Origin of the sequence: Pseudomonas parasichuanensis (genome assembly GCF_021601385.1) — a bacterium.
Lineage (GTDB): Bacteria > Pseudomonadota > Gammaproteobacteria > Pseudomonadales > Pseudomonadaceae > Aquipseudomonas > Aquipseudomonas parasichuanensis.
This window is the reverse complement of record NZ_BQHO01000025.1, coordinates 1-97,424: the sequence shown is the minus strand read 5'-3', so window position 1 is coordinate 97,424 and position 97,424 is coordinate 1. Positions and strand designations below refer to the sequence as shown.

85 protein-coding genes and 1 pseudogene are annotated in these 97,424 nt (G+C 65.3%); 51 read left to right on the top strand and 35 right to left on the bottom strand.

From position 1 onward, the window contains the following. Positions 1 to 717: 717 nt before the first annotated feature. Positions 718 to 1,311 (bottom strand): TetR/AcrR family transcriptional regulator, encoded by a 594-nt coding sequence (locus L6D77_RS19230; protein ID WP_232883700.1) that lies wholly within the window; start codon positions 1,309 to 1,311, stop codon positions 718 to 720. 103 nt (positions 1,312 to 1,414) lie between these two features. Between L6D77_RS19230 and L6D77_RS19225 the strand changes: the two genes are divergently transcribed. After that, positions 1,415 to 2,785, top strand: a complete 1,371-nt coding sequence (locus L6D77_RS19225) for an MATE family efflux transporter (RefSeq protein WP_232883698.1) — start codon at positions 1,415 to 1,417, stop codon at positions 2,783 to 2,785. Here L6D77_RS19225 and L6D77_RS19220 read toward each other — a convergent pair. Next, positions 2,773 to 3,102 (bottom strand): cupin domain-containing protein, encoded by a 330-nt coding sequence (locus L6D77_RS19220; protein ID WP_232883696.1) that lies wholly within the window; start codon positions 3,100 to 3,102, stop codon positions 2,773 to 2,775. The genes L6D77_RS19225 and L6D77_RS19220 overlap by 13 nt on opposite strands. Positions 3,103 to 3,176: 74 nt before the next feature. Between L6D77_RS19220 and L6D77_RS19215 the strand changes: the two genes are divergently transcribed. Then, on the top strand, positions 3,177 to 4,076 hold the full coding sequence (locus tag L6D77_RS19215) for a LysR family transcriptional regulator (RefSeq protein ID WP_232883694.1): 900 nt from the start codon (positions 3,177 to 3,179) through the stop codon (positions 4,074 to 4,076). 106 nt (positions 4,077 to 4,182) lie between these two features. Next, entirely contained in the window at positions 4,183 to 5,379 is a 1,197-nt protein-coding gene (locus tag L6D77_RS19210) for an MFS transporter (protein WP_232883692.1), read from the top strand. Here L6D77_RS19210 and L6D77_RS19205 read toward each other — a convergent pair. Beyond that, on the bottom strand, positions 5,376 to 5,789 hold the full coding sequence (locus tag L6D77_RS19205; RefSeq protein ID WP_232883691.1) for an MAPEG family protein: 414 nt from the start codon (positions 5,787 to 5,789) through the stop codon (positions 5,376 to 5,378). The genes L6D77_RS19210 and L6D77_RS19205 overlap by 4 nt on opposite strands. Then, complete coding sequence (locus L6D77_RS19200; protein WP_232883689.1) at positions 5,786 to 6,097, bottom strand: DUF2834 domain-containing protein; 312 nt, start codon at positions 6,095 to 6,097, stop codon at positions 5,786 to 5,788. Before L6D77_RS19200 ends, L6D77_RS19205 begins: the two co-directional genes overlap by 4 nt. Before the next feature lie 111 nt (positions 6,098 to 6,208). Between L6D77_RS19200 and L6D77_RS19195 the strand changes: the two genes are divergently transcribed. After that, positions 6,209 to 7,012 (top strand): helix-turn-helix domain-containing protein, encoded by an 804-nt coding sequence (locus L6D77_RS19195; RefSeq protein WP_232883688.1) that lies wholly within the window; start codon positions 6,209 to 6,211, stop codon positions 7,010 to 7,012. Positions 7,013 to 7,058: 46 nt separating this feature from the next. Here the strand turns inward: L6D77_RS19195 and L6D77_RS19190 are convergent, their stop codons facing one another. From L6D77_RS19190 to L6D77_RS19165, 6 genes are all read right to left on the bottom strand, one after another. Further along, positions 7,059 to 7,376 carry a DUF2388 domain-containing protein gene (locus L6D77_RS19190; protein ID WP_110992819.1) on the bottom strand — a complete coding sequence of 106 codons (318 nt, stop codon included), beginning with the start codon at positions 7,374 to 7,376 and terminating at the stop codon, positions 7,059 to 7,061. A gap of 160 nt (positions 7,377 to 7,536) precedes the next feature. Next, positions 7,537 to 8,385, bottom strand: coding sequence for an RHS repeat-associated core domain-containing protein (locus L6D77_RS19185; protein WP_232883686.1), 849 nt, complete (start codon positions 8,383 to 8,385; stop codon positions 7,537 to 7,539). A 110-nt stretch (positions 8,386 to 8,495) separates the two neighbouring features. Continuing rightward, positions 8,496 to 9,470, bottom strand: coding sequence for a PDR/VanB family oxidoreductase (locus L6D77_RS19180; protein ID WP_232883684.1), 975 nt, complete (start codon positions 9,468 to 9,470; stop codon positions 8,496 to 8,498). Between the two features lie 62 nt (positions 9,471 to 9,532). Beyond that, positions 9,533 to 10,654 carry an aromatic ring-hydroxylating oxygenase subunit alpha gene (locus L6D77_RS19175; protein WP_232883682.1) on the bottom strand — a complete coding sequence of 374 codons (1,122 nt, stop codon included), beginning with the start codon at positions 10,652 to 10,654 and terminating at the stop codon, positions 9,533 to 9,535. Between the two features lie 193 nt (positions 10,655 to 10,847). Beyond that, a complete protein-coding gene (locus L6D77_RS19170; protein ID WP_232883680.1) occupies positions 10,848 to 12,446 on the bottom strand; it encodes a BCCT family transporter in 1,599 nt (532 codons plus the stop codon). A 188-nt stretch (positions 12,447 to 12,634) separates the two neighbouring features. Then, positions 12,635 to 13,726 (bottom strand): tartrate dehydrogenase, encoded by a 1,092-nt coding sequence (locus L6D77_RS19165; protein ID WP_232883677.1) that lies wholly within the window; start codon positions 13,724 to 13,726, stop codon positions 12,635 to 12,637. A 94-nt stretch (positions 13,727 to 13,820) separates the two neighbouring features. Between L6D77_RS19165 and L6D77_RS19160 the strand changes: the two genes are divergently transcribed. The 4 genes from L6D77_RS19160 to L6D77_RS19145 all read left to right on the top strand — a co-directional run bounded on the left by L6D77_RS19160 (position 13,821) and on the right by L6D77_RS19145 (position 18,599). Next, the gene (locus tag L6D77_RS19160; protein ID WP_125464386.1) at positions 13,821 to 14,732 is read left to right on the top strand and encodes a LysR substrate-binding domain-containing protein; all 912 of its coding nucleotides are present in this window, start codon (positions 13,821 to 13,823) and stop codon (positions 14,730 to 14,732) included. Positions 14,733 to 14,867: 135 nt separating this feature from the next. Next, complete coding sequence (locus L6D77_RS19155) at positions 14,868 to 16,358, top strand: aldehyde dehydrogenase (RefSeq protein WP_232883675.1); 1,491 nt, start codon at positions 14,868 to 14,870, stop codon at positions 16,356 to 16,358. 242 nt (positions 16,359 to 16,600) lie between these two features. Next, positions 16,601 to 17,641, top strand: a complete 1,041-nt coding sequence (locus L6D77_RS19150) for an ABC transporter substrate-binding protein (protein WP_232883674.1) — start codon at positions 16,601 to 16,603, stop codon at positions 17,639 to 17,641. 106 nt (positions 17,642 to 17,747) lie between these two features. Then, positions 17,748 to 18,599: a helix-turn-helix transcriptional regulator gene (locus L6D77_RS19145; RefSeq protein WP_232883673.1), complete on the top strand. Its 852-nt coding sequence runs from the start codon at positions 17,748 to 17,750 to the stop codon at positions 18,597 to 18,599. Positions 18,600 to 18,639: 40 nt separating this feature from the next. Here L6D77_RS19145 and L6D77_RS19140 read toward each other — a convergent pair whose 3' ends face one another. The 7 genes from L6D77_RS19140 to L6D77_RS19110 form a co-directional block, all read right to left on the bottom strand. Then, on the bottom strand, positions 18,640 to 20,856 hold the full coding sequence (locus L6D77_RS19140) for a TonB-dependent receptor (protein ID WP_232883671.1): 2,217 nt from the start codon (positions 20,854 to 20,856) through the stop codon (positions 18,640 to 18,642). Positions 20,857 to 20,976: 120 nt separating this feature from the next. Next, on the bottom strand, positions 20,977 to 21,966 hold the full coding sequence (locus L6D77_RS19135) for a siderophore ABC transporter substrate-binding protein (RefSeq protein ID WP_232883669.1): 990 nt from the start codon (positions 21,964 to 21,966) through the stop codon (positions 20,977 to 20,979). Then, positions 21,963 to 22,739: an iron ABC transporter ATP-binding protein gene (locus L6D77_RS19130; protein WP_232883668.1), complete on the bottom strand. Its 777-nt coding sequence runs from the start codon at positions 22,737 to 22,739 to the stop codon at positions 21,963 to 21,965. The genes L6D77_RS19135 and L6D77_RS19130 overlap by 4 nt, the downstream gene beginning before the upstream one ends. Further along, a complete protein-coding gene (locus L6D77_RS19125) occupies positions 22,736 to 23,677 on the bottom strand; it encodes an iron chelate uptake ABC transporter family permease subunit (protein ID WP_232883666.1) in 942 nt (313 codons plus the stop codon). The genes L6D77_RS19130 and L6D77_RS19125 overlap by 4 nt, the downstream gene beginning before the upstream one ends. Continuing rightward, positions 23,674 to 24,615, bottom strand: a complete 942-nt coding sequence (locus L6D77_RS19120; protein ID WP_232883664.1) for an ABC transporter permease — start codon at positions 24,613 to 24,615, stop codon at positions 23,674 to 23,676. The genes L6D77_RS19125 and L6D77_RS19120 overlap by 4 nt, the downstream gene beginning before the upstream one ends. After that, a complete protein-coding gene (locus L6D77_RS19115; RefSeq protein ID WP_232883662.1) occupies positions 24,615 to 26,375 on the bottom strand; it encodes an ABC transporter ATP-binding protein in 1,761 nt (586 codons plus the stop codon). The genes L6D77_RS19120 and L6D77_RS19115 overlap by 1 nt, the downstream gene beginning before the upstream one ends. Further along, positions 26,369 to 28,162, bottom strand: a complete 1,794-nt coding sequence (locus tag L6D77_RS19110) for an ABC transporter ATP-binding protein (RefSeq protein ID WP_232883660.1) — start codon at positions 28,160 to 28,162, stop codon at positions 26,369 to 26,371. The genes L6D77_RS19115 and L6D77_RS19110 overlap by 7 nt, the downstream gene beginning before the upstream one ends. A 109-nt stretch (positions 28,163 to 28,271) precedes the next feature. Between L6D77_RS19110 and L6D77_RS19105 the strand changes: the two genes are divergently transcribed. Continuing rightward, positions 28,272 to 28,895, top strand: coding sequence for a TetR/AcrR family transcriptional regulator (locus L6D77_RS19105; RefSeq protein ID WP_232883657.1), 624 nt, complete (start codon positions 28,272 to 28,274; stop codon positions 28,893 to 28,895). An 86-nt stretch (positions 28,896 to 28,981) separates the two neighbouring features. Here the strand turns inward: L6D77_RS19105 and L6D77_RS19100 are convergent, their stop codons facing one another. From L6D77_RS19100 to L6D77_RS19075, 6 genes are all read right to left on the bottom strand, one after another. After that, entirely contained in the window at positions 28,982 to 30,562 is a 1,581-nt protein-coding gene (locus tag L6D77_RS19100; RefSeq protein WP_232883656.1) for a GMC family oxidoreductase, read from the bottom strand. 54 nt (positions 30,563 to 30,616) lie between these two features. Further along, positions 30,617 to 31,567: an alpha/beta hydrolase gene (locus tag L6D77_RS19095; RefSeq protein ID WP_232883654.1), complete on the bottom strand. Its 951-nt coding sequence runs from the start codon at positions 31,565 to 31,567 to the stop codon at positions 30,617 to 30,619. After that, a complete protein-coding gene (locus L6D77_RS19090; protein WP_232883653.1) occupies positions 31,564 to 33,207 on the bottom strand; it encodes a 3-(methylthio)propionyl-CoA ligase in 1,644 nt (547 codons plus the stop codon). Before L6D77_RS19090 ends, L6D77_RS19095 begins: the two co-directional genes overlap by 4 nt. A gap of 57 nt (positions 33,208 to 33,264) precedes the next feature. Then, complete coding sequence (locus L6D77_RS19085; RefSeq protein ID WP_232883651.1) at positions 33,265 to 34,764, bottom strand: flavin-containing monooxygenase; 1,500 nt, start codon at positions 34,762 to 34,764, stop codon at positions 33,265 to 33,267. Positions 34,765 to 35,205: 441 nt separating this feature from the next. Next, positions 35,206 to 35,874 (bottom strand): c-type cytochrome, encoded by a 669-nt coding sequence (locus L6D77_RS19080; RefSeq protein ID WP_232883650.1) that lies wholly within the window; start codon positions 35,872 to 35,874, stop codon positions 35,206 to 35,208. Further along, on the bottom strand, positions 35,871 to 37,358 hold the full coding sequence (locus tag L6D77_RS19075) for a flavin monoamine oxidase family protein (RefSeq protein ID WP_232883648.1): 1,488 nt from the start codon (positions 37,356 to 37,358) through the stop codon (positions 35,871 to 35,873). The genes L6D77_RS19080 and L6D77_RS19075 overlap by 4 nt, the downstream gene beginning before the upstream one ends. A 177-nt stretch (positions 37,359 to 37,535) precedes the next feature. Between L6D77_RS19075 and L6D77_RS19070 the strand changes: the two genes are divergently transcribed. Continuing rightward, the gene (locus L6D77_RS19070; protein ID WP_232883646.1) at positions 37,536 to 37,805 is read left to right on the top strand and encodes a hypothetical protein; all 270 of its coding nucleotides are present in this window, start codon (positions 37,536 to 37,538) and stop codon (positions 37,803 to 37,805) included. A 70-nt stretch (positions 37,806 to 37,875) separates the two neighbouring features. On the opposite strand, the gene L6D77_RS19065 is transcribed toward L6D77_RS19070, so the two are convergent. The 6 genes from L6D77_RS19065 to L6D77_RS19040 all read right to left on the bottom strand — a co-directional run bounded on the left by L6D77_RS19065 (position 37,876) and on the right by L6D77_RS19040 (position 40,916). Beyond that, complete coding sequence (locus tag L6D77_RS19065) at positions 37,876 to 38,574, bottom strand: TetR/AcrR family transcriptional regulator (protein ID WP_232883644.1); 699 nt, start codon at positions 38,572 to 38,574, stop codon at positions 37,876 to 37,878. 180 nt (positions 38,575 to 38,754) lie between these two features. Next, on the bottom strand, positions 38,755 to 39,171 hold the full coding sequence (locus tag L6D77_RS19060) for a RidA family protein (RefSeq protein ID WP_232883642.1): 417 nt from the start codon (positions 39,169 to 39,171) through the stop codon (positions 38,755 to 38,757). A gap of 13 nt (positions 39,172 to 39,184) precedes the next feature. Beyond that, the gene (locus L6D77_RS19055) at positions 39,185 to 40,018 is read right to left on the bottom strand and encodes a phytanoyl-CoA dioxygenase family protein (protein WP_232883641.1); all 834 of its coding nucleotides are present in this window, start codon (positions 40,016 to 40,018) and stop codon (positions 39,185 to 39,187) included. A gap of 117 nt (positions 40,019 to 40,135) precedes the next feature. Next, on the bottom strand, positions 40,136 to 40,282 hold the full coding sequence (locus tag L6D77_RS19050; protein ID WP_232883639.1) for a hypothetical protein: 147 nt from the start codon (positions 40,280 to 40,282) through the stop codon (positions 40,136 to 40,138). 41 nt (positions 40,283 to 40,323) lie between these two features. Further along, entirely contained in the window at positions 40,324 to 40,614 is a 291-nt protein-coding gene (locus tag L6D77_RS19045) for a c-type cytochrome (protein ID WP_232883638.1), read from the bottom strand. Between the two features lie 23 nt (positions 40,615 to 40,637). Next, positions 40,638 to 40,916, bottom strand: a complete 279-nt coding sequence (locus L6D77_RS19040) for a hypothetical protein (RefSeq protein WP_232883636.1) — start codon at positions 40,914 to 40,916, stop codon at positions 40,638 to 40,640. Between L6D77_RS19040 and L6D77_RS27545 the strand changes: the two are divergent. Both L6D77_RS27545 and L6D77_RS27540 read left to right on the top strand, forming a co-directional pair. Beyond that, a pseudogene (locus L6D77_RS27545) lies at positions 40,828 to 41,997 on the top strand (methyl-accepting chemotaxis protein); the annotation flags it as partial. The gene L6D77_RS19040 and the pseudogene L6D77_RS27545 sit on opposite strands and share 89 nt — an antisense overlap. Then, entirely contained in the window at positions 41,971 to 42,891 is a 921-nt protein-coding gene (locus L6D77_RS27540) for a methyl-accepting chemotaxis protein (protein WP_373870600.1), read from the top strand. The pseudogene L6D77_RS27545 and the gene L6D77_RS27540, both read left to right, overlap by 27 nt. A 53-nt stretch (positions 42,892 to 42,944) precedes the next feature. Here the strand turns inward: L6D77_RS27540 and L6D77_RS19030 are convergent, their stop codons facing one another. Continuing rightward, a complete protein-coding gene (locus tag L6D77_RS19030) occupies positions 42,945 to 43,538 on the bottom strand; it encodes a TetR/AcrR family transcriptional regulator (RefSeq protein WP_232883633.1) in 594 nt (197 codons plus the stop codon). A gap of 85 nt (positions 43,539 to 43,623) precedes the next feature. Here L6D77_RS19030 and L6D77_RS19025 point away from each other — a divergent pair, with 85 nt between their 5' ends. The 9 genes from L6D77_RS19025 to L6D77_RS18985 all read left to right on the top strand — a co-directional run bounded on the left by L6D77_RS19025 (position 43,624) and on the right by L6D77_RS18985 (position 55,722). Beyond that, positions 43,624 to 44,373: an SDR family NAD(P)-dependent oxidoreductase gene (locus tag L6D77_RS19025; RefSeq protein ID WP_232883631.1), complete on the top strand. Its 750-nt coding sequence runs from the start codon at positions 43,624 to 43,626 to the stop codon at positions 44,371 to 44,373. After that, positions 44,366 to 45,121, top strand: coding sequence for an SDR family oxidoreductase (locus L6D77_RS19020; protein WP_232883630.1), 756 nt, complete (start codon positions 44,366 to 44,368; stop codon positions 45,119 to 45,121). The genes L6D77_RS19025 and L6D77_RS19020 overlap by 8 nt, the downstream gene beginning before the upstream one ends. Before the next feature lie 210 nt (positions 45,122 to 45,331). After that, positions 45,332 to 47,407 carry a hydantoinase/oxoprolinase family protein gene (locus L6D77_RS19015; protein WP_232883628.1) on the top strand — a complete coding sequence of 692 codons (2,076 nt, stop codon included), beginning with the start codon at positions 45,332 to 45,334 and terminating at the stop codon, positions 47,405 to 47,407. A 24-nt stretch (positions 47,408 to 47,431) separates the two neighbouring features. Next, on the top strand, positions 47,432 to 49,096 hold the full coding sequence (locus L6D77_RS19010; RefSeq protein ID WP_232883626.1) for a hydantoinase B/oxoprolinase family protein: 1,665 nt from the start codon (positions 47,432 to 47,434) through the stop codon (positions 49,094 to 49,096). A 3-nt stretch (positions 49,097 to 49,099) separates the two neighbouring features. Next, positions 49,100 to 50,302: a pyridoxal phosphate-dependent aminotransferase gene (locus L6D77_RS19005; protein WP_232883624.1), complete on the top strand. Its 1,203-nt coding sequence runs from the start codon at positions 49,100 to 49,102 to the stop codon at positions 50,300 to 50,302. Between the two features lie 26 nt (positions 50,303 to 50,328). Beyond that, positions 50,329 to 51,141, top strand: a complete 813-nt coding sequence (locus L6D77_RS19000) for an NAD-dependent epimerase/dehydratase family protein (protein ID WP_232883623.1) — start codon at positions 50,329 to 50,331, stop codon at positions 51,139 to 51,141. A gap of 161 nt (positions 51,142 to 51,302) precedes the next feature. Then, on the top strand, positions 51,303 to 52,499 hold the full coding sequence (locus tag L6D77_RS18995; protein WP_232883621.1) for an NAD(P)/FAD-dependent oxidoreductase: 1,197 nt from the start codon (positions 51,303 to 51,305) through the stop codon (positions 52,497 to 52,499). Between the two features lie 25 nt (positions 52,500 to 52,524). Then, positions 52,525 to 54,210, top strand: a complete 1,686-nt coding sequence (locus tag L6D77_RS18990; RefSeq protein ID WP_232883619.1) for a thiamine pyrophosphate-binding protein — start codon at positions 52,525 to 52,527, stop codon at positions 54,208 to 54,210. Between the two features lie 63 nt (positions 54,211 to 54,273). Then, positions 54,274 to 55,722: an NAD-dependent succinate-semialdehyde dehydrogenase gene (locus L6D77_RS18985; protein ID WP_236170110.1), complete on the top strand. Its 1,449-nt coding sequence runs from the start codon at positions 54,274 to 54,276 to the stop codon at positions 55,720 to 55,722. A 146-nt stretch (positions 55,723 to 55,868) separates the two neighbouring features. On the opposite strand, the gene L6D77_RS18980 is transcribed toward L6D77_RS18985, so the two are convergent. Beyond that, a complete protein-coding gene (locus tag L6D77_RS18980) occupies positions 55,869 to 56,594 on the bottom strand; it encodes a FadR/GntR family transcriptional regulator (protein WP_232883615.1) in 726 nt (241 codons plus the stop codon). A gap of 324 nt (positions 56,595 to 56,918) precedes the next feature. Between L6D77_RS18980 and L6D77_RS18975 the strand changes: the two genes are divergently transcribed. From L6D77_RS18975 to L6D77_RS18945, 7 genes are all read left to right on the top strand, one after another. Next, positions 56,919 to 58,067, top strand: coding sequence for a branched-chain amino acid ABC transporter substrate-binding protein (locus L6D77_RS18975; RefSeq protein WP_232883614.1), 1,149 nt, complete (start codon positions 56,919 to 56,921; stop codon positions 58,065 to 58,067). Between the two features lie 132 nt (positions 58,068 to 58,199). Continuing rightward, on the top strand, positions 58,200 to 59,138 hold the full coding sequence (locus L6D77_RS18970) for a branched-chain amino acid ABC transporter permease (protein ID WP_232883612.1): 939 nt from the start codon (positions 58,200 to 58,202) through the stop codon (positions 59,136 to 59,138). 10 nt (positions 59,139 to 59,148) lie between these two features. After that, positions 59,149 to 60,396, top strand: coding sequence for an ABC transporter permease subunit (locus L6D77_RS18965; RefSeq protein WP_232883610.1), 1,248 nt, complete (start codon positions 59,149 to 59,151; stop codon positions 60,394 to 60,396). Next, a complete protein-coding gene (locus tag L6D77_RS18960) occupies positions 60,393 to 61,166 on the top strand; it encodes an ABC transporter ATP-binding protein (protein ID WP_232883608.1) in 774 nt (257 codons plus the stop codon). Before L6D77_RS18965 ends, L6D77_RS18960 begins: the two co-directional genes overlap by 4 nt. After that, complete coding sequence (locus L6D77_RS18955) at positions 61,163 to 61,879, top strand: ABC transporter ATP-binding protein (RefSeq protein WP_232883607.1); 717 nt, start codon at positions 61,163 to 61,165, stop codon at positions 61,877 to 61,879. The genes L6D77_RS18960 and L6D77_RS18955 overlap by 4 nt, the downstream gene beginning before the upstream one ends. Before the next feature lie 97 nt (positions 61,880 to 61,976). Beyond that, positions 61,977 to 62,324, top strand: a complete 348-nt coding sequence (locus tag L6D77_RS18950) for a RidA family protein (RefSeq protein ID WP_232883605.1) — start codon at positions 61,977 to 61,979, stop codon at positions 62,322 to 62,324. A 64-nt stretch (positions 62,325 to 62,388) separates the two neighbouring features. After that, positions 62,389 to 63,780 carry an amino acid permease gene (locus L6D77_RS18945; RefSeq protein ID WP_232883604.1) on the top strand — a complete coding sequence of 464 codons (1,392 nt, stop codon included), beginning with the start codon at positions 62,389 to 62,391 and terminating at the stop codon, positions 63,778 to 63,780. Positions 63,781 to 63,936: 156 nt separating this feature from the next. Here L6D77_RS18945 and L6D77_RS18940 read toward each other — a convergent pair whose 3' ends face one another. Together L6D77_RS18940 and L6D77_RS18935 are read right to left on the bottom strand one after the other, a co-directional pair. After that, positions 63,937 to 64,656, bottom strand: coding sequence for a TetR/AcrR family transcriptional regulator (locus tag L6D77_RS18940; protein ID WP_232883602.1), 720 nt, complete (start codon positions 64,654 to 64,656; stop codon positions 63,937 to 63,939). 148 nt (positions 64,657 to 64,804) lie between these two features. Beyond that, positions 64,805 to 65,293, bottom strand: coding sequence for a flavin reductase (locus tag L6D77_RS18935; RefSeq protein ID WP_232883600.1), 489 nt, complete (start codon positions 65,291 to 65,293; stop codon positions 64,805 to 64,807). Between the two features lie 481 nt (positions 65,294 to 65,774). Here L6D77_RS18935 and L6D77_RS18930 point away from each other — a divergent pair, with 481 nt between their 5' ends. The 8 genes from L6D77_RS18930 (at position 65,775) to L6D77_RS18895 (ending at position 73,754) form a co-directional block, all read left to right on the top strand. Continuing rightward, a complete protein-coding gene (locus L6D77_RS18930) occupies positions 65,775 to 66,719 on the top strand; it encodes a catechol 2,3-dioxygenase (protein ID WP_232883598.1) in 945 nt (314 codons plus the stop codon). 75 nt (positions 66,720 to 66,794) lie between these two features. Beyond that, entirely contained in the window at positions 66,795 to 67,637 is an 843-nt protein-coding gene (locus L6D77_RS18925; RefSeq protein ID WP_232883596.1) for an alpha/beta fold hydrolase, read from the top strand. A 67-nt stretch (positions 67,638 to 67,704) separates the two neighbouring features. Beyond that, a complete protein-coding gene (locus L6D77_RS18920) occupies positions 67,705 to 68,940 on the top strand; it encodes an LLM class flavin-dependent oxidoreductase (protein WP_232883594.1) in 1,236 nt (411 codons plus the stop codon). A gap of 34 nt (positions 68,941 to 68,974) precedes the next feature. Continuing rightward, positions 68,975 to 69,781, top strand: a complete 807-nt coding sequence (locus tag L6D77_RS18915) for an alpha/beta fold hydrolase (protein ID WP_232883593.1) — start codon at positions 68,975 to 68,977, stop codon at positions 69,779 to 69,781. A gap of 75 nt (positions 69,782 to 69,856) precedes the next feature. Next, complete coding sequence (gene mhpD / locus L6D77_RS18910) at positions 69,857 to 70,651, top strand: 2-keto-4-pentenoate hydratase (RefSeq protein ID WP_232883591.1); 795 nt, start codon at positions 69,857 to 69,859, stop codon at positions 70,649 to 70,651. 16 nt (positions 70,652 to 70,667) lie between these two features. Beyond that, complete coding sequence (locus L6D77_RS18905; protein ID WP_232883589.1) at positions 70,668 to 71,600, top strand: acetaldehyde dehydrogenase (acetylating); 933 nt, start codon at positions 70,668 to 70,670, stop codon at positions 71,598 to 71,600. After that, complete coding sequence (gene mhpE, locus L6D77_RS18900) at positions 71,597 to 72,616, top strand: 4-hydroxy-2-oxovalerate aldolase (RefSeq protein WP_232883587.1); 1,020 nt, start codon at positions 71,597 to 71,599, stop codon at positions 72,614 to 72,616. The genes L6D77_RS18905 and mhpE overlap by 4 nt, the downstream gene beginning before the upstream one ends. A gap of 250 nt (positions 72,617 to 72,866) precedes the next feature. After that, a complete protein-coding gene (locus L6D77_RS18895; protein ID WP_232883586.1) occupies positions 72,867 to 73,754 on the top strand; it encodes a SphA family protein in 888 nt (295 codons plus the stop codon). Between the two features lie 67 nt (positions 73,755 to 73,821). On the opposite strand, the gene L6D77_RS18890 is transcribed toward L6D77_RS18895, so the two are convergent. Beyond that, the gene (locus L6D77_RS18890; RefSeq protein ID WP_232883585.1) at positions 73,822 to 74,589 is read right to left on the bottom strand and encodes an IclR family transcriptional regulator; all 768 of its coding nucleotides are present in this window, start codon (positions 74,587 to 74,589) and stop codon (positions 73,822 to 73,824) included. A 220-nt stretch (positions 74,590 to 74,809) separates the two neighbouring features. Between L6D77_RS18890 and L6D77_RS18885 the strand changes: the two genes are divergently transcribed. From L6D77_RS18885 to L6D77_RS18865, 5 genes are all read left to right on the top strand, one after another. Next, positions 74,810 to 75,937 carry an efflux RND transporter periplasmic adaptor subunit gene (locus tag L6D77_RS18885; RefSeq protein WP_269807539.1) on the top strand — a complete coding sequence of 376 codons (1,128 nt, stop codon included), beginning with the start codon at positions 74,810 to 74,812 and terminating at the stop codon, positions 75,935 to 75,937. Between the two features lie 39 nt (positions 75,938 to 75,976). Continuing rightward, complete coding sequence (locus L6D77_RS18880) at positions 75,977 to 79,117, top strand: efflux RND transporter permease subunit (RefSeq protein ID WP_232883584.1); 3,141 nt, start codon at positions 75,977 to 75,979, stop codon at positions 79,115 to 79,117. Further along, on the top strand, positions 79,114 to 80,502 hold the full coding sequence (locus tag L6D77_RS18875; protein WP_232883582.1) for an efflux transporter outer membrane subunit: 1,389 nt from the start codon (positions 79,114 to 79,116) through the stop codon (positions 80,500 to 80,502). The genes L6D77_RS18880 and L6D77_RS18875 overlap by 4 nt, the downstream gene beginning before the upstream one ends. Positions 80,503 to 80,653: 151 nt before the next feature. After that, a complete protein-coding gene (locus L6D77_RS18870) occupies positions 80,654 to 81,253 on the top strand; it encodes a TetR family transcriptional regulator (protein ID WP_232883580.1) in 600 nt (199 codons plus the stop codon). Positions 81,254 to 81,262: 9 nt separating this feature from the next. Then, on the top strand, positions 81,263 to 82,249 hold the full coding sequence (locus tag L6D77_RS18865; RefSeq protein ID WP_232883705.1) for a LysR family transcriptional regulator: 987 nt from the start codon (positions 81,263 to 81,265) through the stop codon (positions 82,247 to 82,249). A 170-nt stretch (positions 82,250 to 82,419) separates the two neighbouring features. Here the strand turns inward: L6D77_RS18865 and L6D77_RS18860 are convergent, their stop codons facing one another. Further along, the gene (locus L6D77_RS18860; protein ID WP_232883579.1) at positions 82,420 to 83,334 is read right to left on the bottom strand and encodes a LysR family transcriptional regulator; all 915 of its coding nucleotides are present in this window, start codon (positions 83,332 to 83,334) and stop codon (positions 82,420 to 82,422) included. A gap of 265 nt (positions 83,335 to 83,599) precedes the next feature. On the opposite strand from L6D77_RS18860, the gene speB reads away from it, so the two are divergent. From speB to glyA, 10 genes are all read left to right on the top strand, one after another. After that, positions 83,600 to 84,571 (top strand): agmatinase, encoded by a 972-nt coding sequence (gene speB, locus L6D77_RS18855; protein ID WP_232883577.1) that lies wholly within the window; start codon positions 83,600 to 83,602, stop codon positions 84,569 to 84,571. Between the two features lie 15 nt (positions 84,572 to 84,586). Beyond that, a complete protein-coding gene (locus L6D77_RS18850; protein WP_232883575.1) occupies positions 84,587 to 86,095 on the top strand; it encodes an aldehyde dehydrogenase family protein in 1,509 nt (502 codons plus the stop codon). Between the two features lie 92 nt (positions 86,096 to 86,187). Continuing rightward, positions 86,188 to 86,367 carry a hypothetical protein gene (locus L6D77_RS18845; RefSeq protein WP_232883573.1) on the top strand — a complete coding sequence of 60 codons (180 nt, stop codon included), beginning with the start codon at positions 86,188 to 86,190 and terminating at the stop codon, positions 86,365 to 86,367. After that, positions 86,364 to 87,833, top strand: a complete 1,470-nt coding sequence (locus L6D77_RS18840; RefSeq protein ID WP_232883572.1) for a purine-cytosine permease family protein — start codon at positions 86,364 to 86,366, stop codon at positions 87,831 to 87,833. Before L6D77_RS18845 ends, L6D77_RS18840 begins: the two co-directional genes overlap by 4 nt. A gap of 3 nt (positions 87,834 to 87,836) precedes the next feature. Continuing rightward, positions 87,837 to 89,522 carry a choline dehydrogenase gene (gene betA / locus L6D77_RS18835; RefSeq protein WP_232883570.1) on the top strand — a complete coding sequence of 562 codons (1,686 nt, stop codon included), beginning with the start codon at positions 87,837 to 87,839 and terminating at the stop codon, positions 89,520 to 89,522. A 450-nt stretch (positions 89,523 to 89,972) separates the two neighbouring features. Beyond that, the gene (gene cycA, locus L6D77_RS18830; protein ID WP_232883568.1) at positions 89,973 to 91,397 is read left to right on the top strand and encodes a D-serine/D-alanine/glycine transporter; all 1,425 of its coding nucleotides are present in this window, start codon (positions 89,973 to 89,975) and stop codon (positions 91,395 to 91,397) included. Positions 91,398 to 91,478: 81 nt separating this feature from the next. Next, on the top strand, positions 91,479 to 93,011 hold the full coding sequence (locus tag L6D77_RS18825; protein WP_232883567.1) for a sigma-54-dependent transcriptional regulator: 1,533 nt from the start codon (positions 91,479 to 91,481) through the stop codon (positions 93,009 to 93,011). 259 nt (positions 93,012 to 93,270) lie between these two features. Next, on the top strand, positions 93,271 to 93,648 hold the full coding sequence (gcvH, locus tag L6D77_RS18820) for a glycine cleavage system protein GcvH (protein ID WP_232883566.1): 378 nt from the start codon (positions 93,271 to 93,273) through the stop codon (positions 93,646 to 93,648). 14 nt (positions 93,649 to 93,662) lie between these two features. Continuing rightward, the gene (gene gcvP / locus L6D77_RS18815; protein ID WP_232883564.1) at positions 93,663 to 96,530 is read left to right on the top strand and encodes an aminomethyl-transferring glycine dehydrogenase; all 2,868 of its coding nucleotides are present in this window, start codon (positions 93,663 to 93,665) and stop codon (positions 96,528 to 96,530) included. Between the two features lie 128 nt (positions 96,531 to 96,658). Next, positions 96,659 to 97,424: serine hydroxymethyltransferase (gene glyA / locus L6D77_RS18810; RefSeq protein WP_236170109.1), on the top strand; the 766-nt coding region annotated here is incomplete at its 3' end.

The following is a 97,424-nucleotide window of genomic DNA, read 5'->3' as shown; positions in this document are numbered from 1 at the left end:
CAGACGCCTGCGCTCAGCCTCCTGAAGTCGCGAAGTTAGGGGCGGCGCCTGGGCTGGCGTTAGCTGTCGCTAGTTGGATTAAGTGGGAACTCAGGATTGCAATCGCTGGCAAGCCAGCTCCCACAGGAAGTGCGAAAACTTCAGGCTTACGCTGTACCTGTGGGAGACGGCTTGCCGGCAATAGGGCCCAAATAAACAGCACATCAGCAACAGTCAAACCGAGATAGCAATAGCACTACTCTTGATCTGTTTTTGATCTGTTTTTGATCTGTTTTTGCTTTTGCTTTTGCTTTTGCTTTTGCTTTTGCTTTTGCTTTTGCTTTTGCTTTTGCTTTTGCTTTTGCTTTTGCTTTTGCTTTTGTTTCTAAGCGCGCAATAGTCCAGGCAACACAAATTGCGACTTCAGGAGGCCGAGCGGAGGTGACTGGAGGGCCCTGGTGCGCAGCACCCTTCGGCGTTAGCCGAAGGCGCGAGATGTAGACTTGCGTAGCAAGTCGTAGGCCGCGCGGGCCCGGAAGGCACCGGAGCGAGGGGACCCCGGAGCGCAGCGCAGGGGCCGTATGATGGGAGCGGGCGGCTTTGGTTACTTTGGCCAAGACCAAAGTAACCCGCCGTAAGGGCGGAAAGGTGACTATAAGTCGTCATCGCCGCCGAATGCGCATACATCTATCAAAACCAACACTCTGAAACCCGAACCCGAACCCACCAATCAAACCCTCAACACTGCAACCCCTCCAGCAAACACCGCAGCGCCCCCTTAACCCGCTCCGCCGCCACCACCGGATCATCCTGCGCCACCACCCAGATCCCAGTATCCCCCATCGCCCCATTGATCAGGTGCGCCATGGCCACCGCATCAAACGCCCGCAACCGCCGGGCCTCCTGCAACTCCACCAACCCCTGGGCCATGGGCCCGATATAACTGGCCTCTTCCAGCTCACGCAAGCGCAGGCCCAGCACCCCCGGTGCATCCTGCAACAGGATGCGCCGCAGGGCCGGGTCGCGCAGCAGGTCGTAGTAGTGCAGGCAGGTGTCGATATACCCCTCCAAGGGGTCCTCATGGGTAGCGAAACGCACATCCAGCGCCTGGTTGATCTCATCGAGCAAACTCTGCACCACCGCGGTGAACAGCCCGGCCTTGCCGCCAAAATGGTGATGCAGGGCACCACGGGTCAGGTCGGCTTCGGCGCACAGCTCGTCCATGACCACGGCACTGAAGCCTTTCTCGGTGAACTGCCGACGGGCGACGGCGATCAGCCGTTCGGTGGTGTCGGCGCTCATGGCGGCGCGGCTACGGCGAGGGGCGGGCATGGCAGGCTCCAGTTGAAAACGATGTCGTGCAAATTAGCATACGTTGCGTATGTCAATAAATGGCATTAGCATACGCGGCGTATGTCAAATTGAGGTGTTCACCGTGACTGCTTCTGTAAAGCACAGCACCGTTTCCTGGCTGGCCGAGCTGCCAGGCCTGCTGCGCCTGGCCTTGCCATTGGTGCTGGGCCTGTCCGCTGCCGAGTTGATCAGCCTGACCGACACCGTGCTGCTGGCCTCGCTCGGCACTGTGGTGCTGGCCTGCGTGGCACTGACCAGCAGCGCCGGGCTGATTTTCCATGCCGGGCTCTACGGCATGCTCGCCACCCTCAGCGTGCGCGTCGGCCATGCCTTCGGCGCCAACGACCCGGCGACCGTGGCGCGCACCTTGCGCGCAGGCCTTGGCTACGGGCTGCTGATCGGCACCCTGGGCTGCCTGGCGATGCTGGCAGCGTTGCCGATCCTGCAGTGGGTCGGCGTGCCTTTGCCGGACGTGGCACTGCTGACGCCGTATTGGCAGGCCATGGCGGTGTTCCTGATCCCGTACTGCCTGATCGTGGTGTTCAAGGACGTGCTGGAAGCCATCGGCCGCCCGTGGGTGGCGGTATGGCTGGTGATGAGCGCGGTGCTGTTCAACATCCCGCTGAGCTACGGCCTGATCCATGGCCATTTCGGCCTGCCGGCGCTGGGCCTGGTGGGGGCGGGGATCGCCGGGGTGCTCGCCGAATCGCTGGCGGTGCTGCTGGCGCTGGCCTACTGGCGCCTGGCACCGTCGCTGGCGCGCTATCGTCAGCTGCCGCAAGGGCACACGCTGCGCTGGCGCACGTTGCTCGGCGAGGGCTGGCCGTTGGGCATGGGCTACCTGGCCGAGGCCGGTGCGGTGGTGATCGCCGCCTGGATGCTTGGCTGGCTGGGCAATGCGGCACTGGCGGCCAATCAGGTGGTGCATTCGATCGGGGCGCTGCTGTACATGCTGCCGCTGGGCATGGCCGCGGCGGTGAGCATCCGTATCAGCCAGGCCCAGGGCCGTGGTGAGAGCGCCCGTATCCGCGCCATCGGCAGCGCCACCTTCGTGAGCGTAACGGCGTGGATGGCCACGGCCACCGTGCTGCTGGTGCTGTTTGGCCGGCGCATCGCCGAGGCCATGAGTGACGACCCGCAGGTGGTCGCCATCGCCGTGCCGATGTTTGTGGTGGTGGCGGCGATGCAGGTGGCCGACGGCCTGCAGTCCACCGCGCTGGGTGCCTTGCGCGGGCTGCAGGACTACCGCTGGCCGGTGGGGGTGACCATGGTGAGTTACTGGTTGCTGGCGCTGCCGCTCAGCTACTGGCTGGCCTTCCATTCCAGCTTGGGGGCGGTGGGGGTGTGGGTCGGCTTCGCCAGCGGCCTGGCCGTGGCCGCCGTGTTGTTGCCGTGGCGCTTCTACCGGCTGCAGGCCGTGACGGCCCCTGTGGCCTTGGCTCAGCCGCGGTAGAACACCGCCAGCCACACGGTAGCCACGCCGGCCTCGGTCCATTCGACCCGGTGCCGGCAGTGCGGCGGGATGTCCAGGTGGTCACCCGGGCGCAGTACGCGGGTTTCGTCTTCATGCTCAAGGCGTAGCCCGGCGCTGCCGCTGAGCACCACCACCCACTCGCCTTCGTCCTGGTCGTACCAGAAGCCCGGCGGGCTGGCCTGGCCGCTGGAGACAATGCGCTCGATGCGCAGGCCGGGGCGTTGCAGCAGGTCGTCGAATTGCTCGCTGGCCTGTGGGTCGAGGGCGGGCAGGGCGGTGAAAAGGTTGGCAGGCATGAAGGGCGCGTCCGTGGTTGATTCCAGGGCCTGATTGTAGGAAGGTTCCTGGCTTTGCCCCAGGGAAAACTGCCATGGACAAGCTGCTGGCGCTCAAGGTGTTCATGGCGACCGTCGAGGCCCAGGGGTTTTCCGCCGCAGCACGCAGGCTTGGGGTGGCGACCTCGTCGGTGACACGCCTGGTGGATGCGCTGGAGAGCGAGCTGGGTACCACCTTGCTCAACCGCTCGACCCGCCAGGTCAGCCTGACCGAGGCCGGTGCCGGCTATTACCAGCGTGCTCGCGACATCCTCGAAGCCCTGGCCGAAGCCGATGCCAGCGTCGCCGACCGAGGCGAGGAGCCCGTCGGCGTGCTGCGCCTGTGCCTGCCGGTGGAGTTCGGCCGGCGGGTGATCGCTCCGCACCTGGGGGGCTTCCTGGCCCGCCATCCGGGCCTGGAGCTGGACATCGACCTCAGCGACCGTTTCGACGACCTACTCGATGGCCGCTATGACCTCACCATCCGCCTCGGCGAACCCGCACCCAGCGACGAACTGGTATGTCGCCGGCTGGGGCAGTTCGAGCGCTGGCTGGTGGCCAGCCCGGCCTATGTGGCGCAAGGCCCCGCGCTGAACGATCCACGGCAACTGGGCGCACGCGCCTGCCTGCGCTTTCGCTATGGCCAGTCGGCCCGGCCCTGGCGTTTGCAGCAAGGTGAACAGCGCCTGGAACTGGACGTTTCCGGCCCATTGCGCAGCGCCAACGCCGACCTGCTGCGCGAGGCGGCCATCGCCGGCAGCGGCGTGGCGCTGCTGGCCGACTGGCTGGTGCGCGAGGATGTCGCTGCCGGGCGCTTGCAACGGCTGTTCGCCGACTGGCAAGTGAGCCCAGGCGCCGCCAGCGCCACCATCAACGCGCTGTACCTGCCCAACCACCGAGGGTCGCGGCGGGTGAACGCGTTCGTTGCGTTCTGTGAGCGCCTGTTGGCGCACTAGCTGTTGCGCAGGGCGCAAAGCCCTGTTGCGTTACCGATGGATTCTGCCGCGCGGCGCTTCCCGGCACCATGCCCACACTTTTATGTCGTTTAGCGAGGCCACCCCCATGAATGCTTCCATCGCTGTCGCCCAGCCGTCAGCGCCCGGCCTGAGCCGCGCCCTGGTGACGCTGCTGGCCTTCTGTTGCGGCGCCATCGTCGCCAACATCTACTACGCCCAGCCCATCGTCGGGCTGATCGCACCCGACCTGGGCCTGTCCCCCGCGCACGCCAGCTGGATCGTCTCGCTGACCCAACTGGGCTACGCCCTTGGCCTGCTGTTGCTGGTGCCCCTGGCCGATCTGCTGGAAAACCGCCGGCTGATGATCGCCACCGCGGTGCTGGCGACCGTCAGCCTGCTGCTGGCCGGCAACAGCGGCCATGGCCAGGGCCAGCTGTTTTTGGCCTATGCCTTGCTCATCGGCTTCAGTTCGGTGGCGGTGCAGATGCTGGTGCCGCTGGCCGCGCACCTGGCGCCGGAGCACCAGCGTGGGCGGGTGGTGGGCAACATCATGGGTGGCCTGTTGCTGGGCATCCTGTTGGCCCGGCCGTTGTCGAGCCTGGTGGCCGATCATTTCGGCTGGCGCATGGTGTTCATCGGCGCGGCCGGGGTGATGCTGGCGATCATCCTGTTGCTGGCCCTGACCCTGCCGCGCCGGGAGCCCGAACACAAGGCCAGCTATGCCGGGCTGATGGCCTCGCTGTTGGTGCTGTTGCGCCGTTACCCGTTGTTGCGCCAGCGCTCGCTGTACCAGGCACTGATGTTCGCCACATTCAGCCTGTACTGGACAGCCGTGCCGCTGGCCCTGGCCGGAGAACATGGCCTGTCGCAAAGCCAGATCGCGCTGTTCGCGTTGGTCGGCGCCGTAGGAGCGGTGGCCGCGCCGCTGGCCGGGCGCCTGGCAGATGCCGGGCATGGACGGCAGGCTTCGTTGCTGGCGATGGGCCTGGCGCCGCTGGCCCTGTTGTTGGGCCTGACCACGCCGGGCATGAGCGTGATCGGCCTGGGGTTGACCGGGGTGCTCTTGGACTTCGCGGTGCAGATGAACATGGTGATCGGCCAGCGCGAGGTCTATGCGCTCGATCCCGCCAGCCGCGGGCGCCTCAACGCGCTGTACATGACCAGTATCTTCCTCGGCGGGGCCGTGGGTTCGGCGTTGGCCAGCGGAGTGTATGCGCACTTCGGCTGGACGGGCGTGGCGCTGCTGGGCGCGGCTTTGCCGGTGCTGGCGCTGGGGGCCTTTTTGCTGGCGCGGCGGGGCTAGTACAGGCAGGCGGCGATCATCCCGGCCAACCCCAGCAGGCAGCCCAGGCCAACGGCATAGGCCAGGGTGCGCCAGGGCTGCCAAGCCGCGAGGTAGGCCAGGGTATGGAACAGCCGGGCAACGGTGAACAAAACGCACAACACTATCGTCGGCCACTCAGGCGTGTGCAGGGTGATCGCCAGGCCGCCGAGCACGAAGAACAGCGGGATGTTCTCCAGGTCATTGGCCCAGGCCTGGGCGGCGCGGCGTACCTCGGGGCGCTCCTGGGCCGAGGCCGAGCGGCCCAGCACGGCCGCATCCTCGGCGTTGACGAAGGTCAGGTGGCGCAGGCGGAAATAGCCTTGGTAGCAGGAAATCGCCAGCATCTTGAGAAACAGCAGCAGGACGCACCCGGCGAACACCGTGATCATGGCCGACGGCCTCTGAACCCATGCACGACCAGGTACAGCAATGGGCCAATCGAGACGAACAGCAAGGTCAGCAGGCAGTAGGGCAGCACACTGCTCCCCGGGCGCCCTCGGCGTTGGGCATCGCGCCACATCCACAGGCAGGCCAGCGCCGCCATCAAATACAAATCGATGACCACCTGCAAGGTGTCCGGGCTGCTGATCAGCTGCAGCCCGAAGGCCAGCAGCGACTGCTCGGCGTTGGCCATGGTCCAGCCGGTATACAGGGTCAAGGCGATCAAGGTGGCGAGTGCCAGCCAGGGTTTGCGCATGGTGGTAGCTCCAAGGCGGTTTCGATGCCCGAACACTAGTGATAGGGTCACAGCCCAGCAATGACCTCAGAGGTCATGGACGACTCACCTGAACATTCGCAGGCTCAGCCCATGGACTTTTCGACCTTTCACCCCACCCGGCCGACGGCCACGGCAGGTTCGCCGTTGCGCCAGTTGCGCCGCCAGGCCGGGCTCAGCCAGATGCAGCTGGCCCTGCGTGCCGGCGTTTCGCAACGTCACCTCAGTTGCATCGAAACCGGCCGGGCGCGGCCAGGCGTTGCCACCCTGCATGCCTTGCTGAGCGCGCTCGATGCGCCACTGGAGCGTTGCAACGAGGTGTTCCTCGCCGCTGGCCTGGCGCCGCGCTACCAGGCCTCGCCGCTGGATGCCCCGGCGCTGGCGGCCGTGCGCGAGGCCATTGAGCACCTGTTGCAGGCCAACAACCCCGCACCGGCAATCGTCATCGACGGTAACTGGGACGTGCTGGCGGCCAATGGCGCGGCGTCCGCGCTGTTTGCCTTGCTCGGGCTGCCGCCGTCGCAGGTGGAGGGGTTGAACATGCTGGCCATGCTGTTTGCGCCCGGGGGGCTGGGCGAATTCTTGCTCAATGCCGAAGAGATTCGTGCGGTGGGTTGGCACCGTGCCCGTCAGGAGTCGCTGGGCAATCCGGTATTGGCAGAGCGCCTGGCACAGCTGGCGCTGCCGAGCGGGTATGAGCCTGCGCAGGGCGTATTGCCACCGTTGCTGCTGACGCGCTTGGCATCGCCGGAGGGTGAGCTGACTTTCATGTCGACCTTCACCACCTTTGGCATGCCCCAGGACATTACGGTCGAGTCATTGCGCATCGAACATCTGGTGCCGGCGGATGCGCGAACCTGGCAGGTCATGCGCGAGGCTTGCGCGGCATTTACCTGAACCAACGCAAAGGGGCCGCCAGGCGGCCCCTTGATTCAGACACCGATCAATGATGCGCGACCGGGTCATCCTGCGACAGCAGCGCCCGGGCCAGTTCCTCGTCGCTGGCCTGCAGGCCAGGATTGGCCTGGCGTGCCTGCGCCAGCGCAGACTCCAGGTAGGCGCCACGGATGGCACCGCCACTGGCGATGAAGGCAGTCAGTTCGTCTTGGGCGGGGATGATCCGTTTGTCGTCCTTGAAGGTCGAGTACAGCGACGCGGAGATCCCCGCCGAGGTGGCGACGTCACCGGCATCGACCCGGGCCAGGGCGGCACCGGCAGGCAGCAACAGCAGCAGCGAGGGAACAAGCAGTAAGTGGCGCATGGTGAATCCTCCGCGAAGGTAAAGCCCAGGGGTATTACTGCATGTTGTTAAGAGCGGTGCGGGTGTGCAGGAGTTCCGTTCGTGCGGCGACTCCCATGACTTCATCCGCCTGCCGCGCACGCCGGTTGCGGGCGCCCAGCGTTGCTGTTGTTGTGCCTGATCAGAACTGAGGCCCATGAAGTGCCCTTCTTATTCCTTCGTTGACGCGCTGCATTTCAACCTCTGAGTCGGAGCTATCGGGCGACGAGTCCGGCGAGGGCATGAGTTTATTCCATCTGGCTCTCTCTGCCCGTGTTTCTCTCAAGTTCGCAAGTACCTGCTGTGCGCCGCCATTGCCTTCGATATTTTGGATTTGAGAATGGAAAACATGAGGTTCAGGATTCAACGCGACTGCATAAGACCTATGTATCCCGGGGTTGGCTCCTGCGTTAGTCCGCAGTGCTACGAGTCGATCTGAGAGCTTTTGTTTGAGTTCACTCAGGATAGGGGCGGTCAGTTTGTTTACATGGCGTGAGGTTCTTGAGAGTGCTAGCGCATCGCGGGCCGGTAGGTAGCTGACGATAAGCTTGAACACGTCGGGTTCGGGAATGGACTCAAGGTTGGCTGCGGGAATGGACTGAAGCTTGGGTGCGGGCAAAACCTTGAGTTTTCTGCCATAACCGAGATGCCCGGAAGGGTCGGTCTTGTTGATTGGATCTCCTGCGCAATAGGCATAGGCATTGATGCCACCAGCCCCCATCGGGCTGAGATTGTCCGATGAGATAAAGCGCATCAGCACGGTGCTGTAGGCGCGATAGCCATTCCCGAGCAAGTACAGGCCTGTCACGGGGTCGCAGTATTGGCCGTTGAAGCCCAGCATCACCAAGCCCCCGTTCCCAGGCGTAGAGTGGCCGAATGCCGTGTAGGTGAACGTAGACCGAGTCTGATCGAGGCTGCGCCGCAGAACCGATCCTGGTGTATCGGTAGCCAGCAAGGCCAGGGCTGGTGGAAGGACATTCAGCGGCTCCATGGCGGCTCCTGCGTTGAGGCTCAGGCGCACTGTGGTCGCGGCATGCCGCATGCGCAACTGGCAAAAATGCCAGGTAGGTGGGCCTCGAACGTGGAGCCGCCTCTTCGGGCTCACAGGTCCAGCACTATCCGCGCCGACCTGGCCCGAGAGACACAGAGCATCATGGTCTGCTGCGCGGCCTTTTCCTCATCGCTCAGGTACTGGTCGAAGTGCTCCGCCTCGCCTTCAAGAATCGCTGTTTCACAAGTACCGCACACGCCTTCACGGCACAGGCACTCGACCTTGGCAGCCTTGGATTTTTCGATGGCCTGGAGGATGGTCATGCCTTCCTCGACCTGAAGCTCGGTACCGGAGCGGGCCAGCACCACAGTAAAGGCGGCGCCCGCGGCAGGCGCTGCGGCGGCGAACTGCTCCCAATGCACACGCGATTCAGCGATGCCGGCGGCGGCAGCGGTGGCGATCACTGCGTCGATCAGTGGCTTGGGCCCGCAGACGTAAAGGTGGGCATCGTCGGCAAGGCCGGCGCACAGGGCAGCCAGGTCGAGCTTGCGGTCGAGGCTGTCGATATAGAACCGCGTGTTGTCGGCGTGCGGGCCGCCCTCCAGGTCACCCTGGAAGGCGCCGTGCTCGGGCGCGCGGAATGCGTAGTGCAGCTCGTAGGGGGTGTTGCCGCCCTCGAGCTCATGCAGCTGCGCCAGGAACGGCGTGATGCCGATGCCACCGGCAATCAGCACATGGCGGCCGGCACTGGGGTCGAGGGCGAACAGGTTGTTGGGGGTGGAGATGGTCAGCTCGCTGCCCACCTCTACTTGCTGGTGCATGAACGCCGAGCCGCCCTTGGACTGCTCTTCCAGGCGCACGCCGATCTGGTAGCTGGACAGCGCGCGCGGGTCGCTCATCAGCGAGTAGGCATTGCTGAACTGGCCGCCGCAGGCCGACTGCATCTGCACGATCACGTGGCTACCGCCAGTGAAGGCGGGCAGGGCGGCGCCGTCGCTGCGGGCCAGGGTGAAGCGCTTGATCTGCGGCGTGGCCTGTTCCACGTCGGTTACGCGCACCTTGAACATTTCGTATTGCTTGGCCATGGCATACCTCGACAACGAAGCCCCGCGCCAGGCCCTGGCGCGGGGCAAGCCTAACGGTGTGTTCAGTCGTCCAGGTGGGCGACGGCAATCAGGTTGTGGAAGTGGGCGATGCCGTGCTCGCTGACGCCGCTGCGCTGGGCATCGACCATGATCCGGCCCTGACCACGGTAGCCGCGGGACTTCAGGCCCTTCTGCACGCTCTCGACCAGGCGCAGGTCTTCCGGGCGGAACACTTCGCGGTACCAGTCGATCAGCTTTTGCTGCTCTTCGGTGATGTCCTTGTTGAGGAAGTACACGTCGTAGTGCTGCAGGGTGGTTTCGGCATCGACCGGGAACTCGTAGATCACGGTCATGAAGTTGGCCCCTGGCGGCACGTTGAACATGGTGCACGGCCAAGCCCAGAAGCCGGCGAAGGAGGGGTCTTTCACCGATTCATCGAACTTGAACGACTGCTCCGAAGGCTTGGCCAGGCCGTACTGCAGGGTCCAGTTGCCGTGCAGGCTGTGGCTGTACTGGCCAACGTCCACCGAATCGGAGAAACCGGGGTGGGCCGGGGCGCAGTGGTAGCACTCCAGGTAGTTGTCGACGATCGACTTCCAGTTGGCCGGGGTGTCGCTGACGAAGCGCGCGGCCAGGTGCAGGTCGTCGATCACGGCGCAGGCTTCGCGCATGCGCTTTTGCAGGCCCGGCAGCTGGTCTTCGACAGGAGCGGCGTCGTTGTCCATGTTGATGAACAGGAAGCCTGCATACTCTTCGACACGCAGTTGCACCAGGCTGGAGTTGTCCTTGTCGAAGCTGGCGACGTTCTCGCAGTTACGGGCGTGGGCCAGCTCGCCGTCGAGCTTGAAGGCCCAGGCGTGGTACGGGCAAGTGATGACGTTCTTGGCCTTGCCGCTGCCTTCGAGCAACTGGTGGCCACGGTGCGGGCAGACGTTGTAGAACGCGCGCAGTACGTCGTCGCGGCCACGCACGATGACGATGCTTTCGCCGATCACCTGGCGGGTGATGTAGGCGTTTTTCTCGGCGACTTCGCTGCGGTGGCCGACGCAGATCCAGCTGCGGGCGAAGATCGCTTCCTTCTCGTGCTCGAACACCGCGGCCTGGGTGTAGAACTTGGCCGGCAGTGTGTAAGCCACTTCGGGGTTGGCACAAAAATCAGCGGGCAGGCGTTTGAAATCGTTCATGGCTGGTCTCGGTTCTTATTGGTTAACGCGTATCTATTGGTTAACAAGCAGGGCAAAAAAATTTGAATGCAGCTGAATCCAAGGTTGCTCATTGCGACCCTATCGCCGGCAAGCCGGCTCCCACAGGGTCATGCAGCGCTGCGGACATTGTGGGAGCCGGCTTGCCGGCGATAGGGCGATACAGGTTTTCGGGTCAGTGCACCGCCGCCGCGCTACGCGGCGCTTGCTCTTGCGGCTCTTCACCCGCCAGGCGGGTGGCCTCTTCCTCGATGCGGTACGCCGGCACCTGGCCGTAGTCGGCCGCCAGCCACTTGAAGAAGCCGTAGATCTTCACCAGCAGGATCACCATGAACGGGATCGCGGTGAGCACCACGGCGGTCTTCATGGTCGACAGCGACGCCTTGGCGAACAGCATGGCCAGCGGCACCAGGGTCAGCACCACGCACCAGAACAGGCGCAGGGTGGGGCTTGGGTCCTCGCCTTCACGCAGGTTGCGGGTGCTGGTGGCGGCCACCGCGTAGGCAGCGGCGTCCATGTGCGAGGCGCAGAACACCGCCATGATGAACAGGTATGCCGCCAGGAACAGCGTGCCCCACGGCAGGGCCAGCAGCAGGTCGGTCACCGCCGCTTCGCCACCGGCAGTGCTGAGCAGCTTGGGCACGTCGATCTGGCCGTTGATGAACTGGTGCATGCTGTAGCTTTCCAGGGCGCCGAAGAAGAACCAGCAACCGAAGCTGCCGCCCAGCAGCAGGGCGAACACCACTTCCTTGATCAAGCGGCCGCGCGATACGCGAGCGACGAACATGGCCACGCCCGGCGCGTAGGACACCCACCACAGCCAGTAGAACACCGTCCAGTTGCGGGTGAAGGCGCCGTCGCCGGCCGGGTCGGTGAACAGGCTCATCTGCACGTAGTGCTGCAGCATCAGGCCGATGGAGTTGGCGGTGTTGTTCAGGGTGAACTGGGTCGGGCCGACCAGTAGCACCACGGCAGCGAACAGCAGGGCGCCGACGCAGACCATCTTCGACAGACGCTGCAGGCCGCCGTCGATGCCGATGTACGAGCTCAGCGAGAACAGCAGCGCCACCGCACCGATCACCAGCAGTTGCACGGTGAAGGTGTTGGGGGTGCCGGCCAGGTCCGCCAGGCCGCGGGTCAGGGTCGAGGCGGTGAGCGCCAGGGATACGGTCAGCGCGCCCATCATGGTCAACAGGAAGATCAGGTCGACAGCGCGGCCGACCGGGCCGGTGGCCTTGAAGCCGGTCACAGCTTCAATGACCGACGCCAGGTTCAGGCCGCTCTTCTTGCGCACATGGAAGTGGTAGGCCATGGCCAGCGAGGCCAGGGCGTAGATCGACCAGGCGCTGATACCCCAGTGGAAGAACGAGTAGCTGACGCTGTACTCCAGCGCCTGGGCCGACATCGGTGCGATGTTAAGGCCCGGGGTCTGGTAGTAGTAGGCCCATTCCATTACGCCCCAGTACAGGGTCGAGGAACCCATGCCGGCGCAGATGAACATGAACACCCAGGTGGTGGTGGAGTATTCCGGCTTGCCGGCACCCAGGCGAATGTTGCCGTACTTGCTGAAAGCCAGGTACAGCACGGCCAGCGAGCTGCCGAACACCAATACCTGGACGCTGGTACCGAAGGTGCGGGTGGCCACTTCGAACAGTTGGTTGGCAAGGCTTTCGGCTTGTGCCGGGAAGGCGGCAAGGCCGATCACGGTGAGCAGCACGGCAACCAGGCTCACGGCGATCAGGAACACATCAATCTTTTTATTGTTGGGGGACATCAATTGTCTCCAGGGGCATTTTTTTTGTAGTTGGAGTCAGTCAGGCGTTGGGTGAAATCCGTGTCGAATGGGGCTCTCTGTTAACTGTAGGTTTACGTATATCTTTTAGTTAACGAAGTGTGCATTGAATTGTTACGCACCGCAAGCCGACTGTCAGACAATCCTGACTGTCGGCTCGGGTTTATCGATTAAGCGCCAAGCAGTTCGGCAATCGCCTTGCCCACGTCCTGGGTCGAGCGGCTGCCGCCCATGTCACGGGTGGTGTCGCCGTTGGCGATCACGGTCTCGATGGCCTTGAGGATGTCGTCGTGGGCAGCCTGGTAGCGGGCGTCGTCGCCGTCCTTGCCGAGGAATTCGAGCATCAGCGCACCCGACCAGATCATCGCGATCGGGTTGGCGATGTTCTGCCCATAGATGTCCGGCGCCGAGCCATGCACCGGTTCGAACAGCGACGGGAATTTGCGCTCCGGATTGAGGTTGGCCGACGGCGCGATGCCGATGGTGCCGGCGCAGGCCGGGCCCAGGTCGGAGAGGATGTCGCCGAACAGGTTCGAGGCCACCACCACGTCGAAGCGCTCCGGCTGCAGCACGAAGCGCGCGCAGAGGATGTCGATGTGCTGCTTGTCCCAGCTGATCTCGGGGTAGTGCGCGGCCATGGCGGCGGTGCGCTCGTCCCAATAGGGCATGCTCACGGCCATGCCGTTGGACTTGGTGGCCGAGGTGACGTGCTTGCGTTCGCGGGTCTGGGCAACCTCGAAGGCGTACTTGAGGATGCGGTCGACGCCACGGCGGGTGAACACCGACTCCTGCAGGACGAATTCGTTTTCGGTGTTCTCGAACATGCGCCCGCCCAGGGACGAGTATTCACCTTCGGTGTTTTCGCGGATCACCACGAAGTCGATGTCGCCCGGCTTCTTGTTTGCCAATGGGCAAGGTACGCCGGGGAACAGGCGCACCGGGCGGATGTTGACGTACTGGTCGAAGTCGCGGCGGAACTTGAGTAGGGACCCCCACAGCGAGATGTGGTCCGGGACCTTGTCCGGCCAGCCGACAGCACCGAAGTACAGGGCATCGAAGCCCTTGAGCTGTTCGAACCAGTCGTCCGGCATCATCTTGCCGTGGGCCAGGTAGTAGTCGCAGCTGGCCCATTCGAAGAATTCGATCTCCAGGTTCAGGCCGTGCTTGCGGGCGGCGGCCTCGACCACGCGGATACCTTCCGGGAGGACTTCGTTGCCGATGCCGTCACCGGGGATGGCGGCGATTTTGAAGGTCTTGGTCATGGGGCGCATCTCGTGTTCAGGGAGGATGCGGCCATGCTATAAGGGCGCGCTGCGGAGATAATCCGCTATTCGATCAATTCTTGGTGCACGAAACGTGAATAATCTGCCGAACCTCGACGACCTCGATATTTTCCTGCAGGTGGCGCGCCGCGCCAGCTTTGCCGCGGTGGCGGACGAGCGCGGCATGTCGGCGGCGTTCGTCAGCAAGCGCATCCGCCTGCTGGAAGAAAGCCTGGGGGTGCGCCTGCTGCACCGCACCACCCGGCGGGTGACGGTGAGCGAGGAGGGCGAGCGCGTCTACCAGTGGGCGCAGCAGATCTTCGAAACCCTGCAACGCATGGGCGACGACCTCAATGCCGGCCAGCGCGAGCCCGCCGGGCAGCTACGCATCGCCAGCAGCCTGGGCCTGGGCCGGCGCTTCGTGGCGCCGGCGTTGTCGGAGCTGGCGGCACGCTACCCACGGCTGGACATCCGCCTGGACGTGCACGACCGCCTGGTGGACCTGATCGCCGAGGGCGTGGACCTGGACATCCGGGTCGGCAACGTCATCGCCCCGCACCTGATCGCCAAGCCGCTGGCGCGCAACCGCCGGGTACTGTGCGCGGCGCCGGGCTACCTGGCCGAGCGCGGCACGCCCAAGGTGCTGGCGGATCTGGCCAGCCATGACTGCCTGGTGATCAAGGAGCGCGACCACCCGTTCGGGCTGTGGCACCTGGAAGGCCCGCAAGGCGAAGAAAGCGTGCGGGTGACCGGCGCGCTGTCGAGCAACCATGGCGAGGTGGCGCACCAGTGGTGCCTGGACGGGCGGGGCATCCTGCTGCGCTCCTGGTGGGATGTGCACGACAGCATCGAAGACGGGCGCCTGGTGCAGGTGCTGCCCGACTACCAGCAGGCGGCGGATATCTGGGCGGTGTATACCGCGCCGCTGGCCGGCTCGGCCAAGGTGCGGGTGGCGGTGGAGTTCTTCCGCCAGTACTTTGCCGAGCGCTATCAGTTGCCTGACTGATGGCTGCGTTTGCTAGAGAGTTTTTTCATAGGTCTGGAGAACATTTTTACTAATTTTCCCGCCGCCCAGAGTGGCGCACCATCGGCCCACATCAATAACAACTGACCGCGAACGCGGTCGATGTGGGAGCGCAGCGTGTTCGACCTTTCCTTCTGGCAGCAGCGGGCCAACCGCCAAACATTCATCGACACCGCCCTGATTGGCGGCCACCCGGTGAAGGCCTCGTCGGGGGCGACTTTCGACGCCATCAACCCAGCCACCAACCAGCTGCTGGCCCGTGTGGCGGCCTGCGGTGAAGACGAAGTCGACCTGGCCGTGCGCAGCGCCCGCCGCGCATTCGAGCAAGGGCCCTGGGCGCGCATGGCCCCCACCCAGCGCAAGAAAATCCTCATCAAGCTGGCTGACCTGCTGCTGGCGCACCGCGAAGAACTGGCGCTGCTGGACTCGCTGAACATGGGCAAGCCGGTGATGGATGCCTACAACATCGACGTGCCCGGTGCGGCCGGTGTGTTCGCCTGGTATGGCGAGGCGCTGGACAAGGTCTACGACCAGGTCGCGCCCACCGCCGCCAATGCCCTGGCCACCATCACCCGCGAGCCCTTGGGCGTGATTGCCGCCGTGGTGCCGTGGAACTTCCCGCTGGATATGGCGGCCTGGAAGCTGGCGCCGGCGCTGGCCGCCGGCAACAGCGTGGTGCTCAAGCCCGCCGAGCAGTCGCCGTTCTCGGCCCTGCGCCTTGGCCAGCTGGCCCTGGAGGCGGGTATCCCCGAGGGCGTGCTGAACGTGGTGCCGGGGCTGGGCGAGCAGGCCGGCAAGGCCCTGGGGCTGCACCCGGATGTCGACTGCCTGGTGTTCACCGGTTCGACCCAGGTGGGCAAGTACTTCATGCAGTACTCGGCGCAGTCGAACCTCAAGCAGGTGTGGCTGGAGTGCGGCGGCAAGAGCCCGAACCTGGTGTTTGCCGACTGCCAGAACCTTGACCTGGCCGCCGAGAAAGCCGCCTTCGGCATCTTCTTCAACCAGGGTGAGGTGTGCTCGGCCAACTCGCGCTTGTATGTGCAGCGCTCGATCCATGACGAATTCGTCGAGCGGGTGATCGCCAAGGCCCAGGCCTGGCTGCCGGGCGACCCGCTTGACCCGGGCAGTGCTGCCGGCGCGATCGTCGACAGCGAGCAGACCGCGCGCATCGTGCGGGCGATCGGCCAGGCGCGCGAGGAGGGCGCGACGTTGCTCAGCGGTGGCGAGCAACTGACCTTCAATGGCTCGTCCAATTTCGTCACGCCGACGATTTTCGGCAACGTCGGCAGCGACAGCCGCCTGGCCCGCGATGAAATCTTCGGGCCGGTGCTGGCCATCAGCGCGTTCGACAGCGAAGAGCAGGCGGTGCAGCTGGCCAATGACAGCATCTATGGGTTGGCGGCGTCGGTGTGGAGCGATGATTTGAACCGCGCCCACCGCGTGGCCAAGGCGCTGAAGGCCGGTACGGTTTCGGTCAATACCATGGATGCGCTGGATACCACGGTGCCCTTTGGTGGTGGCAAGCAGTCCGGGTTTGGGCGGGATTTGTCGCTGCATTCGTTCGACAAGTACACGCAGTTGAAGACCACTTGGTTCCAGTTGCGGTAAGTGCTTGATCTTGAGGTGCTTGGGGCAACGGTGCGGCCCTCTCGCGGCACAAGGCCGCTCCTACAGGGGGCGCGGTCTCTTGTAGGAGCGGCCTCGTGCCGCGAAAGGGCTGCGCAGCAGCCCCAGCAATCCAACGAGTCACAAAAAAAGAAATCCCCCGCATGCCCCCGGGCAGCGCGGGCTCGGGCCGACTGGCCCAACTGCCTCGATACACACAACCATAAATCGTGAGGGAGTTTTTCATGCGTACCATCACCGCGTCACTTGGCCTCGCAGTGCTCGCCGCTGCCAGCCTTCCCGCCGTTGCCGGCACTTCCAGCCTTACCGTCATCTCCTTTGGCGGCGCCACCAAGGCGGCGCAGCAGGCCGCCTACTTCCAGCCCTTCGAGCAGAGCGGGGCCGGCAAGGTGGTGGCGGGCGAGTACAATGGCGAACTGTCCAAGGTCAAGGCCATGGTCGATGTCGGCCATGTGTCCTGGGACGTGGTGGAGGTCGAAAGCCCCGAACTGATCCGCGGCTGCGAAGCAGGCCTGTTCGAGCGCATCGACCCGGCCCTGCTGGGCGACCAGGCCAACTACCTGCCCGGTACCGTGAGCGAGTGCGGCGTGGCCAGCTATGTGTGGTCCATGGTGCTGGCCTACAACACCCAGAAGCTCGCCAACGGGCCGACCTCGTGGGCGGACTTCTGGGATACCCAGCGCTTCCCCGGCAAGCGCGGGTTGCGCAAGGGCGCCAAGTACACCCTTGAGGTCGCGCTGCTGGCCGATGGTGTTCCGCGCCAGGATTTGTACACCGTGCTGGGCACGCCGGAGGGCGTCAACCGCGCGTTCCACAAACTCGACCAGATCAAGCAGAGCATCCAGTGGTGGGAGGCCGGCGCGCAACCGCCGCAGTGGCTGGTGGCCGGTGATGTGGTGATGTCCGCCGCCTACAACGGGCGCATCGCCTCGGCGCAGAAGGACGGCTCGAAGCTTGGCATCGTTTGGCAAGGCAGCCTGTACGACCCAGACCACTGGGCGATTGTGCGCGGCTCCAAGAGCAAGGAATTGGCCCAGCAGTTCATCACCTTCGCCAGCCAGGCCGCCACGCAGAAAACCTTCTCCAGCCACATCCCCTATGGCCCGGTGCGTATCGATGCGGTCAATGCATTGCCGGCCGAGATCCAGCAGCAGCTGCCAACGGCCCCCGGCAACCTGGCCGAAGCCCAACTGGTGAACGCCGAGTTCTGGGTCGACCACGGCGAAGAGCTGGAAGAGCGCTTCAATGCCTGGGCGGCGCGCTGACCCTCGCGCGACAGCGCGCTGGTGAGCCCGCCCGGGGCATGGAAAGATGGAAAACGCCGTTGCAGCGATGCAACGGCTTTTTCCGATTCAAGAGGCAAGCAAACAGATGAGCAGAGACCGGCTTCAATCCGCGCAGTGGTTCGAGCAGATCGCCCACGTGGTCGATTGCATCGGCACGTCGGCGTTCGTCGAGTCGCTGTTCGCCGCGCTCAACTACCTGGCGCCCTCCCACGCCATCACCGTGTTCCTGTTCCCCCATCAAGGGCTGCCTTCGGCCCTGTTCGAGCGGGACGAAGAAGGGCCGTGGATGCCCGAGGGCAGCATCGGCAAGTACCTGGAAGGCTTCTACCTGCTGTGCCCGTTCTACCGCGCCTGCATCGAGGGCATCGCCCCAGGCTGCTACCGGCTCAGCGATGTGGCGCCGGACCACTTCAAGCGCAGCGAATACTACGTGTCGTTCTACCAGCATGCGCGGCTCGAGGATGAGCTGAACTACATCGTGCCGCTGGGGCCCAAGCTGACCATCGCGGTGGCCTTGGCCAGCACCCGCCGCCTGGGCCGGCAGCAGGTCGACGAACTCAAGCGCATTGCCCCCTGGGTGTTGGCCGTGGTGCGCCGGCATTGGGGGGACCTGGATGCAGATGCCTTGGGTGGGCGTTTCGAAAGTGCGCTGGGCCGGCAGATCAACGCCGCGCTGACCCAGTTCGGCTCGTCGCTGTTGACCGAGCGCGAGTGCCTGGTGGCCCAGTACATGCTGCGCGGCCATTCCATCCGCTCGTTGGCCGAACGGCTGGGCATCAGCGAGGACACGGTCAAGACCCACCGCAAGCATGTGTACAGCAAGCTGGACATCGCCAAGCAGTCGGAGCTGTTCTCGCTGTTCATTGCCTCGGTGGCCCAGGCCCAGGAAGGGTTGAGCAAGGACCCGTTGGAGAGTTACCTGCGGCGCAGGCGGTGAGCGGTGGATTGCCCCGCCAGCATGGGCGGGGCATCGACCCTCAGAAGTCCACCGTAGCCGACAGCTCATAGGTGCGCGGCGCACCCAGCCCCAAGGTCTGGGTCAGCGGTACGCCCCAGTAATCCTTGTCGGTCAGGTTGGAGATGTTGGCGCGCAGGGTCACAGGCTTGCTGGCGACCTGGGTGGTGAAGCGGGCACCGGCGTCGAAGATCGTGTAGCCGGGGATCGACAGCGTGTTGTCTTCGCTGATGTACTGCTTGGACTGCGAGGTGACGTTACCGGTCAGCGTCAGCCCTTCAAAGCCCGGGATATCCCATTCCATGCCCAGCTTGCCCTGCAGCTTGGGATAGGCCGTGGCCGTCTTGCCCTCGTTGACGCCGCCTGCGGTCTTGGTCAGCTTGGGGTCGACATGGGCCACGCCGCCCATCAGCCGTACATCCGGCAGCGGGGCGCCGAAGAAACTCCATTCCACGCCGCGGTTACGCTGCTCGCCGCCAGACGAAAAGACGTTGGTAACCGGGTCGGTGTAGCTGCCCGGGCGCTTGATTTCGTACAGCGCCAGGGTATGACTGAAGGTGCCCAGGTCTAGCTTGAGGCCGACTTCGCGTTGCTTGGTCTCGTAGGGTGCGAACACCTCGCCGTAGTTGGCGGCGGTAAACGGTGCTGCCTCGCCCTTGCTCAGGCCTTCGATGTAGTTGGCGTACAGCGACACCTGGTCGGTGAGCTTGAACAGGATGGCGCCGGCCGGGGTGTTGGCGTGGGTATCGTAGCCGGGCTTGTTGCGCGCGCCGGTGTTGACGTTGAAGGTATCGGTGACCACCTCCTGGCGGCGTATGCCCAAGGTCAGTTGCAGGCGGTCGTCGAACACCGACAGGGTGTCGGCAATGCCATAGCTCTTCAGGTCGTTTTCGGTGTGGGCGATTGGCGGCCAGGCTTCGGACACCTTGGGGCCCCAGCTCGGATGGTAGATGTTGGTGGTCCAGCTGGAGCCGGCGGCGCGGCGGCCGAAGTCCTTCTGTGTGTCGCTGTACTGGGTGGCATTGAGCGACCATTGGTGGTTGATGCCAAAGGTGTCGAAATGGCCGCGCAGTCCCACTTCGGCGGAGGTCTTGTGGATCTCCATCTGCAGCTGACCCATGGTGGTGGTGACGTCGCCGGCGGCGTTGGTCACGGTGCCGACCAATGCGCCGCTGTAGCGGTAGTCGGTCTTGCTGGTGCCGACCGCGCCGTAGGCCAGCAACTGGTCGGTCAGCTCGTACTCGCCGCGCAGGATCACGCCCTTGTCCTTGGTTTCGACATAGGCCCAGTCAGGGTTGAGCAGGGTGTCGGACTTGGGCGGCCTGGGCACCGGCACGCCGTCATCAAGGCCCAAGCCACGGTTCTGGCCGCGGATATGGTCGTCGGTGTCGTAGAGGTCGACAGACAGCCGTGCACGTTCGCCGCGCCAGTCCAGGGCCAGGGCCGACAGCACGTTGCGTTGGCCCTGGCCATCGATGGCGGTATCGCCGTCGCGGTACATGCCGTTGAAGCGCACGCCGAACTGGTTGCCTTCGCCGAAACGCCGGCCCACATCGATATGCCCGCCCAGCTGCGCGTCGGAGGCGTAGGTGGCGGTGAGGCGGGTCAGTGGCGTGTCGCCGGCACGCTTGGGGATGAGGTTGACGATACCGCCCACCGAGCCGCCGGGTGGCATGCCGTTAAGCAGGGCCGACGGGCCCTTGAGCACTTCGATGCGCTCGTACATCTCGGGTGAGGCGCGGTAATAGGGAGCCATGCCGAACAGGCCATCGACGGTCATGTCGGTGACGCTGGTCTGGAAACCGCGGATCGAATAGTTCTCGCTGTAGGTACCGGTGAGCCCGTTGCTGAACACCGAGGGGTCGGTGGCGGCGATCACGTCGGTGATGTCCTTGGCCTGCAGGTCCTGGATGTAGGTGTCGGTGTAGCTGACGGTGCTGAACGGCGTTTCCATGAAGTCTTTGTTACCCAGCAGCCCGACGCGCCCGCCCGTGGCCACCTGGCCGCCGGCGTATGCCGGTGGCAGTGGGTCGGCGATACCCTGGGCGTCGATCAGGGTGGCGGACAACTCGGTGAGCGCCGGTTTTTGTTCCGCGTCCTGGCTGTTGCTCGAAGGTGTTTCGGCCTGTGCAGGGGGCGCGGCAAATGCGCCGGCGCCGAAGGCCAGGCCGATCAGCACGGCGTGTGCCAGCAGGGTGAGTGATGAGGCCGGGTGAGTGGCGAGGGGACGGTGGGACACGTGGGGGCTCCAAAGGGTGGCGGCAGTTATGGTTTTGATGTGTGTATTTGCTAAGCGAAGACGTAAGGCTAATGATTATCATCTGTAAGCATGACAATGCACGGTTGCGCCAGGCGTGACTCAGTGCTGATAACCCCTGATCACGTCGTCGACGATCAGCGCCAGTGACGTCGGGCTGGCGGCGGTGACGTACCAGGCCTCGGGGTCGACGAACACCACGCGGCCGTGCTTCCACGCGTTGGTCTGGCGCAGCAGTGGGTTGCCGAGGGTTTCGGCGGTCATCACCGGGCGGTGCTCCATCACTGCCGTGCGGTCGACCACGTAGAGGATGTCGGGGTTGGCCTGCTGGATGAACTCGCTGGAAATGGGCTGGCCATGCAGGCCGGTCTCCAGGGTGCTGCTGGCCGGCTTGACGCCCAGGTCGTTGAAGATGAAACCGTAGCGTGATTGCACGCCGAAGGCGCTGAAGGCGCCGTTGTTGTGCAGCACCACCAGCGCGCGTTCGGGGCGCCCCTGGGTGACGCTGCGTGCCTGGTCGAGCTTGGCGTCCAGCGCGGCGAGCTTCTGCCGGGCCAGGTCCTGTTTGGCGAACACCTGCCCAAGGCTGGCCAGGTGCTGCTTGACCACGGCCACATGGCCGGTTTCGCTGTCGCGGTAGTCCACGTCGAAGTGCAGGGTCGGCGCCATTTCGCTCAGTTCGGCATAGTGGTTGGCCTGCAGCGAGGTGATCAGGATCAGGTCGGGGCGGGCGGCATGTACCCTTTCGAGGTTGGGCTGCACGATCGAGCCCATGTCGGCGGTTTGCGCGGCGTCTTTGTAGCGCGCCAGAAAGTGCGGCACGAAGTCCTTCGGCATGCCCACCACCGGTACCCCCAGCTGGTCGAGGAAGTCGACTTCGTTCATGTCCAGGGCCACCGCGCGCTGCGGGGGCTGCTTGATCACCGTGGTGCCCAGCTGGTGCTTTACGGTGACCGGCGTGTAGTCGCCGGCGGGCGCGGTGTTGGCCGTGGCCGGTGTGGTGGCCGACGTCTCGTTGCAGCCGTGCAGGGCCAGGGTCGCGCCCAGCAGCAGGGCCAGGTGCCAACCGGCAGTGGAAAGGTTGCTGTTCATCGCGGTGCTCTCGGTGGGTTGAAGTAGTTGCACAGGCGGCCACGCGCGCCGTGGGTGATGTCGAAATCCAGCCCGTACAGCGCGTGCAGCCGTTGCTCGGTTACCACCTCGTCGACACTGCCGCTGTACTGCACCTGGCCGTCCTTCATGGCGACGATGCAGTCGGAATAGCTGGCGGCGAAGTTGATGTCGTGCACCACCAGGATCACCGTGCGGCCGAAGTCGTCGCACAGCCGGCGCAGCGCGCGCATGATCTGCACCGCGTGGCGCATGTCGAGGTTGTTCAGCGGCTCGTCGAGCAGCAGGTAGTCGGTTTCCTGGGCAATGGTCATGGCCAGGAACGCCATCTGCCGCTGGCCGCCACTGAGCTCGTCTAAGTTGGCCTGGCGCAGCGGCTCCAGGCCCAGGAAGGCGATGGCCTGGTCGATCGCCCGCCGGTCGTCAACGGTCAGCGCGCCATGGCTGTAGGGGAAACGGCCGAACGCCACCAGCTCGTCGACGGTCAGGCGCAGGTTGAAATCGACCGACTGGCGCAAGGTGGCGACGCGCCGGGCGTACTCGCTGACGGGCATACCGTGGATGCTTTGCCCATCCAGGCGGATGTCACCGCTGCCGGGCGCAAGCAGCCGGGCGAGCATCATCAGCAGGGTAGTCTTGCCGGCGCCGTTGGGGCCGATCAACGAAGTCAGGCGCTGGCGCGCGAAGCTGGCGCTGACCCCGGCCAGCACGGCCTTGTTGCCATAGCGTTTATGCAGGTCGTGGACGGTGATCATGCGGCTCCCCGGTTGCGCACCATCAGGGCGAGGAAGTAGGTGCCACACACCAGGTTCACGAGGATGCCGACGGTGGTCCTGTAGTTGAAGACATGCTCGACCAGCAACTGGGCGGCGATGAACACGGCAATGGCCACGGCGCTGCCCTGGGCCAGGGTGACCCGGTGGCGGAAGGTGCCCGCCAGGCGGTAGGTGATGTTGGCGACGAACACACCCATGAACGCGGTGGGCCCGAGCAGGCTGGTGGATACCGCGACCAGCGTGGCGATCACGGCCAGGTGCAGGCGCACGCTGCGCCGGTAGTCCACCCCCAGCGAGATGGCCTGGTCGCGCCCCAGCGCCAGCACATCGAGCACCGGCGCGGCCTTGGCCAGCACGGCGCACAGCAGCGCCACCAGTAGCGCCGAGCCGAGCAGCAGCGGCAGCGAGGCGCGGTTGAACGAGGCCTGGGTGTAGCCCTGCAGCATCGAGAATTCGCCGGGGCTGACCTTGAGCTGGACGAACTGGGTGAAGGTGGTCATGACCATCGTCAGCACCAGCCCGACCAGCAGCAGGAAATACACGTTGCTGTGGCCTTCGCGAAACAGCCAGCGGTGCAGGGCCCAGGAGTAGCCGAGCATCAGCAGCACCGAGAGCAGGAAATTGCCGTCGTTGCCCAGCAGCACCAGGCCCTGCATGCCCATGCCCAGCACCAGCAGTGCCTGCAGCAGCAGGTACACCGCTTCGTAGCCCATGATCGCGGGGGTGAGGATGCGGTTGCCGGTGAGGGTCTGGAAGGCGATGGCCGAGCAGGCCACGCACACGCCGCCGATGACCATGGCGGCCAGGCGCGCGAGGCGCTTGGGGATTACGTAGTCGAAGTCCAGCCCGGCATTGGCGAACACGAACACGCAGGCCAGGGCGATGACCGCGGCCCACGGCAGCAGGCGGCGCTTCATCGCTGCCTCCAGAGGATCAGCCCCAGGAAGATCAGGCCGCCCAGGCCGCCGGCAGTCAGGCCGATGGGCACTTCGAAGGGGTAGATCAGCAGCCGCCCGGCCAGGTCGCAGACCAGCAGCAAGGCCGCGCCGCCCAGCGCCACCAGGGGCAGGGTGCGGCGCAGGTTGTCGCCATGGCGCAGGGCGATGAGGTTGGGCACCACCAGGCCGACGAAGGGGATGGCGCCGACGGTGATCACGCTGGCCGCCACCGTCACCGCGACCAGTATCAGCCCCAGCGCCACGTTGGCGCTGTAGTTCAGGCCCAGGCTGGTGGCCATGCCTTCGCCCATGCCGACCAGGGTGAAGCGGTGGGCATACAGGTAAGTGAGCGCGATGATCGGCAGGATCAGGTAGATGAGTTCGTAGCGCCCTTGCACCACTTTGGAGAAGTCGCCCAGCAACCAGCCCTGCATGCTTTGCAGCAGGTTGAAACGGTAGGCATAGAACTCGGCCAGCGCGCTCAGCACCCCGCCGTACATCAGGCCGATCACCGGTACCAGCACCGCGTTCCTGGCGCGGATGCGGCGGATGATGGCGACGAACACCAGGCTTGCGGCAAAGCACAAGCCCAGGGCGAACAGCATCTGCACGGGCACACCGGCGGTCGGCGCCAGCCCCAGGGAGAGCAGGATGCCCAGGCGGGCGGCATCCAGCGCGCCGCAGGTGCCGGGCTCGACGAAGCGGTTGCGCACGATCTGTTGCAGGATCACCCCGCACACCGCCAGGCCGATGCCCACCAGGATCAGTGCGGCCAGGCGCGGCAGGCGGCTGGCGGTCAGGGTCAGCCAGGTGTCGCCGTGCAGCGTCAGCAGTTGCGACCAGGCCAGTTCGCGGGCGCCCACCGCCAACGAGGCCAGGCACAACAGCAGGAACAGCAACAGCCAGGACAGGCGCATCAAGGCTGTGCCACCGTCGACGGTGCGGCGATGCGCCAGGCGCTGGCGGCGTGGCGCTGCTCGAGGAAGCGGGCGTAGTAGCCGCCGCTGGCGCGCAAGGCAGCAGGCGAGCCTTGTTCGACCACCCGGCCCGCATCGAGCACCACGATATGGTCGGCCAGAGCCACCGTGCCCAGCTGGTGGGCGATGACCACCTGCGTGCAGCGCCCGCGCAGGCTGTGCAGGGTGGCGGCGATCAGCGCCTGGTTGTCGGCATCCAGGGCGGCGGTGGCTTCGTCCACCAGCAGCACCGGGGCCTGCTTGATCAGTGCGCGGGCAATGGTCACACGCTGGCGCTCGCCCCCCGACAGCCGCGCGCCGCCTTCGCCGACCGGGGTGTCGAGGCCCTGGGCCAGGCGCTGTATGACCGCCTCCAGGCCTGCCATGCGGGCGGCCTGGAGTACCTCGGCATCGCTAGCCTCGGGTTTGCCGATGCGGATGTTGTCGGCGATGCTGCCCTGGAACAGCCAGGTGTCCTGCAGCACCTGGCCGACCGTGGCGGTCAGGGTGGCGCGGGCCATCTGCCGCACGTCCACGCCGCCAATCCGCACGTTGCCCTGGCTGGCATCGAAGAAGCGCGCGATCAGGCGCAGCAGCGAGCTCTTGCCCGAGCCCGAGGCACCGATGATCGCCGTCATGCGGCCTGCCGGAAGCTGCAGGTGCAGGTCATGCAGCACGTCGGGCCCTTCGTCGCCGTAGCGCAGGCTTACACCCTGCAATTCGATGGCGCTGCCTTCTGGCAGCTCGGGCGAAAGCGGCTCCGGCAGCGGCTTGGCCGCCAGGATCCGTTCGATTTCCTTGAGCTGGCCACGGGCGCCGCGCAGGACCTCGACATGGCTGGCCACGTCCTGCAGGGGGTCGATAAAGCGGCAGGCCAACGCCAATGCCACGACCACCGCCACCACCTCCTGCGGTTGGCCACCCAGCTGGCGGCTGAACCACAGGCCGGCGGCCGTCAGCAACGCCGCGAACGTCGCCTGCACGGCCCAGCTGTTGAGCAGCGCCGACAGCGCCGAGCGCAGGATCAGGCCCATGCCGCTGCGGCGCTGGCGCTCCAGGCTTTGCGCCAGCAAACGCGTGCCACCGCCATCGCCATTGAAGGCGCGCAGCACCGACTGGGCCTGGGCAAACTCGACCATGCGCTGGCTGGCCTCGGCGAAGTGCTGCTGATAGGCCTCGCTGCCATGGCGGCCCAGGCGGGCGCTGAGCGGCAGCACCGTGGCCAGTGCCGGCAGGGCCAGCAGGGCGATCAGGCCCAGGGGCCCGTGCAGGGCAAACAGCGTTGGTACCAGCACCAGCGGCATGACCACGCCGCTGATCAAGGGGGTGAGCACATGGGCCGGCAGTTGGGCGACGCCCATCATGCCCTGGGTAATGACGTGCCCGAGCCGGGCGGTGTTGTCGGGGGTGAACCAACCCAGCGGCAGCTGCGCCACCTGTTCGCCAAGGCGCAGGCGGCCGCCTTGCAGTATCGCCGTCGCCAGGGCGATGCCGGCCTGTTCCACAGGGCGTCGCCAGAACCCGCACAGGGCCATACCGGCGGCCAGTACTGCCAGCCAGGCACTGGCACTGTGCACATCGCCCCCCAGCAGGTGCAGCATCAGTGGCGCCAGGGTGCTGATGGTCAGGCCACTGAACACGCCATACAGCACGGTCATCAGCACGTAGCGGCGCCATACCGGGGCGCTGTCACCCAACAGTCGAATGAAGGTTTTCAGCATGCCGGCAGTGCCTTTTTCTCGGTGTCCTGGTAATGCCCTTGGGCCCAGAGGCGGGCATACAAGCCCCGGTGTGCGAGCAGTTCTGAGTGACGGCCTTGCTCGCGTAGCTCGCCTTCGTCGAGCACGAGGATCTGGTCGGCGTGCATCACCGTGTCCAGCCGGTGTGCGATGACCAGCAGCGTGCGGCCCTGGGCAAAGCGCGAAAGGGCAGCCTGGATCGCCGCCTGGCTGTCGGCGTCGACGGCAGCGGTGGCTTCGTCGAGCACCAGCAGCGGCGGGTCGAGCAGCACCGCGCGGGCGATGCTCAGGCGCTGTTGTTCACCGCCGGACAACTGTGCGTCTTCGCCGATCACCGAGTCGTAGCCGCGAGGCAGTTGCACGATGCGCGAGTGAATGTTGGCCAGGCGGGCCGCCGCCTCGATCTGTTCGCGGGTCGCCGTTGGCCGGCCCAGGGCGATGTTGTCGGCCACGCTGGCGTGTATCAGCCGCACCTCCTGCAGCACGAAGCCGATGTGCTGGTACAGCGCCTGCTTCTGAATATCCCGCAGGTCGACGCCGCCGAGGGTGATGCGCCCGCTGTCGGGGTCGAAGAATCGCAGCAGCAGGCGCGCTACTGTGGACTTGCCGGCGCCGGAAGGGCCGACGATGGCGGTGGTGGTGCCGGGCGTGAGGGTGAAACTGAGGTTGCTGAGCACCGTGTTGCCGGGGGTGTAGGCGTGGCTGAGCTGTTCCACCCGGACTTCGTTGCCGTTGGGCGTGAGGCCCGTGGCCGGCGCAGGCAGCACGGGCGTGTCCAGCAGCGCCTGGACTCGCTGGGCGGCGCCGACCGCGTTGTTCAGGTCGTGGGTGATGTAGTGCAGCAGGTGCAACGGGGCGCACAGGCCCGGCGCCACCAGGGCGAAGGGCAGCAGCTGCAGGGGCTCGATCCAGTCCAGGGCGATGAACAGCATGCCGGCCAGCAGCACCAGGCCCAGTACCGTCACCGGCGCGATCAACGCATTGGCCTTGGCCATCGAGGCCACCAGCGGGCGGGTGAAGCCGGTGAAGGTCTGGGCGAAGGCGTCGACCGCCGCGCGGTAGCGGTCCTGGGCATTGCCCCGGTCACCGAAGGCCTTGACCAATGGCATGCCGTTGACGAACTCGACCACCGCGTTATCGATGCGCGCCATGCCGGCGATCACCGCGTCCATGTGCGTGGCGCTGGCCTGCATGGCCCGGCGCAGGAACAGGAAGAACACCGGGAAGGGCAGCAACGACACCAAGGCCAGGCGCCAGTCCATGGCGAACAGGTAGACCACCGAAATCAGCACGGCGCCCAAGGCGCGGCCCAGGGTGGTGTAGAAGTGCGCGGTGAGGCTGTGCAGGGTGCCGATGTCGTCCTGCATCGCCCGCTTGACCTCGCTGGAGGCCCGCTCGGTGAACCAGCCAAGCGGTACCTGCATCAGGCGCTGGCCGATGGCTACGCGCAGGTGGTGGGTGATGCGGTTGTCGGCCCGGTGCGCCAGCCACTCGCCGGCTGTGATCAACGCCATGCCGGCGAACAGGCAGGCCACGCTGACCACAACGGCCTGGCCGATGGCGCTGGCCGCGTCGGCGTCGCTCAAGGCCAGCCGGGCGATGTACTCGATGCCTGCCAGCGGCACCAGGGTCAGCATGGCGCCTGTCGCGGCCAGCAAGGCGGCAACGATCAACTGCCCGCGAATGGGCGCAAGTACACGGCTGATGGGGCCGCGCGCCTGGGGCTTGGCCTGCGCGGCAGCGTTGGACGTGGAGGATGAATCAGACATGAAGCGGGCCTGGGCTGCTGCGAAGTAATTAGTTGCATGACTATAAACTAATTTGCGAAAACCCGACAAGACGGCTAAAAGTCACTCTTCACCGAGCCAGGAGCACCTGATGCAACCACCACAACCCTCACCCGGCCGCGGGCGCCCGCGCACCATTACCCGTGAACGCATTGCCGACGTGAGCATCGCCATTGGCCTGCCCGGCCTCACCTTCGTGGGAGTAGCCGCCGCGTTGGGGGTGAGCCACATGGCGCTGTACAAGCACGTGGCGAACATCGATGCGCTCAAGTGCCTGGTGGCCGAGGAGATCTTCCAGCGCTGGCAGATCCCCCGGGCGAGTGATGACACCGAAGAAGGTTTGCAGGCCTACCTGCTGCGTTTCGCGGCGTCGGTGCAGGCATTCGTCAAGGCCCACCCAGGGCTGACGCCCTACGTGATCCGCAGGCTGGCGGCGACGCAGGTGATGATCAGCAAGATCAAGGACCATCAGGCGCATATCGCCGAGGCCTATGACCTGTCCGCAGAGCAGGCGCGCTGGCTGCTGTCGACGGTGGCGTTCCATGGTTTCGCGGTCGCCGATACGGTGTACACCGTGGCAGGGCGCGAGCCGCTGCTGGACGCTGATGGTTTGCAGGAAGAGCAGGAGATGGAGGTCGAGTTGACCGAAGGCATGCGCGCCCTGGTCGTGGGGGCGTTGGTACTGCTAGAGCAGCAAGGTGTGGTGGGGCGTTAGCGGCTTGCGCCCCTGAGGTCGAGCACCGCCTTGGCGGCGTTCGATCTCAGGGGCGTGGAAAACACGATGGCGAACCTCTGATGGCCTCAGGCTTGAGCGACCCACTCGGCACCGCGCTCGGCGATCATGATCGAGGCGGCATTGGTGTTGCCACCGACCAGCGTGGGCATGATCGAGGCGTCGATCACCCGCAGGCCCTCGATACCGTGTACCCGCAACTGGCTGTCCACCACTGCCATTTCGTCCTGGCCCATCTTGCTGGTGCCGATCGGGTGGTAAATGGTGTCGGTGCGTTTGCGCAACAGGTCGATCAACTGTTCGTCGCTGTGCAGGCCCGCGCTGTAGAAGTCGCGCAGGCCAAAGCTGGCCATCGGTGTCTGGGCGATGATCTCGCGGGTCATGCGGTAACCCTTGAGCAGGGTATTGACGTCATCGTCGTGCCCCAGGAAGTTGGGGTCGATGCGCGGTGCCACCCGTGAGTCCGGCGAGGCCAGGCCGACGCTGCCGATGCTCTTGGGCCGCAGTACGCAGACGTGGCAACTGAAACCATGCCCCCAGTGCAGTTTGCGGTTGTGATCGTCGACCGTGCCGATCACGGCATGCAGCTGGATATCCGGCCGTGCGAGGGCCGGGTCGGTCTTCAGGAAGCCACCGGCCTCGGCGCAGTTGCTCGACAGCGGGCCGCTTCGGTGGCGCAGGTAGTCGTACATCGCCTTGCCCATCTTCACGCTGCCACCCATGGAAACACCCAGCAGGGAGGTGTCGTTGCTCTTGTAGCACAGCACCACATCGGGGTGGTCCTGCAGGTTCTGGCCGACACCGGGCAGCTCATGGCGCACGGCGATACCCTGGGGCTTGAGCTCGTCCTCTGGGCCGATGCCCGACAGCATCAACAGGTGGGGGCTGCCGAAGGTGCCTGCGGCCAGCAGCACTTCCTTGCGTGCCTTCAGGTGCACCCGACGGCCCTTGATCAGCGCCTGCACGCCCGTGGCCCGTTCGCCCTGCAGCACGATGCTGTCGACATGGGTGTTGGTCAGCACCGTGAGGTTGCTGCGCTGGCGCACCGGTTTGAGGAACGCGGTGGCGGTGCTCCAGCGACGGCCGTCACGGATGGTCACGTCGTAATAGCCGACACCTTCCTGGCGGGCGCCGTTGAAGTCTTTGTTGTAGCTGTGCCCCGCGCGGATCGCCGACTCGACGAAGGCCTCGGTGGCGACATGCCGGTGCGCGGCGCCGACATAAAGCTCGCCCTCGCCACCATGAAAATCATCCTGGCCGGCATGGTGCATTTCGCTCTTGCGAAAGTAGGGCAGTACGTCGTCGAACGACCAGCCCTCGTTGCCCAGCGCCTGCCAGTCGTTGTAATCGTCGTGGTGGCCGCGGATGTAGACCATGCCGTTGATCGAGCTGCTGCCACCCAGCACCTTGCCGCGCGGCTGGTAGCCCTGACGCCCGCCCAGGCCCCGCTGCGCGGTGGTCTTGAAGGCCCAGTTGACATGCCGGGTCGGCAGGATGGCGGCCATGCCGATGGGGGTGTGGATCAGCGGCGAGCGGTCTTCGGGGCCGGCTTCGAGCAGGCCCACGGTGACGCTCGGGTCGGCGCTGAGGCGGTTGGCAAGGACACAGCCGGCAGAGCCGGCCCCAACGATCAGATAGTCGAATTCCATGTTGTTGTTCTCTAAAGGGGCAATGAAGGGGGAGGGCTTGAACAGCGGGACCGGTCAGCCATCCCAGGCCGTGTATCGATTGACGAAGCTGACGATGTGCCTTTGCGCCGCCAGGGCCTGTGGCAGCGCGGCGATCATCTGGAACACATGGGGCAGGCGCTTCCAGATCTCCAGGTGCACCGGCACGCCGGCCGCCGAAGCCTTGGCGGCGGCGCGCACCGAGTCGTCCAGCAGCATCTCGGTACTGCCGACCTGGAACAGCAGCGGCGGCAGGCCGTCGAAGCGGCCGAACAGTGGCGACACCGCCGGTTGCCCATGCAACTCGGCGGGCGCGTAGAAACCGCGGATGCCGATGGCGAAGGCCAGGGTGAAGATCGGGTCGTGACGCGCGTTGCCCAGCGCGCTCGCGCCACTGAGGGTGAAGTCCAGGAACGGCGACAGCAGCACGGCACAGCTGGGCAATGGCTGACGGTCGTCGCGCAGGCGTTGCAGGAGCGCAAGCACCAGGTTGCCGCCTGCCGAGTCGCCGGCGATCACGATGTTTTCGGCCTTGTGGCCTTGTTCCAGCAGCCAGCCGTAGGTCTGCAGCGCCTCATCGAGTGCGGCGGGGAAAGGGTGCTCGGGCGCCAGGCGGTAATCCACCATCAGCGCCCGCGCCTTGAGCGGCCGGCACCAGCCGGCCACCATCGCGGCGTAGACCTCGGGGGTATAGGCGACGAAGGCGCCGCCATGGATGTACAGCAGCACCCGTTCGGGGCGGCAATCGGCAGGTGCCAGCCACTGGGCAGGCACCCCGTTGCAGTTCACCTCGATACGTTGAACATCCTTGGGCAGGGCTTTTGGCGCCTGGCCGTCGAGCCTGCCGAACTGCTTGCGCAGTTTGCCGATATCGATGTTCAGGCCGTGCCCCGACTTCACCAGCAGGCGCAGCAGGCTATTGACCAGCCTGCTTTTCCAGCGCCCCTCGGACGGGTCGATTTCGCGGGTATAGGGCTGTGCATTCATGACGTCACCTCGGGCCGGTTTTGGGCAGGCCAGCGGTAGTCGCGCAATTGCTCGCGCAACAGCACCTTGCTGACCTTGCCGGTGGCGGTGTGCGGCAAGGCTTCGATGAACACCACATCGTCGGGGATGCAGAACCGCGCTACCTTGCCGGGGTACAGCGCCAGCACGGCGTCGCGGCTGGCGGCCTGGCCGGGCTTGAGCACCACCACCAGCAACGGGCGCTCGTCCCACTTGGGGTGGGCGATACCCAGCGCCGCCGCTTCGGCGACTGCCGGATGGCCCATGGCGATGTTTTCCAGGTCGATGGAACTGATCCACTCGCCGCCCGACTTGATCACGTCCTTGGCCCGGTCGGTGATCTGCATGAAACCATCGGCATCGAGGGTGGCCACGTCACCGGTGGGGAACCAACCGTCCACCAGCGGGCTCTGGTCGAGACCGAAATACTGCTCGATGACCCAGTGCCCACGCACCATCAGGGCGCCCGCGGTCTTGCCATCGCGGGGCAGCTCGTTGCCGTCGTCGTCCACTGTCTTCAGGTCGACGCCGAAGGGCGGACGGCCCTGCTTGACCGCGATGGCAAAGCGGGCCTCTTCATCCAGCGCCAGGTGCGATGCCTTCAGCGTGTTGACGGTCCCGGTGGGCGACAACTCCGTCATGCCCCAGGCGTGCTGCAGGCGAATGCCGAACTCCTGCTCAAAGCTGCGCATCAATGCCGGCGGGCACGCCGCGCCACCGACGACCATGCGCTGCAGGGCGGGGAGGCGGGCGCTGTGCTGGCGCAGGTACTGTTGCAGGCTCAGCCACACGGTCGGCACACCGGCAGAGAAGGTCACGCCTTCGCGCTCGAACAGCTTGAAGATGCTTTCGCCGTCCAGGTTGGCGCCAGGCAACACCAGCTTGGCGCCCACCAGCGGCGCCGAGTACGGCAAGCCCCAGGCGTTGACGTGGAACATCGGCACCACCGGGGCCACCACATCGCGGCCAGACAGCGCCAGTGCGTCGGGCAGCGAGCTGGAAAACGCATGCAACAAGGTGGCGCGGTGGGAGTAGAGCACGCCCTTGGGGTTGCCGGTGGTGCCGGAGGTGTAGCACAGCGTCGCCGCTGAGTGCTCATCCAGCTGCGGCCAGGCGAACTGTGCCGACTCGGCGGTCAGCAGGTCCTCGTAACACAGCAGGTTGGCGATGTTGATGGCCGGCATGTGCGCCCGATCCGTCATCGCCACCCAGTGCTTCACGCTCGGGCAATCCTTGGCAATGGTCTGCACCAACGCTGCGAAACTCAGGTCGAAGCACACCACTTCGTCCTCGGCGTCCCGGACGATCCAGCTGATCTGTTCGGGGAACAGGCGGGGGTTGACGGTATGCATGATCGCGCCGGTACCCGAGATCGCGTAGTACAGCTCGAAATGCCGGAAGCCGTTCCAGGCCAGGGTGCCTACGCGCATGCCTGGCCTGGCACCGAGCCGGGTCAGGGCGTTGGCAGCCTGCCTGGCGCGCTGGTGGGCGTCGGCATAGGTGTAGCAATGAACGGGGCCTTCAAGGGTGCAGGAGACTATCTCGGTGTCGCCGTGATAGCGCTCGGCGTGCTCGAGCAGTGAAGGGATGGTCAGCGGCAGCGTCATCATTTGGCCTTGCATGGGGCTCTACCTTTCTTGTTGTCATGCCCGGCCAAAAGGCCGGGAGGCGTGTCGTGCTCAACCGGTTACGCGAGTGGGCCGGGAGTCATAGGCGTTGTGCGCACTGCGCTGGAAGGCCAGGCGGTCATCTTCGATGGGGTCCTTGAGCAGCATTTTCTTGTCGCGGCCGTAATGCATGAAGACGAACCATGGATAGGACTTGCCCTGGCGCGGGAGGAACTGCTGGTCGCGCTGGATATAGCCGGACTTCATCGAGTTCATGATCCCGTCTGCCAGCGCGTTGTTGGCGTTGTCGTAGGGGGTCACGACATCGAACTGGTTGCGCTGCATGTAGCGCATCAGCCGGCACAGGTAGCTGGCGGCCAGGCCGACCTTGAGGGTCCAGGAGACGTTGGTGTAGCCGAAGATCCACGCCATGTTGGGCAGGTTTTCCAGCAGCACGCCCTTGTAGGTCATCTGCTCGCCCACCGGGTAGGGGGTGCCGTCCACCGAGACGGTCATGCCGCCGAGTACCTGCAGCCTGAGGCCGGTGGCAGCGATGATGATGTCGGCGGGCAAGTGCTTGCCGGACTTCAGCTGGATGCCGTTTTCGGTGAAGCGCTCGATGTGATCGGTCTCGACCGAGGCCTGGCCGCTGCGAATGGCCTTGAACAGGTCGCCATCCGGCACCGCGCACAGGCGCTCGTCCCACGGCATGTAGTGGGGCGTGAAGTGGCGCATGTCGGCATCGGGGCCCACCTGGCGGCGCACGTGGGCGAGGATGATCCGGCGCGTCAGCCGCGGCCATTGCCGGCAGGCGATGTAGGCGGCGCGGTACAGCACGATATTGCGCTTGCGTGCCAGGCCCAGCGCCCAGCGTGCCGGCATGATGCGCGACAGTGCGGCGGTGAGCTTGTCGGTCGATGGCAGCGAGTAGATGTACGAGGGCGAGCGCTGCAGCATGGTGATGTGGCGGGTCTTGTCGGCCATGGCCGGGATCAGCGTGGCCGCGGTGGCACCGCTGCCGATCACGACGACGTTCTTGCCGGTGTAGTCCAGGTCTTCGGGCCAGTGCTGCGGATGAACCCGAACCCCTTTGAATGCCTCTTCGCCCGGGAAGCTGGGCAGGAAACCGTCGTCGTGGTTGTAGTAGCCGGTGCAGCACAGCAGGAACTTGCAGGTGTAGTGGCGCACGCTGCCAGAGGCTTCGTGCAGGGCGCTCACCTGCCACAGGCGCTGCTGGCTGGACCAGTTGGCACTGGTGATCTTCAGCCCGTAATGGACCTTCTTGCTCAGGCCATGCTGCTGTGCCGTGTCCTGGATATAGCGCCGGATCGATGCGCCATCGGCCAGCACCTTGGCGCTGTCCCACAGGCGGAACTTGTAGCCATAGCTGAGCATGTCCGAGTCGGAGCGAATGCCCGGGTAACGGAACAGGTCCCAGGTTCCTCCCATGCAGGCGCGACGCTCCAGGATCGCCAGGCTGCGCTCCGGGAACTCCTGCGCCAGCTGGCAGGCGGTGCCGATGCCGGACAGCCCTGCACCGATGATCAAGGTATCGAAATGTTGGTTGCTCATGAGGTCTCCGCGCCTGTGTGATCAGGCCGGGCAGTTGATTGAGAGGGGCTTGTGCGCAGCGACTGGGGCTGTCGGCAGATCAACGTCGTTGCTGCGGGCTGAGCAGCTCGGGGAGATGTCCCGCCTCTGCTCGAATCATGCGGGCCTTGCTTTGGAGAAAAGCGGGCACGCGGGAGGTGTCGGCTGGGTGTGGCCTGCAACCAGACGCCGGGCGCGAGGCTGCCGGCGTGGTCGTGCATCAGGGACGGCTTGGAGTCTGTCATGTGATGAGCTCCTGTAATTGTTGTTCCACAGGACTGTAAATCGCCGCAATGATTAGCGCAACATGTGTTATGCATAATATTTCATCGCCCGAAAAACGGGCGGCCGCCGCCGGCTGCCGATGGTTTCATCGGCAGTGCTGCTGGCGGTTTGCGCCGTTCGCTGGAGGGCGTGCGCCGCTTATGGGGCGGCCGGCGTGAGCCCTGCGATGTAGTGGGCCAGGGCTTGCAGCTCATCCTGCTCAAGCAGGCTGGCGGTGGCGTTCATGGCACCACTGGGGTCGGTGCGCAGGCCCTGCTTGAAGGCGACTAGCTGCTCCAGCAGGTAGGCCTGGCCCTGGCCCGCCAGACGCGGCCCTACTGGGCTGCCGGACAGCTGCGCGCCGTGGCAGGCGACGCAGCCGCGCGCCGTCACACTGGCCTGGCCACGGGCCCGCAAGGCATCGTCGGGTTCGGGTGCGTCGGTGATGTGCGGGGCCTGGCGCGCGAAATACTCAGCCAGGGCCTTGATGCGCTCATCGCTCAAGCTTGCCGCCAGCGGCTGCATTTGCGGGCTGTGCCGCTGGCCTTGGGCGAAGGCATGTAGCTGCGCCTGCAGATACGCCACCGGCTGCCCTGCCAGCGCCGGGTACTGGGCATTTGCCGGCTGCCCACGGACCCCGTGGCACAGCGTGCAGGCGTCCTGGGGTTGTGGCCAGGCACCGCCGTTGGCTTCGTAGCTGGCGTAGTGGCGGTCAAGGGCATCCATGAATCTGTAGCCCGCCAGCAGTTCTGGCCCATAAAGGGCGGCAGCGCCCAGCACGCCTGCGGTGACGACAGCGGCAGCGTAAAGCCATGTGCGCTTGTTCATGCCTGCCTCCGGGTGCTGGTGAGCGCCTGCAGGGCTTCAAGGGCCGCGCGGTGGCCGGAGCGTACGGCGCCATCCATGCTGCTGGTCCACAGGTCCGAGGTCTCGGTGCCCGACCAGATCAGGCGGCCGACGGCAGGTTTCAGGTATGGCCCCCAGCGGGTCAGAAAACCGGGCGGGATCGAGCCTACGCAGGTCAGGGTCCAAGGGTCGACCTTGGCCCAGTCGTGATCGTGGAACTGCTTGACCTGCAGGGCTTGCTCGCCCAATGCCCGTGCATAGACCTGCGCGAGAATACGCTCGGCCTTGGCAGGGTCATCGGTGAGCTGCGCGCTGCGCACGAACCCCATCAGGATGCCGACACTGCCATCGGGCGGTGAGTTGTCACAAGAGAGAATCAACGGGCCATCGGCCTGGATCACCTGGCCATTGAGCCCTTTGTCCCGCCAGAAGGGCCGCTCGTAGACATGCACGGTCTTGCGCATGGGCGCGAGGGACGGCCAAAGCCGCTGCAACTGCGCACGCCCCTCGGGCAATGGCGGGTCGAAGACGATCTGGTTGCACAACGCAGGGTGCAAAGCGGCGATTACCTGGCGGGTGCGCAGGATGCCCTGGTCGGTATGGACCTCGACGATGTCCTTGTCCCAGCCGACGATCTTGCGCACCGGGCTGGAGAGCTTCAGCCGATCACCCAGCGCCTGGGCCATGCGCGTGCAGAGCAGTTGCGAGCCGCCGACGAAACGGGTTTCCTGGGCGCCGCCTTTGAAGCCCTCGAGCTTTTCCATGCTGCAATCGGCGGAGTTGATCAGCGAGAGGTAGTGCAGCAGCGCAAGGCTGGATGGCGGCGTGCCGGTGGTCAGGCCGATGGAGGTGTCGAAGGTCAGCCGGCCGGCATTGTCCAAGTTTTGAGTCGCCAGCCACTCACCCACAGACAGTTTGTCGATCGCTTGCGCATCCGCAGCGGTCCAGGGCTCTTTGCTGGGGACCTGGCGCGCCATCTGGTTGAGCTTTTCGGTGACCGCGTGGTTGCCGCCCTGGCCGTTGCTCAGGTCTTCCTCGTAGCGGGCATCCCCGACCAGGTAGACATTGCGGCCCTGGTAGTAGGTGGGGAAGGTCTGCACGTCGAGCTCGCGCGCCAGGTCGAAGATGGCGGTCTGTCCGGGGCCGATCCATTCGCCACCGGCCTCGGAGATCACACCGTTGCCAAGGGGGTGGTTGTAGGTGCGACCGCCCACGCGATCCCGCGCTTCCAGCACGGCGTACGACGTACACCCGGCCCGCTGCAGGTCGCGGGCCGCCGTCAGGCCAGCCAACCCTGCGCCAATGATCACCACGTCCAGCACGTGCTGATCGTCGGTCAGCAAGGCTTGCGCCATCGCCCGTCCGCTGAGGGCCGTGCCCCCGATCAAGGCTGCACTGCCCAGTGCTTGCACCAGCAAGCGCCGTTGGCGCGCAGACAATGACAGCTCTGAGTTTTCCTGCTCCATCTTCGCCTCGGTCAACGCTGTTTTTATATTTAGATAACCGCAGTTATGTAAATAGCCTACTGCGCCTGTGAGGCAAAGGGAATACCCCACGCAAGCGCTTGCGATGAAGGGAGAGGCCGGTTAGTCTAAAACGCAACAGTAGTTATGTTTAATCTGCGAAAGACCGGGGAGATACCGATGAACATGCTCAAGACACTGACCATCGCTTGCGTCATCAGCCTGCCGTTGCAGCTGGCGCAAGCTGCGCCGGTAGACGCTTGCGATGCCAAGCTTGCTCAGCTCGAATCCATCGAACGCAGCGAAGGGGTTGCAGTGCAGGGTGGCCTGGCTACGGATATTCGACGTTTGGTCGAGCAAGCCAAGGCGGCCAAGGCCAAGGGTGATGGCAAAGCCTGCCTGAGCGCGGCCAGCAGGGCACTGAGCCTGTACAAGACCGCCTCGAAATAGCGAGGTGTGCGCTGGCAGAGCAGGCCCAGGGCCTGCCCTGCCATTGAAACCGCTGTTGGCGGCGGGTGGCTTAGCGGGCTTTGGCCTTGACGGCGGCCTTTGCGGCCTTGGGCGGGGATATCAGCAGGATCAGGGCATCCAGTAGCGCCTGGCCACGCTCGGCGCTGAAGCGCTCCGGTTCGATGGGCAACATCATCAGCCAGCCATCGCAGATGGTGCTGATCTGGTCGGCGAGCATCTCGGCAGCGATGTCGTGGCGGATCTTGCCCTGGGCCTGGCCGGTTTCGATCACGGTGGTGAATACCTGGCGGAACCGCGCGTAGCGTTGCCGGATGATGTCGGCGAATACCGGCTCATGCCGGGCGTGGGCAAGCAATTGCAGCCAGGACAGCCAGATGGTTGACTCGTCGGAACTGACCCACTGCAGCCACTGACGCAGCAGGGAGGCGATGTCGATCTGGGCCTGGTTGGTCTCCAGCAGTTGGTCGACCTGGTCGAACAGGTTCTGCGCAACTTCGCCGATCATTTCTTCCTTGTTGGCGAAGTAATAGGTTACCGCTCCCGTGGTGCACCCCGCCTGCTTGGCCACCTTGCGCATGGAGGCGCCGACGTAGCCATCCGCCGCGATGACCGCGATCGCCGCTGCCAGCAGTTCCGCCCGTTTTGCGTCGCGGTCGCCGACAGGCCTGCCTCTGCGGGCAACGGGTTCCGGTGCGATTTCGCAGTCGCTTGGAGGGGCAGCTTGGGTGCGGGCTTTGGTATCAGGCATGGGCGCTCAGGAGATGTCGAAGTCGGTTGAAAGAACCAGCTCTCTACTTTTGATGCAGGGGCAACGAGCCCCAGCATAGAGAAATTGCACGAAGAAAACATCCCGGCCAGGCGGGGTGCGGAGCGTTCGCACCCGCCACGAGGGCTTGCCGGTCAAGCTTCGGCGTGCACATTCACGGGCTCAGGCACTGCCGCACCCGGCAACCGCCACGGCACGAATCTCGACGCGCAGGGGCTCCAGTGCCAGCTGGGTGATGCCGACCGCCGTCCAGGAGGGGTAGCGCGCCGGGAAATACTCGTCCTTGACGCGCGCAAAGTCCGCCATGTCAGCTTGCAACTGAGTATGGAAGGTCGTCAGCTCGACCACGTCCGCCAGGCTGGCGCCGGCCGCTTCCAGTACCTGCCTGAGCGACTGGAACGCCAGGTGCGACTGCTCGACGATACCTTCACCGGGCCTCAGCTGAGGGTCGATCCCCACTTGCCCCGACACCCAGATCAAGTCACCCACGCGGGTGGCCTGGGAGAAGTGGAAGTTGTCGTAGAACGCCTGGGTTTCGGGCGGATTGATGGATTGGCGCTTGAGGTTGTTGGCAATCATCGGTGTGCTCCAGTCAGACGACTTGGCGGAAGGTCGGGTGGCGGAAGGGGGCGCCCGCGGCCAGGTGCGCGAGTTCCTCGGTAAAAAGCACACCTTGCTGCGGATAACCGGCATCGCTGTGTGCCGGCAGCGGGCTGAAGGTGGCGTCATCCCCGAAAAAACGGAAGACGAAGGTCCGCCGGCGCGGGAAGTCGGCATCGACCGGCGCGCCGCCGTGCAGGGAGCCAGGGTGCAGCAGCACCACATCGCCGGGCTCGGTGGCCCAGGAAAGCACGTCGTAGGCCTGCGGGTTCACGCGTCGTTCGGCTTCGATATCCGGCAAGCGGGGCAGGGCTCCCTTGCCGTGCAGCGGCTGGGTCGGGTCATCAGGGTTGGTAAAGGTGGTGCCATCGTAGCGCGGCCCCCGGTGTGAGCCACGGATGATCTCCAGCGCATTGCGCTTGGGCACGGCATCGAAACTGACCCAGGCATTGCCCCAGTGGTTGCCGGCCCAGGGCAGGTAGGAGGTGTCCTGGTGCCAGAGCGTTCTGGAGCCCTGGCCACCGGCCTTGAGAAAGACCTCCTCGGCAAAATACCAGACGTTTCTTGAACCCCATACCCTGGCAAACAGCTCGCCGAAGGGCAGGCTGGCAACCAGCGCTTCCAGGCGCTCCTTGGCCAGTGGGTTGGCATTGTCGACGTGGGATTGCTGGGTGGTCCCGGCAAACATCCGGGTGGCATGGGGGCCATGGTTGAGTACCGCCCAGTCGTAGGCCTCCTGGCAGCGAGCCAGTTGTTCCTGGTTCAACAGCCCCTTGACCAGCACGGCACCTTCTTCATGGAACGCCTTGCTCAGCGAGTCTTGCATGGATGTTCTCCCGGTAGGTGTTGCTCAGGTAACCAGGAGCCTAGCAAGCAGATTTAATTGGCGCAACGAGCGTTATTATAAAAAGCACTGCGCCCATTGTAGCCAGATGTTTCTGGCTCAGAGGGGGTTGAGCAGGTCACCAAAGGTCGAGATCAGGTAGAGCGGCCAGGGATACATCGGGCTTGTCCGCACCACCGTGTCGGCTAAAAGGAATGTGCCCACGACAAGGCCTATCACAAGGCCAACAAGCATGATTCGACGCATGGGCGTCTCCGTCGTCCGACCTCAACACCCAGGGCTGCGCGCTACCTGGACATCCACTCGATCACCGCCAGGTAGTCATCGGGCGTGCAGTCCATGCACAGGCCACGGGGCGGCATGGCGTTGAAGCCTTCGGTCACGTGCTTGACCAGCACCTCCTTGCCTTGCGCCAGGCGTGGCTTCCAGGCCTCGATGTCGCCCTTTTTCGGGGCCATCGGCAGCTGGCCGTTATGGCACATCTGGCAGGTGCGATTGAACACTGCCGCCGGATCCTGTGCCGCATTGGCCAGGCTCGCGAAGGTCAGGCAAAGCGTCAGGGTCAGCCTCTTTCTCATCATCGTTTCCATCAGTTTTGTTTTTAGATAACTGATGTTATTTTAACTTTGCCTGCGACCGCCAGCGACAAAACGCCGCAGCTTGGTTGAGAAAAGGGAAGGTCGTCGCGGGCAGGGTCAGTTGCCTGTTTTCTGGCGTGATCTGTGAAGCTTTTGTGCCGGCCGAGCCAGCAGACTCGAAGCCAACCAATAACAAGAACGTTGCCCCGTGTGATGGAGGTTTTCGATGCGTCGATCCCAGTCGGCTTACCCGTGCTCAAGCGCAGCAGCGGGTGCACTTTGAAGGCGCTGGTGGTGTTCATCCGTGACCTGAGCGTTCGCAAGAAAATGCTCGCAGGCTTTGGCCTGACCCTCTCGATCACTTTTGGTGTGGTCTGGGCAAGCCTTTCGGCGCTCGACACGACGCTGCAGCGTTTCGAGGACTTGCTCGAGGTCAACGCCATCAACGTGGGGCTCAAGGAGGCGCAGCTCTTTGAGAAGGAATTCGTCATGAAAGGGGATGCCAAATCCCTGGAAAAGGCGCTGGCCCTGGTCGATGAAGTGCACGCCAGAGCCGCGCGTTGTGAAGGGCGCCTGTTGCTGCCCGACAACAAGGCACTCATGCGCAAGGTGCAGGGCGAAGTCGCCAGCTACCGCGACAAGCTGGTTGGCCTGGGGCGTGCCATCACGGCCAATAGCGCAGCCCAGGGCGCCATGGACGACGCGTCGCGCAAGGCATTCGAGGAATTCGATCGGCTGGATGAGCTGCTCGGCAACGCCGCTGCCAGCCGGGTCGCAATGTCCGGCGACCCCATGGTCATGCGCCTGTTCGAGGATTCCAGCCAGGCCAATGAAATGGCGATGGAGCTGCACGAGGCCCGGCGCTCCAGCACCAACTACATCACCCAGCGATCACCCGCCGATGCCGAGCAGGTCCAGGAATTCTTCTCGATGCTCGAGTTCAAAGGTGCTCAGTTGTCTGCGGGGCTTGAAGATCCGCAGGCACGCGCCAGCGTCGAGCATGCCCTTGGCCAGTTGGCCGACTACAGCCAGCAGTTCAACGCGCTGCGCAAAAGCCTGGATGAGCTTGAGTCGACCCGCCAGGCAATGGTCGAGCGAGCCCAGCAAGTGGTGGCCTCGTCCGAAGCGTCGTCATCGCTTGAGCTGCAGTCGCTGCAAAACGAAGCGGCCGAGGCCCGGGCACTGATCATCGGCGCCGCCGTTGTCGCCTTGCTGGTCGGCCTGGCCGGCGCGCTGATGGTGACCCAGTCGATCGTCGGCCCCCTGCAACGGCTGGTCGGGATTGCCCGCAAGGTAGCGGCAGGCGACCTGACCGAAGACCTTCACGGCGAGCGCAGCGACGAACTGGGGCTGCTGATGCACGCCGTACAGGAAATGACCTTGAGCCTGCGCCAGTTGATCGGCCAGCTGGGCGGCGGGATTGCGCAGATTGCCAACGCCGCCCAGGGGCTTTCCGGCGTCACCCGCACCACCAGCCAGGGCGCGAAATCCCAGCGCCTGGAGATCGAGCAAGCGGTGCGGGCGATGGCCGAGATGGTGGTCAGCGTGCAGCATGTGGCGCGCAACGCCGACGGCGCCGCCGAGTCGGCGCGCCATGCCGACGAGCAGACCCGGGCAGGTGGCCTGACGGTGCAGCAGGCGATTGTGCGTACCGAGCAACTGGCGCTGGCGGTTGAACAGTCTGCCGCGTCCATCGGCCGGCTGAAGGATGAAAGCGCCAACATCGGCACGGTGCTCGACGTCATCAAGGGGATTGCCGAGCAGACCAACCTGCTGGCGCTCAATGCGGCCATCGAAGCGGCCAGGGCCGGCGAGGGCGGGCGCGGTTTTGCCGTGGTCGCCGAAGAGGTGCGTGCGTTGGCACGGCGTACCCAGCAGTCCACGGCGCAGATCCAGCAATTGATTCATACCCTGCAGGAGGGCGCGCAGCAGGCGGTTGCGCAAATGGAAGAAAGCCGCGTCATGGCCGGCGACACCGTCCAGGCTGCCCGCCAGGCCGGCCTTTCATTGGTGGCAATCGATCAATCGGTATCCCATATCCAGCAGCTCAATCATCAAATCGCCATCACGGCTGAACAGCAAAGCGCGGTGGCGCAGCAGGTAAACCAGAGTGTTGCCAGTATCCGCGATGTCGCCGAGCAGTCCGCTGCCGCCAGCGAGGAGGTTTCAGCCGCCAGCGCTGACCTTGCCCAGCTGGGGGGCGAGATGAAGCTGTTGGTGGGCCGCTTCGACCTGTCCGATGAAGCGCGTGTGATCGAGGCGATCAACCCCCGGTAAGCCTCGGTGCCGTTGGCGATGGATATCGCTGTGGTTCGCGCCGGTACCTGGGCTCAGGCAGGCCTGCCGGTGCGCACGATGCCTTGCACGAATGCCACCAGTTGCTCGCTGGCGGCCTCCATGTTGCCCCAGTGGGCCTGCCCGCACAGCAGGCTCAGCACCGCCTGCGCGATCGAGCGGGCCTGTGGGCCTGACGCCGGCCCGCGCAGCCCGCATTCGGCAATGATGATCTCACCCAGCAAAGCGCTGTAGGCGGCCTTCAACTGCTCCACCTGATGGGCCTGCTCTGCACTCAGGTTGACCGCCTCGCGCGTGAGCAGCACCAGCTTGTCGGGGTGTGCCTGGCTGAAGGCAATGAACGCCTGCACGAACCGCTGCAGGCGCTCGTTGGTCGAGCAACTGCCTTTGAGTGATTGCCGCGTTTCATACAGCAGGTCGGTCAGGCTCGACTCTATCAGTTCGAACAGCAACCCCTGCTTGCTTTCGATATGGTGGTACAACGAGCCTGCGCGCAAGCCGAGGTGGCTGGCCAGGTCGCGCAGGCCGATGGCCTGGTAGCCGCGCCGGGCGAACAGGTCGCTGGCGGCCGCCAGCACGCGGTCGCGGGCGTCGGGGGAGGGAACAGGCAGGCGGCTGGCGGCGGGCATGGGAGAGACCTGTCGGTGATTTGATGTTTGACCAAATGTAAGACAACAGGCATCTTACGTAAAGACTCAATCGCGGAGGTGTGTTGTGGATAATCAAACGGTGGTGATCGTAGGTGGCGCGTCGGGTCTGGGCCTGGAAACAGCCCGGCTGATGGTCAAGCGTGGCGCCGGCAAGATCGGCCTGGTCGACCGTAACGAGCAATTGTTGGTACAGGCAGCCGAAGAGCTGCGCGGGCAGGGTGTGGAGGTGGCCATCGCGGTCGGCGACATCGCCCGCAAGGACACCGCCCATGCCGCATTCGCCGAGATCGTCGCGGGCCTGGGCCGGGTGCATTGCCTGGTCAACAGCGCGGCGATCTACCCGCGCAAGGACATCTTCGAAATCAACGACGAAGAGTGGGACCTGGAAAACGCGGTCAACATCAAAGGCACCTACCACATGATGGTCGCCGCCGTGCGCCATATGCAGCAGTACGTCGCCGCCCCCGCGGTGACCGGGCGCATCGTCAACGTCACCTCGGTGGATGCCTTCAAGGCCCACCCGCAGAACGCCCACTATGCCGCCACCAAGGCAGCAGTGGTCAGCCTGACCAAATCCTTCGCCCAGGCCTGCGCCAAGGACCAGATCCTGGTCAATTCGGTGGCCCCGGCCGGTTTTGCCACCGAGCGCGCCAAGCAGCTGGGCTTCCTCGGCGAACTGGCCGCCGCCAACCCGCTGGGCCGCGCGGCGGAGCCTGCAGAAATCGCCGAGTGGATCGTGATGATGGGCAGCAGCCGCAACAGCTATGCCACCGGTGAAAACGTGATCGTCAGCGGGGGTTACATCTATGCCTGAAGTCGCATTCCCCGAGGGCTACCAGCGCGCGCTGGTGACCGGGGCCACCAGCGGTATCGGCAAGGCCATCGTGCTGGCGCTGCGCGATGCCGGGTTGCAGGTGATTGCCGTGGGGCGCAGCACCGAGGCGCTGGCCGAGCTTGCCCGCGAGCCTGGGGTGACCACCCTGCAGGCCGATGTGCGTGACGCCAAGGCGCTGAGTGCCGCGCTCGAAGGCCAGAGCGTGGATGTGCTGGTGAACAACGCGGGCATCCTGTCCACCCGTGCGGCGTTCCAGGACATCGACGAGGCCGAAATCGACAACATGCTCGACATCAACCTCAAGGCGCCGCTGCAGCTGGCGCGCCAGGTGCTGCCGGGGATGGTCGGGCGGGGCAGGGGGCACCTGTTCTTCATCGGCTCCAGCGCCGGCCGTGCGCCGCACCCGGGTGCGGCGGTGTATGGCGCTTCCAAGGCCGGTGTGAGCCTGTTCTGTGATGCCCTGCGTTGCGACCTGTTGGGGACCGGGGTACGGGTCACCGAGATTGCGCCGGGCCGGGTGCAGACCCAGCTCTACAAAACTGCCATGGGCATGCAGGCCGCCGGCAGCGAGCTGTATGACGGCTATGAGTCGATCCAGCCCGAAGACATTGCCCAGTTGTTGCTGGCGGCGCTGAAGATGCCGCGCCAGGTGGATGTGTCGCGCCTGGAAGTGTTCCCGACCGCCCAGGCAGTGGGTGGCGGGCGGATGGTCAAGACCGCCGGTTGATCCGGCAGGTTAGCTCGCGGCTCTGGCCCTTTCGCGGGTCAACCCGCTCCCACGGGGTTCGCACTGCCTGTGGGAGCGGGTTGACCCGCGAAGAGGGCGAAGTAGATTTCGGCAAATAGGTGCTTGACCACCTGTAAGACAACATATAACTTACATGAAGACCGCTTCAGCGGATCGGTACAACTACAAAGCACAGCAGGGGATATGACGATGACTGCGACATCATGCCGGGTCGGCGTGGACATAGGCGGCACCTTCACCGATATCGCGCTGGACGTGGACGGCGTGCTGCACTCGACCAAGATCCTGACCGACTACACGCTGCCCGAGCGGGCCATCCTCACTGGCGTGCGCCAGGTGGTGGAGCAGGCCGGCCTGAAGCTTTCGGACATCGACCAGCTGATCCACGGCACCACCCTGGCCACCAACGCGCTGATCGAGCGCCGTGGTGCACGCACCGCCTTCATCACCACCGAAGGCTTTCGCGACACCCTGGAAATGCGCACCGAGAACCGCTTCGAGCAGTACGACATCAACATTGCGTTGCCGCCGCCGCTGATCGACCGCGAACACCGCTTCACCCTGCGTGAGCGCCTCGACGTCAAGGGTCGCGTGCTGATCGCGCCGCTGCAGGCCGACATCGATGCGCTGGTCGAACGCATCGCCGAAGGCAATTACGAAAGCGTCGCCATCGGCTTCATTCACAGCTACGTCAACGGCGCCCACGAGCGCCAGCTGCGCGATGCCCTGCAAGCGCGCCTGCCGAAGCTGTCGATCTCGATCTCCAGCGAAGTCTCGCCGCAGATGCGCGAGTTCGAACGCTTCAATACCGTGTGCGCCAACGCCTACGTCAAGCCGCTGATCAAGTCCTACCTGGACCGTCTGGTGGTCACCCTTAAAGAGTCCGGCGCTGATTGCCCGGTATTCATGATCCACTCCGGTGGCGGCATCATCTCGGTGGAAAGCGCCGCCGAATTCCCGGTGCGCCTGGTGGAGTCCGGCCCGGCTGGCGGCGCGATCTTCGCCGCCGACATCGCCCGCCGCTACCAGCTGCAGAACGTGCTGTCGTTCGACATGGGCGGCACCACGGCAAAAATCTGCCTGATCGAAGACCAGGTGCCGAAGACCGCGAAAACCTTTGAAGTAGCGCGTACCTACCGCTTCAAGAAGGGCAGCGGCATGCCGATTTCCATCCCGGTGGTGGAAATGGTCGAGATCGGTGCCGGCGGCGGCTCGATCGCCAGCATCGACAGCATGCGCCAGATCCGCGTCGGCCCGCACAGCGCGGCCTCCGAGCCCGGCCCGGCCTGCTACGGTCGCGGTGGCCTGGAGCCGACCATCACCGACGCCAACCTGCTGTTGGGCCGCCTGGATGCCGACAACTTCGCCGGCGGCGCCCTGCGCCTGTCGACCCTGGACGCGGCCAATGCCACGGCCCGAGTGATCGGCCAACCGCTGGGCATGAAGCCGGAAACCGCCGCTTTTGGCGTGTGCGAAGTGGTCGACGAGAACATGGCCAACGCCGGCCGCGTGCATGCGGTGGAAAGCGGCAAGGACATCGCCGACTACACCATGATCACCTTCGGTGGCGGCGGCCCGCTGCATGCGGCGCGCCTGTGCGAGAAGATGGGTGTTGCGCGCTTCATCGTCCCGGCCGGTGCCGGCGTGGGCTCGGCCATCGGCTTCCTGCGTGCACCGTTCGGTTACGAAGCCGTGCGCAGCGCCTTCGTACGCCTGTCCGAGTTCGATGCCGACGCGGTCAACAGCCTGATCGACGAGATGAAAGCCGAATCGTTGGGCTTCCTGCGCCAGGGCATGCCCGAGGGCGAGCCGGACATGGACTGCACCGCCTTCATGCGCTACGTCGGCCAGGGCTGGGAAATTCCCGTGGCACTGCCGTTCAAAGCCTTCAGCGCCGCCGATACCGCCCAGTTCAAGGCGCTGTTCGAAGAGGCCTACACCCGCTTCTTCGGCCGCCCGATCGAAGGGCCGGACATCGAGATCGTCAGCTGGTCGGTCAAGGCCAGCTCGCCGCTGCCGCCGGTCGCGCACATCCAGACCGTGGACGCCGCCTACCGCGCCCACGAAGTCGCCCGCCGCCAGGTGTTCGACGTGGCCGCCGGTGGCTTCGTCGAGGCCGGCATCCACCCGCGCGAAGAGCTGCAGGTCGGTGCCCGGGTCGATGGCCCGGCGATCATCGTCGAGCGCGAGACCTCGACCTTCGTCACCTCCAATTTCACCGCCACGGTCCAGCCAGACGGCTGCCTGCTGGTCGTGCGTCGCTAACGCCTGATTCGGAAGACTAACGCCATGAGCGATACTTTGATCGACATTCAAATGCAGGTGATGTGGAACCGCCTGGTCTCGGTGGTCGAAGAGCAGGCCCTGACCCTGATCCGCACCGCCTTCTCCACCAGCGTGCGCGAGGCCGGCGACCTGTCGGCCGGTGTCTTCGACCGTGCCGGCAACATGCTCGCCCAGGCCGTCACCGGCACCCCCGGCCACGTCAACACCATGGCCGAGGCGGTGGTGCACTTCATCAAGGACATCGGCCAAGACAACATCTTCGAAGGCGATGTGTACGTGACCAACGACCCGTGGAAGGGTACCGGCCACCTGCACGACATCACCATCGTTTCGCCATCGTTCTACAAGGGCAAGCTGATCGGCTACTTCGCCAGTACCGCCCACGTGGTCGACATCGGTGGCCGCGGCTTCGGCCCGGACGCCCGCGAGGTGTACGAGGAAGGCCTGTTCATCCCGATCATGAAGCTGTTCGAGCGCGGCCAGGTCAACCGTGACCTGATCAACATCCTGCGCAACAACGTGCGCGAGAACGACCGGGTGGTGGGTGACTTCTACGCCCTGTCGGCGTGCAACGAGACCGGCCACAAGCGCCTGCTCGACATGCTCGAAGAGTTCAAACTGGACGACCTGGAGCACATCGGCGGCTTCATCCTCGAACACAGCCGCCGTGCCACCCTGGAGTGCTTCAAGGCGCTGCCCCATGGCACCTACAGCAACAGCATGACCCTCGACGGCTACGACGTGCCGGTGACCCTCGCCGTGACCATCACGGTCGGCCCGGATGGTATCCACAGCGACTTCACCGGCACCTCGGGCATGAGCCAGTTCGGCATCAACGTGCCGCTGGGCTATGCCAAGGCCTATGCCTGCTATGGCCTCAAGTGCATCGTTGCGCCGGAGATCCCCAACAACACCGCGTCGCTGGCGCCGTTCGAAGTGACCGCGCCGGAAGGCTGCATCCTCAACGCCAAGCACCCGGCGCCGGTGTCGGTGCGCCATGTGCTCGGCCACTTCGTGCCCGACCTGGTGCTGGGCGCCTTGCACAAGTGCCTGCCAGGCAAGGTCCCGGCCGAAGGCGCCAGCGCCCTGTGGAACCTGCACCTGAGCGTGCGCCCGCTGGAAAGCAACCCGAATGGCCGCAATGCCGAGATGCTGATGTTCAACAGCGGCGGCATGGGCGCCCGTTCAGCGATGGACGGCCTGAGCGCCACCGCCTTCCCCAGCGGCGTGCACACCATGCCGGTGGAGGCCACCGAGCATGCCGGCCCGGTGGTGGTCTGGCGCAAGGAGCTGCGTGAAGGCTCCGGCGGTGCCGGCCAGCTGCGCGGCGGCCTGGGCCAGGAGATCGAAGTGTCGGCGGCCGAGGGCTACAGCTTCCGCTTCAGCGCCATGTTCGACCGCATCCAGTACCCGGCTCGCGGCCTCGAAGGTGGCCAGGAAGGCGCCGAAGGCTTCGTCGGCCTGGACGACGGCACCCTGCTGCGCGGCAAGGGCCAGCAGTTCGTGCCAGCGGATCGCCGCCTGGTGCTGCGCCTGCCCGGTGGCGGCGGCTACGGTGACCCGCGCCAGCGCGACCGCCAGCAGGTGGAGCGCGACTTGCGCTACGGCTACATCAGCGCCGAGCAGGCGCGCAACGACTACGGCTTCGACGCCGCCCAGGAGCGCTGAGCCATGGATATCCAGAGCAGCCGCGTACGCGCGGTGAAAAGTTCGCCAAGCATGGCCGTGTCGGTGCTGGCCAAGCAGATGCTGGCCAAGGGCGAGCCGGTGATCAACCTGGCACTCGGTGAGCCGGACTACAACGTCCCGGCCCACGTGATCGAGGCTGCCTACCAGGCGATGCTGGCCGGCAACAACCACTACACCGCGCCCAACGGGCTGGAGAGCCTGCGCCAGGCTATCGTCGACAAGTTCGCCCGGGAAAACGACCTGGTCTACGGCCTCGATGAGATCTGCGTGGGCAACGGCGCCAAGCAACTGCTGTTCAATGCCTTCCTGGCCACGCTGGAGGAGGGCGACGAAGTCATCACCCCGGCGCCGTACTGGGTGTCGTACACCGACATGGCGATGCTCAACGGCGGTGTGCCGGTGGTCATCCCCTGCGGCGCCGAGCAGGGCTTCAAGGTCACCCCCGAGCAGCTGGAAGCAGCCATCACCCCGCGCACCCGCTGGGTGATGCTCAACTCGCCGAACAACCCCAGCGGCGCGATCTTCACCCGTGAAGAGTTCGCCGCGCTCGGCAAGGTGCTGGAGCGCCACCCGGACGTGCTGGTGATCTCCGACGAGATCTACGAGCACATCGTGCTGGGCGACCAGCCGTTCGTCTCGTTCGTCACCGCGTGCCCGCAACTGCGCGAGCGCACCCTGCTGATCAACGGGGTGTCCAAGGCCTACGCCATGACCGGCTACCGCCTGGGCTACGCGGCAGGCCCGAAGGATTTGATCGTGGCGATGAACAAGACCCAGTCGCAGACCACCACCTGCCCGTCGAGTATTTCGCAGCTGGCGGCGGTGGCGGCCCTGAATGGCCCGCAGCACTTCGTGCATGACGCCAACCGTGAGTACCAGGCGCGCGGCGCCCTGGTGGTCGAGGGGCTGGCGCAGATCCCGGGCCTGAAGCTGCAGATGCCACAGGGCGCGTTCTACGCCTTCCCCGAGGTCAGTGCCTTCATCGGCAAGCGCACGCCGGACGGGCAGGTGATCGGCAATGACGCCGAGCTGTCGGCCTACCTGCTGCGCGAGGGCAAGGTCGCCACCGTGCCGGGTTCGGCGTTCGGCGTGGAACCTTATGTGCGCCTGTCCTTCGCCACGTCGCGGCAGGAGCTGGAACAGGCACTGGGCCAGCTGCGCGACGCGTTCGCGGCGCTGGCCTGACTCCACGAATCGAAACGAGGTAAACCATGAGCAAGCCATTCAAACGCCTGCTGATCACCGGCGCCGCCGGGCGCCTGGGCAGCGTGCTGCGCAAGCACCTGGCGCAGTTCGCCGATGAGCTGCGCCTGACCGACATCGCCGACTTGGGCCATGCCGCGCCGCACGAAGAGCTGGTCCGCTGCGACCTGGGCAACTTCGCTGACGTGCTGCCGTTGACCGAGGGCGTCGACGCCATCGTGCATGCCGGTGGCGTGCCGGTCGAGGACACCTTCGAGAAGATCCTCAACGGCAATATCGTCGGCACCTACAACATCTACGAAGCGGCCCGGCGCAATGGCGTCAAGCGCGTGGTGTACACCAGCTCCAACCACGCCATCGGCTTCTACGACCGCACCGAGACCATCGATGCCACCGCCGCGCACCGGCCCGACAGCCTGTACGGCGTGAGCAAGTGCTTCGCCGAGGACCTGGGCCGCTACTACTGGGACAAGTTCGCCATCGAGTCGGTGAACCTGCGCATCGGTTCGTCGTTCCCCGAACCGCTGGACCGCCGCATGCTCGCCACCTGGCTGTCGTTCGACGACTTCGCCCAGCTGACCGAGCGCTCGCTGCTGGCGCCAAGGGTCGGGCACATGGTGGTGTACGGCATGTCGGCCAACCGCGAGAGCCTGTGGGACAACCGCCTGGCCTCGTCGATCGGTTATGTGCCGAAAGACAGCGCCGATGATTACCGCGAGAAGGTACTGGCCGAGCACCCGCCGCTGCACCCGAACGAGCCGGCGGCGCGTTACCACGGCGGCAACTTCGCCGGCGCCGGGCATTTCGAAGACCCGAAGTGACCTGTGCTGGCCCCATCGCCGGCAAGCCGGCTCCCACAGGAATGGCGCCGGGGCTGAGCTGTGCGCTGTACCTGTGGGAGCCGGCTTGCCGGCGATGAGGCCGGTACAGCCAAGCGATCCCTGTGCCTTGAATATCGCAACATCAGAAGAGAGCTAATTCCATGGCTTCCACCGCAAAACAACAGAGCTACGATGTGGTGATCGTCGGCGGCGCCGTCAATGGCAGCTCGACCGCCTACTTCCTGGCCAACAACCCGGACTTCAAGGGTTCGCTGTTGGTCATCGAGCGCGACTGGACCTACAACAAGTCGGCCACCGCGCTGTCGAGCAGCTCGATCCGCCAGCAGTTTTCCAACCCGATCAACATCGAGATCTCCAAGTTCGGCGCCGAATTCGTGCGCAACTTCCCCGACCTGATGGAGGTCGACGGCGACCGCCCGGACCTGGCCTTCCACGAGAACGGCTACCTGTTCCTCGGCGATGACAAGGGCTATGAGGTGCTGCGCCGCCTGCACGACACCCAGGTGTCCCATGGCGCCGACGTGCACCTGCTCGACCCCGAGCAGCTGCAGCGCAAGTTCCCCTGGGTCAATATCGACACCCTGGCCGGTGCCAGCTATGGCCAGAGCGGCGAAGGCTGGTTCGACAGCCTCGGCATGCTCAACGGCTTCCGCCGCAAGGCACGTTCGATGGGCATCGAGTACATCGAGAACGAAGTGGTCGCCATCCAGCGTGAAGGCGACCGCATCACCGGCGTGCAATTGGCCAGTGGCGAGCGCATCGGCTGCGGCCTGCTGGTCAACTGCGCCGGCACCCGCGGCACCAAGGTCGCGCGCATGGCCGGCCTGGACATCCCGGTGGAGCCGCGCCGCCGTTCGCTGTTCGTGTTCGACTGCCGCACCCCGCTGGAAGGCACCGTGCCGCTGACCATCGACCCGACCGGTGTGTTCTTCCGCCCCGAGGGCAAGTTCTACCTGGGCGGCACCTACCCCAAGCACGACCCGCAAGTGGACTTCGAGGACTTCGACGTGATGCACGACGAGTTCGACGAAGAAGTCTGGCCGATCCTCGCCGAGCGCGTACCGGCGTTCGAGGGCATCAAGGTGGTCAACTTCTGGGCCGGGCACTACGACTTCTGCGTGCTCGACCACAACGCCATCGTCGGCCCGCACAACGAGGTGAAGAACTTCCTGTTCTGCAACGGCTTCAGCGGCCACGGCCTGCAGCAGGCGCCGGCCATCGGCCGCGGCCTGTCCGAACTGATCACCTACGGCGGCTACCGCTCGCTGGACCTGGGCGCGCTGTCCTATCAACGCGTCATCGACAACAAGCCGTTCCTGGAAGATTCGGTCATCTGACCGCGCGGCCTGAGGGAGAACAACAATGAGCAACTCCGAAGTGAAGCGCAGCGGCGGCCAGGTCCTGGTCGATGCCTTGCGGGTCAATGGTGTCGAGCGCGCTTTCTGCGTGCCGGGCGAGAGCTACCTGGCGGTGCTCGATGCGCTGCACGATGTGCAGGACGACATCGAGCTGATCGTCTGCCGCCAGGAAGGCGGCGCGGCTTACATGGCCGAAGCCTACGGCAAGCTGACCGGCAAGCCGGGCATCTGCATGGTCACCCGCGGCCCCGGTGCCACCAACGCCTCGGTGGGCGTGCACACCGCCTTCCAGGACTCCACGCCGATGATCCTGTTCATCGGCCAGGTGGCCCGCGACCAGATCGAGCGCGAAGCCTTCCAGGAAGTGGACTACCGCCGCATGTTCGGCCAGATGGCCAAGTGGGTGGTGCAGATCGACGATGCCGCGCGCATTCCCGAACTGATCAACCAGGCCTTCCAGCGCGCCATCAGCGGCCGCCCGGGCCCGGTGGTGGTGGCGCTGCCCGAAGACATGCTGACCGACCTGGTGCAGGTGCCCGATGCTCGCCCGGCCAAACGCGTCGAGGCGGCGCCGGCGCCTGAGGCCCTGGGTGAGCTGCAGCAGTTGCTGGCCAAGGCCGAGCGGCCGCTGGTGGTGGCCGGTGGCGGCGGCTGGACGGCCGAGGCGGTGGCGGACTTGAAGTCCTTCGTGCACACCCAGAACCTGCCGCTGGCGGCCTCGTTCCGTTGCCAGGACCTGTTCGACAACACCGACCCGCACTACGCCGGTGACCTCGGCCTGGCTGCCGGCCCGGTGCTGGTGGAGGCGGTCAAGCAGTCCGACCTGTTGATCGTGGTCGGTGCACGTTTGGGCGAGATGACCACCGGCGGTTACGCCCTGGTCGATATCCCGACACCGAAGCAGGCGCTGGTGCATGTGCACCCCAGTGCCGAGGAGATCGGCCGGGTGTACCAGCCGACCCTGGGCATCAATGCCGGCCCCGGCAGTTTCCTGCGCCAGGTGAACCGGCTCGGGCCGGTGCGCCCCGAGGCTTTCGAGGATTGGACTGTCAGCCTTAATCGCGGCTACCTGGGCAACTTCGAAACCCCGCGCTCGCCGGGCGATGTGCAGATGAGCGAGGTGATTGCCTGGCTGAACAAGCACCTGCCCACCGACAGCATCCTCACCTGCGGCGCCGGCAACTACACCGGCTGGGTGCACCGTGGTTACCAGCACCGTGAATTCCGCACGCTGCTCGGCCCCACCAATGGTTCGATGGGGTATGGCGTGCCGGCAGCGGTGGCGGCCAAGCTGACCTACCCGCAGCGCACCGTGGTGGCATTCGCCGGCGACGGCTGCTTCATGATGAACGGCCAGGAGCTGGCCACGGCGGCGCACTACGATGCCCGGGTGATCACCATCGTGGTCAACAACGGCATGTACGGCACCATCCGCATGCACCAGGAGCGCAGCTACCCGGGCCGCGTGTCGGGCACCGAGCTGCACAACCCGGACTTCGCCGCCCTGGCCCGTGCCTATGGCCTGCACGGTGAAACGGTCACGCGCACCGAAGATTTCGTCGCAGCCTTCGAGCGCTGCCAGGCATCCGGCAAGCCGGCGCTGATCGAAATCCAGGTAGACCCGGAAGCCCTGACCCCGCGCATGACCCTCAGCCAGATCCGCGACAAGGCGCTGCAAGCCCAACGCTGATTCGCCTCAGGTGGGGCGCGTTACGGCCCCACCTTTTTTAATTCTTTGAACGAGCCAATCGACATGAACCTTGCCGATCACGATCTGCTGCGTGACGTTTGCTACATCGATGGACAATGGCTGGCGGCCGACAGCGGCCAGCGCATCGCCGTGACCAACCCGGCCAACGGTGAAGTGCTGGGCCATGTGCCGCGCATGGGCGTCGAGGAAACCCGCCGCGCCATTGCCGCCGCCGAGCGCGCCTTGCCGGCCTGGCGCGCGCTCACCGCCAAGGAGCGCGCCGCCCGGTTGCAGGCCTGGTTCCGCGAAATCATCGCCCACCAGGAAGACCTGGCGCGGATCATGACCGCCGAGCAGGGCAAGCCGCTGGCCGAGTCGCGGGGCGAAATCGCCTTTGCCGCGGCCTATGTGGAGTTCTATGCCGAAGAGGGCAAGCGCATCTATGGCGATGTGATCCCCTCGCCGAACGCCGATCGCCGTTTGCTCGTCACCAAGGAGCCGATTGGCGTGTGCGCGGCGATCACGCCGTGGAACTTCCCGGCGGCGATGATCACCCGCAAGGCCGCACCGGCCCTGGCAGCGGGTTGCACCCTGGTGCTCAAGCCGGCTTCGCAGACGCCGTTCAGTGCCCTGGCGCTGTGTGTGCTGGCGGAGCGTGCAGGCATCCCTGCCGGTGTGCTGAGCGTGGTCACCGGTGACTCGGCGGCCATCGGCGGCGAGCTCACGGCCAGCCCGATCGTGCGCAAGCTGTCGTTTACCGGCTCCACGCCGATCGGCATCCAGTTGCTGCAGCAGTCGGCGGCGACGGTTAAGAAGGTGACCATGGAGCTGGGCGGTAATGCGCCCTTTATCGTGTTCGACGATGCCGACCTGGAGAAGGCCGTGGAAGGCGCGCTGATCGCCAAGTTCCGCAACAGCGGGCAAACCTGCGTGTGCGCCAACCGCTTCTACATCCAGGACGGCATCTACGAGCGCTTCGTTGCGCGTTTCGCCGAGCGAGTGAATGAGCTGGTGGTGGGGCAGGGCGATGCGCCGGGCACCCAGGTCGGGCCGATGATCGACGGGCGTGCGGCCACTGGCGTCGAGCGCCTGGTGGGCGAAGCGGTGGAGGCGGGCGCGCGGGTGGTGGCCGGTGGGCGCCGGCATGCGCTGGGCGAGGCATTCTTCGAGCCGACCTTGCTGGCCGATGTGACGGCGGGCATGCGTGTGGCGCGAGAGGAGATCTTCGGGCCGGTGGCACCGATCTTCCGCTTCAGCACCGAGCAGGAGGTGATTGCCCAGGCCAACGACACCGAGTTCGGGCTGGCCTGCTATGCGTACACCCAGGATGTCGGGCGGGTGTGGCGGGGGTCCGAGGCCTTGGGGTATGGGATGGTCGGGATCAACGTTGGCGTGGTGGCCACCGAGGTCGCGCCGTTTGGCGGGGTGAAGGCATCCGGGTTGGGCAGGGAAGGGTCGCAGTACGGGATCGAGGATTATCTGGAGATCAAGTACGTGTGCCTGGGGATCTGACGGGCTGTGCGGCCCTTGTAGGAGCGGCCTTGTGCCGCGAAAGGCCGCGAAGCGGCCCCGGCCATGAACGACACCGCTGTATTGATGGGGCCGCTTTGCGGCCCTTTCGCGGCACAAGGCCGCTCCTGCAGGGAGGTGTGTTTGCCTCAGGCCTTGCTGTCGAGCAACCGCTGATAGCGCGACAGGCTCTCTTCCAGGTGCTTGCGCAGCGCCGTGCGCGCGCTGCTGACATCACCCATGCTGATCGCCGACAGGATCGCTCCATGCTCGCGGCCGATCTTCTTGATGTGCGCCTGGCGGTTCTTGCCGCTGACCTGGCCGTGCTTGAGGTTGAGGTCGAGAATGATGTCCGGCCCCAGCGCTTCGAGCAGTTGGGTGAAGTGCGGGTTGTTGGTGGCGCGGGCAATGGCCAGGTGGAACTCGAAGTCGGCCTTGGCCTCTTCTTCCTGCGAAGCACCGTCCAGCGAGTTGAAGCGGTCGAACGCTTCGGTGATCGCCGCCATGCTGGCCGGGCTGCGGCGCTCGGCGGCGCGGGCCACCGATTCGGTCTCGATCCCCAGGCGCAGCTCCAGAATGTGCGCGGCGGCGCGTACATCGTCGACCACGCTGTCGATGGCAAAGCCGATGCGCTTGACGTCCTGCTCGACCACGAACACGCCCACCCCCTGGCGTGCCACCAGGCGCCCGCCCAGGCGCAGCGAGGCCACGGCTTCGCGGATCACCGGGCGGCTGACGTTGAACTCTTTGCACAGCTCCTGCTCGGACGGCAGTTTGTCACCGGGGCCATAGGTGCCGTTGTCGATCCGGCTGGACAGCTCCTGGATCACGGTTTCCGCCAGATTGGCGCGACGCGTGCCTAACGACGCATTCATAGAAGGGTTGCTCCTGAAACTGATTGGCTCATCACGGTTGTGATCCGCAGGTTGCGCGCAGCCCTCGAGCCGTATGCGGCGGGATCCGTAGCCAACCAGCGGTGATGTAGTCGCCATATGTTATCAAACATCTGACCAGCGAGTGGCGACCCTGTTGTGCCCCGCGGATCGTTCGTCGCCCGCAAGATTCTTTTACCGACTGCCACAGCATACACCCATTGACAGTTGCCTGCTGACTGTTATCTTACAAGTGCGACGGCGTTCTGGCCAATTCGCATGCGGTAAGTGATGTCGAGGTTCGTCCAATCAAACTGGGAGCTGAGCATGTATAAGAACAACGGGGGGCGTACAGCCCTCGCCACCGCGGTAACCTTGCTGATGGCCATGGGGACGGCCCACGCAGCGGACGTCGAAACCGTCAGGATCGGCTTTGCCGGCCCGCTGACCGGGCCTTCGGCGCATCAGGGGCAGGACGTCGAGCACGGCATCCAGATCGCCGTGGAAGAGGCCAACCAGCAGCAACTGAAAATCGGTGACAAGGTGGCCCAGTTCAAACTGGTGTCCGAAGACGATGTCGCCGACCCGCGTACCGGCACCGCCGTCGCGCAACGGCTGGTGGACTCGAAAGTGGCGGTGGTGATCGGCCACTACAACTCCGGCACCAGCATCCCGGCGTCGAAAATCTACGCCGCCGCCGGCATCCCGCAGATCTCACCGTCGGCCACCAACCCCACCCTGACCCAACAGGGCATCCCCTCGGTGTTCCGCGTGGTCAACGACGACGCCACCCTCGGCCGCTACGCCGGCAACTACCTGGTCAGCAAGCTCGACGCCAAGCGCATCGCCATCTTCGATGACCGTACCGCCTACGGCCAGGGCCTGGCCGACGAAGTGACCAAGGCGGTCAAGGCCGCCGGCGGCAACGTGGTGGTGCGCGAGTACACCAACGACAAGTCCACCGACTTCAACGCCATCCTCACCACCGCCAAGGCGCAAAAGGCCGATGCGGTGTTCTTCGCCGCCCTGGATTACCAGGCTGCGCCCATGGCCAAGCAGATGAAGAACCTGGGCCTGAAGGCGCGCTTCATGAACATCGGCAACCTGCCCAACGACTCGTTCAAGCAGATGGCCGGCAGCGCCGCCGAAGGTACCTACGCCTGGAACTACGGCACCCCATTGCTGGAAATGCCCAAGGGCGCGGCCTTCGAGCAGAAGCTCAAGGACAAGTTCGGCGTGGGCGTGGTGCAGTCGTCGCCGGCTGCCTACGACGCTACCTGGGCTGCGATCAACGCCATGGTCAAGGCCGGGTCCGACGATCCCAAGCTGTACCTGCCCGTGCTCAAGAGCCAGAGCTATGAAGGCGTGACCGGCACCATCGCCTTCGACGACCAGGGCAACCTCAAGAGCCCGGCGGCCACCGTGTTCCAGTTCGCCGACGGCGGCTGGAAGACCCTGTCGGTCGAGCGCGACTGAGCTTCACCCCAAATAACAAGCGGGCCCCAGCCCGCCACATAACAAGAAGATTTATTCCTACCTGCCAGGCCTGTTGGCGCGCAGCAGCAGTTGCTGCGCGCCAACGACAACGCAGTTTCGAGGATTCAGCTCGTGGACGGTAACTTCGATATCTTGTTGCAACAGATCCTCAACGGCCTGGTGCTGGGCAGCATCTACGCCCTGGTAGCCCTGGGCTACACCATGGTCTACGGCATCATCGGCCTGATCAACTTCGCCCACGGCGAAGTGGTGATGGTCGGCGCCATGGTCACCATTTCAGTCCTGACGATGCTGGCCGGCGCCGGCTTCGCCCCTGGGCTGATCACCTTGCTGCTGGCGATCATGGCCGCGGTGGTGGTGTGCATGCTGCTGGCCCAGGGCATGGAGAAATACGCCTACCGGCCCCTGCGCAAGGCACCGCGGCTGACCCCGCTGATCCTCGCCATCGGCATCTCCATCGCCCTGCAGAACCTGGCGATGATGATCTGGGGGCGCGGCTACAAGACCTTCCCGGAGGTGGTCGAAACCCGCCCGGTGGAGGTGTTCGGCGCCACCGTCACCAACGTGCAGCTGTCGATCATGCTGATCGCCGTGGTGATCATGCTCGGCCTGTGGCTGCTGGTGGACAAGACCCGCCTGGGCAAGGCCATGCGCGCCACCGCGCAGAACCAGGAAGTGGCCGGGCTGATGGGCATCAACATCAACCGGGTGATCAGCGCCACCTTCCTGATCGGTGCCAGCCTGGGGGCCATCGCCGGGGTGATGCGGGCGGTCAACTACGGCCAGGCCGACGCCTACATGGGCCTGCTGCTGGGCCTCAAAGCCTTCTCGGCGGCGGTGCTCGGCGGTATCGGCAACCTGTTCGGGGCCATGGCCGGCGGCTTGCTGCTGGGGCTGATCGAGTCGCTGGCGGCGGGCTACACCGGGCAACTCACCGGTGGCTTCCTGGGGGCCAACTACCAGGACATCTTCGCCTTCGCGGTGCTGATCCTGGTGCTGCTGTTGCGGCCCAACGGCCTGCTTGGCGAACGCCAGGCCGACCGGGCGTAAGGGGGCAATGATGAAAAACCTCAAAAGCCAGTACCTGTTGCTGATCCTTGCCTTCATCGCCTTGCCGTTCCTGATCGAGGCGATCCCCATGCTCGGCCCGACCTGGGTGCGCATCCTCGGTTTCGCCATGCTCTACGTGTTGCTGGCGCTGGGCCTGAACATCGTCATCGGCTACGCCGGCCTGCTCGACATGGGCTACATCGGCTTCTACGCCATCGGCGCCTACCTGTACGCCTTGCTCGCCTCGCCACACCTGAACCTGGCGGGCCTGGCCAGCGGCGTGATGGACTGGCCGATCTGGGTGATCATCCCGCTGGCCGCCGTGGCTGCGGCGATCTGTGGCGTGTTGATCGGCGCGCCAGTGCTCAAGCTGCGCGGCGACTACCTGGCAATCGTCACCCTGGGCTTCGGCGAGATCATCCGCATCTTCATGAACAACCTCGACCAGCCGGTGAACCTCACCAACGGCCCGCAGGGCATCAGCAATATCGCGCCATTGCACATCGATGGCGGGGCCTGGATGCATGCGCCGGGGGAGGGTGCCGCGCCCTTGCTGTCGTTGCAGCAGAGCTGGAGCCTGTTCGGCCTGCCGGTGTCGCCGGTGATCAGCTACTACCTGTTCTTCCTGTTCATCGTGATCCTGTGCATCGTGCTGTCCAAGCGCCTGGAGGTGTCCCGCATCGGCCGGGCCTGGATGGCCCTGCGCGAGGACGAAGTGGCCGCCGAGGCCATGGGCCTGAACAAGCGCAACCTCAAGCTGCTGGCGTTCGCCATGGGCGCCACCTTCGGCGGCGTGTCGGGCGTGCTGTTTTCCAGCTACCAGGGCTTCGTCAGCCCCGAGTCGTTCACCCTGATGGAGTCGATCATGGTCCTGGCCATGGTGGTGCTCGGTGGCATGGGCTCGATCCGTGGCGTGGTGCTGGGGGCGCTGATCCTGTCGGTGATGCCCGAGCTGTTCCGTGACCTGGTCAACTGGGTCCAGCCCTGGGTGATGGACAACGTCACCTTCATCAGCCGCGACATCCTGCGCAACGTGCTGGATGCCTCGACCCTGCGCATGCTGGTGTTCGGCCTGGCGCTGATCCTGGTCATGCGTTTTCGCCCCGAGGGCCTGTGGCCGTCCGACCGCCGCCGCGCCGAGCTGCACGATGGCGACCCTGAGCTTGCGCCGGACGCGGCGGCCCTGGCCACTGCCGTGCAGGCCCCGGCCAGCGAAGCATCCTTCGAACTCCCGATCAAAGAGGCGGACAAGGCATGAGCGACATCCTTCTCGAGCTGCACCAGGTGAGCAAGTTCTTCGGCGGCCTGCAGGCCCTGCACGGCATCGACCTGAGCATCCGCCGCGGCGAGATCCGCGGCCTGCTTGGCCCCAACGGCGCCGGCAAGACCACCCTGTTCAACGTGCTCACCGGGCTGTACCGGGCCGAGCAGGGGCGGGTGGTGTTCGACGGCAAGCCGTTGCTGATCAGCAAGCCGCACAAGGTGGTGGAGGCGGGTATCTCGCGGACCTTCCAGAACATCCGCCTGTTCCACAACATGACTGCCCTGGAAAACGTGATGATCGGCCGCCATGTGCGCACCCGCAGCGGGGTGTTCGGCGCCATCCTGCGCACCCCGGCCTGTGTGCGTGAAGAGCGCGAGATCCGCCAGGCCGCGCGGCATTGGCTGGACTACGTGGGCATCGCCCACCTGGTCGGCGAGTTGGCCAAGAACCTCTCCTACGGCGACCAGCGCCGCCTGGAGATCGCCCGGGCGCTGGCCACCGAGCCCAAGCTGATCGCCCTCGACGAGCCGGCGGCGGGCATGAACGCCTCGGAAACCGAAGGCCTGCGCCAGCTGATGTGCAAGATGCAGGCAGACGGCAAGACGGTGCTGCTGATCGAGCACGATGTGAAGCTGGTGATGGGCCTGTGCGACCACATCACCGTGCTGGAATTCGGCCGCAAGATCGCCGACGGCCTGCCGGCCGACGTGCGCAAGGACCCCAAGGTGATCGAGGCCTATCTGGGCGCGGAGGCAGTGGCATGAACAACATTCTGCAAGTGAACGGCCTGCAGGTTGCCTACGGCGCCATCCAGGCGATCAAGGGCATCGACCTGAACGTGGCCCAGGGCGAGATGGTCGCGCTGATCGGCGCCAACGGCGCGGGCAAGACCACCACCCTCAAGACCCTCGCCGGGCTGCTCAAGCCCAACGCCGGGCAGATCACCTTCGATGGCAAGGCCCACGCGGCGATCAAGGGGTTCGACCTGATCCGCGAGGGGCTGGCGCTGGTGCCGGAGGGGCGCGGCATCTTCCCCAAGCTGACCGTGCACGAAAACCTCGAGATGGGCGCGTATTCGCGCCGCGACGGCAAGGACGCCATCGACGCCGACATCGAGCGCATGTACGGCATCTTCCCACGCCTCAAAGAGCGCGCGTTCCAGCTGGCCGGGACCATGTCCGGCGGCGAGCAGCAGATGCTGGCGATCTCCCGCGCGCTGATGGGCAAGCCGAAGTTGCTGCTGCTGGACGAGCCGTCCATGGGCCTGGCGCCGATCATCGTGCAGAAGATCTTCGAAACCATCCGCGAGGTGGTGAAGGGCGGGGTGACCCTGTTGCTGGTGGAGCAGAACGCCCGCCTGGCCCTGCAGACCTGCGACCGCGCCTACGTGATCGACTCCGGGCGCATTGCCCTGACCGGCAGCTGCCAGGATCTGCTGCATGACAAGCAGGTGCAGAAGGCTTACCTGGGGGAGTGATGTCCGTGCCGCAAAAGGGCTGCAAAGCAGCCCCCGGCTCCATCGGCATTGGACGCAATAGCCGTGTCTTGTATATCCATCAAAGCGAGTGTGTGCTGTGACTGAAATTGAGCGATACCAATTCGATACCCGTGTTCACCATGCCGTCAAACACAACGGCGTGGTGTACCTGACCGGGCAGGTGGGCACGCCCGGCACCTCGGCCGCCGAGCAGACCCGCGAGGTGCTGGCCAAGATCGACCACCTGCTGGAACTGGCCGGCAGCGACAAACGCAAGATCCTCAACGCGATCCTCTGGCTCGATGACCTGCGGGACTTCGAAGCCGTGAACAGCGTGTGGGACGCCTGGGTAGACAAGGCCCACGCCCCGGCGCGCTCCACCGGCCAGGCCCGCATGGCCAAGCCCGGCATGCTGGTGGAACTCATCATCACGGCCGCCACCTGAAGGGCGGTATTTGCTTAAGTCTCGCCGTTGCCCGTGCAACGGCGCAGCCGATCGAAGGTTTCAGATGACGTCGCTCCAACAAGAACAACAGCGTTCCCTGCAACATGGCCTGACCTCCCGCCAGGTCTCGATGATCTCGATTGCCGGCATCATCGGTGCCGGCCTGTTCATCGGCTCTTCCAACGCCATCGCCTCGGCGGGCCCGGCCATCCTCATCTCCTACGCCATGACCGGGCTGCTGGTGCTGCTGGTGATGCGCATGCTCGGCGAGATGGCGGTGGCCAACCCCAACAGCGGCTCGTTCTCGACCTACGCCGGGGAAGCCATCGGGCCCTGGGCGGGCTTTACCATCGGCTGGCTGTACTGGTGGTTCTGGGTGCTGATCATCCCGGTCGAGGCGATTGCCGGCGCAGACATCCTGCACGCCTGGTTCCCCGGGGTGCCGTCCTGGCTGTTCGCCTTCCTGATCATGGGCCTGCTGGCCTGCAGCAACCTGGTCAGCGTGAAGAATTTCGGTGAGTTCGAGTTCTGGTTCGCCCTGGTCAAGGTGCTGGCGATCATCGCTTTCATCGTCGTCGGCGGCCTGGCCGTGTTCGGCGCCTGGCCGCTGGCCCAGGTGTCCGGTGTCGGCCAGCTGTGGGCCAATGGCGGTTTCGTGCCCAATGGCTGGGGGGCGGTGCTGGGCGGGGTGTTGATCACCATCTTCTGCTTCTTCGGCGCGGAGGTGGTGACCATCGCCGCGGCCGAGACCGCCAGGCCGCAAGAGAAGATCCGCCGTGCCACTAACCTTGTGGTGTACCGCATTGCCATCTTCTACCTGGCATCGATCTTCCTGGTGGTGTCGCTGGTGGCCTGGAACGATCCGGCCCTCAAGGCGGTGGGCTCGTTCCAGCGGGTGCTGGAGGTGCTCAACGTGCCCGGGGCCAAGCTGCTGGTCGACCTGGTGGTGCTGGTGGCGGTGACCAGTTGCATGAACTCGGGGCTGTATACCGCATCGCGGATGCTGTACTCCCTGGGCGCCCGTGGCGAGGCGCTGCCGATCACCTGTCGGGTGACGCGCAGTGGTGTGCCGGTGGTGGCCGTGCTGTTGTCGACCCTGGCCGGTTTTGCCGGTTGTGTCGTCAACTATGCGTTCCCAGGCCAGGTGTTCAGCTTCTTGCTCTCGACCACCGGCGCCATCGCGCTGCTGGTGTACCTGGCCATCGCCGTCTCGCAACTGCGCATGCGCGCGCGGGCCGAGCGCGAGGGCACCCGGCTGGCCTTCAAGATGTGGTTGTTCCCCTGGCTGACCTGGCTGGTGATCGCCAGCATCCTGCTGGTGCTGGGGTACATGCTGTTCAGTGACGCCTACCGGTACGAGGCGCTGATGACTGCCGGGGTGACGGTGTTCATTCTGCTGGTCTGCGTTACCCGGCAGCAGCGGCCGCGCTTGCTGCAGATCATGGGCCAGCGTTAACGGCCAGCCGTCGCGGCTGCCTTCGGCGGTTGTGCAAGCTCGCGTTTATGCAACTGATGTTAAGCCTGGAGCATTGCAGTGCCAGGCCCGACACGCCTCAGGTTCGGACTGTGCCAGGCACAGTCCGATACATGCCTTGGCCACGGCGGCCGCTTATCAAGCGCTCTCACCGCCAGCGAACAGGTCGGTCACATAGGCCGGCAGCTCGACATTGGCGATCTGCTTCGCCTCCTTGGGCGTCAGCCCGTACAAGCGCATGAAGCACTCGACGGTATTGTTCACCGTGTTGGGCGCGGCTTCGCCCTCCAGCAGGTTGCGCATCGCGGCGATGAGCCCGGCGATGGTGATCTGTGCCGCAGCATCGACACAGGCCACGTCGAAGCGCCCCTGGGCAACACCCTGGGCAATGTCGGCCTTGGCCTGCTCGTTGAATGAGTCGCTCATGATCTTGTGGGTGCCATGGGCACGCACGATGTACCAACCCCAGATCTCGTTCTGGATGGCCTGGGTGAGGAAAAGTTTCTGCACATAGGCGATTGAAAGGGCGCGATCCTGCTCCGAGGCGCTGATGACTTCTATGACCCGTTCGATCTCCTGATTCCGCTCGAGGAACAGGGCCGTGGCGATGTCTTCCTTGGAGTGGAAGTGGTTGTAGAAGGTGCCGAAGCCGACATCGGCGCCGTTGGTGATGTCCTCGATGGTCATCTGTTCGAAGCCTTTGACCGCGATCAGCCGCTGGACCGAGTCGATCAGCTTCTTGCGCGTACGCAGCTTCGACTTGAGGCCGCGTGGCATTGCGGCCGGCTTGGCATCCGCAGCAGCGCCCTGGGGGGGCGGCACCGTGGAATCGGGTGTGCGATTGTCGCTGTTGTTCATGAAAACCCCGGATGTGTCGGACTTGCCGCGAATGCAGGTGGCAGCCTGCAACCGCGAGCATCGGACACATGATGCCTTGATAGCCGGGATTATGGTATCGCCGCCGAAAGGTCGCCTGGCAGCGGCCTTCAGCGGCGTGGCGGGCGCCTCAGCAAGCCTGCGCGAGGCGGTGGTACTGCCTTCTGAAGTACATCAGGCTGTCATTGTGGGCACCGAAGCGCACGGCCTGCACCTCGCAGATGAATACGCCATGGGTACCCACTTCGTTGACCCGGACGATGCGACAGTCGAAGGAGACCAGGCTGTCATCAAGGGCCGGCGATGAAGTCTGCAAGGTGCTCCAGGCAACAGCCTTGAAACGGTCCTCGACACTGAGCTTGAGTGCGCCGCTGAAGGTCTGCGAGATGTCTTCCTGACGCCCGTGCAGCACGTTGACGCAGGCCACGCCGTTTTCGACGAAACGCTCGTACTGGAACCCGCCCTTGTTCATGCAGAACAGCAGGGTGGGCGGCGAGTCGGTCACGCTGCACACCGCAGAAGCGGTGAACCCGCCGAGGCCAGCCTTGCCGTCGGTGGTAATCACATTCACGGCAGCGCCGAGGTGGGTCATGGCCTCGCGAAAATTGATGGCGTCCATCGTTACCTCCATTGGCTCCAGGGCGGGGCCGTGGAGCGAGTCATTGTTGTTGTTTGATGATTTCATCAAGACTGATTAAGTCATCAGTTATGAGGCTATCAGATCATTTTTCCCTTCGCTAGTGCCGTTCGAGCGTTTGCCCAAGCGCTAAAAAAGGCTGTTGACAAATGCAGAATGTGATCGCCTAATCGTAACTGATGGTGTTATCAGTCATGATCGATTCATCACTAGGCCGGCATTCAATCGACCGGCCAGGAGAACAAGAACAATGAGCATCCTTACTTGCCTGCCCGTTCCTTCCTGCGTCTTGCCTTGTTCGACGGCACCTAGCCGTTGCCAGCGGCAAGCCCTGTCGAAAGCCCCTCGCTCATTGTCCCGGCACCTTGGCGGCTTGCCGGTGCCCGGGTGGTCATGACCCGCAACGCGTTTCCTCGGCCATGGGCCGTCATGCAAACCAACAATCGAGAAACGAGAGGCTGATATGGGAATTCTCAGAGTGGGTCACGTCGACCTGAAGGTGAGCGACCTCGACCAGGCGCTGCACCATTACGTGAACATCATTGGCTTGAGCGAAACCGCCCGCGACCCGCAGGGGCGGGTGTACCTGAAAGCCTGGGACGAGTGGGATGCCTACTCCCTGGTGCTGTCGCCCGACAACGGGCCGGGCTTGAACCACATCGCCTACAAGGTGGAACACGACAGCGACCTCAACGAACTGGCCGAGAAGATCGGCAGCCGTGGCGTGGCGGTGACCTGGCATGCCGAGGGCTACCTGCATGGCTGTGGTCGCTCGATCGGTTTCGACTTGCCCAGCGGCCACCGCATGTACCTGTTCGCGACCAAGGCCTTCATCGGCAAGGCCGTCGGCACGCTGAACCCGCACCCCTGGCCCGATGACCTGCGGGGGGCCGGTGTGCACTGGCTCGACCACGTGATGCTCACCTGCCCGGTGGACGAAAGCCAGGGCGTCAACACGGTCGTGGATACCACCGCGTTTCTCATGCAGGTGCTGGGTTTCAACCTGGCCGAGCAGGTGGTGACCGATGCCGAAGGCAAGCACCAGTTCGCGACCTGGCTGTTCCGCGGCACCAAGGCCCACGACCTGGCACTGGGCGCTGGCGCGACCGCCGGGTTGCACCACATTGCCTTCTACCTGGAGGACTGGAATGCCGTGCTGCGGGGCGCCGATATTCTCGGCAAACATAAAGTACCGGTGGATGTAACACCGCAGCGGCATGCCATTACCCGTGGGCAGACCACCTACTTCTTCGACCCCAGTGGCAACCGCAACGAAATGTTTGCCGGCATGGGTTATTTCGCCCAGCCCGACATGCCCACCATTACCTGGCATGTCGAGGAAATATGGCGCGGCATCTTCTTCCATGATGGAACGCCGCGCCCGGACTTCCTCGAAAACTATACCTGAATAAAAACTTGTCATGAGCGACCTGCGCTTGTTGCTGGCGCGGCGGCTGATCTTTACCTGAACGTTGGGTGTTTTATGAATAATGAAGTTTCACCCGAGCACGGCCTGCTTATTGATGCCGGCGGCATCTCGACCAACTATCACGATAACGGCGAGGGCGAACCCACGTTATTTATCCACGGCTCCGGGCCGGGGGTCACCGCTTGGGCGAACTGGCGACTGGTACTACCGGTGCTGGCCAGGCACATGCGGGTTGTCGCGCCGGATATCGTCGGTTTCGGCTTCACCCAGCGCCCTGAGGGCATTCGCTATGGCCGCCAGGCCTGGGTCCGGCACCTGGTCGATTTCATCGATGCGCTGGGCCTGGAGAAGGTCAACCTGGTTGGTAATTCCTTCGGTGGCGCACTGGCCCTGGCCATGGCTGCCGAGCATCCGCAGCGGGTCAACAAGCTGGTGCTCATGGGCAGTGTCGGCGTTGACTTCCCATTGACCGCCGGCCTGGATGCGGTGTGGGGATACGAGCCCTCGATCGCCAGCATGAAGGCCTTGCTCAAGGTGTTCGCCTTCAACCATGACCTGGTCAATGACGACCTGGCGCGCATGCGCTACGAGGCCAGTATCCGCCCGGGCTTCCAGGAGGCCTTCGCCTCGATGTTCCCGCCACCGCGCCAGGCCGGTATCGATCAGTTGGCGCTGCCCGTCGAGCAACTGGCGACCATCAGGCACCGGACATTGATCCTGCACGGGCAGGAGGACCAAGTCATCCCCGTGGCTAACAGCCATAGGTTGTTCGGCTTGTTGGAAAACGCCGAACTGCATGTATTCAGAAAGTGCGGGCATTGGGTGCAAATCGAACACGCGGAGCGTTTCGCTTCATTGTTGAAAGATTTCCTGGGCAATGAAGCTGCGCGCCCCTGAAACGTTATCGATCATCACGTCGAATAACGCCAAAAGTTATTTCGCGAAATAAAATGCGGAGTTAATCATGAAAGTCAGTTATTTCCAGCAAGTGCCTTATCGCTCGCTGCCGGACGACTTCGAGTCGAAACATGAGTCGGTTGTCAGCACCCCGTATCACGACCTGGTCACGCCCCAAGGTATTCGCAGTGCCTTCAAGGATGCCCTGGACGAAATGATGTTCGCCGCCCGCTGCGGTTTCGACGGCATCGCCATCACCGAGCATGGGCAAAGCAGCTACGACATGATGCCCAACCCGGACCTGTTCCAGGCCGCGGTGGCCTACATGACCGAAACAGAGGGGCTGGAAACCGCGATTTACCCGCTCGGCCGCTCCCTGGGCAAGACCCGCGAGCCGCTGCGGGTAGCCGAGGAGCAGGCGATGCTCGACTGCATGTCGGGCGGGCGCCTGATCTGCGGTTTTCCGATCGGCCTGGCCTACGATGCCAATTCCAACAACGGCGTGCCGCCAATGGAAACCCGCGCCCGTTTCGACGAGAACCTGGAGCTGATCCTGCGCGCCTGGCGCGAGCGCGAGCCGTTTGCCTTCAATGGCAAGTTCACCCAGCTGAGCAACGTCAACCTGTGGCCGCGGCCCTTGCAGACAGCACCCCATCCGCCGGTGTGGATCACCGCCATCGGCAACCCGAACACCATGAAGTTCATCCTGGAAAACAACTACGGCTTCAACTATTTCGGCTGGTTCGGCCCCAAGGTCACGGGCCGGCGGATCTTCGACCGCTTCCAGCAGATCGCCGAGGAGCTGGGCAAGCAGGTCAACCCCTTCCAGGTCGGCTTCATGCAGATGATCGCGGTCGCCGAAACCGACGAGCAGGCCGAACGGCTGTACGCCCGCCATGCCGAGTACTTCTTCCGCAAGTCCCTGGGCGGTATCGGCATGAACCGCCTGGCATTGCCCGGTGGCATCGACATCCGCGGGCTGGAGTTCATCTACCGCGACCCGAAGGACTTCGGCATCTACGACAAGATGCGCACCATCACCTTCAAGGAACTGGTCGAGTGCGGCGCCATTATCTGCGGCAGCCCGGCGACCGTGCGCGAACGCATCAAGGAATTCGCCACCGATTTCAAGATCGGCAACCTGCACGCCATGTTGCAGTTCGGCTCCATGCCCACCGAGTTGGCCAGATACAACATCGAGCTGTTTGCCCGGGAGGTGAAGCCACACCTTGCGCAACTGTGGAGCGACCAGGGCTACCAGCATCACTGGTGGCCGGAGCGCCTCGGCGGCAAGCCGCTGTGATCACCCCTGCCTATCCGTCTTTGGAGTCAATGCAATGAGCGCTATTCAATACATCCAGGTAAAGGCCTGGGACGACAAGCTCACGGTGCGTGTACGGGTGGCGGGCCAAGGCCCGGCGCTGGTCTACCTGCACTCGGCCGCCGGCCCGCTGTGGGACGATTTTCTCGATCTTCTGGCCGAGCACTACACCGTCTATGCGCCTGAGTTTCCAGGCACCACGCCGGACGATCCGTATTCGGTGAAACACCTGGATGACCTTCAGGATGTCGTGCTGGCCTATGAGCAGGTCATCCGGGCGCTGGAGTTGGACCGGCCGGTGCTGGTGGGGCAGAGCTTTGGCGGCATGCTGGCGGCCGAGCTGGCCAGCGTGTTCCCGCAACTGCCTTCGCGGCTGGTGATCCTCGATGCCATCGGCCTGTGGCGTGACGACGCCCCGGTGGTCAACTGGAACGAACTCCCGGCGGCCGACATGCCGGCCCTGCTGTTCCATGACCCGTCCATCGAAGTGGCCCACAGGATGTTCGAGCTGCCCCAGGACCCGGAAGAAAAGGTCAAGGCGATGGCGGCCGGCGTATGGGCCCTGGGTTGTACCGGCAAGTTCGTTTGGCCCATCGCCGACCGTGGCCTGGCCAAGCGCCTGCACCGTATCGCCGCACCTACCCTGATCGTCTGGGGCGAACACGACCGCCTGGTGTCGGCGGTCTACGCAGAAGAGTTTGCCAGACGCATCCGTGACAGCCGCGTGCACATCGTCGCGGGTGCCGGGCACATCCCGCAGATGGAGAGCCTCGAAGCCACCCTCGGAGCGACCCTGGGCTTCCTGATGGAGCAGGCGCGCTAACGCACCGGGGCAGGGGGTTTGCATGCCCCCTGGCCACCCAGGTTTCTACCCATTCACTGCCTGATGAGACCCATCATGACCCCCACAGATCAGACCCTGGAACGTCTCGCCGAGGCGTTGCGCAATGCCGAGGCCAGCGGCGAACCCATCGCGCCGTTGCGCGACCGGATCGGCGAGCACGACGCCGTGGCCGCTTACACGGTCCAGCGCTTGAACGTTGCCCATGCCCAGGCCAAAGGCCGTCGCCTGGTCGGCCGCAAGGTCGGCCTGACCAACCCCAAGGTGCAGGCCCAGCTCGGTGTCGACCAGCCGGACTTCGGCAGCCTGTTCGCCGACATGGCCTATGGCGATAACGAGACCGTGCCGTTCGGCCGCGTGCTGCAGCCGAAAATCGAGGCGGAAATCGCCCTGGTGCTGAAGCACGACCTGCCCAACCCCGACACCACCTTCGCCGAGGTCCTCGAGGCCATCGGCTGGGTACTGCCGGCCCTGGAAATTGTTGGCAGCCGCATCGCCGACTGGAACATCCGCTTCACCGACACCGTCGCTGACAACGCCTCCAGTGGTTGCTTCGTCCTGGGCGGCCCGGCGCGCCGCCCGGACGGTATCGACCTGCGTGGCGCGACCTTGCGCATGACCCGCCACGGCGAAACGGTGTCCACCGGCAGCGGCGCCGAATGCCTGGGCCACCCCCTCAATGCCGCGGTGTGGCTGGCACGCACCATGGCCCGCCTGGGCGACCCGCTGAAGGCCGGCGACATCATCCTCACCGGTGCCCTCGGGCCCATGGTGGCGGTGGCCGCTGGCGATCGCTTCGACGCCGAAATCGACGGCCTGGGCCGGGTTGGCGTGACTTTCAGCCGCGATTAACTGCAGAGAGAATCTCATGAGCAACAAACGCAAAGTCGCCATCATCGGCTCCGGCAACATCGGCACCGATTTGATGATCAAGCTCCTACGCCATGGCCAGCACCTGGAAATGGCGGCCATGGTCGGCATCGACCCCAACTCCGACGGCCTGGCCCGCGCCGCGCGCCTGGGCGTGGCGACCACCCACGAGGGGGTAGAAGGCTTGACCCGCCTGCCGGTGTTCCAGGACATCGATTTCGTCTTCGACGCCACCAGCGCCAGCGCCCACGTCAAGAACGACGCCTTCCTGCGCCGGCACAAACCAGGCCTGCGCCTGATCGACCTGACCCCGGCGGCCATCGGCCCATACTGCGTACCGGTGGTCAACCTGGAGCAGCACCTGGGCCAGCTCAACGTCAACATGGTCACCTGCGGTGGCCAGGCCACCATCCCCATGGTCGCCGCGGTATCGCGGGTGGCCAAGGTGCACTACGCCGAAATCGTCGCCTCGATCGCCAGCAAGTCGGCCGGCCCGGGTACCCGCGCCAACATTGACGAATTCACCGAGACCACCGCCAAGGCCATCGAAGTGATTGGCGGCGCGAGCAAGGGCAAGGCGATCATCGTGATGAACCCGGCCGAACCGCCGCTGATGATGCGCGACACGGTGTACGTGTTGAGCGAGCCGGCCGACCAGGCCCAGGTCGCGGCCAGCATCGAGGAAATGGCCGCCGCCGTGCAGGCCTACGTGCCGGGCTATCGCCTCAAGCAGCAGGTGCAGTTCGAAGAGGTGCGCGCCTTGAAACTGCCGGGGCAGGGGACCTTCACCGGCCTGAAAACCTCGGTGTTCCTCGAAGTCGAAGGCGCCGCCCATTACCTGCCGGCCTATGCCGGCAATCTCGACATCATGACCTCCGCCGCGCTGGCCACCGCCGAGCGCATGGCACAGGCGATGGGAGCCGTGGCATGAGCAAGAAACTGTATATCAGTGACGTGACGCTGCGCGACGGCATGCACGCCATCCGCCACCAGTACACCCTTGATGACGTGCGCGCCATCGCCACGGCGCTGGACCAGGCCAAGGTGGATTCCATCGAAGTGGCCCATGGCGATGGCCTGCAAGGCTCGTCGTTCAACTACGGCTTCGGCGCCCACACCGACCTTGAGTGGATCGAGGCGGCGGCCGACGTGGTGCAACACGCCAAGATCGCCACGCTGCTGCTGCCGGGCATCGGTACCCTGCACGACCTCAAGGCCGCTTATGACGCTGGTGCGCGAGTGGTACGGGTGGCGACCCACTGCACCGAGGCCGATGTGTCAAAGCAGCACATCGAGTACGCCCGCAGCCTCGGCATGGACACTGTTGGCTTTCTGATGATGAGCCACATGCAGACCCCCGAAGGCCTGGCCGCCCAGGCGAAGCTCATGGAGAGCTACGGCGCCACCTGCATCTATGTGGTGGACTCTGGTGGCGCGATGAACATGGACGATATCCGCGCACGGTTCCGGGCGGTGAAGGGCGTACTCAAGCCCGAAACCGAAACCGGTATCCACGCCCATCACAACCTCAGCCTGGGCGTGGCCAACTCCATCGCTGCGGTGGAGGAAGGCTGTGACCGTATCGATGCCTCCTTGGCCGGCATGGGCGCTGGCGCTGGCAATGCGCCGCTGGAGGTGTTCATCGCCGCCGCCGACAAGCTCGGTTGGAACCATGGCACTGATCTCTACGCACTGCTCGATGCCGCCGACGACCTGGTGCGGCCGCTGCAGGACCGCCCGGTGCGGGTCGACCGCGAAACCCTGGGCCTGGGTTACGCCGGTGTCTATTCGAGTTTCCTGCGCCACACCGAGATTGCCGCGGCCAAGTATGGCCTAAAGACCCTCGACATCCTCGTGGAACTGGGGCACAGGCGGATGGTGGGCGGGCAGGAAGACATGATCGTCGATGTGGCCCTTGATCTGCTCAGGGCCCGGCAAGTCGGCTGAGCCCGGGCGCTGGCCGGACGTATTGCCCGGCCAGCCCCTGGTAGTGGACGGCGGCATGTGGAAGCTCCAGGCCCGCGCCGTACGCCCTGAAGTTGCCAGGCCCGCTGGCACTCCCTGAGTAGACAAGGGCGCGCACCACACCTTTTCACCTGGCCCAAGAGGGCCTTGATGGCTTTTTTCCTGGCGGGCCGCCGGGACGGATGGCTGTTGCCCGCGCTCAGGCCTGCACGACCCATGACAGGATTTGATAATGAATAACAAGAACCAAGTCCGCTTCACCCTCGCCGCCGTGGCGATGCTGCCGCTGTTTGCCAACGCCGCAGGGCACTACGTGCCCGGCGCCGAGGGCCTGCAAGCTGCCAGCGCCCCACCACCCGGCCTGTATTACCTGGCCTACGTGCTGAACTACGACATGGACCGCTTTCGCGCGCCCGGTGGCAATCACGACATGCCGGGCCACAACAGCGGCAGTGTCACCGCCGTGGCCAACCGGCTGATCTGGATCACCGAGCACAAAGTGCTGGGCGCGGACTTCGCCGTGGAAACGCTGGTGCCGGTTGTGCACACCTCATTGAAACTGGACGCCGCCGGCATGTCCGATTCACGCACCGGCATCGGCGATATCTATGCCGGGCCCGCGCTGGCCTGGCATGGCAAGCGTTGGGATGCTGTAGCAACAGTTGGCCAGTGGTTCGACAACGGCAGTACCAGTGACCCGGCATCGCCGGGCAAGGGTTTCCAGACCACCATGTTCACCGGCGGGTTGACCTACTACCTGGACGGTGCCAGGTCGCTGTCGGCGTCGGGCCTTGTGCGCTTCGAACGCAACGGCGAAAACGACGCCGGCTTTCGCCCCGGCAACGAGCTGACCCTTGAGTGGGGCGTGGGCAAGCAGTTTGGCGTGATGCAGGCTGGCGTGGTTGGGTACAGCCAATGGCAGGTGTCGGATGACAAGGGTAGGGGGGCCAGCCAGGATCGCTCGTCACGGCACGCCGTGGGCCTGCAGCTCGACTACGCCATTCCCAGCGTGGGAATGGTCTTCAAGGCTGCGGCGTACAAGGAGCTCAGCGCCACCGCGGGTAGCGATGCATACCCGAAGGGAGAACTGTTGCGGCTCACGGTCGTGAAGGCTTTCTGACCGACCCGCGCAGGCCGCACTGACGCGGCCTGCGCGGCGGCGGGCTTGCCCGGCAACTCGTGCCTGGCTAAGCCTCGAACTGCTTGTCCAGGGCAGCCTTGAACTGTTGCAAGGCGGCGCGGAACTGGGCCTGGCGAGGCATGAAGCGCGCCGTGGGCGCCACTACCGACACCGCGTGCGGCCCCATGAACGTTGGAATCAACAGGCTTACCGCACTCACGCCCAGGGTGTGCTCTTCGATGTCCACGGCCACGCCTTCGCGGCGAATGTCCTGGATCTGCGCGAGCAAGGCGGGCAACTCGAGGGTGTTGGGCGTCAGCCTTTCGGGCGCCGCAGGCAGCCACTCGCGGATGGTCTCGTCGCTCAGGGTGGACAGCAGCACCTTGCCATCGGCGGTGGCGTGCATGGGCAGTGACCTGCCGAGGGGGACTACCACGCGCAGTTCCTGCTCGCTGAGCACCCGGATGATGACGTTGCTCTGCTGCCCGCGAATGCACGACAGCACCACGGTTTCCCCCAACGACTCACCCAACTGTTCCAGCGACTCGCGGGCCACGGAAATGATATCGCCATGGGCATGGTGGATCAGTTGCCCCAGGGCAGGGCCCAGGCGATAGCCGCTGCCGGGCAGCCCTTCGACCAGGCCCTCGGCCTCCAGTGCACCGATGATCCGCTGCACGGTGGAGCGCGGCAGGTCAGTGGCCTGGGCGATGGCGGCCAGGCTCAGGCCCTGCGGCTGGGCACCCAGGGCCCGCATGATGGCGCTGGAGCGGGCGATGACCTGGATGCCACCGCTGCGCTGTTCGTCTGCTGCATTGTCTTTTTCAGAACTCATCACTTTCCTCGAAACCGGCGTTGCCGCCTGCACCCTGGCGGCTGCGCGAGTGTACAGGTTCATCGCCGGATCGACAGCGGCTGGTTTTTCTCTGTAATCGCAATGTATCATGATGCGATACACAGTACCGCAATATGGTACATTGCGATTCGCCCGTTGCTCCGCCAGCGCATTTCTGAAGGCAAGCACAAGCAACTGGCGTCATGCCCAAGGAGAAATGATGAACACCAGAACCCTGCACCGTCTCGGCGCCTTGCTGTCGATGAGCCTCGCGCTGTCGGCCTGTGAAAAGGCCGAGCAGCCGTTGGCGGCCGCGCCCCCCGAAGTGGGCGTGGTCGAACTCAAGCCACAGGATGTACTGCTGAGCAGCGACCTGCCGGGCCGCACCACCGCCTTGCGCGTGGCCGAGGTGCGCCCGCAGGTCAGCGGCATCGTGCTCAAGCGCCTGTTCACCGAAGGCACCGTGGTGCGCAAGGGGCAACAGCTGTACCAGATCGACCCGGCGCTGTATCAGGCCGCCGTCGACAAGGCCGAGGCCAACCGCGACACCGCGCGCAACCTGGCCCAGCGCTACCAGCGATTGTTGGAAACCAAGGCCATCAGCCGCCAGCAGTTCGACGATGCCCAGGCCAGCTGGAAACAGACCGAAGCCGAACTGAAGACCGCGCGCATCAACCTGGAGTACACCCGTGTGCTGGCGCCGATCGACGGCCGCATCAGCCGCTCCAACGTCACCGAAGGCGCGCTGGTGAATGCTGGGCAGGGCCAGGAACTGGCCTCGATCAACCAGCTGGACCCGATCTACGTGGACGTCACCCAGGCCTCCACCGAACTGCTGCGCCTGCGCCGTGAACTGGACGCCGGGCACCTGGCCATGGTCGGCCCGGGCCAGGTGAAGGTCGACCTGACACTCGAGGACGGCACCCCTTATGCGCAGCCGGGGGCGCTGAAGTTCTCCGAGGTGACCGTCGACCCGGGCACCGGCTCGGTCACCCTGCGTGCGCAGTTCCCCAACCCCGACGGCATCCTGATGCCGGGCATGTTCGTGCATGGCTCGCTGGCCGAAGGTGTACGCCGCCAGGCGATCCTGGTGCCGCAACAGGGCGTGACCCGCGACCTCAAGGGCCAGGCCACTGCCTGGGTGCTGATCGACGGCGACCAGGCCGAGCTGCGCCATATCCGCACTTCGCGCACCGTGGGCAACCAGTGGCTGGTGGAGTCAGGCCTGAACGCCGGTGAACGCGTGGTCACCGAAGGCGTGCAGCGCGTACGCCCGGGCATCGCGCTCAAGCCCGTCGCCGCCGGCAACGTCGCCCCCGTGCAAAGCATCGTCAGTTCCCAGCCGTAAAGCTGCCCCGGCATCGCCGCCACCAATCGGTACATTTCTATGGCATCGTTCTTCATCAACCGGCCGATCTTCGCCTGGGTGATCGCTATCGTGATCATGCTCGCCGGGTGCTTCAGCATCCTCAAGCTGCCGGTCAACCAGTACCCCAACATCGCCGCCCCCGCGATCAGCATCACCGTCAGCTACCCCGGCGCTTCGGCGCAGACCGTGCAGGACACGGTGGTGCAGGTGATCGAACAGCAACTGAACAACCTCGATGGCCTGCGCTATCTCTCTTCAGAGAGCAACAGCGATGGCAGCATGACCATCATCGTCACCTTCGACCAGGGCACCGACCCGGACATCGCCCAGGTGCAGGTACAGAACAAGCTGCAGCTGGCCACCCCGTTGCTGCCCGAGGAAGTGCAGCGCCAGGGCCTGCGCGTGGCCAAGTACCAGATCAACTTCATGCTGATCGTCGGCCTGTACTCCGAAGACGGCAGCATGGATGACTTCGATATCGGCAACTACATCGTCTCCAACCTCAAGGACCCGATCACCCGGGTCAAGGGCGTGGGCGACTTCCAGATGCTCGGCGCGCAGTACGCGATGCGCATCTGGACCGACCCGCAGAAACTGCTGGGCTACCAGTTGACGCCGCAGGATGTGATCGATGCGGTGCGCGCCGAGAACGTCCAGGTGTCGTCGGGCTCACTCGGTGGCCTGCCGACCCACCAGGGCGTGCAGCTCAACGCCACGGTGTTGGGCATGTCGCGGATGCAGAGCGCCGAGCAGTTCCAGGAAATCCTGCTCAAGGTCAATCCGGACGGCTCCCAGGTGCGCCTCAAGGATGTCGCCACGGTCGGCCTGGGCGCGGAGAACTTCTCCATTTCCGGCACCTACAACGGCAAGCCGTCCGCGGCGCTCGCCCTGCGCCTGGCCACTGGCGCCAACCTGCTGGACACCGTGCAGCGGGTGCGTGACACCGTGGCCGAGCTGGAACCCTACCTGCCCGCCGGGGTGAAGGTGGTCTACCCGTACGACACCTCGCCTGCGGTCGGTGCCTCGATCCACGAGGTGGTCAAGACCTTGTTCGAGGGCATCGTGCTGGTGTTCCTGGTGATGTACCTGTTCATGCAGAACCTGCGCGCCACGCTGATCCCCACCCTGGCGGTGCCGGTGGTCCTGCTGGGGACCTTTGGTGTGCTGGCGGCGTTCGGTTTCACCATCAACATCCTGACCATGTTCGGCATGGTCCTGGCCATCGGCCTGCTGGTGGACGACGCCATCGTGGTGGTGGAAAACGTCGAGCGGGTGATGATCGAGGACAAGCTGTCGCCCAAGGATGCCACCCGCAAATCCATGGGGCAGATCCAGGGGGCGCTGGTGGGGATCGCCATGGTGCTGTCGGCGGTGTTCGTGCCGATGGCCTTCTTCGGTGGCGCCACCGGCATCATCTACCGGCAGTTCTCGATCACCATCGTTTCGGCCATGGCCTTGTCGGTGCTGGTGGCGATGATCTTCACCCCGGCACTGTGCGCCACGCTGCTCAAACCGATCAGTCACGATCACCATGACAAGAAAGGCCTCTTCGGCTGGTTCAACCGTACCTTCGACCGCAATGCCGACCGCTACAAGGTCGGGGTACTGGGCATCGCCAGGCGCAAGGTGCTGTTCCTGGGCGTGTATGCCCTGATCGTGGTGGCACTGGGCTGGCTGTTCCCGAAGATCCCCACGGCGTTCCTGCCGGGTGAGGACCAGGGCACGATGTTCGTCCAGGTACAGATGCCGACCAACACCAGTGCCGAGCGCACCCAAGGGGTGCTCAACGAGGTCCGCGACTACCTGCTGCAAGATGAAGGTGGGCTGATCGAGTCCGCCTACACGGTCAACGGCTTCAACTTCGCGGGCCGCGGCCAGAGCTCGGGGATGCTGTTCGTCGGCCTCAAACCCTGGGATGCGCGCAGTGGCGCCCATGGCACCGATATCTTCGCCCTGTCCCAGCGCATCCAGGCGCGCGTCGCGCAGATCAAGGACGGCAGTGTCATCGCCATCGTACCGCCGGCGATCCTTGAGCTGGGCAACGCCCTGGGCTTCGACTTCTATCTGCAGGACCGTGCAGGCCTGGGCCACGACAAGCTGATCGAAGCGCGCAACCAGTTCCTGCAGCTGGCCGCCGCCGACCCGGTACTGGCCAACGTGCGCCCCAACGGCATGAACGACGAGCCGCAGTACCAGATCGTCATCGACAAGGAAAAAGCCCGAGCGCTACAGGTGAGCATCAGCGACATCAACAACACCATGAGCACCGCGTGGGGCTCGTCGTACGTCAACGACTTCATCGACCGTGGCCGGGTGAAGAAAGTGTACGTGCAGGGTGAAATCAGCTCGCGCATTTCGCCGGAAGACTTCAACAAGTGGTACGTGCGCAACGCCAACGGCGAGATGGTCAAGTTCTCGTCCTTCGCCCACGGTTTCTGGACTTACGGCTCGCCGAAGCTGGAGCGCTTCAACGGCGTGCCGGCGGTACAGATCCAGGGTGAACCGGCGCCGGGCTACAGCTCGGGCGATGCCATGCAGGCGGTGGCGCGGATCATCGCCAAGCTGCCGGCGGGCGTTGGCCTGCAGTACAACGGCATGTCCTATGAAGAGCGGTTGTCCGGCTCCCAGGCGCCGGCGTTGTATGCGGTATCGGTGCTGATCGTGTTCCTCTGCCTGGCGGCCCTGTATGAAAGCTGGTCGGTGCCGCTGGCGGTGATCATGGTGGTGCCCCTGGGTGTTATCGGGGCGGTGCTGGCCACCCTCGGTCGCGGCCTGGCCAACGACGTCTTCTTCCAGGTGGGCCTGCTGACCACGGTCGGCCTGTCGGCGAAGAACGCCATCCTTATCGTCGAGTTCGCCAAGGCACTGCACGAGCAGGGCATGCCACTGCTGGAGGCCTCGGCGGAAGCTGCGCGCCAGCGCTTGCGGCCGATCATCATGACCTCGCTGGCGTTCGTGCTCGGGGTACTGCCCCTGGCAATTTCCAGCGGGCCCGGCTCGGGCAGCCAGCACTCCATCGGTACCGGCGTGGTCGGTGGCATGCTCACCGCCACCTTCCTTGCGGTGTTCTTCGTGCCGCTGTTCTTCGTGGTCATTACCCGCCTGTTCAGCCGCAAGGCGCAGCAGGCCAACACCCAGGCCCAAGGAGAGCAGGCATGAAGCACGGCACACTGAAAACAGCCCTGGCCCTGGCCGTGGGCTTGATGGGCGGTTGTTCGCTGATTCCCGACTACCAGCGCCCGGAGGCGCCGGTGGCCACGGAGTGGGTCGGCGCCCCCGCCGATGCACAGGCGCTGCTGCCCTGGGCGACGTTCTTCCAGGATGCGCAACTCAAGGCGCTGATCGGCGATGCGCTGCAGCACAACCGCGACCTGCGGGTGGCGCTGCTCAACATCGACAAGGCCCGGGCGCAGTACCGCATCCGCCGCGCCGACCTGCTGCCGACGATCGACGCCAGCGTCGCCGGCAACCACACGCGCACGCCGGCCGACCTGGCGGTCGATGGCCGCTCGGGCGCCAGCCACCGCTATGACGCAGGCGTCGGTTTCGCCGCCTACGAGGTGGACTTCTTCGGCCGCGTGCGCAGCCTCAACCAGCAGGCGCTGGAGAGCTACCTGCAGACGCTGGAGGCGCAGCGTAGCGCGCAGATCGCCCTGGTTGCCGAAGTGGCCAACGCTTACTACCAGTTGCAGGCCGACCTGCAATCGCTGGCGCTGAGCGAACAGACCCTGCACAGCCAGCAGCAGAGCTACCTGACCATTCGCAGCAGTTACCAGGAAGACGTGGCCACCGAGCTGGACCTGAGCCAGGCCGAGAGCACCGTGCGTTCGGCGCAAGCCCGCCAGGCGCGCTACCGGCGCCTGGTGGCGCAGGACCGCAACGCGCTGGTGTTGCTGGTGGGCAAGCCGCTGGCCACGGCGCAGCTGGACCAGGCCGGGTTGGATGCGCTGGAACTTGGCGCAGCGCTACCGGCGGGCCTGCCCTCCCAGGTGCTCACCCAGCGCCCGGACATCCTCGCCGCCGAGCATGCGCTCAAAGCCGCCAACGCCAATGTCGGCGCTGCCCGCGCGGCGTTCTTCCCGAGCATCAGCCTGACCGCTTCGGCCGGCTCGGCCAGCGCCCAGCTGGGCGATCTGTTCGCCGGCGGGCAGGGCGCCTGGAGCTTCGTGCCGTCGATCAACGTGCCGATCTTCAACTGGGGGCGCAACCAGGCCAACCTCGACGTGGCCAAGGTGCAGACTTCGATCGAAGTGGCCAATTACCAGAAGGCCATTCAGCAAGCGTTCCGCGAGGTGTCCGACGGCCTGGTCGCACGCGGTGAACTGGACCGCCAGGCCACGGCCCAGGGGTTGCTGGTCAAGGCCAATGCCCACAGTTATGCCCTGGCCCAGCAGCGTTACGAAACGGGGGTGGACACTTACCTCAACAGCCTGGATGCCCAGCGCAACCTGTTCGATTCGCAGCAGCAGCTGGTGGACACGCGCCTGGTACGCAGCCAGAACCTGATTGCGCTGTACAAGGCGCTGGGTGGGGGGAGTCAGTGATGGAATGCGAACGACGCCGGCTTGTAGGAGCGGCCTTGCGCCGCGAAAGGGCTGCGCAGCAGCCCCAGCGATCATTGCGCCAATGCTGGCTTCCTAGGGCCGCTTTGCGGCCCTTTCGCGGCGCAAGGCCGCTCCTACAAGGGCCATCGCCATGAGGCGCAGCAAAGCCGAAGTCGAGCAGACGCGCCAGCGCCTGCTCGACGCTGCCGAGCGGGTGTTCAGCGACCGCGGCTACGCCGTGGCCAGGCTGGAGGACATCGCCGATGTCGCCGGCCTGACCCGCGGCTCCATCTATTGGCACTTCGACGGCAAGCCCGAATTGCTCGAAGCGGTGATCGAGCGCGCGTGGTTCCCCTGGGACCAACTGCCGACCGACCCGGCACAGGTTCCCGGCATCGCGCGGATGGCGGCGGTGCTGGGTGAGGGTATGCAACGCACCCTTAGCGAGCCGCGGCTCCGGCGCAGCGCTTCGATCCTGCTGCAGGGGCATGAACTGCGCAGTGTCAGCGCGCGGGTGCTCGAACGCCTGCAGGGCATGCAGCACCGCATCCGGCGCTACGTGGCGCTGGTGCTCGAGCAGGCCTGGCCGGGCGACCTGGCCCTGCGCGACAGCAGGGCCAGGGCCGTCGGGGTGTTCATGTTCGGCGCCCTCAGCGAAGCGCTGCTGCTGGGCCTGCCGGGCGAGCAGTACCCGGCCGGCCAGGACGTGGAGCGCTTCATCCTTGGCTTGCTCGCGCAGGCTGAGGGGTAGGGCATGGCCATGGACCTGTTGCACAGCATGCAGGCATTCGTCCGGGTCGCCGAAAGCGGCAGCTTCAGCCAGGCGGCCCTGGCGTTGAACATCTCCTCGTCAACGGTCTCGCGCCAGGTCGCTGCGTTGGAAGAGCAGCTCTGTGCGCGCCTGCTGCAACGCACTACCCGTAGCGTCGCGGTGACCGAGGCCGGGCAGCGCTACCTGAAGCGCTGCAAGGCCATTTTCGACGAGATCGACACGGCGGCGGCCGAGGCGGCCAGCGCACGGGCCCAGGCGGCAGGGCGCCTGCGCCTGCACACCATCACCGAGTTCGGCCTGGAGCACCTGATGCCGCTTGTGGGGGGCTACCGCGAGCGTTACCCGCAAGTGGCCATCGACCTGTCGCTGACCGAAGACACCCCGGCCTTGCTGGAGGAGGGGCTGGACGTGCTGGTCACCCTGTGCCGAAGGTTGCCCGACTCGGAATTCGTGGCCCAGCACCTGGGCCAGGTGTGCAGCGTGCTCTGTGCATCGCCCGCGTACCTGGCCCGGCACGGTATGCCGGGCAGCCCGGCTGAGCTGGGTGACCACCCTTGTGTGCTGCTGAGTGACCCGCTGTATCCGGGCGGTTGGCATTTCGACGACGCGCTGTTCAGGTTCCAGGAAGTGCTGCGGGTCAACCAGCCCGAGGCGGCCTGCCAGGCCACCATCGCCGGCATGGGGATTTGCCTGCTGCCCAGTTTCGTCGCGGCCAAGGCCCTCGGCGAAGGGCGCTTGCTGCGGGTGATGCCGCAGCTGCGCCTGCACCCGCGCGAGGTGTATGCGCTGTATTCGTCACGGCGCTTTCTCGACGCCAAGATCCGCACCTGGGTCGACTACCTCAAGGCCCATCTGCCGGGGGCGTTCGAGCGCGACCAGGGGGTGCTCGACGATCCGCGGTGCTGGGCATCGCCCCCGCCTCAGCGCTTGAGCGCCTCGTGCGCGAGCACGTTGCGGTTGGTGTCGAGGTTTTGATCGGCGGATATGCGCCCGACGCTGAAGCCCTTCTGGTCCCCGGCCCGCCGGTGTTTTTGTAGCGCCCTTGAGATCGAGCGCCCCCCGCGCGGCGCTCGATTTCAAAAACACTGGCGGCCCTTGTCCGCCCACACGGCTGCCGAGCGCATCGTGTTCGTGTGTGCTCTGAACTAGCCCAGCCCAGGCTGATGCATGCAGGCGTTCAGGTCTTCCAGAAACGCCTGCAGGATCGGCGGTGGCGATACCCCGCGGCGGGTGATGACGTCGAACGGCGAGGTCAGGTCCAGGCGGCTGGCGCCCAGGCGGCGCATGTCGCCGGTTTTCACCCACTGCTCGGCGAAGTGCACCGGCAAGAAGCCGATGTAGGCGCCGGAAATGATCAGGATCGCCGCCGCCTCGATGTTCTCCACGGTGGCGGCGGCCTTGCTCACGCCCAGTTGTTCCAGGTCGTACTGCTGCATGTAGCCGCGCACGACGATATGGCAGCCGCGCACCTCTTCCAGCAGCCGGCCATTGGTTGCCTTGCTCCCATACAGCGGGTGGCGCCGGCCACAGTACAGCCCTAAGGCTTCGTCATACAGCGGCAGGTAGGACAGCCCCGGCACCCGCAGGGGGAAATGGCCGATGGCCAGGTGCAGCCGACTGTCCAAGACGCGCTCTTCGAGCTCCGCCGGGGCGCCGATGTAGATGTGCAGGTGGGCGTCGTGCCCGCGCGAGACGAAGCGCTGGGTGGTGCGCGGCAGCGGCGAGGCGGCATCGGTCAGGGTCGAGTCGATGATGCCCAGGTTGAGCTTGCCGCTGATGTGCTGCTTGAGCACGTCGGCGTCCAGGCAAAAGCTCTCCACGGCACTGAGCAGGCGCAGGGTGGCCTCATGGATGGCGACCCCTTGCTCGGTCAGGCGAAAGCCGCTGCGCCCGCGCTGGCACAGCTTCACCCCCAGGCGGGTTTCCAGGTGGGTCATCTGTTCGCTGATGGTCGACTGCCCAGCGTTGAGCGCGGCTTGCGCGGCGGAAAAGCCGCCGCACCGGACGATGGTGGTGAATACCCTGAGAAGCTTCAGATCGACATCGTGGAGCTGGATCACCCTGGCCTCCTGGGCGGTTGCTCACATCGCCGAGGCTGATATGAGTGTCCGCGCACTGTTTTTTCCGAAGCTAACCATGTGCAGCTGATCGCCGCAATGCCCGTGGCGTCGGGCATAGGTCTACCGGCAGATACTTCGGCTATGACGATGTATGCATCTGCACTTGCGCATTTTTCCCTGTTCGGCCCGGCGCCATAGTGGCTGCAACGGCGGTGCGCAGGCACCCCCGTCTCCTGACCAGAACAATAAGTGGAGAAACCCGCACATGGCTAAGCACGGTTATGAATCCGGCCGCCTGAACCTGCCCTTCGTGGGCCATTGCACCTTCGCCAAGGCGCCCATCTGCACCGACTGGGCGGCCATCGATGCCGACGTGGCCATCCTCGGCGCGCCCAACGACATGGGCACCCAATGGCGCTCCGGCGCACGCTTCGGGCCGCGTGGCATTCGTGAGGCATCGACGCTGTTCTCGTTCGGCCACTCCGGCGCCTACGACTTCGAGGACGACGCCACCTACCTGACCGAAGACCAGCTGCGCATGGTCGATGTCGGCGACGCCGATATCGTCCACACCGACATGGCCACCAGCAACGCCAACATCGAGTCGGCCGTGCGCCAGATCCTCGCGGCCGGTGCCATGCCGGTGGTGCTGGGCGGCGACCACTCGATCCACGCGCCGGTGATCAAGGCCTTCGAAGGCCGCGGGCCGATCCATATCGTGCACTTCGACGCGCACCTGGACTTCGTCGACGAACGCCACGGCGTGCGCTACGGCCACGGCAGCCCGCTGCGCCGCGCCTCGGAGCTTGAGCACATCGTCGGCATGACCCAGCTGGGCATCCGCAACGTGTCGTCCTCCAACCGCGACGACTACGACGCCGCCCGCGACGCCGGCTCACAGATCCTCTCGGTGCGCGACGTGCGCCGCCTGGGCTGCGAAGGCGTGCTGGCGAAGATCCCGGAAGGGCGCGACTACTACATCACCATCGACATCGACGGTTTCGACCCGTCCATCGCCCCGGGTACCGGCACCCCCAGCCATGGCGGCTTCCAGTACTACGAAGTGCTGGAAATCATCCAGGCACTGGCCCGACGCAGCCAGGGGCGCGTCGTCGGCATGGACCTGGTGGAAGTGGCCCCGGCGTACGACCCGGCCGGCGTCACCTCGATCCTCGCCGCGCAATTGCTGATGAACAGCCTCGGTTTCATCTTCCATGCCCGCGCCAAGGCGCGCTGACCCGGAGCTACGACAGTGGACAACAAGGTCAAAACCTACCTGCAGGCCTTCGGCGTTTGTGAGGCCACCCAGCGTTTCCTGTGCAAAGCGCAGCGCATGTTCATCGGCGGTGAGTGGCTCGAAGCCAGCGACGGCACCAGCGCCGAGGTCATCGAACCGTCCACCGAGGGCGTGCTAACACGCATCCCCATGGGCACCGCCGACGACCTGGACCGCGCGGTGCAGGCCGCCCGCGCGCAGTTCGATGGCGGCCCCTGGAGCCAGTTCAAACCGCTGGAACGCGAACGCCTGATCCACCGCCTGGCGGACTTGATCGAAGCCCATGGCGATGAACTGGCGCAGATCGAGTCGATCGACATGGGCAAGTCGGTGGCCCAGGCCCGCGCCGTGGATATCCAGGGCACGGTCGATACGTTGCGCTATTTCGCCGGCTGGGCCAGCAAGCTGCATGGGCGCACCGTCGAGCCGTCGCTGCCCGGCAACTACCTGGCCTACACCCGCAAGGAGGCGGTCGGTGTGGTGGGCGCCATCGTGCCGTGGAACTTCCCGCTGCAGACCATGGCCTGGAAGCTCGGCGCGGCCCTGGCTACCGGCTGTACGGTGGTGGTCAAACCGGCGGAACTGACCTCGCTGTCAGCCCTGCGCGTTGCCGAGCTGGTGCAGCAGTCGGGCATCCCCGATGGGGTGATCAACATCGTCACCGGGCGCGGCAGCGTGGTGGGTGAGGCGATGTCGCGCCACCCGGGCATCGACAAGCTGAGCTTCACCGGCTCCACGCCCGTGGGCTGCTCGGTGGGCAAGGCGGCGATGGACCAGATGAAGCGCCTGACCCTTGAGCTGGGCGGCAAGTCGCCGGTGATCGTGTTTGCCGACGCCGATATCGAGGCCGCCGCCGAAGCAGTGGCCAACGGCGTATTCTTCAATTCAGGGCAGGTGTGCGATGCCGGTACCCGCGCCTATGTCGAGCGCAGTGTGTACCCGGCCTTCCTGCAAGCGCTGGCCCGCTACACGGCCACCCTGAAGATCGCCCCCGGCCTGGACCCGGACTGCTTCATCAGCCCCATGGTGTCGCGCCAGCAACAGCAACGGGTGCTGGACTACATCGCACAAGGCAAGGCTGAGGGCGCGCAGGTTTACTACGGCGGCGAGCCGGTCGAAGGCCCGGGTTACTACGTGCAGCCGACCATCTTCGCCAATTGCGACAACAGCATGCGCGTGGTGCGCGAGGAGATTTTCGGCCCGGTGCTGGTAACCGCGCCGTTCGACACCCAGGAGCAGGCCCTGGCGCTGGCCAACGACACCGAGTACGGCCTGGCGGCGGCGCTGTACAGCAACGACCTGGGCAAGGTCCACGGGCTGATCCCGCGCCTGCGCGCCGGCACGGTCTACGTCAATGCCCACAGCACCCTGGACCCGTCCATGCCGTTCGGTGGCTACAAGCAGTCCGGTTATGGCAAGGACATGGGCGCGGAACAACTGGAGTTCTTCCTGGAGACCAAGGCGGTCTGGATCACCTTGCCTTGAGGTAGCAAGGCCGGCCTGCGTCGCCTGGCGTGCGACGCAGGTTCATCAACGCATCGAATTTCAACAATAAGAACCTGTCGAGGTGATGCCCAATGAACAGCCAAGTGGATGTCGAGCGTGCGCAAGACCTGGAACGGCGCCTGCGCGCCTATGAAGAACTGGAGGGCAGGGCGCACTGGCCGGGCGCATTGACCGCCCGTGACGTGATTGCCCTGGCCCTGCTGACGCTGGTGATGGTCGCCGGCGCCTACCTGCTCGGAGGCCAGCCATGAGCCGGTTGCGCGAGCAGGAGTTCCGCCTGGCTGCGGAACGTGGCGACACGCCGTTGCTACCCAATGAACGGGTCTGGGGCTTCTGGGGCTATGCCTACGCCAACTCGGCGCTGGCGGTGGCCACCTGGGTGTTCCTGATCGGCGGTGCCACCGCTTTGTTCGTCGGCCCGATGCAGGGCATCGCCGCGATCGTCATCGGCAATATCCTCGGGGTGGTGCTGGCCTCCGCGTCCACCTGCCTGCCGTGCGGCAAGTACGGCGTCGAGCAGTTCACCTACCTGCGCGGCATGTTCGGCCTCAACGGCAGCCGCCTGGTGTACTTCCTCTCGGTGGTGGTGCTGACCATGGGCTGGCTGGCGGTACTCGGGCTGATGTGCGGGCGGGCGCTGGACAACCTGGAAACCCTGGTACAGCACGCCCAGCCCGACGGCGATGGCTGGCTGGTGACCGCCGGGGCCCTGCTGGCCATTGTGCTGGCAGCGCTGGTGGCCATTCGCGGGCCGGACATGATCCGCCTGCTGAGCGCGCTGATCGCGCCCAGCCTGATCCTGATCATGCTGGCGCTGATGTACTTCATCCTGCGCAGCCACAGCCTCGCCGAACTGCTGGCCATGCCGCCCTTGCAGCCGCCGTTCGAGAACCCCCACGTCAACTTCATGATCGCGGTGGAAATCAACATCGCCGCCGGCTTCTCCTGGTGGCCCTACATCGGCAACCTGTCGCGCCTGTGCAGCAACCAGCGCACGGCTTTCTGGCCGAACCTGGTGGGCATCTTCGGCGCGGCGGTGCTGGGTGAGTCGGTCAGCCTGTTCGCCGCCACCACCCTGGGCAGCAGCGACCCCACCGCCTGGATGCGCGTGGCCGGGGGCATGGCCTTCGGGGTGATCGCCCTGGGCTTCCTGGCCCTGGCCAACCTCACCGGCATGGTCAACATCCTCTACACCGCGGTGATCGGCTTGCGCCAGCTGGCCGGGGAGCGCCTGCGCAGCCTGGGCTGGGGGGTATTGATCGGGCTGTTCTGCATCATCCCGGTGGCCATCGTGGTGCTGTTGCCGGGGATCTACGACGGCTTCTTCATCTTCCTGGTGTGGACCTCGGCACTCAACAGCGCCCTGGCCGGCATCGGCATTGCCGATTACTTTTTCCTGCGCCGCCAGCGGGTGAACCTGCGCCACCTTTACGCCGAGCAAGGCGCCTCGCCACTGCGCTTCTGCAAGGGCTTGAACCCCATCGCGCTGCTGGCGCTGGTGGCGGGCTTCGCCATCTACGTGGTGGTGTTCAACCCGCAAACCCTGGCCCACACCACCTTCTTCACCTTCGCCACCGCCTCGCTGCCGTCCTGCCTGCTGGCCGGGCTGGTCCACTACGGCCTGACCCGCCTGCTGGCGGCGCGCCTGGGCTGGGGCGGCTACCCCAAGGGCAACCAACACCACGATCGGGCCGCCGGCCTTCGCGTACAGGACTGAACCATGAACAAGCGATACGACTACATCATCATCGGTGCGGGCTCGGCCGGCTGCGTGTTGGCCAACCGCCTGACCGAGGACGCCGGTACTTCGGTGCTGGTCCTGGAGTTCGGTGGCAGCGACCGCAGCGTGCTGATCCAGATGCCCAGCGCGTTCTCCCTGCCGATGAACACCAGGAAGTACAACTGGCGCTACGAGACCGTGGCCGAGCCGCACCTGGACGGCCGGCGCCTGCACTGCCCACGGGGCAAGGTGCTCGGCGGCTCGTCGTCGATCAACGGCCTGGTCTATATCCGTGGCCACGCCTGCGACTTCGACGAATGGGAAAGCCTGGGCGCGAAAAACTGGAGCTACCGCCACTGCCTGCCGTACTTCAAGCGTGCCGAAACCTTCAAGTTCGGCGGCGATGACTACCGTGGCGGCGCCGGGCCGCTGGCCACCAACAATGGCAACAACATGCAGAACCCGCTGTACGGCGCCTGGGTCGAGGCCGGTGCAGAAGCGGGCTACATCAAGACCGACGACTGCAACGGCTACATGCAGGAAGGCTTCGGTGCCATGCACATGACGGTCAAGGACGGCGTGCGCTGGTCCACCGCCAACGCCTACCTGCGCCCGGCCATGAACCGGCCCAACCTGACCGTGGTCACCCACGCCATGACCCGGCGCATCCTGCTCGACGGCAAGCGCGCGGTGGGGGTGGAGTACGACGAAGGCGGGCAGACCCACAAGGTGCTGTGCAACCGCGAGGTGCTGGTGGCGTCCGGCCCGATCGGCTCGCCGCACCTGTTGCAGCGCTCCGGCATCGGCCCCGAGGCGGTACTGAAAAAGGCCGGCATCGAGGTGCGCCATCACCTGCCGGGCGTGGGCGAAAACCTGCAGGACCACTCGGAAATCTACATCCAGTACGCCTGCAAGCAGCCGATCACCCTCAACGGCAAGATGAGCCTGCTGGGCAAGGCGATGATCGGCCTGCGCTGGCTACTGTTCAAGGATGGCCTGGGCGCCAGCAACCACTTCGAGGCCGGCGGTTTCATCCGTTCCTCCAAAGGGCTGCGCTGGCCGGACATCCAGTTCCACTTCCTGCCGGCGGCCATGCGCTACGACGGCGACAAGCCGTTCAAGGGCCACGGTTTCATGGTGCTCACCGGGCCGAACAAGCCCAAGAGCCGCGGCCATGTGCGGGCGCTGTCGGCCGACCCGTACCAGCACCCGGAAATCCGCTTCAACTACCTGCAAAGCGAAGAGGACCGCGAGGGCTTTCGCCGCTGCGTGCGCCTGACCCGCGAGATCCTCGCCCAGCCGGCCATGGACCGTTTCCGCGGCGAAGAGCTGGCGCCCGGGCCCCAGGTGCAGACCGACGAGCAGATCGACGCCTTCGTGCGCGCCAACATGGAAAGCACCATGCACCCCTGCGGCTCGTGCCGCATGGGCGAGGACGACATGGCGGTGGTCGATTCCACACTGCGGGTGCATGGGTTGCAGGGGCTGCGGGTGATCGACTCGTCGGTGTTCCCCAGCGAGCCCAATGGCAACTTGAATGCGCCGACCATCATGCTCGCCGAGCGGGCGGCGGACCTGGTGCGCGGGCGTGAGCCGCTGGCACCGAGCGATATGCCGGTGGGGTTGGTGGGGGATTGGGAGGCGCAGCAGCGCAGCCGTGCGCCGGTGCGCAAGGTTGGCGCCTGAGGAAGGGTAGGGACGAAAGTTTTGGTTTGCCAGTCATGGCCTCATCGCCGGCAAGCCGGCTCCCACAGGGTTAGCGCATGGCCTGGGGTTATGCGGTCGGGGTGGGAGCTGGCTTGCCAGCGATGAGGCCATCACAAGCAGTATAAGGCGTTGCCAATGGCGCGGACCGAATGCGCTCCATTGTAGCGATATCGCTACAGGGCGGGTACGGGCAGGGTTTACGACGCCTTCACGGCAATTGAAGGGTGAATAAACCGGTTTTATTGGAGTGACTTCATTACGGAACATTAGTGCGAAAAACGTATTAAGCACCGAATCCAGCGGCCTCTGGCCCTTGGCACATACCTTGCTCTTTCCCTTGCGTTCGGCCGGGCTTCAAGACCAAAAGCCCGGCTCGGAAAGTTGAACTTGTGACGTTATAAAAACAATTAAACTAGCAAGGTAAAAATAATGAACAACTTGCCACATGGCCAACGCCCGCCTGAGGCTGACGGCCACGAACTGCAGCGCAGCCTGTCCAACCGCCATATCCAGTTGATCGCCATCGGCGGTGCCATCGGTACCGGCCTGTTCATGGGCTCGGGCAAAACCATCAGTTTGGCCGGCCCGTCAATCATCTTCGTCTACATGATCATCGGCTTCATGCTGTTCTTTGTCATGCGGGCGATGGGCGAACTCTTGCTGTCCAACTTGAAGTACAAATCCTTCATCGACTTCTCCGCCGATCTGCTGGGGCCGTGGGCCGGGTTCTTTACCGGCTGGACTTACTGGTTCTGCTGGATCGTCACCGGTATTGCCGATGTGATCGCGATTGCCGCCTATGCACAGTTCTGGTTCCCCGATATACCCCTGTGGCTGCCGGCCCTGACCTGCGTCGGGGTGCTGTTGTCACTCAACCTGGTGACCGTGAAACTGTTCGGCGAAATGGAATTCTGGTTCGCCATGATCAAGATCGTGGCCATCTGCGCCCTGGTGTGCACCGGCCTGTACATGGTGGCGGCGGCCTACCAGTCGCCGGCCGGCAACGTCGCTTCGCTGGCCAACCTGTGGAATGACGGCGGCATGTTCCCCCATGGCGCCATGGGCTTCTTCGCCGGTTTCCAGATCGCCGTGTTCGCCTTCGTCGGCATCGAGCTGGTAGGCACCACCGCCGCTGAAACCAAGAGCCCGGAACGCAACCTGCCACGGGCGATCAACTCGATCCCGCTGCGCATCATCATCTTCTACGTGTTCGCCCTGGTCGCCATCATGGCCGTGACCCCCTGGCGCGAAGTGGTGGCCAACAAGAGCCCCTTCGTCGAGCTGTTCGTGCTGGCCGGGCTGCCGGCGGCGGCGGGGATCATCAACTTCGTGGTGCTGACCTCGGCGGCGTCCTCGGCCAACAGCGGGGTGTTCTCTACCAGCCGCATGCTCTACGGCCTGGCGGTGGACGGTGATGCGCCCGGCAGGTTCGGCGCGCTGTCCCGCCGCGCTGTGCCGTCCAATGGCCTGATCTTCTCCTGTGTCTGCCTCACGGCGGGGGCGCTGGTGATCTACCTGGTGCCGAACATGCTCGATGCCTTCACCTTGATCACCACGGTGTCGGCCCTGCTGTTCATGTTCGTCTGGTCGATGATCCTGCTGTCGTACCTGGCCTACCGCAAGCAGCGGGCGCACCTGCACCAGGTGTCGAAGTACAAGATGCCCGGTGGCACGCTGATGTGCTGGGTATGCCTGGCGTTCTTCGTGTTCATCCTCGGCCTGCTGGCCCTGGAGGCCGACACCCGCCTGGCGCTGTACGCCGTGCCGGTGTGGTTCGCCGTGCTGGGCCTGGCCTACCGCTCCCTGCGCCAGAAACGCCAGGAGAACGGGCAGTTGTCCCTCGATACCGATTGATCGGCACGTTCACGTTTCAGCCAGGGGGACGGCGCCAAGTGCGTCGTCCCCCTGTTGTCGTTTGCCAAGCAGGGAGTTGCGATGAGAATCCACGTCACCTTCGTCGACCGCGTCGGCATCACCCAAGAGATCCTGGCACTGCTGGGGGCACGCAACCTCAACCTGGACGCGGTGGAAATGGTCCCGCCCAACGTCTACATCGATGCCCCGGCGCTGTCGCAGGCCGTGCTGGACGAACTCCACGCGGCGTTGCTGGGCCTGGACGGCGTGCAGGCGGTCGAGCTGGTCGACTTCCTGCCCGGCCACCGCCGGCGCCTGCAACTCGAAGCACTGCTGGCGGCGATGAGCGACCCTGTGTTGGCCGTGGACCCGAGCGGCCATGTGCTGCTGGCCAACCCGACCCTGGTCAGCCTGATCGGCCATGAGCCGGCCGGTGAGCCGTTGTCGCGGCTGTTCGCCGTGCCCGACCTGGCCCAGACCCTGATCGCCAAGGGTTTTCGCCTGCCCATGTGCGAGGTGGAATTCCAGGGCCAGGCGCTGCTGCTTGAAGCGACGCCCATCAGCGGCGGGGCCGACGGCCTGGTGGGCGGCCTGCTGACCCTGTACCCGCCCAGCCGCATCGGCGAGCGCCTGGCGTCGTTGCTGCATGATTCCACCGACGGGCTGGAGGCGCTGCTGGGGGAGTCGACGCCGCTCAAGGAGCTCAAGGTACGCCTGCACAAAGTGGCGGGCCTCGAGGCGCCGCTGCTGATCCAGGGCGAGACCGGCACCGGCAAGGAGCTGGTGGCGCGCGCCTGCCATGCCCTCAGCGCCCGGCGCGATGCGTCGTTCCTGGCGCTCAACTGCGCGGCCTTGCCCGAGAGCCTGGCCGAGAGCGAGCTGTTCGGCTACGCCGCCGGCGCCTTCACCGGTGCCCAGCGTGGCGGCAAGCCGGGCCTGCTGGAACTGGGCGATGGCGGCACGGTGTTCCTCGATGAAGTGGGGGAGATGTCGCCCTACCTGCAAGCCAAGCTGCTGCGTTTTCTCAACGACGGCAGCTTTCGCCGGGTCGGCGGCGGTGGTGAAGTACGGGTCAATGTACGGGTGGTCTGCGCCACCCACCGCCACCTGGAAGCCATGGTGGCCGAAGGCAGTTTCCGCGAAGACCTGTACTACCGCCTCAACGTGCTCAACCTGAAAGTGCCGCCGCTGCGCGAGCGCGGCAAGGACATCCTGTTGCTGGCCGAGCACTTCCTGCGCCAGGCCTGCGCGCAGATCCAGCGCCCGCCGTGTCGGCTGGCCCTGGCCACCCAGCCGCTGCTGCTGGGCAACCGCTGGGCGGGCAACGTGCGCCAGTTGCAGAACGTGTTGTTCCGCGCGGCGGCCATTTGCGAGGGCGAGGTGATCGACTGCGATGACCTGGAGCTGGCCGGCACCGCCCTGAACAGCCAGCAGCCCGACGCTCTGGAGGTGGTCAGCCTGGAGGCGGCGGTGCAGGGCTTCGAAAAGGACCTGCTGGAGAAGCTGTACGCCAGCTACCCCTCCACCCGGCAATTGGCCCTGCGCCTGCAAACCTCGCACACGGCCATCGGCCAGCGCCTGCGCAAGTACGGCATTGCCAGCCGGGCCTTGTAACGGCCTGGAGCCACTTCGCTCCACTGGAGTGTTTGTGCTCCAGCCGGGCCTGAACCCCGGGTTCATTGGCCCGCCAGCCCAACGGTGGCGGGCGGGCACTGGAGACGGAGTGATTTCGCTCCGCAGTGCAGCCCGGAAGATAGCGTTTAAATATCTATAACCAGTTGAAAAATAACGGTTTTATTGAGTTGGCATTGCCCTTGCTCTGTTACCGGTAGTCCTGTCCCGGGACCCACCTGATAACAAGAAAGGAACATCCATGACCACTCTGCGTTTTACCCCCGAACACGAATGGCTGCGTCTGGAAGCGAGCGGCGAGCTGACCGTAGGCATCACCAGCTACGCCCAGCAGGCCCTGGGTGATGTGGTGTTCGTGCAACTGCCCGAGCCCGGCGCGTACGACGAGGGCAGCGAAGTCGCGGTGCTGGAGTCGGTGAAGGCCGCCAGCAATATCGGCATGCCGCTGGGCGGCACAGTGGTGGCGGTCAACCAGGCCCTGGCCGACGACCCCGAGCTGGTCAACACCTCGCCCATGCAGGACGGCTGGTTCTTCCGCATCCAGGCCAGCGACCTGACTGAGCTCGACAGCCTGATGGACCAGGACGGCTACGACCGCTTCCTGGCCGACAACGCCTGAGCCTGGGGGCCGACATGATCAACGCCATCCCGCTGGGCACCGACAACGAGTTCATTCCCCGGCACATCGGCCCGCGCCAGGCCGATATCGACGCCATGCTGGCGCTCACCGGCCATGACTCGCTTCACGCCCTGATCGACAGCGTCATCCCTGCCAGCATCAAGGGCAGCAGCGTGCTCGAACTGAGCAAAGGGCAGGGCGAAGCCGAGGCCCTGGCCGCACTCAAGGCCATTGCTGGCAACAACCAGCTGCTGCGTAACCATATCGGCCAGGGCTACTACCCGTGCTACACGCCGACGGTGATCCTGCGCAACCTGCTGGAAAACCCGGCCTGGTACACCGCGTACACGCCGTACCAGCCGGAGATCTCCCAGGGCCGCCTGGAAGCGCTGCTGAACTTCCAGACGCTAGTCAGCGACCTCACCGGCATGGAAATCGCCAACGCCTCGTTGCTCGATGAAGCCACCGCCGCCGCCGAAGCCATGACCTTCTGCAAGCGCCTGGCGAAGAACAAGGCCCCAGCCTTTTTCGCCTCACAGCACTGCCACCCGCAAACCCTCGATGTACTGCGCACCCGTGCCGAGCCACTGGGCATCGAAGTGGTGATCGGTGACGAAACGGCGCTGCACGACCAACCCCTGGACGGTTACTTCGGCCTGCTGCTGCAGTACCCGGCCAGCACCGGCGCCATCAGCGACCCGCGCAGCCTGGTGCAGCGTGCCCACGCCGCCGGTGCGCTGGTGGCGGTGGCCGCCGACCTGCTGGCGCTGACCCTGCTGGCCCCACCGGGCGAATTCGGTGCCGACGTGGTGCTGGGCAGCGCCCAGCGCTTCGGCGTGCCACTGGGTTTCGGTGGCCCGCATGCGGCGTACTTCGCCACCCGCGATACGTTCAAGCGCGACATGCCCGGGCGGTTGGTCGGGGTGTCCATCGACCGCTTCGGCAAGCCGGCCCTGCGCCTGGCCATGCAAACGCGCGAGCAGCACATCCGCCGCGAGAAGGCCACCAGCAACATCTGCACCGCACAAGTGCTGCTGGCCAATATCGCCAGCATGTACGCGGTCTACCACGGCCCCCAGGGCCTGACCCGGATCGCCCGGCGGGTGCACCGCCTGACGGCGATCCTGGTAAAGGGGCTGCAACAGCTTGGGCATCAGGTCGAGCAGCAGCACTTTTTCGACACCGTCAGTGTGCTGACCGCGCAGCCTGTGGCCGAGGTGCTGGCCGCCGCCAGGGGCGCACGCCTGAACCTGCGGCTGATCGATGATGTGCGGGTGGGTGTGTCGCTGGATGAAACCTGCGAACAGGCTGCTGTCGAGGCCCTGTGGCAGGTGTTCGCAGCGCAAGGGCAGGCACTGCCGGACTTCACCGCCCTGGCCGCCGACGCGGGCGACCGCCTGCCGACCGCGCTGCTGCGTGAATCGGCTTTCCTGCAGCACCCGGTGTTCAACCGCCATCACTCCGAAACCGGGTTGATGCGCTACCTGCGTGCCCTGGCCGACAAGGACCTGGCCCTGGACCGGACCATGATCGCCCTGGGCTCGTGCACCATGAAGCTCAACGCCGCCAGCGAGATGATCCCGATCACCTGGCCCGAGTTCGGCGCGCTGCACCCGTTCGCCCCGGCCGAGCAGACCCAGGGCTACCGGCAACTCACCGACGAACTGGAGGCCATGCTCTGCGCGGCCACCGGCTACGACGCCATGTCGCTGCAGCCCAACGCCGGCTCCCAGGGCGAGTACGCGGGCCTGTTGGCCATCCGCGCCTACCACGCCAGCCGTGGCCAGGCGGGGCGCGATGTGTGCCTGATCCCGTCGTCGGCCCATGGCACCAACCCGGCCACGGCGCAGATGGCCGGCCTGCGGGTGGTGGTGGTCGACTGCGATGCGCGCGGCAACGTCGATGTCGCCGACCTGCAGCGCAAGGCCGAGCAGCATTCGGCGCAGCTGGCCGCGCTGATGATCACCTACCCCTCGACCCACGGCGTGTTCGAGGACGGCATCAGCCGCATCTGCGCAATCATTCATCAACACGGCGGCCAGGTGTACCTGGACGGCGCCAACATGAACGCCATGGTCGGCCTGTGCGCGCCGGGCAAGTTCGGCGGCGACGTGTCGCACCTGAACCTGCACAAGACCTTCTGCATCCCCCACGGCGGTGGCGGCCCCGGCGTCGGCCCGATTGGCGTCAAGGCGCACCTGGCGCCGTTCCTGCCCGGCCATGGGCATATGGCCAACAAGCACGGCGCGGTCAGCGCGGCACCCTATGGCAGTGCGAGCATTCTGCCGATCACCTGGATGTATATGCGCATGATGGGCGGGGCAGGGCTCAAGCGCGCCTCGCAGCTGGCGATCCTCAGCGCCAACTACATCGCCCGGCGCCTGGAGGAGCACTACCCGGTGCTCTACACCGGCGACAACGGCCTGGTCGCCCACGAGTGCATCCTCGACCTGCGCCCGCTCAAGGACAGCAGCGGCATCAGCGTCGAAGACGTGGCCAAGCGCTTGATCGACTTCGGCTTCCACGCCCCGACCATGTCGTTCCCGGTGGCCGGCACCTTGATGGTCGAGCCGACCGAGAGCGAGTCGAAGGAGGAACTGGACCGCTTCTGCGACGCCATGATCTGCATCCGCGAAGAGATCCGCGCAGTGGAGAGCGGCACCCTGGACGCGCTCGACAACCCGCTGAAGAACGCCCCGCACACCGCCTTCGAGCTGGCCGGTGAGTGGCCCCACGGCTACAGCCGGGAACTGGCGGTGTACCCGCTGGCCACCCTGCGCGAAAGCAAGTACTGGCCGCCGGTGGGGCGCGTGGACAACGTCTACGGCGACCGCAACCTGGCCTGCGCCTGCCCACCGCTGTCGAGCTACCAGGACGCCTGATGATCAGTGTGGGAGCGGGCTTGCCCGCGAACACCGGCAAAGCCGGTGCCAGCCACCGAGTCGCCTGCTTCGCGGGCAAGCCCGCTCCTACAGGTCCCCGGCCAAACACGAATAAAAAGGAAAAAACCATGTTCCACAAAAGCCTGACCCTCTCCGATTTCGACCCAGCACTCTGCGCCGCCATGCAGCGCGAAGCGCAACGTCAGGAAGACCACATCGAGCTGATCGCCTCGGAAAACTACGCCAGCCCCCAGGTGATGCAGGCCCAGGGCAGCGAGCTGACCAACAAGTACGCCGAAGGCTACCCAGGCAAGCGCTACTACGGTGGCTGCGAGCACGTCGATGTGGTCGAGCAACTGGCCATCGACCGCGCCCGCCAGCTGTTCGGCGCCGGTTACGCCAACGTCCAGCCGCACTCCGGCTCCCAGGCCAACGCGGCGGTGTACCTGGCCCTGCTGCAGGCCGGCGACACGATCCTGGGCATGAGCCTGGCCCACGGCGGCCACCTGACCCACGGCGCCAAGGTGTCGTCCTCGGGCAAGCTGTACAACGCGGTGCAGTACGGTATCGACGCCGATGGCCTGATCGACTACGCCGAGGTCGAGCGCCTGGCCCTTGAGCACAAGCCGAAAATGATCGTCGCCGGCTTCTCGGCCTACTCCAAGACCCTGGACTTCGCGCGCTTCCGGCAGATTGCCGACCAGGTCGGTGCCTACCTGTTCGTCGACATGGCCCACGTCGCAGGCCTGGTGGCCGCAGGCCTGTACCCCAATCCGCTGCCCTACGCCGACGTGGTCACCACCACCACCCACAAGACCCTGCGCGGCCCGCGCGGCGGCCTGATCCTGGCCAAGGCCGACCCGGACCTTGAAAAGAAACTCAACTCGGCGGTAT

What these genes read in the sequence shown, in the direction of transcription:
- L6D77_RS19230 (WP_232883700.1), bottom strand. Translation starts at nt 1,311, where the DNA reads ATGCCCGCCCCTCGCCGTAGCCGCGCCGCCATGAGCGCCGACACCACC.
- L6D77_RS19220 (WP_232883696.1), bottom strand. Translation starts at nt 3,102, where the DNA reads ATGCCTGCCAACCTTTTCACCGCCCTGCCCGCCCTCGACCCACAGGCC.
- L6D77_RS19215 (WP_232883694.1), top strand. Translation starts at nt 3,177, where the DNA reads ATGGACAAGCTGCTGGCGCTCAAGGTGTTCATGGCGACCGTCGAGGCC.
- L6D77_RS19210 (WP_232883692.1), top strand. Translation starts at nt 4,183, where the DNA reads ATGAATGCTTCCATCGCTGTCGCCCAGCCGTCAGCGCCCGGCCTGAGC.
- L6D77_RS19205 (WP_232883691.1), bottom strand. Translation starts at nt 5,789, where the DNA reads ATGATCACGGTGTTCGCCGGGTGCGTCCTGCTGCTGTTTCTCAAGATG.
- L6D77_RS19200 (WP_232883689.1), bottom strand. Translation starts at nt 6,097, where the DNA reads ATGCGCAAACCCTGGCTGGCACTCGCCACCTTGATCGCCTTGACCCTG.
- L6D77_RS19195 (WP_232883688.1), top strand. Translation starts at nt 6,209, where the DNA reads ATGGACTTTTCGACCTTTCACCCCACCCGGCCGACGGCCACGGCAGGT.
- L6D77_RS19190 (WP_110992819.1), bottom strand. Translation starts at nt 7,376, where the DNA reads ATGCGCCACTTACTGCTTGTTCCCTCGCTGCTGCTGTTGCTGCCTGCC.
- L6D77_RS19185 (WP_232883686.1), bottom strand. Translation starts at nt 8,385, where the DNA reads ATGGAGCCGCTGAATGTCCTTCCACCAGCCCTGGCCTTGCTGGCTACC.
- L6D77_RS19180 (WP_232883684.1), bottom strand. Translation starts at nt 9,470, where the DNA reads ATGGCCAAGCAATACGAAATGTTCAAGGTGCGCGTAACCGACGTGGAA.
- L6D77_RS19175 (WP_232883682.1), bottom strand. Translation starts at nt 10,654, where the DNA reads ATGAACGATTTCAAACGCCTGCCCGCTGATTTTTGTGCCAACCCCGAA.
- L6D77_RS19170 (WP_232883680.1), bottom strand. Translation starts at nt 12,446, where the DNA reads ATGTCCCCCAACAATAAAAAGATTGATGTGTTCCTGATCGCCGTGAGC.
- L6D77_RS19165 (WP_232883677.1), bottom strand. Translation starts at nt 13,726, where the DNA reads ATGACCAAGACCTTCAAAATCGCCGCCATCCCCGGTGACGGCATCGGC.
- L6D77_RS19150 (WP_232883674.1), top strand. Translation starts at nt 16,601, where the DNA reads ATGCGTACCATCACCGCGTCACTTGGCCTCGCAGTGCTCGCCGCTGCC.
- L6D77_RS19145 (WP_232883673.1), top strand. Translation starts at nt 17,748, where the DNA reads ATGAGCAGAGACCGGCTTCAATCCGCGCAGTGGTTCGAGCAGATCGCC.
- L6D77_RS19135 (WP_232883669.1), bottom strand. Translation starts at nt 21,966, where the DNA reads ATGAACAGCAACCTTTCCACTGCCGGTTGGCACCTGGCCCTGCTGCTG.
- L6D77_RS19130 (WP_232883668.1), bottom strand. Translation starts at nt 22,739, where the DNA reads ATGATCACCGTCCACGACCTGCATAAACGCTATGGCAACAAGGCCGTG.
- L6D77_RS19125 (WP_232883666.1), bottom strand. Translation starts at nt 23,677, where the DNA reads ATGAAGCGCCGCCTGCTGCCGTGGGCCGCGGTCATCGCCCTGGCCTGC.
- L6D77_RS19120 (WP_232883664.1), bottom strand. Translation starts at nt 24,615, where the DNA reads ATGCGCCTGTCCTGGCTGTTGCTGTTCCTGCTGTTGTGCCTGGCCTCG.
- L6D77_RS19115 (WP_232883662.1), bottom strand. Translation starts at nt 26,375, where the DNA reads ATGCTGAAAACCTTCATTCGACTGTTGGGTGACAGCGCCCCGGTATGG.
- L6D77_RS19110 (WP_232883660.1), bottom strand. Translation starts at nt 28,162, where the DNA reads ATGTCTGATTCATCCTCCACGTCCAACGCTGCCGCGCAGGCCAAGCCC.
- L6D77_RS19105 (WP_232883657.1), top strand. Translation starts at nt 28,272, where the DNA reads ATGCAACCACCACAACCCTCACCCGGCCGCGGGCGCCCGCGCACCATT.
- L6D77_RS19100 (WP_232883656.1), bottom strand. Translation starts at nt 30,562, where the DNA reads ATGGAATTCGACTATCTGATCGTTGGGGCCGGCTCTGCCGGCTGTGTC.
- L6D77_RS19095 (WP_232883654.1), bottom strand. Translation starts at nt 31,567, where the DNA reads ATGAATGCACAGCCCTATACCCGCGAAATCGACCCGTCCGAGGGGCGC.
- L6D77_RS19090 (WP_232883653.1), bottom strand. Translation starts at nt 33,207, where the DNA reads ATGCAAGGCCAAATGATGACGCTGCCGCTGACCATCCCTTCACTGCTC.
- L6D77_RS19085 (WP_232883651.1), bottom strand. Translation starts at nt 34,764, where the DNA reads ATGAGCAACCAACATTTCGATACCTTGATCATCGGTGCAGGGCTGTCC.
- L6D77_RS19080 (WP_232883650.1), bottom strand. Translation starts at nt 35,874, where the DNA reads ATGAACAAGCGCACATGGCTTTACGCTGCCGCTGTCGTCACCGCAGGC.
- L6D77_RS19075 (WP_232883648.1), bottom strand. Translation starts at nt 37,358, where the DNA reads ATGGAGCAGGAAAACTCAGAGCTGTCATTGTCTGCGCGCCAACGGCGC.
- L6D77_RS19070 (WP_232883646.1), top strand. Translation starts at nt 37,536, where the DNA reads ATGAACATGCTCAAGACACTGACCATCGCTTGCGTCATCAGCCTGCCG.
- L6D77_RS19065 (WP_232883644.1), bottom strand. Translation starts at nt 38,574, where the DNA reads ATGCCTGATACCAAAGCCCGCACCCAAGCTGCCCCTCCAAGCGACTGC.
- L6D77_RS19060 (WP_232883642.1), bottom strand. Translation starts at nt 39,171, where the DNA reads ATGATTGCCAACAACCTCAAGCGCCAATCCATCAATCCGCCCGAAACC.
- L6D77_RS19055 (WP_232883641.1), bottom strand. Translation starts at nt 40,018, where the DNA reads ATGCAAGACTCGCTGAGCAAGGCGTTCCATGAAGAAGGTGCCGTGCTG.
- L6D77_RS19050 (WP_232883639.1), bottom strand. Translation starts at nt 40,282, where the DNA reads ATGCGTCGAATCATGCTTGTTGGCCTTGTGATAGGCCTTGTCGTGGGC.
- L6D77_RS19045 (WP_232883638.1), bottom strand. Translation starts at nt 40,614, where the DNA reads ATGAGAAAGAGGCTGACCCTGACGCTTTGCCTGACCTTCGCGAGCCTG.
- L6D77_RS19040 (WP_232883636.1), bottom strand. Translation starts at nt 40,916, where the DNA reads ATGAACACCACCAGCGCCTTCAAAGTGCACCCGCTGCTGCGCTTGAGC.
- L6D77_RS27540 (WP_373870600.1), top strand. Translation starts at nt 41,971, where the DNA reads ATGCACGCCGTACAGGAAATGACCTTGAGCCTGCGCCAGTTGATCGGC.
- L6D77_RS19030 (WP_232883633.1), bottom strand. Translation starts at nt 43,538, where the DNA reads ATGCCCGCCGCCAGCCGCCTGCCTGTTCCCTCCCCCGACGCCCGCGAC.
- L6D77_RS19020 (WP_232883630.1), top strand. Translation starts at nt 44,366, where the DNA reads ATGCCTGAAGTCGCATTCCCCGAGGGCTACCAGCGCGCGCTGGTGACC.
- L6D77_RS19015 (WP_232883628.1), top strand. Translation starts at nt 45,332, where the DNA reads ATGACTGCGACATCATGCCGGGTCGGCGTGGACATAGGCGGCACCTTC.
- L6D77_RS19010 (WP_232883626.1), top strand. Translation starts at nt 47,432, where the DNA reads ATGAGCGATACTTTGATCGACATTCAAATGCAGGTGATGTGGAACCGC.
- L6D77_RS19005 (WP_232883624.1), top strand. Translation starts at nt 49,100, where the DNA reads ATGGATATCCAGAGCAGCCGCGTACGCGCGGTGAAAAGTTCGCCAAGC.
- L6D77_RS19000 (WP_232883623.1), top strand. Translation starts at nt 50,329, where the DNA reads ATGAGCAAGCCATTCAAACGCCTGCTGATCACCGGCGCCGCCGGGCGC.
- L6D77_RS18995 (WP_232883621.1), top strand. Translation starts at nt 51,303, where the DNA reads ATGGCTTCCACCGCAAAACAACAGAGCTACGATGTGGTGATCGTCGGC.
- L6D77_RS18990 (WP_232883619.1), top strand. Translation starts at nt 52,525, where the DNA reads ATGAGCAACTCCGAAGTGAAGCGCAGCGGCGGCCAGGTCCTGGTCGAT.
- L6D77_RS18985 (WP_236170110.1), top strand. Translation starts at nt 54,274, where the DNA reads ATGAACCTTGCCGATCACGATCTGCTGCGTGACGTTTGCTACATCGAT.
- L6D77_RS18980 (WP_232883615.1), bottom strand. Translation starts at nt 56,594, where the DNA reads ATGAATGCGTCGTTAGGCACGCGTCGCGCCAATCTGGCGGAAACCGTG.
- L6D77_RS18975 (WP_232883614.1), top strand. Translation starts at nt 56,919, where the DNA reads ATGTATAAGAACAACGGGGGGCGTACAGCCCTCGCCACCGCGGTAACC.
- L6D77_RS18965 (WP_232883610.1), top strand. Translation starts at nt 59,149, where the DNA reads ATGAAAAACCTCAAAAGCCAGTACCTGTTGCTGATCCTTGCCTTCATC.
- L6D77_RS18960 (WP_232883608.1), top strand. Translation starts at nt 60,393, where the DNA reads ATGAGCGACATCCTTCTCGAGCTGCACCAGGTGAGCAAGTTCTTCGGC.
- L6D77_RS18955 (WP_232883607.1), top strand. Translation starts at nt 61,163, where the DNA reads ATGAACAACATTCTGCAAGTGAACGGCCTGCAGGTTGCCTACGGCGCC.
- L6D77_RS18945 (WP_232883604.1), top strand. Translation starts at nt 62,389, where the DNA reads ATGACGTCGCTCCAACAAGAACAACAGCGTTCCCTGCAACATGGCCTG.
- L6D77_RS18940 (WP_232883602.1), bottom strand. Translation starts at nt 64,656, where the DNA reads ATGAACAACAGCGACAATCGCACACCCGATTCCACGGTGCCGCCCCCC.
- L6D77_RS18935 (WP_232883600.1), bottom strand. Translation starts at nt 65,293, where the DNA reads ATGGACGCCATCAATTTTCGCGAGGCCATGACCCACCTCGGCGCTGCC.
- L6D77_RS18930 (WP_232883598.1), top strand. Translation starts at nt 65,775, where the DNA reads ATGGGAATTCTCAGAGTGGGTCACGTCGACCTGAAGGTGAGCGACCTC.
- L6D77_RS18925 (WP_232883596.1), top strand. Translation starts at nt 66,795, where the DNA reads ATGAATAATGAAGTTTCACCCGAGCACGGCCTGCTTATTGATGCCGGC.
- L6D77_RS18920 (WP_232883594.1), top strand. Translation starts at nt 67,705, where the DNA reads ATGAAAGTCAGTTATTTCCAGCAAGTGCCTTATCGCTCGCTGCCGGAC.
- L6D77_RS18915 (WP_232883593.1), top strand. Translation starts at nt 68,975, where the DNA reads ATGAGCGCTATTCAATACATCCAGGTAAAGGCCTGGGACGACAAGCTC.
- mhpD (WP_232883591.1), top strand. Translation starts at nt 69,857, where the DNA reads ATGACCCCCACAGATCAGACCCTGGAACGTCTCGCCGAGGCGTTGCGC.
- L6D77_RS18905 (WP_232883589.1), top strand. Translation starts at nt 70,668, where the DNA reads ATGAGCAACAAACGCAAAGTCGCCATCATCGGCTCCGGCAACATCGGC.
- mhpE (WP_232883587.1), top strand. Translation starts at nt 71,597, where the DNA reads ATGAGCAAGAAACTGTATATCAGTGACGTGACGCTGCGCGACGGCATG.
- L6D77_RS18895 (WP_232883586.1), top strand. Translation starts at nt 72,867, where the DNA reads ATGAATAACAAGAACCAAGTCCGCTTCACCCTCGCCGCCGTGGCGATG.
- L6D77_RS18890 (WP_232883585.1), bottom strand. Translation starts at nt 74,589, where the DNA reads ATGAGTTCTGAAAAAGACAATGCAGCAGACGAACAGCGCAGCGGTGGC.
- L6D77_RS18885 (WP_269807539.1), top strand. Translation starts at nt 74,810, where the DNA reads ATGAACACCAGAACCCTGCACCGTCTCGGCGCCTTGCTGTCGATGAGC.
- L6D77_RS18880 (WP_232883584.1), top strand. Translation starts at nt 75,977, where the DNA reads ATGGCATCGTTCTTCATCAACCGGCCGATCTTCGCCTGGGTGATCGCT.
- L6D77_RS18875 (WP_232883582.1), top strand. Translation starts at nt 79,114, where the DNA reads ATGAAGCACGGCACACTGAAAACAGCCCTGGCCCTGGCCGTGGGCTTG.
- L6D77_RS18870 (WP_232883580.1), top strand. Translation starts at nt 80,654, where the DNA reads ATGAGGCGCAGCAAAGCCGAAGTCGAGCAGACGCGCCAGCGCCTGCTC.
- L6D77_RS18865 (WP_232883705.1), top strand. Translation starts at nt 81,263, where the DNA reads ATGGACCTGTTGCACAGCATGCAGGCATTCGTCCGGGTCGCCGAAAGC.
- speB (WP_232883577.1), top strand. Translation starts at nt 83,600, where the DNA reads ATGGCTAAGCACGGTTATGAATCCGGCCGCCTGAACCTGCCCTTCGTG.
- L6D77_RS18845 (WP_232883573.1), top strand. Translation starts at nt 86,188, where the DNA reads ATGAACAGCCAAGTGGATGTCGAGCGTGCGCAAGACCTGGAACGGCGC.
- L6D77_RS18840 (WP_232883572.1), top strand. Translation starts at nt 86,364, where the DNA reads ATGAGCCGGTTGCGCGAGCAGGAGTTCCGCCTGGCTGCGGAACGTGGC.
- betA (WP_232883570.1), top strand. Translation starts at nt 87,837, where the DNA reads ATGAACAAGCGATACGACTACATCATCATCGGTGCGGGCTCGGCCGGC.
- cycA (WP_232883568.1), top strand. Translation starts at nt 89,973, where the DNA reads ATGAACAACTTGCCACATGGCCAACGCCCGCCTGAGGCTGACGGCCAC.
- L6D77_RS18825 (WP_232883567.1), top strand. Translation starts at nt 91,479, where the DNA reads ATGAGAATCCACGTCACCTTCGTCGACCGCGTCGGCATCACCCAAGAG.
- gcvH (WP_232883566.1), top strand. Translation starts at nt 93,271, where the DNA reads ATGACCACTCTGCGTTTTACCCCCGAACACGAATGGCTGCGTCTGGAA.
- gcvP (WP_232883564.1), top strand. Translation starts at nt 93,663, where the DNA reads ATGATCAACGCCATCCCGCTGGGCACCGACAACGAGTTCATTCCCCGG.